Source organism: Vibrio sp. S9_S30, from assembly GCF_014694455.1.
Classification (GTDB): Bacteria; Pseudomonadota; Gammaproteobacteria; order Enterobacterales; family Vibrionaceae; genus Vibrio.
In genome coordinates this window covers 1-105,698 of the sequence record NZ_JAAUWT010000018.1, presented here as the reverse complement: position 1 = coordinate 105,698, position 105,698 = coordinate 1, and the positions used below count along the sequence as shown (strand labels likewise).

Sequence of the window (105,698 nt, the reverse complement as noted above, 5' to 3'; positions counted from 1 at the left end):
TATCCTCTACGACTACATGATCAAGTGCATGAAGGAGTTGGCGAAAGCTGAGCCTGATATCGATGCACTGCTGCCATGGAACTTCAAGCATTAGTTATGTCGCCCCGTGAGTTCATGGGGCGCTTACATTGTGGAGTTATGTGGAGAGCATTGCTGATTGGTGCAACATGATGGGATAGCAGGCATAAAAAAAGCTAGGTTGCCCTAGCCTTTCTTTTCTTTCCTGATTTCGTCTGCAACGATTTGAATTGCTTCTGCGGTACTCATACCTTGTGCCATAAGTGATTGTATTCTCTCAACGGCTTCTTGCTGTTCTTGGTGAGACAGCGTAGGTAAGTTTTGGAACATACTTTTGCTCCCGTTTTATTGGAAGCTGAGAATAACGAAATTGTTAGTAGTTGCCAAGGAAATTAATGTAGAGCCCCATTGAATTGGCGTTAGTGTAACTTGCGCCCAAATCCATAGTGATGATTCCCAAAGGAGTCAATCCAATACCAGCAGTGATAGTACCTTCATCATTTTTAGCCAGATTGGTATAGTAACCACCACGTAGTTGAAGCTGTCTCATTATATCAACCTCAACACCTGCCCTCAGCATTTGTGAGTCGTCACCGTTCATGCCTATAAATTTGTTTCGTTTTACTAAATCGTAATCAATACTAAAAGTATAGTAGTCCCCAACTAACCCACCACCAATCGTGTAGTTGGGTCTCAACTCATAGGTATCACCTAATTCAACAACTCGACCACCAATATTGACACTTTCTTTATCCGTGACAATGTCACGTTTAATGATGTTCATGGCCGACGCTCCGACTCTAAATGGTCCGTAGAACCAAACAGCGCCTAAGTCTAGGTTAAATGCCGTATCCCCTGAAGTGGAATCTGCAATACGCCCAAAGCCAAAGTTAGAAAATGAGGCGTGACTTGCAACCGAGTATACTCTTTGGATTTTCGGTGAAGCACCAACTGAAACATGCTGTCCGAACAGCGTGTAATATTTTGCGAATGTTACCCCTAACTCGGTAACACCAATTCCCATGACTTTTATCAGCGATTGATCAAGCTTGTCGATATCAGGAACGGAACTAGGCGCCATGTCCGCAGTGATGTAGGACTCTGTATATATCTTGCCGAACACGTTCATCGATACAAACTGATTCGGAATAGCGAACGCGGCGGTAAGACCTATATCCAAGGCGATCTCGTCACCAATGAGTGATTCATAAACCGATAAAATTTCGCTGGCGTTTCCCGAATTAATAGCGTTTGCTGCGTTTTTTATATCTTTGAACATTTTACCGTTATCAGTGTAAGTAAGACCTACACCAGGAATGATCATGCCTGCGTTATCATCCCGTCGATACAATGCAGCAAGAGAAGGATTATAGAATGGTGCCGACAGAAAATCAGCAGCTACAACCCCTACTCCCCCCATAGCGTCGCCTCGACCATCAACAGAGTAGTTTGCGGCATTAACAGAGCTAGTTGCTACTGCGAGTGCGATAGTTGTGGATAAACCGATTTTTTTCATAATCAAACCGTAACATTGTCCTTTTGATCGTTATCGGCTTAAATTATCAGATCTTTAGTGTTATTAATCCACCGAAATATCGTAGGTTTTACTAATTACCTGTTGATCTTCAATGGAAACGGCACCTTGCCATCGACGATGTGTGATAGAAACGGCTAGTACATATCTATCCGGGTCTAGGTCTCTTAACGGTATTGAGCTAGGGTAATCACTTTCATATTCTTGGGACCATACCTTCTGATATTTCCCTTCAAGAAAGTCGAAAAGTGAAATGTTGAGCACTGGCAACGGACAATGCTTATTTAAAAGGCCTGTTTTTTCTACTTTCCAATTGTCCTTCGATTGCCAACGTACAATTTGCTTCGCTTGCGGTTCCGACATGACTACCCACGTAACCCAAGACTCCTCGTTTACTGGCTTGATCTTTAAAAGGTACAAACCGCTAGCTAATCGCTTATTTAAGCTATACCGTTTCTGGAATATCGCTTGTTTAGACGATTCGGAGCTGAGTTTGTCAAATGACGACTCGTTTGACACACTTTGCTCACCCCAGCGATCGAATTCAATAGACTCAATTTCTTTGTTTCCCAGTACATCGACGATGACACTTGAGTTATTTCTACCCGGAGATTGAATCATCTGACGACGAATAACAACTTCATCAATCCAGTCCGGCAATCCCTCGGCGTTTAAAGAACGACCACAATCCCGCTCGATAGATTTAAGGAACAATTGATCAAGGTGATTGGCAACGTATTTAGATGGGTTTTGTTGCCATACTTCAACTATCGCGGAGAATGCTCCTTCCAAGTCATCTTCTAGTAATTTTTGGTGCGCACTTGTCAGTGAGGTTTGCTGCTCAAACCACTGATTAGCTGAGTGAGCAGTTATTGGTAAAACACAAATTAACCCCGTAAGTATATGACGAAACATTAGCTCTTCATCTTATATCCAACACCGCGCAATGTTTCAATGTCAATGCCCGGCAATTTTTGTCTAAGTTGCAGTACGTGTGTATCGACTGTTCGAGTTGTGGGGAAGTGATTGTACCCCCATACATGGTCAAGCAGTTCATCTCTTGTGAAAACGCGTCCTAAGTTGGTTGCCAAAAACAAAAGAAGATCAAACTCGGTTCGAGTTAACGTTATATTTTCGCTTTTGTAGATGACATCACGAGTATTTTTGTCAATGATTAAATGCTCTGTTATTACGCGAGAGTCATCATATTCTTCACCATCTGGACCTCTCATTTGTGCGCGAATACGGGCAAATAACTCCGCTTCCGCAAAAGGCTTTGTCAGATAATCATTTGCACCAGCGTCGAGCCCATTCACTTTGTCCTTTACGGACACTAAAGCAGTCAACAAAATCACAGGGACTTGTTTTATCTTTTTCCATTCTGGCAAATGGCTTACGGAATCACCATCTGGCAGTTGCCTGTCTAAAATGACTAGGTCAGCTTTCTCCCATAATGGGCTTACTTCAGAAATGGTTTCAGCGTGGTGACATTCGTATCCTGCTTGCTCTAGGCTAACAAGTAATCCATCCGCTAAGTTTTTATCATCTTCAACTAGAAGCAGTGTCTGTTTCACAGGGTATCTCCAATATAAATGTTGTTGGTGGGCCTTGAAGAGACATTTTGCCTCCCATTCGTTCAACCATTGACTCAACAATCGTCAAACCTAGCCCAAGTCCACTTTTACTCACAAAAGGCTTTCGAAGTGTCTTCCAATCTTTCTTAGTTAAATTACCTTGGTCGGTAACCTTAAAAATCGCACAATTTTTTTTTGTCTTAACACTTAAAACAACAGGTGCAACGCCATATTTGACGGCGTTGTTAACAAGGTTCTCTAAGCATGTACCTAGCCAATAGATATTCACTTTTATGGCGCTGTCTTTATCCAGCTCTATATGTATTGATTGCTCTAATTCTTCAAATCTGAAATCTAACCATTCCTTTACAGAAGGAAGCCATTCGCTGGAAAGCTGCTGATTATCTGATTGTAAATAGTCTTTACTTGCTTCCGCCAATTGACGTAATCGTCTAGAATCTTCACACAATCGTCTAAACTCGTCGTATACGGTTTCAGGCAGGTTTTCAAACTCCCTTCTAAACCCTTCTACTGTGAGTGAGAGGCTCGCTATCGGTGTGCGAAGTTCGTGGGTCAGAATCTGCAAAACCAACATTCTACTTTGCATTTCTTTGCGCTTACTGTTCCAACGAGTAACGGCCCAGCCAAGAATCAAAGCAATATTGAATATCGCGAGCCCAATCATGACGTTCAACAGCAAGTCTGATTGGTTTTCTACTTCCCAACAAATATTCCCGCTTTTAACAAAACAGTTATCTTTACCACTATATAGCGTCGCTTTTATTTCTTGCTGTTTCAGTAATGTTTCCCACAAATCTTGAGGAAATATTAGATATTGGTCACCATGTCGGAGCCAAAGTTCACTATCATGCATTAACATTTCAGAACCTGAGAGTAACGCCTTCATAGTGACGTAATCCATGCGCTGTAGCTTACCTAGTAAACTTGATGCATTTGATTCTGGACGCTCTGCAATATGCATGTAGTCCTTTAATTGTTCATACATATCTGGATGTGTTTCAGCGTAGCGTGCTGCGTAAGTACCACCACCGGGGTGAATTAAGCCAGAGCGGGCAAACCATTTAATGGGTAACTTGGTCCCCTTACAAATAGCGCGCGTAAAAACAAGAGGCTCGGTGATCAGCGGACTCAACGGGAGCTTGCCTTTGCATGTTTCAGATAGGCTGTACAACCTTTGTATATCTTTTAGAGGATAATTCGATGTTTGAGGTAGCATCGATTCAGGTGTTAGAAGTTTATTTGGGAAATCAGACTGAATGATGCGCATGTCATAGGAATCAATTGCCTGAGAGGTATCAAATTGACTTTTAAATTCTTCAATTCTTTCTGGCAAGCTTTGTGCGTAAACTGCGGATGTAAAAACACAGCCTAAAGTCAAATATACGATATTTCTTAGCAAAGCTGTTTCGTTCTCTATGGCATCTATAAGTAAGCTGGCAATATAACACTAATGAGAATGTGATTATAACTGCATCCCATCGTTATTAACCAATTACTGACATTCGCGACGTTTATAATCAGAATTGTTTACAGTTTCCACACTTAGTGACAATGTCACATACTGATGTTGAGCAAAATAAAAAGGGAAGCGCGAGCTCCCCTTTACCAACGAGATTTAGATTCTATTACAAGTGAGAAGATATTTGCACACAAGACTCTTTGGCATCCCCGAAGAGCATTTGAGTGTTGTCTTTATAGAATAAGGGGTTTTGCACACCAGCATAGCCCGTATTCATTGAACGTTTAAAGACAATAACATTTTGGGCATTCCATACTTCAAGTACTGGCATTCCCGCTATTGGGCTGTTTGGATCTTCTTGTGCTGCGGGGTTAACCGTATCGTTTGCACCAATCACCAAAACAGTATCTGTTTCTGGGAAGTCATCATTGATCTCATCCATTTCAAGAACGATATCGTATGGGACTTTAGCCTCTGCCAACAAAACGTTCATATGCCCTGGTAATCGACCCGCTACAGGATGAATACCAAAACGAACTTCTACGCCATGCGCTCGCAATTTCTCAGTTATTTCATGAACTGGATATTGAGCTTGAGCTACCGCCATTCCATATCCCGGTGTAATGATAACTGACTTAGAGTTTTTAAGCATTTCAGCTACTTCTTCCGCTGAAGTTTCAGTATGCTCGCCTTGCTCTTCATCACCGGTAGGAACCGAAACTTCCTGACCAAACCCACCTGCAATGACGCTGATAAAAGATCGATTCATCGCTTTACACATAATGTATGAGAGAATGGCACCGGAAGAGCCTACAAGTGCTCCCGTTACAATCAGAAGATCGTTTGCTAGCATGAAACCTGCTGCCGCTGCCGCCCAACCAGAATAGGAATTGAGCATCGATACAACAACTGGCATATCAGCGCCACCTATTGATGCAACGAGGTGATAGCCAAATACAAAAGCAATGAGCGTCATGAGAATAAGTGCAAACATGCTTCCATCGGCTTCGACAAAATGAACCAGCAAATATGCCGATACGACTAACGCGGCCAAGTTCAATTTGTGCTTATGAGGTAAATTCAGTGCAGACGAATTAATGACGCCACGTAATTTACCAAACGCAACTACTGAACCGGTAAATGTCACTGCACCAATGAAGACACCTAAAAATACTTCAACTAAGTGGATAACGTGCTTTGCTTGTGCATCAACGTCAGCAACGTCTATAGCCGGTGGTGCGATGTAGCTGTTGTAGCCAACCAAAACAGCAGCCATACCAACAAAGCTGTGTAATATGGCTACTAATTCGGGCATTTCGGTCATTTCAACCTTTTTGGCATAATGAATACCAATACCACCACCAATAACCATGGCCAGAATGATCCAGACAACACCGGAGGTATCAGGTCCAAAAATGGTTGCGATAAGGGCTATTGCCATACCAGCAATGCCATAATAGTTACCTGCTCTCGCAGATTCTTGCTTAGATAGCCCCGCTAAACTCATGATAAAGAGTATTGCGGCGACAATGTATGCGGCTTGTACTAATCCTGCAGACATGTGATTACTCTCCTTTAGTCTTTACGGAACATTTCAAGCATACGTTTGGTGACGGTAAAACCACCAAATATATTAATGCTTGCAATAAGAACGGCGACGAAAGACAAGAAGGTAACAACCCCACTTCCTTGCCCAATTTGCAATAAAGCGCCTACAACGATGATTCCAGAGATTGCATTCGTAACGGACATCAATGGAGTATGAAGTGAATGCGACACATTCCAAACGACGTAATAGCCTACAACGCACGCTAAGACAAATACCGTAAAGTGCGCAAGGAATGCGGCTGGAGCGACAGAGGCCACCCATGCAAAAGCGCCGACTCCAATGGCTAAAGCTGCTACCTTTTTCACTGGTGATGTTGGTTCTTCTGCTTTAACCGCTTGTGTCGGTTGAACTTTTGGTTTTACCTCTGGTTGTGCTGATACCTGTATTGGTGGAGCCGGCCAAGTGATTTCGCCCTCTTTAACTACGGTCACCCCTCTTAAGACGACATCTTCAAAATTGATATCGATGTTACCGTCTTTCTCTTTACATAGAAGCTTTAGAAGGTTAACAAGATTGGTTCCGTAAAGCTGCGAGGATTGAGTTGGAAGTCTGCCGACCATATCGGTATAACCAACAATTCTTACGCCATTAGGAGTGGTGATCACCTCATCGGCTACGGTGTATTCACAGTTACCGCCGTTTGCCGCTGCAAGATCGACAATAACGCTGCCCGATTTCATGCTATCGACCATCGCCTTTGTAATCAGTTTAGGGGCTGGTCGACCAGGAATGAGAGCCGTCGTAATAATGATATCGACGTCTTTAGCCTGAGCGGCATAAAGCTCTTCTGCCTTTTTATTAAATTCATCTGACATTTCTTTCGCATAGCCATCCCCAGAGCCTGAATTCTCTTGGAAGTCTACTTCTAAGAATTCAGCGCCCATAGATTGGACTTGCTCTTTGACTTCAGGGCGTACATCGAATGCGCGTACAATAGCCCCTAAGCTACCGGCGGTCCCAATGGCTGCGAGCCCCGCCACACCGGCACCAGCAACCAATACCTTGGCAGGAGGTACTTTGCCTGCTGCGGTAATTTGTCCGGTAAAGAAGCGACCAAATTCGTGTGCAGCTTCTACTACTGCGCGATACCCCGCGATATTTGCCATCGAACTTAATGCATCAAGCGCTTGCGCACGTGAAATTCTTGGTACCGCATCCATCGCCATTACATTGATGTTTTTGCTGGATAACTTCTCCATCAGGGCTTCATTTTGAGCAGGCCAAATAAAGCTGACAAGGCTCGCCCCCTCTTTGATTAAATCAAATTCATCAACGCCAGATTCAGGATCGACTTGAGGAGCATTTACTTTAAGAATCAGGTCGCTTTTCCAAACATCATCTTTTGAGACGACGGTTGCGCCAGCCGATTCAAATGCTGCATCATCAAAACTTGCCAGAACCCCGGCTTGGCTCTCCACCGAGACATCAAATCCCAGCTTTAACAACTGCTCTACCGTTTTCGGCGTCGCAGCTACTCGCCTTTCACCTGCGAGCGTTTCTTTAGGCACACCAATTTGCATAGTTATTCCCTACTAAATGCACAATTAACAATCAGTTCATATCTAACGATGAGATTAACTTCAACTTAAACGGAATAAAAATACTAAGTTTCATTAGATATAACGTTAAGGAATGAAGAAGCCTCATCTTTATCTTAAAAAATTATCGCAATTTAATTCAGTTATGTTACTAACATTCAAAAAGTTTTTAATTTTTAAAAATAAATGAAAGAGCCATTAAGCATACTGCTTAATGGCTCTTAAAAAGGTGACTAAAATCAATTCGATGTGCTGCAAAAAAACTATTTAGGTAAAAATATTGTCGCCCATTTGGTCTATAAACATTTGCGCCTTTTTTAACATGAACTCATTGGCATCAGACTCTGTGGCCAAAACATCGGATCGAATAAAGGTATGGGTTTTGGTTTCACCAGATTCAAATGTTTTGGTTATCCGACCGGCGATTCGGTACTGACCCCCTTCAGATTTTGGCTCTTGATAAATCAAATAGCCGTTATACTCAACAGGTTCAGCTTCTTGGACAACGGTTTCCTTTGAACCACCAAATAAACGAGAGAAGAGTCCCAAAATTGCTCCTTAGTCTTCTTTCTTTTTAAGAATAGGTACTTCGTACCACTCTAATTCATCGTCATCATGCCGTCTAGGTTTGGTAAAAACAACCGGGATAGCATCTTCCGCTCGTTTACGGCGATCCTCTTTGATCATACTTTCAGCAGCCAATAGCGCGTCTTGGACTTGCTTTCTCAAAACGACAAGGCGCTCTTCAGGTAAAGCAGACAAAAAATCTATATCGTGTCGAATATAAATTGGTCGTAATTGGTTCAATGCAATACAAGCTAAGTCGGCAACTTGCTCACTATCATAACGGTCAGCATAGCCCGGTTCTCCTAAACGGTTTCCGACTAATGTTTCCATATAGTTATGCACATCGACGCTTATTTTCATTTATGTACTTCCCTACGTTTCTATCATGACGTCTATTCCGACATAAACCGCTTACGCAGTAACAACTCCTTTGGACTTGCCTCTGACATAGCGAGTTATATGTTTTTGTATCATAAAAACTAGCCTAAATGAGCAGTAGTACGTTATTTTTCATAATAAGTTTAGCAAAACGCTTGGAAATTATGTGAATAAACGTATTCTATTCCTACATACTGATCCAGCTATATGTAGCTGCTGTTGACGAACTTTTTGAACCAAGATGACTTTACCTGCGATTAACGCAAACCTTGTCCGATTCCTATTTCCTTTGTTTTTGGTGACAGGCATTCTTTATGGTATCGATCAACTTACCCCGCTTATCAATCAAAACCAAGGGGCCATTGGTTTTCTCCCTTACTTGCTGTTTTCTATCGCGTTGATTTTGTGCCATAGTTTCAATCAAGGTCGAATGGGTATGATAGCGGTATCCATGATGTTGGCATATTTAGTGATACAAGAAAGGCTACAAGTCCCACTTAATTTCGGAACCACCAAGCTAGAATTCTCAATCTTGGCATTTCTAATGCCAGTCTCATGTATGACGGTTTACCTATTCCCAAACAAGCGTTTTTTTTCTAAAACGGGTCTAGCTTATTTGTTCCTACTCAGCCTGTTTATAGGTTGGGCATATATTACTGTTGAGCACTTTTCACAAAATGGGATGGATGATTTGTGGGAAGGTATCTTATTTTCAATACCACAAGTATCTAAGCTTCCATTTTTAGCTGTTTTGTACAGTGTTATTTTTGTTGGTGTGTCAGCGATCATGGTATTGACACGCCGAGAAGCGCTTGATTACGCGGTTTATAACTGTCTGTTGTTGTCTACCGTTACATTCGGATTTTTCCAACTGTCGTATATATCTGCTGTATTTTTCTCTCTCGCTGGCATCTTGCTTATATACAACATCATGTCGACGAGTCATTCGTTGGCTTTCATTGACCAACTTACTGAAATACCCAGCCGAAGAGCACTCGAAAATGAGATGGGGCATTTAGGACGACATTACGCCATCGCTATGCTGGATGTTGATCACTTTAAGAAATTCAATGATACCCACGGACATGATACAGGAGATGACGTACTTCGTTTGGTGGCAAAAACACTGAAAAAAGTCGAAGGAAAAGCCAAAGTATATCGGTACGGTGGAGAAGAGTTTACCGTGTTGTTTAAAGGAAAAACTTCGGATGAATCTTTACCTTTTCTTGATGAATTAAGAGAAAAGGTTGCAAGCTACGACATGATTGTACGAAATCGCTCCGATCGACCTAAAAACGACAAACTAGGTACAAAGAAGCGTGGATCCAGCAATTCAGAGAAAACAGTCAATGTAACGATAAGTATTGGCGTTGCGGATAGCTCAGAAATCAAACACCCGAAGAAGGTACTCAAAGCAGCCGATGAGGCGCTATATCAAGCGAAGAAGAAAGGGCGAAATTGTGTCGTTATGAGTTGAGCCTTTTGATCTCTCTCTTTTTGAGTACTCATCTTTTTTTTGTTGTTCCAAAAATGGTCTAAGATCACACCTTTATATTGTTCATTCATTATTCGCTAGCCTACCCTTTTAGTTTACGGTAACTTCGATTTTGCGGGAAACAATCTGCATCAATTTGTATATATAAAGAGTTTAATTATGAGTCAAAAAATCAATGGCACGGTAAAGTGGTTTAACCAAGATAAAGGTTTCGGATTTATCACGCCTGAAACAGGTGGTAAAGACGTATTTGTTCATTTTTCTGCAATACAAGGTACGGGTCGCCGTAACTTAGAAGATGGGCAGAAAGTCTCGTTTGTTGTGACAGACGGACAAAAAGGACCACAAGCCGAAGACGTCAACGCCATCTGATTCTTAGCCTGCTGCTAGATAGAAGAGCCACCTAAGTTCAGGTGGCTTTGTTATATCCATAATGTGCGCGAGTATTTGTGTTAGAAGCCTTGTGGTAAGATTTCAAGACAACCACATTTATCTAGGTTTAAATATGCATATCTGGAAGGGTGCTAAATTATCTCAACCCTTTACACGCTTACCTCAGCACTTCTTTACAGAGGTCGTGCCTACGCCATTAGACAATGTTCGTTGGGTTGATTGGAATGCGCCGTTAGCATTGCATTTAGGGTTTCCAGAAAGCCCAGATGAAGAATTGCTGTCCATATTTTCAGGCTCAACATCATTAACAACATGCCCTTCCATCGCAATGAAATATGTAGGACATCAATTTGGATCCTACAACCCCGACCTAGGTGATGGACGCGGTTTGTTACTGTGTCAGGTTCATGCTGAAGATTCTGACTATGATATCCATATTAAAGGAACGGGTGTGACGCCGTATTCTCGTCAAGGGGATGGCAGAGCGGTTTTACGCTCTAGCATCCGTGAGTACTTGATGTCGGAGGCAATGCATAACCTTAGCATTCCAAGCAGTCGAGCGCTTGGTTTAATCGTGAGTGACACACCTGTTTATCGAGAGCAGTTAGAACAAGGTGCTATTTGTATCCGTGTTGCAAAAACACACATAAGGTTCGGTCACTTTGAATACTTGTATTATACCAACCAGCACGACGATCTTAGATTGTTAACCGATTATGTTATTGAACAACATTTTTCATTGATACCAACATCGGATTCCCCATACCTTTCATTTTTTAAAGACGTAGTTTCAAGGACAGCCTCTATGATCGCCCATTGGCAAGCTATTGGTTTTGCTCATGGGGTGATGAATACCGATAACATGTCCATTTTGGGTGAAACGTTTGACTTTGGTCCTTTCGGAATGATGGAAAAATTCGACCCATCCTTTATTTGCAACCACTCAGACTACCAAGGTCGATACGCGTTTGATAATCAACCATCCATCGGCTTATGGAATTTGACAGCATTAGCTCAGTCGCTATCACCATTGGTTGCAAAAAAGGAACTGGAAAGCGCACTTGATGATTATTACCCACGACTGACCAAAGAATACAGCCTGAAAATGAGAGCAAAATTGGGGCTCGTCGAATCTGAATTGGGCGACACAGAGTTATTCAATGAACTGTTCTCGTTAATGAAATCACAGGAAGCGGATTACACAAATACATTTCGCGCCCTTTCAAATGTTGACAAAGTAGGGGCTGAAAACTTTCTAACGCAGTTTACGGATACTGCATCGGCAAAAGCTTGGTTTGATAACTATGAACAAAGATTACAAAGAGAATCAAGTGAGGCAGGACTGCGTTGTTTAGCGATGAGAACTGTCAACCCAAAATATATTTTAAGAAATTACATGGCGCAACAAGCCATCGATATGGCGAATCAAGGCGATTATTCTGAAGTGAAGCGCCTAAGAACATTACTTGAAAACCCCTATTCTGATGATTTTGGTCAAGAAAAAGACACACATCCCGCTCCTGATTGGGCACAAGGATTGGCACTTAGCTGTTCTTCTTGATTTGGCTTACGTGGTGAAGAAGTTAACGTTACTTCGTTACGTATCGATCTCGACCTTCAGCTTTCGCCCTGTAGAGTAAAACGTCGGCAGCACTGTAAACATCTTCAATTGTTTCACGACCAGTAGGAATAAAAGAGTACACACCTTGTGACAGTGTCACTAACTTGTTTGTAGACGATTTGGAATGTGGGATACCTAAAGCATGAATGGATCTTTGGACACGTATCGCTTGCTTTAGGGCGTCTTCAGCATTTGCATTACTTACAATAACAACGAATTCCTCTCCACCATAGCGACCAACCAACTCCCCAGAGCGAGCAAAGCAGTGATCTAATGCAGTAGCTATTTTTTGCAAGCAAGCATCCCCTTCTATGTGACCATAATGATCGTTATAGGCTTTAAAGTGATCGACATCTAAGAGTATCACTGTTAATGGTAACCGGTGTCTACCGTGCCAAGAGACCATGTTTTTCAGCTCTTTATCGACATACCGCCTGTTGTAAACCTGTGTGAGACCATCTTCATTCGCTTGTTGTTGAAGGTGCATATTCATCTGCTCTAACTGAGACGAAACCAATTTCAACTCTCTACGCATTTGAGCAATACGCTGCATGGCGTTCATCTTGGCACCAAGAACAACTTTATTTACGGGTTTGACCAGGTAGTCATCCCCACCCGTTTCAATGGCTTTAGCAATCGTTTCCGGTTCTTCGTGGCTACTCAAGAATATAATAGGAACCCAGTCATCATCACGAGCTCGAATCTCTTTAGCAACTTCAAATCCATCCATATCCGGCATGTTGATATCAAGTAAAACTAATTCGGGTTCAAACGAAGAATAAACATTGAGTGCACGTTCTCCGCTTTCAACGACTTCGACAATATGACCAAGCTGTTTGAGGCGAATAGCAAGCTGTATGCGCTCAAATTGCAGGTCATCGACGAGTAGCACCCTCATTGAAGTATTCGGAGATTTCATAGACTCAGGCTGTTATTATTCTGACAGTATGAAATAAATATAGCATGCTGCTCGTCTTGCATTATATATATTGTCAGTAATTTGTTGACTTTTATCGTGATATTCCTAGCATGTGCATTTTGGATATTGGAAGAAAAATATGTCAAACGAAAACACCCCCCCAAAACAAGAAGTCGACCTAGCGACTGTATCGTCTGAGTTACGCCAAGTTATTGAGTTTGACAATGTCCCTGAAGAAATGCATTTAATGGTAACGTCGATTCACGAAGTTTCAGAAGAAGCAGTAAGAGAGGCATGGGATGCCCTGCCAGCCAGTGCTCAAAACATTCTAGACAACTTTGAACAATTTCATGCATTAGTTTCCGTGAGCCAAGCATTTGCAGGTTTAAGCGTAATGGAAGAATTCCCTACCATGAATCTCCCTAAGGATATGTCAGAGCAAGGTAAAGAAGAGTATCGTTCTTCACTGTTAGACCAAGTTTTGCACAATTGTGTGAAGGATATGGTAAAGCAACTGAAAAAAGCGAGAAGAGATGCTATCCTGAAACGTGACTTCAATCAGGTATTTCTAAAGTAATCAAGGAAACTTTCATTAAAAGGTCGATTTTCGCGATCTTTTGTCTATTTTGAGCTGTATAAGAAATGCGTCTTGATTGTGAGATTAAATATGCAAATCTCATTTGGAGTTTTGCTTTCCTGAAAATGGATTCTCATAATGATGCAGATTATAACAACCTACTCAAATAATCGCATTTGTATATTATAAAAAGGAATTATCTATGAAAAAGCAGTTAGTTGTACTTACGCTACTTTCTTCACTTCCATTTACTGCTAGCTCTCAAGTTTATCTTGGTGGTAAAGTCGGTGCTTCATCTTTGTCAAATTCTTGCGCTGTAGCGACAGGGTGTGATGATGACAGTTCCGCATGGGGTGTATACCTCGGTTATCAATTACTGGATAACGTTGCGCTAGAGCTTGGATACGACGATTACGGTCAATTCAATTCAAGCTACGATAACAACGGTTCTCTAACTAATTTAGAAGGGTCGATGACAGCAATTACATTCGCGCCGAAATTCAGTATATCTTTGGGTGAGGATGTTGATTTCTTCAGTAAAATTGGTGCTGGTTATTCCAGTTATGATGAAGCCAAAGATGACTTAAACCTTCTAGCTGGACTAGGTTTCGAAGGTAAAATTACAGATGCTCTTCGTGCTCGAATCGAATATCAAGTAATGACAGAAATAAATGCTGGGCCTGCTTATGACAGTGCAGCAAGCATGTTTACGTTAGGTCTTAACTATCATTTCGGTGTAAAGGCAAAAACAGCTCCTGTAGAAAGAACTGAACCACGTCCAGTTGCTGAGCCTGCTCCAGCACCTGTCGTTGAAGAAAAGAAACCAGAGCCACCTAAAAAGCAAACTATCACTTTCCAATCACAGCAAGATGTCAGTTTGTTTGAAACGGGAAGCAGTAAGTTGAGCGCGGCTGGAACTCGTCGTTTTGAATCCGTAGCGACACTTCTTACTACCTACCCTCAATCAAAAGTTGGCGTTGTCGGACACACAGACAGCCGTGGCAGTGCGAAATTCAACCAGAAGCTTTCTGAAGAACGTGCTCAAGCGGTAGCTGATTATTTAATTGCTAAAGGTGTTGATTCTAGTCGTATTACCGTTAAAGGTGATGGTGAATCTAACCCAATTGCTTCAAATGATACAGCGGCAGGACGTGAGCAAAACCGTCGTGTTGAGGTGACGATTGAAGAGTTTACGGTAGAAAAGTAAAAATTACGTCTAAGTAAGAAATGGCTTCCAAGAATGGAAGCCATTTTTTTTACTGCTATCGTAAAAACGTCGGCACCTACTTTGCGAAAAATCTAAAGTCGATTGCTATGAATGTATGCTCGAACACCAGTTGTACTTCAGTGTTGTCCGCATGGCTTAGGTGTTCGGGATTTCACGAAGGGCTTTAATGGAGCGTCACATATCAATGCTGAATGATATCGCGTTGAGTGACACTGACCCCTTTGATTTGTGCATAAAGCCTTTTGCCAATATTAAGGTTAAGATCATCCACCGCCCATTGGGTGACGTTACACCATAAAGAACACTGATCACTTAACTTGAGTTTGATGGCTACGCTTTGCTTGTCTGGTGATGGCGAGTGGGTTTTCATTTCCACTATTGTTGCAGGGATAACATTGCGGATCGAAGTGTCATGTGGTTCAGAGAGACATAAAGACACATCATTTGCTCTGACTTGTACACGAACTGAGGTTGAAATATCGGCGTCTATTTTCTGAACCCAAAGCCGTGTTTTGTCACTTAATTTCAGTCTGGTTAAAGCGTACTTAGTGTGATGAGAGTCCACTAACGCATCAAACAGTGTGCTTTGCTCTGAAAAAGATTGCCAAGGTCGCATTGCCTGAGAATCCCATACGCTTTCTAATGAACCTGCTGCCTCAAGCTTACCCTGGTCCAATATGATCATATAATCCGCCAAGCGAATGATTTCATTTAAACTATGGCTCACATACAGAATTGGTACATCAACATCATTGGCGAGTCGTTCCAAAAATGGCATAACTTCACGTTTGCGAGGAAGATCCAGAGAGGCCAGCGGTTCGTCCATTATCAATAATGAAGGCTTCGACAACAAAGCTCGCCCTATTGCCACGCGCTGCTTTTCGCCACCAGAAAGGTCGACAGGCTTCCTGCTCAGTAAGCTATGTAACTGGAGTAGTTCGCAAATCGTTTGGAAATAAGAGTCATCTCTTTCATCGACGCCATACATTAAATTTCCTTTCACTGAATAGTGAGGAAAAAGCCTTGCCTCTTGAAAAACATAACCTATTTGCCGTTTCTCTATTGGCACATTCTGATTAGACGCTCGGCAAAATAACGTATTTCCATTAACCTCTATTCTCCCATCATCAGGAACAGATAAACCCGCAACGGTGTTAATCAAAGAGGTTTTTCCAGCCCCAGAACGTCCAAAAACAGCCGTAATACCTTTCGAAGGGAGAGACAAATCAACATCCAAATTTAACGGACCGAGTTGCTGCTTCACTTTTATCCGGATCATTTTCTCTCCGTAGAAACCAAGCCAATTTTTTGATTGGCTTTTTTGCTAAGAACTTCAGATACGAGCAAAGAAATCAGCGCTACAACAATGGAAATAACACATAAACGTGCCGCTTCGAATTCTGCTCCGGGTGTCTCAATATAAGAATACATGGCGAGAGGGAGAGTCTGGGTTTCACCTGGAATGCTGGAAACAAAACTGATCGTCGCCCCAAATTCACCTAGGCTTCTCGCGAATGCAAGCAAAGCACCCGTAATAATACCAGGCAGCGCTAAAGGTAGCGTAATTGTAAAGAACACACGCAGAGGGGGGGCGCCCAATGAACGTGCCACTTGTTCTAATTTGGTATCGATACTTTCAATGCTCAGCCTGATGGCTCTAACCATTAAAGGTAGCGAAACTACCGCCGAGGCCAATACGGCACCTTTCCAATCAAAACTGAATACAATACCAAACGTGTCGAGCAGCCATTTCCCTATCATTCCTTGTCTCCCCATAACGACCAGAAGTAGATACCCAATGACTACGGGAGGTAAAACCAGTGGAAGATGGATACACGCATCAAATGCATTTTTGCCACGAAAGGATTTGCGGGCAAGCACCCAAGCAATTGTGATACTAAAAGGAGTAAGCCAAATGACCGAATATAATGCGACCTTTAAGCTTAAGTAGAGAGATTCCAGTTCAAAATCTGTCAGCATGAGCGTTCCATTATTAGGGGGTATGGACTCAATATGCCTTCCCCGTTTTCGCATGAGAATAGCTTGCCATCGTACCTATACTAAAGTTCACCAAAGAGTAAACAATAGGTTCACAGCCCCATTCTCCTAATAAATCATTCAAGTGACAGTGTCACCTTGGTATTCTTCCATTGATGAACGAACATTGAGCCCCTTTAAAGTTATCATGGCAATTTAGTCGCCCAGAGTTTATCTAAGTCCATATACTTTTCTATCGCATTTGCTATTCGATCGATTGCATTTTCTTTCATTTTTTCAAAGTCTACGGGTTGGATCTCCTCACTTCCTGCCCAATTTAGAAGCAAACGCGTTGCGCCTTCCTCTTCAAAAATGCCATGTAAGTAGCTGCCAAAAATTTGATTGCAGCTACTGATAGCTCCATCACTTAACTGATTTTCTAGGGTAATGGGTTGAATTTCGTTGACTTGTGTCACGCCAGCATGAATCTCGTAGCCAGAAACGGGGAAAGACTGGTCGCCTATTTGCAATGTACCTTTAACGGTTTTTAACTGCTTTTCAGGGTGAAGTACTGTATTTATGTTCAATAAAGATAGCCCTTCACTCTCACCAGCGGCACCTTCAATGCCTTCAGGATCGGAAATGGTATTGCCAAGCATTTGATATCCACCGCAAATTCCTATGACCTTACCGCCCAATCGAATGTGCCTCAGAATCTCTTTATCCCATCCCTGTGAACGAAGATAGTCAAGATCTTGCCGGACAGATTTGGTCCCTGGAAGAATGATTAAATCGGCTCCTTTTAAGGATTCACCTTTGCCTACGTACTCGAAATCAATATTTGGGTTTAGACGTAAGGGGTCGAAGTCTGTGTGGTTACTAATTCTCGTAAAAACAGGCACCTTGACTCGAAACAATTGACCTTCACCGGTCACCTGTTCACTGGTTATGGCGTCTTCCGCTTCAAGATTCAGTCCATGTAAAAATGGCAACACACCCAATACTGGCTTTCCTGTTTTTTCTTCCAGCCAGTCAAGACCGGACTCCAAAAGTTTAATGTCCCCTCGAAAGCGATTAATAACAAAGCCAATTACACGATTTTGTTCCGATTGTGATAACAGTGCTAGCGTGCCATATAAATGGGCAAACACGCCTCCGCGATCAATGTCGGCGACAATAATAACGGGGACATCGGCGTTTTCTGCAAATCCCATATTGGCAATATCATTTTCCCTCAGGTTTATTTCTGCTGGGCTTCCTGCCCCTTCAATAACAATAGATTCATAATCACGTTGTAGTCGGCTAAAGGAATCCATTACGCTATCCATAGCGACCTTTTTATAGTCGTGGTAGCCTTCGGCATCCATATTCGTTAAGGCTTTGCCTTGCAGAATTACCTGGGCTCCAGTATCAGAGTTGGGTTTAAGCAAGACGGGATTCATATGGACAGTAGGCTCTACACCACACGCTTGAGCCTGTACAGCTTGCGCCCGACCTATTTCGCCGCCATCTCTTGTCACAGCACTGTTCAAAGCCATGTTTTGAGGTTTAAAAGGGGCAACCTTTCTCCCCTTTCTGGCAAGTACGCGGCATAGGCCTGCCACTAGAACAGACTTTCCTGCATCAGACGTTGTTCCTTGTACCATTAGAGCTTGAATGGGTGGGATCATAATCGGTTCTTTTTATTGTGTATTTTGATTGTCCGTATAGTAATGCTTATCACCAATTAACCTCAAGCAGCATCGTATTTCTGTCTTAAATGAATTTCCGTGAGCGCATTGCCAAGGCGGATTCAGTTTCACCGTAATGTACTACCCTTTATATTTGCTGGTGAGCCGGTGTAGATTCAAACAGAGCATGACGACATAGTATTGACACAGCCTCCTAATGCGAGTCAAAAATCTGTCTCCATGGGAGAGGTGAGATCGGAGCAACGCTGGAAGTGGAAAGAAAACGCCCGCAGATCCTTTAAGATCTCATTGAAGGACTACCATATGTAAAGATGGTCTATTTTTTGCATGATTTTGAGTATTCTCGGATTTTTGGCACTAAGCCAAAGCGTTAAATGGATGGAATACATATGTTTGGACGTAAACGCCACTTAGCCCTACTTCTCATGGCTCTGAGCCCGATGACGACTATTGCTAACAATTTCAACTACTCTTCTGTTGAGTTTAGAGTCGGCGCAAGCCCTACTTCTTATGGTGTAGAAGGTAGTTTGACGTTTACCGAAAATACCCATTTTATCGGTCGTCTAGACAGCCGATTCGAAGGTGATTATGACGGTGCGGTGGGAGTGGGTTTCAATGGACCCGCAACAGGGTTTGCCGACATTTTTGGACAAATGCTGATCCATAACCTTAAAACTAGTGACGACAAATTTGTTGGCAACCAATTTGTACCAGAATTGAACATTGGCGCCCGCATATGGGTGTTAGAGAATATAGAAGCCAATGTGAGAGTTGGGCAATTAGTTTATAGTGACACGACAGAGCTTACCTATAGCTTTGGTGGTCGTTTCCATTCGACTGACCAGTTATCGATTGGTGCCAACATCGCAGACAACGGTGTTTACGGATCTCAACTCATCATGGGCGCGAGATTCGTATTCTAATTTGGGGCGAGAATAAAAAGCCTCCGCTTTACGGTTTTAAGCGAAGGCTTTTTGACGGGATTCACATGGTACTCGTTACTTCACCCTCTTCTGAATGTATTTCTTGCTGACATCAACAACAGCAACGTCTCTAAAGAAACTTCTCCCTAAAAGGACAGGGAAAGTAAGATGAGAGCGATCAACTAAGGTAAACTCTGTTTTCGTTTTCAAATCACCGATTTGAATATCGCCCTCTACTACCGCCCTTCTTTGATAAGAATCTCGGCTGGATTGTTTAATGCGAACCCAGCGTTGCACTGGTAGCGTCAGCGCTGAGCTTTTATCACCTTCATGGGCTATCTTGAATCGAACAAAATCCTTTCCGTTCTTATCAAATGTTTCGATATCAACAGCGCTGATAGACGAAGTCGTCGCACCGGTGTCAATGCGTGCTTTGTAGCTCTCACCTAAACCGGGAATATGAACCCATTCTTTCTCGCCGAGAATCAGCTTTCCATCCGCTGTTTTTAACACATCTAAATCTTGTGTTGTATCCACTTTCCGAGAGGCTTGTACCTCAGGGTATACGCCTGTTTGAATATTGATACAAGCTGTCAAAACACCAGCAATTGCAAAGAAAATGTAAGGTCTTCTCGACTTCATTATAACCTCTTATTGGTTAGATACGGTTACAATCGCCTCTGCTACATAAGGAATATCTTTTTCTGTCAGCCCGGCTATATTGATGCGCCCATCACCAACACCATAGATACCATAGCTCTCACGCAGTTGAAGCATTTGTTCAGAGGAGAAGCCTAGCACAGTGAACATACCTTTGTGTGACTGGATAAAGTCAAATTGGTCAGAGTTATGTGCATTTTTAAGTTCCAAACATAAGCTTTCTCTCAGAGAGACAAGCCTATGCTGCATTTGTGAAAGTTCTTCTCGCCAAACAGAGGTTAGGTCTTTGTTTCCTAGCACTGTTTTCACCAAAGCAGCACCATGATCAGGTGGCATGGTGTACGTCGCACGCGCTAGCTGCAATAACTTCCCTTTCGCCTTAGCGGCTTCATTTGCGTTTTTGCCCACAACTATCGCAGCGCCAGTGCGTTCGCGATACAAGCCAAAGTTTTTAGAACAAGAAGTCGTAATGAACATTTCCTCAACATGATTTGCCATATGCTGAAGACCCAACGCATCTTCTTCTAATCCATCACCAAATCCTTGGTAAGCAACATCGACAAATGGCGTGAAACCTTGCTTTGTCGCCATCGCAGTCATTGTTTCCCACGTTTTAAAATCGATGTCTGCGCCTGTTGGGTTATGGCAACACCCATGGAGTAAAACAACATCTTGATGTCCGGCTTGCGATAAGTCTTCAAGCATCGCAGCAACATCAACCTGTTTTGTTGCCGTGCTAAGATAGCGGTAATGCCTCACTTTTAAGCCAGCCGCTTCCATAACTGGTTGGTGGTTTACGTAGCTGGGATTACTTAACCAAACCGTGGTATTGGGTTGTGCCACTTTCATTAAATCCCCAAGCATCCGAAGTGCGCCACTCGCTCCCGGGGTTTGAATGGCAGCCACACGATCGTAGGCTGCAGTGCCTGTGAGTAACAAGTCCACCATGCTTTGATTGAATTCTTCGCAACCAGCAAGTCCGACATAGGCTTTTGATTTTTGTGTAGACGCTACCTGTTCTTGAGCCAGAGAGATGGCTTTCATGATTGGCGTGTCGCCGTCACTATTTCGATAAACGCCAATACCTAGATCGACTTTTTCAGTTCTAGGATCATTGCGATAAGCAACAGAGAGAGAAAGAATCGGATCCTGTTTCGGTTCCGGCAGATGAGATAGCATGGAATTCACAACCCTTTAGTAGTCGACAGTGACAAGCAAGTTAACATTGTTACAACAAAAAATCGAAAGGAATTTATGATTGTTAATAGGTAACAACTCAACGTGTTTGTCATGACAAATTTACACCTTTAAATAGTGAATGATTTGGTTAGCGCTTCCACGCCACTCCAAATTAGGGTCGGCGTGTTCCTGTTCAAATTTTCCATCAACTAGAACATCGATAAGATCAACCACTCGTTTTTGTTCGAGGGTTAATTCATTCATTCGGTATCCCGTCCATAGCCAGATGTCTTTATCAGGGCACTCCGATTTGACACGCATAACGATCCGTAAAATATCGGATACATTTTTAGGATGAAGCGGGTCGCCCCCCGATAACGAGAGCCCCCTTCTTGGGATTCGTGTGTCCATCAAATCCTGAACAATCTGATTTTCAAGTTCGAGCGTAAACGGATAACCAGAACACAAAGACCACGTTGATTTGTTATAGCACCCACGACATTGATGAACGCAACCCGACACAAATAATGTGCATCTTGTGCCAGGTCCATTGACGACATCAACCGAATGATATTGGTGGTAGTTCATTAGAGGTGTTTAACTCTGCGCTTCACTTCTTCTTGCTTGCCGAAATTAAACGGTCTTGCGTCAGGGCTACCTAAGTAGCCACACACTCGGCGCGTAACCGAAACGCGTGTAGAATCATGATTGCCGCAACTTGGGCATATAAAGCCTTTACTCGTGCACTCAAATTCTCCGGTATAACTGCAATCGTAGCACTCATCAATCGGTGTATTGGTACCGTAATAAGGCACTCGGCTATAACTGTAATCCCAAACGTTCTCTAACGCTTCAATATTACGTTGCATGTTCGGGAATTCGCCGTAGCAAATAAACCCACCGCTCGACATTTCAGGGTACGGCATTTCAAAATCGATTTTGTCGTATGGGTTCACTTTCTTTTGTACGTCCAGATGGAAACTATTGGTGTAGTACCCTTTATCGGTTACCCCTTTAATGACACCGTATTCTTTTGTATCGATTTGACAGAATCGGCTACACAAATTCTCACTTGGCGTGCCATATAAACTGAAGCCGTAACCGGTTTCTTCCGTCCATGTTTGAACTCGTGCTTTCATGTACTCAACAACCTTAAGACCTTTAGATCTAAGTGTATCGTTATCGTACATATGCTCAGACTCGCCAAACAATGCCACCATGGTTTCGTGTATCCCAATATAGCCAAGTGAAATTGACGCTCTGCCATTTTTGAAAATTGACGCAACACAATCGTCCGGGGATAAACGCACACCGCACGCTCCTTCCATATAGAGAATTGGGGCCACTCTGGCTTTTACTGTCTCCAATCGAGAGATTCGAGTTTCTAAAGCACGGCGAGCTAACGCGAGTTTTTCTTCCAATAATGTATAGAAAACCTCTTCATCCCCTTTGGCTTGAATCGCAATTCTTGGGAGGTTAAGACTGACAACCCCTAGGTTATTTCTGCCTTCATGAATCAACTCACCTTTCTCTTCGTAGGTATTTAGGAAACTACGGCAACCCATTGGCGTTTTGAAGGAACCAGTGACTTCAACCACTTTGTCGTAGTTAAGAATATCTGGATACATACGTTTCGATGCACATTCTAATGCGAGCGATTTTATATCGTAGTTCGGATCGGACTTTTTGTGGTTCAGCCCATCTTTAATCGCAAAAACAAGTTTTGGAAAAACGGCGGTTTTGCGATTTTTACCCAAACCGGATAGGCGATTTTTTAAGATGGATTGTTGGATCAATCTTGATGCCCAACTGGTTCCCAAACCAAAACCAAATGTCACGAATGGTGTCTGCCCATTAGCAGTGTGGAGCGTGTTCACTTCATACTCTAACGATTGGAACGCGTCATAGCATTCTTTCTCGGTACGCACTTTCGCAAACGATTCAGGGTTACGAATATCCCATTCTTTCGCGATAGAGAAGTGCTTATTGTAACTTGCTAATACGTAGGGTTCTAAAACCTCATCGATACGGTTGATGGTTGTCCCACCATAAATATGGCTCGCCACTTGTGCGATGATTTGCGCCGTGACTGCAGTTGCCGTTGAAATCGATTTAGGGGTGTCGATTTCAGCATTTCCCATTTTAAAGCCATGGGTGAGCATGCCTTTTAAATCAATCAACATACAGTTAAACATTGGGAAGAATGGCGCGTAATCTAGATCGTGATAATGAATATCTCCCGCTTCATGAGCTTGAACGATGTCGCGAGGCAAAATGTGAGTTTTGGCATAATGTTTAGCCACTATGCCCGCCAAAAGGTCACGTTGTGTCGGGATAACTTTGCCATCTTTATTGGCATTCTCATTGAGTAACTCAGCGTTACTTTGTTCAATCAGACCTTCAATCTCTTTGTTCAAAACACTGAGCTTTTCACGCGCTATGTCTCGGTCGTGGCGATATTCGATGTACGAACGCGCCAACCCTTTGTAAGGCCCCTGCATCAGTTCATTTTCAACCAGAGTTTGAATTTCTTGAATACACACTTCTTGCCGATTTTCTAGAGAACGATACACTACGCTTGCCACTTGCTCGGCGTATCGGTAAAGCGCCTCATCTGAAGTGTTCGAAGCGCTTTTTACAGCAGTTATGATGCGTCCCTTATCAAACGGTGCTTTCGCTCCATCCCTTTTAATGACAACTGTATTCACTTTTTCCCTCTGCGCTGGCTGGTTTAAAAACACTACATATGCGCATTTAATTTTCAAAGGCACTACATGTGGTGGGATATTAGAAGTTATGCGCCTCAGAGGTGTTTTGATCCAAATCAACAAAAACAAACGGTCGTGTAAGATCAAGTCGATCTTAGTGGATACGATCCCACATTTGGATTGTTTATTCGAATTGAATCAAACGTCATGCTTTATCTGTTCAAATTCCGCTATTCTTGAAGAAGATCAATAACGAATGAGATTCATTTTGAAACGCTTTCTGTTCCTTTTAGCTCGCTTTTTCTTCTTACCGACGGTCATTATCCATTTTCCTGCTGCGAGTGCAGAGTTTGCCTTTTCGACGTGGAACCTAGAATGGCTGACCACCCACCCCAGCAAAAAAATTGAATCTAGCCAAAGAGTGGCCCGTGATTTCAACATGCTGAACAAGGCATTTGATAAAGTATCGGAACAGTCTTGGCATATTATGTCGTTTCAAGAAGTGGACTCAGAGGAAGCATTGAAGCGGGTAACCGGTCCGGGTTATCAATACTTTTTATCCGAACGCTCTAGGAACAAACACCAAGATTTGCAGTTTGAAGACATTAACCAATACACTGGCTTTGCGGTTTCAGAGGGGATCAACGTTCAAAATCGTGACGATATTAACTTAACGCCATCTCAATATAATAAATTAAGGTTTGCGACGTATATTGTTGTCTATCCCCCCACAAGAAAGCCCATTCACTTACTGTCTATTCATTTGAAATCGGGTTGTTTTGCTGCAAGAAAGAACACGAAATCCTGTAAGGTACTAGCCAAACAAGGCAAGTCGCTCAATGCATGGATTAAAGAAAGGCAAAGGAATGATCAATCCTATGTCATTTTAGGCGATTTTAACCATAACCTCGCCTACCCTAACGATTGGTTGTGGAGAATTTTAACTAAGAACGTGAACGATCATATCGTTCTGAACAGTAAAAATACCAAAGCGGAATGTCGTGTCCGATCTCGCTCTAATCCAACAAAAACACATCAGTATCGAAACTTAATTGACCATATAGTCTCAAGCCCAGATCTGGCACTTCGACAAGCCAAACAAGTTGCTTTTACCAAACATGATGTTCTGAATTATCGACTGAGTGACCATTGTCCACTGGTATCAAAGGCTAAGTTATAACGGCATCATAGTGACGTAGCGCTTAGTTTTATTAACAAATATATAACTTAGCTAGAATAAGTACGTCGTTACTGGTCATTATATAACGGTGTATTCTATTCAGTCTGTTAGCGATCAATGAAAATACGATGGAAAGGTATGGGTGTGCGCTTAGCATTGGCTATGGCCATTTTGTCTTTGACAACACTCATTGTATCTGGACTTTCCTCTTACACATTTTCAGATATTAATACCCGACTTGAGTATTTGAACAATAATGATCTTAAAGCGTTGGATTACGCCGCAAAGCTCAACGATAAAGTACGTCAGATCATTGCTACTGCTCCTCTTCTTGGGACTGCCGATTCCAGCGTCTCGAGAAACCAAGCCATGGAGGAAATCAATGCTGCTATCGTTGAAATGAATCATGTCATGGCGCAATTTCCCGACTACCACAATTATTTTAAAAACATCATTACCCAAATTGGAAACAGCCTAAGCTTACTCTATCAAAATGAAGCGCAATCTGATCAGCTGTCGTCTCAACTCGACTCTTTGCTTGATGGGTTGTTTCCACTATTGGAATTGGCTGTAGGATCTCTCGATTCGTTATCCAGTGCAGAAAAGCAAGAGATCCAGTATGCACACTTTCGGTCACTTATTTATTACCAATCTGGGCTAGCTGAGAAATTGTATAACGACGCCAGTTTCAACGAATTAGATCAAACGATTCTTCGGTTAGAGGAACAAGGAAACAAATGGTGGCAACTATGGCAGGAAAGCTCCTTACCCATCAAACACCCCAACTTGAACGAGCGATTAATGGTTCTTCATAAGCTTACCTCTCGCGGAGGAAGGCTCTTTGCCCTCAAAGATGAATTAATTGATAAACACTACCAAGCTCAATTTTTGCTTGAAAACAGCAATACGCATCTGCACCAACTTGCCGTACAGATTGAGCGTTACACCGCGACGGTGAATTCTGATATTGACCGTTCACTCAGTTCAGCACGGCAATCACTCTCAGCTAATCAAAGGTTAGCCGTACTTCTTTCTTTAATCAGTATTACGACAGCTGTTGCCACATCTTGGTTTTACGTAAAGAAAAATATCTTACAAAGAATTCAGCAACTTCAGCTTAATATGAAAGCCATTTCGAGTGGGTACCTCGCCACACCCGTCGCCATCTCGGGGGGTGATGAAGTAACGGAAATGGCAAAAGATCTCCAAGTGTTTCAACAAACGGCAATCGAAGTAGAACAAACCAATAGGCGGCTTGAACAAGAAGTTATTGAGCGGGCTGCCGCTGAAAAGAAACTTCGCTCAACGCAAGATGAATTAATACAAGCCGGTAAATTAGCGGCTCTTGGAGAATTAAGCGTTGGTATAACGCATGAAATTAACCAACCTCTGACCGCGGTGAATAGCCATGTAAGAAGTGCAAAACTGTGGTTGGATAAAGATAACCCTGAAAAAGCGATAACGAACTTAGATAAGATCCAGAAACTTCTATCGAAAACCGCCGCCATAACACGACACCTTCGAGCATTTGCAAGAAAAAGTGACGGTCACATAGAGTCTGTGCACTTGGAACCTGTGATTAACGACGCCATTCAACTTTTAGAAAGCCGCCATCCGAACGATATCATCACTTTTAAGCCCAACTCAATCACCTATGTGTCTGCCAACACCATTCGCTTAGAGCAGGTGTTCGTCAACATTATCGGTAATGCCTTAGACGCGGTAGAAAAGGTTTCAAAACCAACAATATCGATTGCGGTAATAACCAGTAATCACAGCACAGAAATTGTCATTTCAGACAACGGGACGGGCATGAACGAAGAAGAAATCGAACGTATATTTGATCCTTTCTATACCAGTAAGGCGTCAGGTAAAGGATTGGGGCTTGGTTTGTCGATCGCTTATAACATTATTAAAGACTTTGGCGGCTCAATTCGAGCGGAATCCAAAGCCCATGAAGGTACAACCTTCACCTTAACCCTCAAACAACACCCACTAAATAACGATTAAAATGAAACATTCAATTTTACTTATTGATGACGAACATGATGTCGTCGACGCTGTCGGAGAAATGCTCGAACTGGAAGGGTTCGATGTTTCCACGTTTACTGAACCCGAAAAAGCGCTTAAACAGCTCAAACCAGAAAGCAACCTCGCTGTGTTGTGTGATGTGAAAATGCCGTCTATCGACGGTTTATGCCTACTGAGTGCTATTCATAATCGAGCACCCGGTGTCCCTGTGATCTTAATGAGCGGTCATGGGGATATTCCGATGGCAATAGAGGCCATGAAAAATGGTGCTTTTGATTTCTTAGAGAAACCACTAGAACCAGAACTGTTAACCGAAAAGTTAACAATGGCTTGTCAGACTCGGCTCATGCAGCTTGAAAAGCACCCCATGCCAACCAGCACCAGCATAGAAGATGTCATTATTGGCGACTCCAATAAGATGGAAAAGATTCGCACGCAAGTCTTAGCACTCGCTAAATCAAACGTCGATACCATTATCAATGGTGAAACAGGAACTGGGAAAGAAGTGATAGCGCGCGCATTACACCAATTCAGTAAGCGCAAATCGAAACCTTTTATCGCCATTAACTGTGGTGGAATGAGTGAAAGTATCATTGAGAGCGAGCTTTTTGGCCATGAGGCGGGATCTTTCACAAGCGCAAATCGCAAGCGAATAGGCAAGATTGAGCAAGCTAATGGAGGCACCCTTTTCCTTGATGAAATAGAAACCATGCCTATCACGATTCAAATAAAGCTGCTTCGTGTAATTCAAGAGCGTGTTATTGAACGTGTCGGCAGCAATGAGCTCATTAAGGTCAATATCACGATTATTGCGGCTAGCAAAGCCGATTTATCGTTATTAAGCGAGCAAGGGCAATTCCGAAGCGACCTCTTCTATCGGCTAAATATTGCGAGCATTCATTTACCACCACTGCGTGAACGTAAAGAAGACTTACAAAGTTTGTTTCGTTATTTCGTCCTTCACGCCTGTGAAAAATACAGTTCTCGCGCCCCTTCATTGTATCCGGAGCATATTCAGCAATTACACAAGCATACTTGGGGCGGTAATGTACGTGAGTTAAAAAATGTTGCAGAGCGGTTCGTACTCGGAATTGTTGGGGATGGATTCGACCTTGAAGCACCAATTGAAGTAGACCAAACCGCGAAAACTTTGGGATTTGAAGAGCAGATTGATCAGTATGAAAAGGATTTACTGATAACGGCGCTTTCTGAAAGCAGTGGAAACATTAATCAAGTGTCGGAAACATTAAACCTTCCACGAAAAACCCTATACCGTAAAATGAAAAAACACCAGTTAGACAAAGACAGTTTTAAGGTATTGAGACGTTCTTAAATATGTTTGGTCATTAAACGTCAAGGCGCTTCTTCACTTTGACGTTATGGGTCATTTGCAGGACAGAAATGACCCATACAAAGCACCTGATATTCTATGTTGTTGATTATTAATAAGATAACTATTGGCATGCTGTCTGCAATTCTCCTTTCGCACATTAAGTGCAATCTATAATGGAGAAAATAATATGAAGCAATTACTAATGGGCACAACGCTCATCTGCCTCGGGCTGACGTCAGGGTTTACCTTTGCCAAAGCCACCGCAGATTTGGGTCCCCGCCCTATGTATCTTGTCGACAACATGGATGAAAGCGCACTAAAAACAAAGCTGCAAGCTTGTGAGGCAGGTCCTTTTCATCGCAGTGATTTTTCTATCGGTCACCGGGGTGCAGCCATGCAGTTTCCAGAACACACAAAAGAGTCCTATTTAGCCGCCATTCGCACGGGAGCGGGAGTTCTCGAGTGTGACGTGACTTTCACGAAAGACAAAGAACTGGTTTGCCGTCACTCTCAAAGCGATCTGCATACCACAACCAACGTGCTTGCCATTCCAGAGCTTGCGAAAAAATGCACCATTCCCTTCAAACCCGCCAATTTAGAAACAGGGGAAGAAGCACAAGCAGAGTGCCGCACGTCTGATTTTACGTTGGCGGAATTTAAAACCCTTAAAGGAAAAATGGATGGTGCCAATCCTATGGCGCAAACGCCAGAAGAGTACATGAATGGTACTCCGGGCTGGCGTACTGATCTCTACTCTGCATCAGGAACATTGATGACACACGCAGAAAGTGTGGCATTGTTTAAAGAGCACGGTGTAAAAGTCACTCCTGAACTTAAATCTGCCGCTGTTGATATGCCTTACAACGGCTTCACACAAGAAGACTATGCACAAAAACTCATCGATGAACTGAAAGCTGGCGGAATAAAAGCAAAAGATGCTTACGTACAGTCGTTTAACTTGGCCGATGTTAAGTATTGGATAGAAAACGAACCTAAGTTCGGTCAGCAAGCGGTTTACTTAGATGATCGCGTCTACAACGACGAAAACTTCAAGCCGACCTTGGACAATATGAAATCTTTAGCCAGTTCAGGCGTTAACATTATTGCACCACCTATGTATGCGCTAGTGACGTTGGATAATCAAGGCAGCATTGTTCCTTCAGATTACGCCAAGCTCGCGAAAGAAGCCGGCCTCGATATCATCACATGGACCCTAGAACGCTCTGGGCCGCTAAATGATGGCGGCGGTTGGTATTACCAAAGTGTTAAGGACAGTATCAATAATGATGGTGATGCCATGGTGATGTTAGACGTTTTGGCACAAAAGGTAGGGGTTTTAGGTGTGTTCAGTGATTGGCCATCCACCGTTACATACTACGCTAACTGCATGAAAATTTAATAAAATAGTAACTTATTGAGCCGCCAAGTCGCGGCTCTAATACTCCCACAATACACTTTGGACACATTTGACCCAAATGAACGAAAAACGACGGACAAATGTGACACATTTGTAAAAATTAGGAAAAAAATATCAGATATCTCATTGTTTTTTAATGATTAAATAACATGGCACGCTCCTAGCAATAATAAGATCGATACTTTACATTAAATCAACAAAAAGGTTTCAAGATGAAATTAGCACCTAAAGGACTACTTATTGCTGCCTCCCTGCTTTTGCCTTCATTAGCGTTTGCACAAACCTGCGAAAACAGAGGTGTTTTGGATGACCGTTATTGCGATGAAAATAATGACCTCGTTGCTGATACACCCAAAAACAAAGACGACTGGCGCGATCCTAGTACATTGGTTTTTACGTATACCCCCGTTGAAGACCCCGCTATTTACAAAGATGCGTTCGCCGATTTTCAAGCGCACCTTAGTAAGATTACTGGCAAACGAGTGATCTACTACACGGTACACTCCAATTCGGCGCAAGTAGAAGCCATGCGTTCTGGCAGATTACACGTTGCTGGATTCTCAACCGGTCCAACAGGTTATGCTGTCAACCTCGCAGGTTATGTTCCGATTGCTGTTAAGGGTAACGAGAACGGATTCCAAGGCTATAACTTAATCACGATTGTTCGAAAGGACAGCGGCATCGACACCATGGAAGATTTGAAAGGTAAGCGCGTTGCACACACGTCTGCTTCGTCAAACTCTGGTAACTTGGCGCCAAGGGCACTCTTTCCAAATGAAGGGGTAGTTCCAGATAAGGACTATAAAGTGCTCTATTCAGGTAAACACGATCAATCGATCCTCGGTGTGTTTAATGGCGACTACGACGCAGCACCTGTCGCATCTGATGTTTATGATCGAATGGTTGCGGCGGGTCGAGTCGACGAAAGTGCGCTTAAAATCATTTACCGCAGTCCCCGATTCCCTACTTCTGCTTTTGGCTACTCTCATGATCTCAACCCCGATCTCGTCGCCAAAATCAAAGAAGCATTTTCTACCTATCGTTTTACGCCAGAAATGAGCGCAACGTTCAAAGGCGCCGATCGCTTTGCTCCCATCACCTACAAAGAAGATTGGGCAGTTATCCGTGACATTGCACACGCTACAGGTACGGCTTACACCAAAACGGGGCTTAAAAAGCTAGCGGAAAAAGAGGCGGCTAAGCGAGCCAAGAAAAAAGCGGATGAACTCGCTAAACAAGCAAAGAATCAATAATACCTTCTAGACAATAAATCCAACTTAACCACTCATTATTTTCCTATGCCCTTCTATGGGTAGGGCATAGGCTTTTTTGAATACAAGGAAAATTCGATGACAAGTACTCGTCTTCGTGGCATTGCCATCAATCAATTAGAGCATTCTTACGTCCCAGGAAAACCGATTCTTAAAGGCATAGACATCGATATTCAAGAGCCGGGTATCGTTGCGATCATTGGTCCTTCAGGCACAGGGAAAAGCACCCTTCTCCGTTGCATTAATCGATTAAACGATCCCACATCCGGTGAAATTCTCTTTAATGGCGAAGACTTAACGAAATTACACGGCACACCACTTAGAATGTTACGCCGTCACATTGGGATGGTATTTCAGGAATACAATCTGGTTGAACGGCTAACAGTAATAGAAAATGTGCTTACTGGTCGTCTTGGTTACATGAGTGCTTGGAATGCGTGGCGCCGCAACTATTCACAAGTCGATATCAATAAAGCGTTTGAATTGCTCAATTTCGTGGGTTTATCTGACTTCGCGAATCAAAGAGCGGATAGCTTGTCTGGCGGTCAAAGACAGCGTGTAGGCATTGCTCGCGCTGTCATGCAAGATCCTTATATCTTGCTCGCAGACGAACCCACCTCCTCGCTCGACCCTAAAACGGCAGTTGAGATCATGGAGCTAATGGAACAACTGGCCGAAAAGAACCAAATCCCCGTCTTGGTTAACATTCATGACGTGAATCTTGCTAAACGTTTTGCGAAACGAATCATCGGCATGTGTGGTGGCTCTGTCCATTATGATGGACACCCAAATCGTATTACCGAGGATGACCTAAAAGTCATCTACGGAGGCGAATCATGGCTGGATTAACTGCAAATCAACAAAATCCTTTTAAGGCTCACTGGTCAAGTAAGCTCATTTGGATTGGTGTGGTCATGTATTTGGTATACAGCTTCTCTTCATTAGGATTGAGTTTCGATCGAATCATCATAGGTTTTGGAGAGAGCGAACGTCTGCTCTCACGAATGTTTCCACCCGATTTCTCAAGAAGGAATTTGCTTCTTGATGGACTTGCAGAAAGCTTGCAAATAGCGATCATTTCCAGCTTTTTTGGCATCGTTATATCGCTAGTTTTGGGACTGCTTGCCGCTCGAAACATGATGCCTTTGATCATCAATATGCCAGTACGAGGTTTAATTGCTCTTTGCCGTTCATTTCACCCCGTCATCATTGCAATATTATTCGTTAAAGCGGTCGGGTTTGGTGCACTAGCGGGCATTCTTACGCTGGTGGTTGCTTCCATTGGATTCATTGCGAAGCTTTTCGCTGAGGCCATTGAGGAAATTTCTTTCAAGCAAGTTGAAGCGATCCGAGCTACCGGAGCAAGTTTTATCAGTGTCGTCTTATTTGCAGTAATGCCTCAAGTGTTTTCCCGTTTTATCGGGTTTTCAAGCTATCAATTGGATTCCAATTTGCGTAACTCAACAATGGTTGGAATCGTTGGGGCTGGTGGACTGGGTGGCACACTCTTTTCTGCATTCCAAAGGTTCGATTATGACTTTGTGGCTGCGATTCTAATTACCATCATTACGCTGATATTAATCGGTGAATTCCTATCTAACATCGTTCGGAGGATTTTCTGATGACGACTGCGAATATTGATCATCATTGGGAACGATTTACGACATCAGAAAAACTGATGCGCTATACCGCGTATTTGTGTTTCGTTATGGCGCTGGTTTGGTCTTGGCAAACGGTCGAGGTCATTCCTGAGTTTTTATACGATGCCCCAGCCCAATTCGCGGATATGTTTAAGCGCATGGTGCCGCTTCAGTATGGCTTCTACCCAGAAAGTGTTCATGATGCACTCATCGAAACGCTGCATATTGCAACACTGGGGACACTGTTCACATTACTTTTTGCAGTACCTTTAGCGTTATTGAATGCGCCTAACATAACACCGAATAAAACCGTTAATTGGATAGCACAGTTCTTTCTCGTGTCATCTCGCTCCATTAACTCTTTAGTTTGGGCTCTGTTGTTCATCGCATTTTTTGGTCCGGGCGTTATTGCAGGCATTATGGCCATCGCCATTCGAAGTATCGGTTTTGTTGGTAAACTACTTGCCGAAGCGATGACGGAAGTCAACATGGGTACAATTGAAGCACTAAGAGCGACGGGTGCTTCAACGACGAGTATTTTGCTTAAAGGATATTGGCCTCAAATTATGCCGGCGTTTTATTCCATTGTGCTTTTCCGCTGGGATATTAACGTTCGAGAGTCCGCTGTTCTTGGTTTGGTGGGAGCCGGTGGTGTTGGTGTATTGCTAAGCGATGCCATGAACCTATTCGAATGGCAAAAAGTGTCGGTGATTCTATTAAGTATCTTTGTCGTGGTGGTATTGGCTGAAGCTTTGGTCATACAGATCCGAAAAAAACTTATCTAATAGCGATAAATAAAGCGGAAACGCAACAAACCCAAAAGCCCAGAATAGTATTCTGGGCTTTATATTTCTGAGCTTTTTTTACATTCACGCACATCCAACCGTGCTCAAATAGAAGATAGCGACCGTCAAATCGGTTTCGCCACTCCTGCGATTAACGCGAGCTCTTTTGGGTAACCTCTTTGTGTCGCCAAGTCTACCGCCCTGACGACAACATCCGATTCTTGGACACCATTCAAAGCCTCATAAGGCTGAAGCAGTTGTGTGTCGGATATCATCTGCTGAGAATGCATATGTGCGGCTATCTGTTCCGATGCCTCTATCGCCGATGACGCCTTCACAATTTCCATTCGAGCATAGTTAACCCCTTCTAATGAAATGTCTGATGCTCTTAATGTGGAGTCTTCCCCAGGAATTTGCTGAGCCCCGTACAGAGGTTTGCTTGCCATTTTCGCAGTAGCAAACGAAGGAATAAATTGAGACATATGTTCAATGGCACGATTCGTACGCTCTAATTGTTCTTCCTCTGACCACCCCGCGTCGATTTTTGAAAGTAAGTGACTAGGCAATTTGGGCTGGGAGCTTTTCTCTGTACTCGTAACCAATCCATCGCGAAATAGCGTAATGTCTTCCGTCATCCCGTGGAGCTGGAACACCCCATTAGCATACGGTGTAAGCTGAGCCATTCCATTTGGGGTTCCGCGTTGCCCGTGAAATATGACTTCTGGCCATTGTTGATCGCATTCATCCCAACGTGTTACGTAGGCGGCTTTAAATTCAACAAATCTTTGCTTTGGACGCTGTGCCCAGTCATCGACTGTCCCTGTTTCAAAACCACTGGCATTAACGAGGTAGTCTACGTACTTAAATTGCGTGTTATCCTCTCCCAAGTGTGAAAATGATACACACCACCCCGCTTGACTTCTTTCCACTTTCTCGACTTCCGTTTCCATGTGCAAGTTGCAGTTGGTTTTACTCGCCAAAGCCAAATCAAGCGTTGAAGAAAGCCTAAAAATACTCCAACCAAATTCCTGTACAACCACCACTGGGTACTTGATTTTGTCTAGGTCCGTATGCCGAGCAAAGGGAATCATCCAATCATCGAATGTAGAAGGTTGTTTTGGCTGCTCCCTTTCACGCAACGCCATTAGTTGATCTTTTTCGTAGGTGAAATAGTAGTGTTGAGGATCACCCAAAACGCAGTTGGATTCATCGCTTTCAACCAAGGATTGATAATACTGTTGAAGAAAATTGAGACGTGGGAGGATTTCGTCCGTTCTCCCAGTATCCTTTTTAGGGATAACGATCACCGTGGGTCTAATATTAATAGTGTGAGGAAAAAGCTTTATGGTATCGATAGATTGACGCAGTAAATCGGCACATTGAGTTTCGGAGATTTCACGATACAAGTTACCACCGGCATGAAGATGGCAAATGGGGGGGCCATTAACCAAACTATTACGTTTTTCAAACAGAGTTACGTCCAAACCTAATTCTGAAAATTTGAGGGCAGCGGTCGAACCCGCGATGCCACCACCAATGATTCCAACACTTAATGTTTTCGGCTCTTTATTTTTTTTTAGGGTCATGTCTTTAATACGCTTTCCAATTACCCAAGCATTTTACTCAGATATTGATTTGAAGAAAATCACATTTTTCTTGTACCTTTTCGTTATAACGAACGATCAAAAAAAACTTAAAAAAAACTTGACCATATTGCCCTAAATTAAACACATTTCAGATTTGTGCATAACAAAAGGCGTTGAGGTTCCTTAGCCATTGGCTTGGGCGAATACTCACAGATTATTCGCCCAGAGTTATCCCAATATTTATCCACCGTTTTTGTGGATAAGTCACCGTTAATTATTCACAGGCGTTCAATATGAGCCCTTATTCACTGGGATTAACAACCGCTTTATCAACGTGTTAAGAACCAAACCCAGTGTCACAAAGCTAAGCAATGGCAGAAGAATCCATAGCCATGGATGTGCATTAGGTGTTAATTCAAAACCCCACTTCATCAGGCTTGCAACACTCGCTTCAGCGCCAAAGCTTGCAATGACTCCAGCGGTAATCGCCATCAAACCAAATTCACACCACAGGGTATTAGAAATTCGTTTCTTTGAGGCGCCCAAAGTTCGATACAACCGTATTTCTTGCTGCCGTTGTGAAAGACTCAACCTAAGAAGCGTAAATATCAGCATTAATCCGGCCAGAACACCGAGACCAGCGAGAACCGTAATCGCCCATACGATTTGACTCAACAGTTCCTGGATTTTTGCACCCATTACGCTGATATCCATCACACTAACTGTTGGGAACTGGCGAGAAAGCTTGGTCAGGAAGGGTTTATTTTCTTCTTCAATTCGAAAGCTCACTAGATAAGTTGATGGGATGCTTGCCAATACGTCCGGTGAAAATATGAAGTAAAAGTTCGCTTTCATCTCTCGCCACTCAACGTGACGAACAGAATCCACATTTGCTGCTACCGTAACACCATTAATGACGAAGCTGATCGTATCTCCAAGTTCAAGCCCCAGTTCAGTCATCACTTCTTGTTCGACAGAAACCGAGCCCTTACCTACCCAACTTCCTTCTACTAATTGGTTGTGTTCAGGAATGTTCTCTGCCCACGTAAAGTTTAACTCTCGGCTCAGAGCATCCGTTTCTTCTTCGGAACCTTTTCTGCTTAGTACATAATCTTTCGCGGGTACAGTATTAATGGTACTTATGCGTCCGCGTATTATCGGGTAGGCCTCAGACCTTTCTTGGACATTCGCATCAAGCGTTTCAAGATAATCCTTAACTTCTGTAGCTGCGATGTTTAACGCAAATACATTTGGCGCATCTTCAGGCAGCGTTTGTTGCCAATCGCTGAGTAAATCCGTTCTCACTAGCCAGATGATCGAAAGCAACATTAAAGACAGCGCCAAGGCTGAAAGCTGCACGCCGCTTGCAACTCTTGTTCGGTTAAGTCGGCTAACCGCAAGCTTCATTGTGGTGTTCATTGGTAATTTCGCAACGAGCCGTGTTATCGATGTACTAACCAGTCCGAGCAATACAAACAGCACAGCAATACCCACTAGCACCATCCACACCATTAAGTTACTGCCGTACACGATTAGCATTGGGATCATCGGGACGAGCAGTAACAACAACGACTTTTTACTGATTGACCGAGAAGATTCCTGCATCACATTCAGTGCAGGTGTATTCAGTAAATGCAATAGCGGAATGCCGAGCGCAGGCGCACTGATCAGAATGCATGTTACAACGGAATAAAGGTATGGTGCCGCCCCATATGAAGGTAATGGATCGGGAAGCAAATCCCCCATTGGCAAACGAAGCAGCCCCTCCAAACCAATACCAATGCCAATGCCAAAAGTGATTCCAATGGCAAACAACACACCTAACTGAACCCACAACCAACGCGCTATCCAGTTTTTGCTTGCGCCTATACTTTTGAGCATCGCAATGGTTTGGCGTCGATTTGCTACATAGTGTTGGCAGGTCAATACGAGCGTCGTTGCCGCCATGAGAATCACAATGGCGACCGTCAACGATAGATATTGTTTTGTCCGAGTAAAAACATCCGAAGTTCGGCTCTGAGAATCTTCTGTCAGCCACCGATCACTAGGAGTCAATTCTGTTTCATCAATAATTTTCTGAATGGCGGTTGAATTACCGTTAAGAAAAAGCCGAAATTGAACGCGGCTTCCAACCTGTAACGCGCCAGTTTTATCAATATCGGCAGAATTGATCATCACAGATGGCATTTGCTGAAACGGATTAAACGATAATCCAGGTTCTTCAGTAATAACGCCGGAGACCTTCAAGTCTGCATCCCCTATCGTGACAACGTCACCCAGCTTAATTCGAAGCTGATCCCGTACCCGTGGTTCTATCCATAACTCACCCGCACGAACAGAAGAACGAACACCGCTTTCCCCCGTTAAAATCAGTTCGCCACGCAATGGGTAGTCATCGCCAACCGCTTTAACCATAACCAGCTGCATCTCTTCTTCGCTAAATGCCATCGTCGCAAATCGTGTTAACTGGGTGGTTTGTAGGTTTTGTTCGGTCACTTTTTCCAATAAAGATTCAGGGATCGGATTGGCAGATACATATACAGAATCGGCTGTTAGCGCATCTTTTCCCTGTTTTACGATAACTTGCTCCATCCTATCCGCCAGCGCACTGAGGGCAAAAATACAGGCAATAATTAACGTCAACGCGGCTGAAATAGCCCAAAGCTGACCCTGCTTGATTTCTCTAATGCTCCAGCGAAGTAGCTGACGATTAGGCATTTTGAACCTAGGCGTGGTAATGGGAGTCTGCACTTCTTCCATTATGCCACCTCCAAGTGACCTGCTTGCATGTGGAATGTTCGATCGCAGCGCTTCGCAAGTTCAGGGTCGTGTGTAACAAGCACTAATGTTGTGCCATGTTGTTTATTCATATCAAACAGCCGCTCGATAATGTTGGCCGCGGTATGTTGATCGAGGTTTCCAGTCGGTTCATCGGCAAACAGAATTTTAGGCTTGATCATGAACGCTCTAGCCAAAGCAACACGCTGCTGTTCTCCGCCCGAAAGCTGAGTAGGTAGATGATTTTCTCGGTGGCTCAATCCGACAGATTCTAATAATGATCGAGCTCGGGCAATATCCTCATCTTCTCCTTTTAGTAAGCAAGGCAAGGTGACATTCTCTAGCGCTGTCAAACTTGGTATCAGTAGAAAACTTTGAAAAACAAAGCCCACCATTTCGCTACGAAGTGCCGCACGAGCTTCATCGTCCAGTTTCGAAAGCGGCCGATCAAGGAGCGTAATTTCTCCTCCAGTTGGTGTATCTAAACCAGCGAGTAGTGTCATTAAGGTTGACTTTCCTGCACCAGATGTCCCTACGATGGCGACGCTTTCGCCGTCACTAATGTCTAAATTTACGTTTTCAAGGATTGTTAAATGTTCTTGATTAGTAGTAACTTGTTTAGAAACTGATTCAGCTCTTATAACGGATGATGGCATGTTGCGTTTCCTTTCGATCTTATTATGTGTGGTATTTTCTAATACGACGTTTAGTCAGACTTTGCTTATTTTGGGCGATAGTTTGAGTGCGGGCTATCAAATGAAGGCAGAACAAAGCTGGCCCTCTTTACTATCCCATTCACTGAGTAAACACAATCTCAATATCACTGTCGTTAACAGCAGCGTTTCTGGCGACACAAGCGGAAATGGACTTGCCAAACTACCCGGTCTATTGGACGAACACTCCCCTAATTGGGTTTTAATAGAACTCGGAGCTAACGATGGTTTACGGGGTTTCCCCCCTAAAACGATCACTAAGAACCTGAAAAAGCTAATTGAAATCACTGAACAATCTGGTGCAAAAGCATTACTCATGCAAATTCGAGTTCCTCCCAATTATGGCATGCGTTATAGCACTATGTTTGCAGCTATCTATGAAGACCTCGCTCTTGAGTATAAAATTCCGTTGATCCCTTTCTTTTTAGAGCAAGTGATCTTGAAACCGGAATGGATGATGAGTGACGGCCTGCACCCGAAACCGGAGGCACAACCCTGGATTTCCGACTTTGTAGCACAAGAAATTGCACCTTTTCTAAAAAATGACACCACAATCGAATAGTTTGCTGTCCTAGCTCAATTGAATATGCCCATCATTGGTGTAAGGTTATGCGGTTACGATAATAATTAGGACCAAGACATGCAGAACAAGCCAGTGATCGAAGGTGTCGTTGCCCGCTCAGCAAACCCCGAAGGTTGTCAGGTTGCCATAAGCAAGCAAATTGACACGGTCAAGAAATCATTACCAATCAATACTACGCCTAAACGTGTACTTATTTTAGGCGGCTCATCCGGTTTGGGCCTAGCAGCAAGAATCGCTCTAACATTTGGTGGCGCAAAAGCCGATACCATTAGTGTTTCACACGAGCATGCGCCAACGGATAATTTCACTGGAAGTGCAGGTTGGCATAACAACGTTTACTTTGAACAAGTAGCCAACAAGGAAGGCCGAGTTGCAGTGAATATTTCTGGTGATGCGTTTTCTTCAGAAGTTCGAGAGCAAGTGATAGAAGCCATTGAAACTTACTTTGAGGGAGAAGTAGACCTCATTATTTATAGCCTAGCAGCCGCTAAGCGACGCAAAGACAGCGAAGGGTTTTGGTATTCCTCAATCAAACCACTCAATGAAGCGGTTCAAGGTGCCTCCATTCTGCTAGAAGATGATTCTTGGGTTGAAAAGACTGTAGAGCCTGCGAGCAATGAAGAACTGGAATCCACCGTTCGTGTTATGGGCGGTGAAGATTGGGAAAACTGGATTGATACCCTTATTAATTCAGACTCGATCGCGACGGGATGCAAGACCATCGCGTTTTCCTATGTAGGATCAGACGTCACTCACCCTATCTATCTTGATGGCACACTCGGTCACGCCAAAGTCGATTTGCACCAAACTAGCCATTCACTCAATATCAAACTTTCTCAATATCAAGGTGGTGCTTACGCTTGCGTGTGCAAGGCATTGGTTACCAAAGCCAGTGTTTATATTCCAACTTTCAGCCCTTATATCATTGCGCTTTACAAAGTCATGAAAGAAAAGCAAACACACGAGGGATGCATTGAGCAGATGCAACGGTTGTTTAGGGAAAAACTGTATGTAGACAAAATCCCTGTTGAGCCTGAGCGCCTGATCAGGCTCGATGAACATGAGCTAGATGAAGATACCCAAAGAAAGGTATCGGCGCTACTTAACCAGATGAATGCGGACAATTTCAAGCAAATCGGAGACTATGCCGGTTATAAATCTGATTTCCTTGAACTCAATGGATATCAACATTCCTAATACAATGTGCATTTTGAACAAGCCATTACCCACAGTAAAAATGGGAATGGCTTGTTCCCTTTCTCAGTCTTGCATAGGAAAATGCTGAGATTTTACGCTATAGAATCATACCTTACAGGCTACAAACAGTGCGGCGACGTTATTATTGACGATTCCCACCACTGCCCCCGCACCAACCTAAGCACGGTAAATTACAATATATCGCACCTATAATTTCGTCAAAAATGCTCAGATCTTGATCTCAAACTTCAGCTTTGTGCTGAAAGAATAATGAAAAAAAGGCATATTGACTCTATTTTGCGACAATCCTTCATCTAACACGTTGAACATGATTCCTACGTCATATAATGATTGTAACTTAGGATTAAAAGTCAGGAACGGAAAGGAATCCATGTCAAAAATTGACGTTAGTCAGATTGAAATTCCAGCTTACATGCAAAAAAGCTGGCAACAAATCGTAAATTTGGTTTCGGTATTATCCGACGTTCCTTCTGCGCTCATCATGCAAGTTCATCGAGATTCGATCGAAGTGTACAAAGCTTCAGAATCAACGAGCAACCCACCTGAAAATACGCCATATGAGCCTTTAGATAGCAGGCTGTATTGCGAAACTGTCATTAAAGAACAGCGCGCGCTCACCGTGACAAACGCGCCACATGATCCTGAGTGGGCAAATCATCCTGACGTTAAATTAGATATCATCGCGTATTATGGAATCCCCATAAATTGGCCAAATGGTGAGCCATTCGGCACCCTATCTATTATTGATGATAAAGAGAATACCTTTTCTTCTACAATAAAGTTACTTCTTGACTCATTTCGCGACTCCATAGAATCACAACTTGCCTTGATTTATCAACATTATCAATTGGAACAAACCAATCGAGAGTTACGCAATCGAGTACAAAGCCGAACACAAGATCTTGCCAGCTTGAATTTTTCGCTTGGGACGGAAATCGATCGTCGCAAAGCAGCAGAACAAAAAGTGCTTTATCAACAGTCACACGATTTAGGCACTGGCTTTCTCAATAGGCTGGCTTTGATTGATGAAGCACAGACGCTTCTTGGGCAGATGAAATCGACAGATAGCACCCTCGCCTTTGTTCATGTGGGTTTTACAAATGGTCGTCGATTGTTAGCAAAGCATGGTTATGAGGTCTTTGATACTGTTCTTAAAGAGTATCGAAAACGTGTGGGTTTTATAGACGTGATACACAGTATTACCGCTCGTACTTCCACTATCGACCTCGTTTTTGCGCTTGAGATTGATGAGTCTAAACACAATCTTGAATCCCTCTGCCAACGTTTGGTGGATATTAGTCAATCTGAGTTTTTCATTAATGGTCAGCCACTTCATTTGCACGCTTTTATTGGGGTTGCAACGTCATACGATGCGGATAACGCTAATTTAATGCTTAAGCACGCAGGTGAGGCCATGCTTGCCTGTAAGGACTCTGGGAAGAAATACGCCTTCTATGCCAATTCCAACATTACAACGCCCACCAACAATCAATTAGAAAGCTATTTACTTCAAGCGGTTCGAAACGACGATTTAACGCTCTACTTTCAACCAAAGGTATCTCCAAGGAACGGTTACTGGTTAGGTGCTGAGGCTCTTCTTCGTTGGAACCACCCAGTATTGGGGCAAGTCTCGAACGATTCGTTGATTCAACTAGCAGAAAAGAATGGGTTAATTTTTGAGGTAGGCAACTACGTATTAAGAAGTGCCATCCAGCGCGCGGCAGAATGGACGAAATACATGAAGGATTTTCGAGTGGCGATTAACGTATCTGCCGTGCAATTACGCGACCCAAACTTTGTTGAACAAATAGAGCAATTGCTTGATTACTATAAACTCAATCCCAATTGCCTAGAGTTAGAGGTAACTGAAACCAGCTTGATTGCCGATGAGTTTCTGGCAGGGCAAACTCTTCGAAAACTGCATGGGTTAGGAGTGACGTTGTCACTAGATGATTTTGGAACTGGCTATTCCTCATTTAGCTACCTTAAGAAATACCCGTTTGACTGCATTAAGATCGATAAAAGCTTTATCAATCAAATTTCCGGCAGTGAGCAAGATAAGGAAATCATACGCTCCATTATTCACGTTGCCAAAAAGCTCAAACTTAAAGTGGTGATGGAGGGCGTAGAAAGCCACGACCAAGAACAATTTATACTCGAAGAAGGGTGCGATTACGTTCAAGGTTACCTATATGGCAAACCAATGAATACACATGAGTTTGAAAATAGCCTCATCACTAAAAAATTCAATGGTCAGCGTATTGCGGCACGACACTAGAGAAATCTCCAACCCATCACTCATCGGCATTTTTATGGTTGTATATTTCAAGGTCGCATCTTTACATGGTTTGGGTATAATCTCCGCCCACTCCAATCTAAATAGTGACTTCTCGTATGGATCAACTGATCGCATTACTTAAAACCATTGAAAAACAGAACTACCGCAGTTACCAGAAAATTAAAGGCAGTTACGATTTCGGAGATTTTGAATTATTCATTGATAGCACTCAAGCCGATCCATTTGCACCCGCATCACGAGTGCGTGCTTTCCGTCAGTGGTCTTTAACTGGCTTGGAGTGGTTAAAAGAAACGTCGCCAGCATTTCAGCGAGCCGCCCGAGATTTTATTGCTCGCTCTTTCGCCCACTTTGCATCGCAAGAAAACAATGTGTTCATAGCATTGACTGGGCAAACCGTTTTAGACCACACCTCCGTTGTTTTTACGGATAAAGGGATAGAGCTCCGTTTTAGAGTCGATCTGCCAGCGGACGGACGCACCATTCTTGGTAAAAAAGCCATCAATATTCTCACGTTTTATTTGCCGAAGTTTATCCGCAAAGCCACTCTGCACAGAGAGTTGGATATTGACCGCCTTAAGAAACACTGTGCAATTATCGAAGATCAGGTCGCGCTAAGAAAGCAACTTTCTGAACACAATTTGATGGCGTTCGTAGGTAACGGTAGCGTATTACCTCGTAAAGCCGGTAACAGTGATTTGCCTATGCAAGACGCGGTCGAATTTGTGTCGCCAGACTCACTTGCCGTTGAATTAGACACGCCTAACTCTGGCAAAGTAAAAGGCATGGGTATTCCAAAAGGCATCACTTTAGTCGTTGGTGGTGGTTTTCATGGAAAATCAACGCTGCTGAACGCTGTTGAGCGATCCATTTATGACCATATCCCTGGCGATGGCCGTGAATACGTTGTTGCCGATGAGAACGCAATGAAAATACGGGCGGAAGATGGCCGTTGCGTGCATAACTTGAATTTATCAAATTACATTAACCATTTGCCCCAAGGTCGTAGTACGGAGGAGTTTTCCACTCAAGATGCATCCGGTTCAACCTCTCAAGCGGCCTGGCTTCAAGAATCGATCGAATCTGGCGCTACCGCTCTATTGATTGATGAAGACACCTCCGCAACCAACTTCATGATTCGCGACGAACGCATGCAAGCGCTTGTTAGCAAGGGCGAGGAACCTATCACTCCTCTGGTTGATCGTATCGGTCAAATCCGAGACGAACTTAATATCTCAACATTGATTGTGATGGGTGGCTCTGGAGATTATTTAGACGTCGCCGATACCGTTATTCAAATGCACGACTATCAAGCGGTGGATGTTACTGAAAAGGCAAAAGAAGTGATCAAGTTACATCCCACTCAGCGCGTTCAAGAAGCAACAGAAGCACTTGCTACGTTCTCTGAGCGTTCCTTCCATTCAAAATCACTACAAAGCATATTGGCTGAAGGTAAGTTCCGTGTTGGAGCCAAAGGAAAGGCACGTTTGAGGTTTGGTAAAGAGCAGGTGGATCTAGAAGCTTTGGAGCAAATTGAATCCGAAAGCCAAATCAATGCGATTGGCTGGATTTGGTTTCAATTTGCTCAACTTCCTAGCTGGTCAAAGTGTCCTGCAAAAGATCTCGCGAACATGATTAAAGAAGAAAACTGGTTTGAAACGATGCCAAAGCATGGCGATTTAGCAAAACCACGTGTCATTGACGTGATGGCGGCACTGAACCGCATGAGGCAATCTCAATTTAAAGCCGCTAAGTAACCAGAGCGACACTCCCTTTAAACTGGTGACGAGATTATATGTGTATCCTCAAATTACTCGTTTGAGCATCACTTAGCTTGTCTCTATGGTCGTCAAAAACGGTAGTCAAAAACAAAGGAGCCATGTGGCTCCTTAAAAGTATCGTTATCGAACTCTTTTTGATATTGACACCCAAAACTACATTCCGGTAAGCGGAATAAAATAGACCAATGCAGACCAAGCAAAAATCCATACGCACACCACGACAGTGTCTAGCCAGTCTCTACCCCACATATGGTACTCTCCCAATGCATAAAATAAGTGATGCTCATGGCTAACGCATAGCCGGCAGTGAATCATCTCTTATATTTTATGCAAGCAAAATACAGACCAATTGTTCGATTTATAGTCAAATAAAGACGGTTGGGTCGGATTGAACGAGGTCGATCAGGCAATCGGCCATAGAGTGGGTTGAGACGTATCCCTGATCTTCCATGTTCAGAATTGCGTCATAACCTTCTTTACCTTTCATTGTATAAGCGGTTGAGCAACCACGATAAATCACTTCGTCCTCAACGTTTTTCCAACCTTGAGCGTGAGCGACCTTCAATTTGGTAATTCGATGTCCGATGGGTGCATCTGCGTCGTATTCAAAACACAAATTATGTGTGTACGGGTAGCTGCCCGACCCTGTGCCTGTCACACCGTTACCTAACGCATTATTGATGGCACCTTCAACCATCTCTTTGATATATTTGCCTTTTATGTCGTAATAGCCCACTGGAATGGCAAACGGCAATAATTTTCCTGCCACTTCGTCGACGGTAATTTTGCCACTTGGAAGCGAATTCCTGACTCCGCCGGCATTATGAATGGCAAATTCAACGTTATGACCGTCATTATTCATTACGGTATAGAATGCGCGGCAAACGATTGGGGCTAATTCACTGGGTCCCTCTTCGTCGGGGATGCGTACATGCCGATAAACTTTCGACGCTTCACCAATGACTCTTGCTCGAATTTCATTCACCTGAGGGCGATATTTGTTGTCTAGAATCGATTTTACGTCCTGATCTTTAGTACAACGAATCACGTTTGGATGCGCATAAATGACCGCTTGAGTCTTGTCATACACCGAATCGTCTACAAGCTCATCGAGGCTTGCATCCAGTGCCAGCCTACGCCCCACAAGCAGCTCATTCTTCCCATCAAATCGGTCAATCGTGCCATCTTCGTTAAAATCGATTTCACAATGCCCCATAAATTGAGCGTAACATCCAGCTTGAACAATGCGTGTATTGTTTACGAGCAAACCGTAGTCGTCATGTTTAGTCAGACCGATATCAGTGAAGTCACCTTGCAACACATGTGAATGACCACCAATAATCAAGCTGATCCCATCCACTTCGTTCGCCAGTTGTTTATCTTCTTCATACCCTAAATGACTTAACAGGATGATTTTATTGCAACCAGATTTGTGAATTGCCGTAATGGTTTGTTCGGCAACCATCTTCGCATTCAGGAAAGGCGTATCCGGATCCGGGTTAGAGATATCTGCCATTTTGTCTAGTGATAAGCTGAATATCGCAATTTGCTCACCATTGGCATCATACGTCAGCCAACTGCCTCGCTTTTCAGCCTTGTTGTACGAGTACAGATTTTGCTTCGTACTTAATTGATTGCGTTTCCTGCACTCTGAAGAGAGATCCCAGTTACTCGCAATCATAGGGAAATTGATATTATCGAGAAAATCCGCCACGGGCTCATTACCCATATCCAATTCATGATTCCCTACCACCATTGCATCTGGCTCTAGGGCGCTGAGCATTTCGGCATTGGCTCTTCCTTTAAACAAAGAAAAGTAGATGGTGCCTTGAAAACAATCACCCGCATGCAAGAACAAAAAGCGACGACCCCGTGCCATTGCCGTTTTTCTGATTTGTTGTAGTCGATTAGAAATGCGAGCAAAGCCTCCAACACTAATAAAGGGAGAAACTTGCCTACCATTGATGTTTAAATGAAGTTGAATGGTGCTTGGTTCGAAATAGGAGTGCGTATCGTTGATGTGCGCGATTGTTATCGACGCTTTTTTATTTTGATTTTTCATTGTTTTATCTTATTGACCTTTTTGCCATTCTATCATAGCCATACCTGAATGACAGGCTAGTGAATCATTGACGAAACGACGCTAAGTGTTTGTTTATTCGGTATTGTGATCGTATTACCGCTTAAACATCACGAAATGGTATAAGCTTAAAACATAGTTCAAAGTGGCTGTTTAGGTACTTATGCAGTTAGAAAGAATAGAGATAGCTGGTTTTCGTGGGATTAAGCGCTTATCCCTTACGTTTGATGAACTCACCACCCTAGTTGGCGAAAATACTTGGGGTAAATCCTCGCTCCTTGATGCACTCTCTATCGCACTGCCTAGTAACTGTGTGCCTTATGAATTTGTCATGCAAGACTTTCATGTCGATTATTCCATTGCAGAACAACAGACCCAGCATCTCCAAATTGTTTTAAGTTGGAAAGCCAGTTTCTCGGGCGAAGAACAAGCTGGGCGCTATCGCAAAATAAAACCTGTTTGGACAACCGACGACGAAGGGACTAAACGGATAATTTATCGGTTAAGTGCTACGCGAGATCGCTATAAAATCACGACCAACTGCATGTTCTTAGACGCGTCAGGCAATCAGCTGCATTTGCACCATGCGTATAAGCTGGCGCAAGAATTGATGGCACTTCACCCTGTTATCCGGTTAAAAGACGCTAGGCGGCAAATTACGAATAGCACTCAAAATGAAGTTAATTCACGAGCTGAGAAGCGCATTGAAAATACGTCGCGTCGTTTATTAGCCATGCCGGGGCATGTAAACAAAGGGGAGATGAAAAGCAGTTTAAACTCAATGCAAAACCTTGTTGAACACTACTTTAATGTGCGGGGTCAGTCCCGTGGCAACCCAAGACGTCAGCGCGATAGAATTTTCTTTGGTAGTACAAGTCAGAACGACAAAACGGCACTCATGCAGTTAGCTGGTAAAAACAATAATAAACAGACACGCCTTTTACTGATGGGGCTGCTCAGTGCCTACCTTCAAGCAAAAGGTTCCGCTGATTTACGACGATGTGCTCGTCCAATACTGATTATTGAAGATCCCGAAGGACGCCTTCACCCTACCCACCTAATTCGCGCTTGGAGCATATTTCAATTATTACCGATGCAAAAGATCATCACCACCAACAGCGGCGACCTGCTTGGTGCTGTCCCATTAAACTCGATAAGACGGCTCACACGGCACTCCGATAGAACCGTTGCGCACTCTATTTCAAACAAAAGGTTAACCGCAGACGAACTTCGAAAAATTGGGTTCCATATACGCTTTCACCGTTCCAGTGCATTGTTTGCGCGGTGTTGGCTTTTGGTTGAAGGAGAAACCGAAGTCTGGCTATTTAACGAATTAGCAAGATTATTGGATTACAATTTGGCGGCGGAGGGGGTTCAAATTATTGAGTTTGCTCAATCGGGGTTAAAGTCATTAGTGAAGGTCGCGCAATCATTTCATATTGATTGGCATGTCGTCACCGATGGCGATGCCGCGGGGAAAAAATACGCGGCATCAGTAAGGAGCTTACTTGAACATGAACAAGAGCGGCACCGGTTAACTGAGCTGCCGGACCGAGATATTGAACACTTTCTTTACGCTAATGGCTTCGAACCCTTTTTTCGATCCCTTGTGAAAATCCCAATGGACCATCCCATTCCAGCCAAGAAAGTGATTACGCGGGCTCTTAAAAAATTCGCTAAACCGGATCTTGCGCTCGCCATTGTGAGTTACTGCGAAGAGAACGGTACTGATAAAGTCCCACTGTTAATTCGCTGGACACTAAGACGAGTGGTTTCCTTAGCCAATGGCAATCGTTAGCTTGCCCCCTGCTTGGTTAGACCGAAATATTGGTGAAGCTGCTCTCCGCTCGCCTTCATTAGGTAGCCAAATATTCCTCCCAACATAAGTGATGGTACAACGAGTGCCCAGTTTCCACTTGCAGCAAAAGTCGCGCAACAACCAATAAACGTCCCCGGAATATAGCCGAACCAACTTTTCTTTGCTTGTATACACATAAAGAACGCCACTATAGAAGTGACAGTGTAACCAATATTTTCTAAGTTCATGTAATCCGATAAGGTAATGATCACCATCGCCCAGAATACACCCGATAGGTTCGTTAGAAGGGAGGCACCAAGACCTTTAATCCCGCTTTGTGGCGAAGCAAAATAGCTTGTGCAACCTAGAAATCCGGCCCAGCTTATTAAACCTAAGGTGACAGAAAGCCAGCCCCAGATCCCAGAAAGAATGCCAGTTGTCAGCGCAATGGCAAAAAGAACACTCATTGAAAAACCTGTATTGCAGTTAAAAAGCGATGTTATATAAACAGCCCTATGCCGAATACGATCTAACTCACAGATATATATAACAAAGAGGTATGTATTGCATGGAAGTGTTAATGCAATCGATTTTATTGATGACTGCTATCATTTCCTTTTAACGCCTATTCAATTCGAAAACTGGGCATGCAGGATGTCACTGGAAAGTTCGATTACCTAGCCGCCCGCCAATGTATGTGAAAAGCGACCGCTTGGGCCGCTAGTCAATTTATGCGCATTAACTCGGTTGTTTAAAAAGAGGAGTGTGTCAGAAAGGATTACTACAGAAATGAGGGTTTATTTTTCATCATGCGTAACCCTTCTCTCTTAATGCAATCCAGTAATGGATTTTCAACCATGTCGGCTCGCCAAACAAAGGAGAGCGTTCTTTCCATCTTGAGCTCCGGTACGTTGAGTGCAACCAATTGCCCCGATTCAATGAACCGCTCGACATCTAGATAAGGAAGGCAGGTAAGATAAGGTCCATTGGCCACCATGCTACGCAATACAGGTACGTGCTCATACTCGCGCCAAACATCAAGGTTGGCAATGAGATTATGAATGTTGCTATCGAATACCTTGCGAGTGCCCGAACCATGTTCACGCAATACCCATTTCGCTTGTTCGAGCTGTGCCAAGCTGACTTTATCTCGCTGAGCGAATGGATGATGGGCAGCGGCGACAACAGTAAGGTGATCTCGGCACCAAATTTCTTGATGGATCCGGTTATCGTCGCAGCGTCCTTCAATAACACCTAGGTCGTATTTATAATCCAATACGCCTTCAATAACGCTACGTGTACTTTTGACTTTGAGCGATATTCGCATCTCAGGAAAGTCGTTATCAATAATACTGATGAGATCCGGAACCAAGTGTTCAGCCGGCGTTTGACTCGCGCACAGCCGAATCTCTCCGCTTAACAAATGCTGGTCAAAAAAGCCCAATTCTATTTGCTGTGCATCTTGTAAAAGTTTTTTGGCCTTAGGTCGAAGCCATGTCCCCCAGTGCGTCAGCATCATTCTTTTCCCCTGCCTTTCAAACAAAGGACGTCCAAGCATTTTCTCCAACTGTGCGAGTGACATGCTTGTTGCGGATTGGGTTAATGAGAGGTTTTCCGCAGCCTGGCTAACACTTCCGCTGTCTGCCACAGCATCAAATACAGCCAACTGTTTTAGTGAATAGCGCATTGGTTTCCTTTTGAGGTTCTTCTAATTTTTTGACATTTTACATGCATCCAAACTCTTATCAATAAAACTGATAAGGATCCTGAAAATTATCAATTTTTATCTGCGTGCCAATCTCCCTATTCTGGACGTGAGCCATGCGATTACTCGCATGAATTTATATAGGAGAACACGCCATGAACATGAGTCTAAGGAGCAAACATGAATGCACCTAACTCTTTACACAAACCCTTAAATACCCCAGCAGAGATGATGGGAGAAGCGGAAAAATACGCACTAAACAAAACGGCTAAGTCCACGAGCACAACGATCTATCTTGCCATGATGGCGGGCGCTTTTATCGGGCTGGCTTTTCTTTTTTATATAACTGTCACGACAGGCAGTGAGGGTGCGGCTTGGGGGTTAAGCCGTCTTGCAGGCGGAATTGCTTTTAGCCTAGGTTTAATACTCATTGTATTGGGCGGAGGCGAACTGTTCACGAGTTCGGTGTTATCTGCCATTGCTTTAGCAAATAAGCAAATATCAACCGGTAAGATGCTCGCGACATGGGGCAAAGTGTACGTCGGCAACTTTATTGGTGCGATGTTTCTGCTTGGACTGGTTGCTGCTGCTGGGTTGTATCAGCTCGATCAAGGTCAATGGGGGCTCAATGCGCTTAATATTGCTCAGCACAAAGTCCACCATACACCTCTACAAGCATTTGCATTAGGGGTGCTCTGTAACCTATTGGTTTGTTTGGCAATCTGGCTCTCATTTTGTGCAACGAATGCCGCAACCAAGGCAGCCATGTTGGTTCTTCCTGTTGCCATGTTCGTGAGCAGCGGTTTTGAACACAGCGTAGCAAACATGTTTATGGTTCCACTGGGCATGACCATTAAGGCGTTCGCTTCACCGGAATTTTGGGCCCAAGTTGGCGTATCGCCGGAGCAGTACGCTGACTTGAATTGGGTTCAATTCATCACAGCAAATCTCATTCCTGTCACTCTAGGCAACATTGTTGGGGGGGCAGTACTTGTTGGGCTTACAAACTGGTCGATTTACACAAGACCGCAGCTAAAAGCAGCGCAAATTCGCACAATCACAACAGCACAAACAACGTCTTCACTAAAGGATTCCACTATGAACAGTAACGTAACAATAAAAGAGCTTATCACCCTTCCTTCTATTTCACTTCCTGCGGATATGCCCACAGTAGACGCGGTCGACGTCCTGCTAGATTCCGGTCTTCATGGCGCTGCGGTTACAGATAAAAATGAAAGGCTCGTAGGCTATTTTTCAATACACGATGTGTTGGTTGATTTATGGTGCCAAGATTACATCCCAACAAAAGATCAGAAAGTCGTCGATTTAATGACAAGAGACGTACTGGCATTAGATGCAAACGACTCACTTATCAATGTGGCAGAGTATGTGTGTATCGATAAAGACCAGCTGTATCCGACCACAAGTATGGGCATAGCGACGAGCCTAACCAGCCTATCGCTGGAAGAGCGTGCTAAAGCGATGACAGTAAACAAACCCAAATGCTACCCAGTGCTTGAAGGTGACAAGTTTATAGGCACCGTCACTCGAATGGACGTGATGAACGCGTTGAGAAGTATTTACGGAGAGCGTGAGACTAAACAAGAACCCCACTTAGAAATTGCATAAATCATGAGTGACAAAAAATAAAAAGAGACACATAAAACAACGCCCCCATTAGCCAGCAAGCTAGTGGGGGCGTAATCTTAATATGAAGCTCTGTATTTACTTACGAATGCCTTCAACATGAAGTTCAAGATCGACGTAGCTAGATGCGCCCATTACTGGGATATTGAAATCCTTGAGCTCTAAACGCGTCGTTCCAGAGAAACCTGCGCGGTAACCACCCCATGGGTCTGTACCTTCACCAATGAAATCAGCATCGATAGTGATTGCCTTTGTTACACCAAGAAGGGTAAGTTCGCCTTCAATCGCCATCTTGCCGTCGCCTTTATCTGTCACTTTGGTGCTTTTGAAAGACGCTTGAGAGAATTTACCAGCGTCGATAAAGTCGGAGCTGCGTATGTGTTTATCGCGCTCAGCATGGTTTGAATCCAAGCTTGTTGTATCAATCACAACGTTGACTTTCGATGCAGACACATTCTTTGCATCGTATGAAAAGTCACCGCTGAACGTATTGAAGCGTCCTTTTATAAAGCTGTAACCAAGGTGCGGAACTTTAAAGTTGACTGAGGCGTGTGCACCTTTCGTATCAATATTGTAGTCCGCTGCGCTCGCACCGAATGGTAAAGCCACGGCTAAAGCTAGTCCTGTGGCGAAAATCGATTTTTTCATTTTGAAACTCCTATCATTTTGCGTAGCGTGTCATCTTTGTCGATGAAGTGATGTTTAAGTGCAGCCGCAGCATGAATTGCCACTAATCCTATTAGGGCGAAAGCCGCGTAATAATGGATCGTTCCTGCAATGTCTGGTTGATTGGCAAATAATTCCCCCATCGAGGGCACAACAAACCAATCGAAAACTTCTATCCCACGGCCATCTGCCGTCGAAATTAAATAGCCTGATGTAAACAAAGTGAACAGCAATAAGTACATGGCAAAATGAGCCAACTTCGCCGCCAAAACTTCATATGCTTTGCCTTCAATTGGCGGATGGGCACTCACCCACTTCCAGACTAAGCGAAACAACGTCACAAAAGCCAAAATCAAACCAATTGATTTATGCCAGTATGGAGCCGTTTTGTACCACTCGCTATAGTAAGTTAAGTCAACCATCCATAAACCAACACCAAACAGTCCAAAGACTGAAAGTGCAGAAACCCAGTGAATGATTCTTGCCGTAAGCGAATGGTTCTTTGGATAGTTGTTCATTATGTTACTCATTGTTATTACTTACCCAACTATTGGGGTGTTGTTTACATTTTTGTTACCCAACCTCGGTTAGGTGCAACGAAGTATTTACCAAAAAGCCCTTAGCAAAAAGTAGTACAAACTGATTAACTCATTCGAAAAATTTGAACAATTTCAGGTGAACTCTTGGAAATGAAGTTGGTCAATACAAAATTTACAGTGTAAAAACAGGCAGCGATCTAATTTTAATGATGTTTTTCAATGCTATAAAGCTCATCATCAATATCGGCAAATTTTCGTTCAATGACCACTTTTGCGTCTGTTAGTGCTTGGTTGTAAATAGCGGGTCCTGCTTTAGTAACAAAAAAATCCAGTAAGAATTCAGCTTCAAATTGCCCTACTTCGGTATCCATTTCATTTAATAAATACTCTTGAAGCTCTTCTACTAGCTCGTTTTTCTTTCTTCTTTCAATCTCTATCTCTGACATCGTCGTATATATTCTCGTGGGTCGTAAAATGAAAGTTTTCTTACACTTTAAGGGTCTACATTAGGGTCTGTTGACCCTAAGTATACGCAACGAATTGTATCAACATCAGGAGTGCCTTATGCTAATTCGGATCGCAAAATCATGGCAGTTAAAAGATAATGACATCACGTCTGAAGCTGTCTACAACGATCGCCGTCAAGTTTTAAAAACATTGGGGATTCTTGCCGCCACCGCCCCTATAGCAGGGACTAGCAATGCTGGTATTTTTGACGTCTTTAAATCGAAAGAACCTGAAGCGGTGGTCGATCCGCGCAAAACTTTAGAGTCTGTACCCTCAAAATACACCAATCAAGCGCTTACCCTCACGCCTGAAGAAAAAATTCTGACTTACAATAACTTCTACGAATTTGGCACGGCAAAACACCAACCTGCAGAGAACGCAAAAGGCTTCAAAACAGACCCTTGGCAGATCGAAATCGCTGGTGAAGTGCATGAGCCATACACCATCGATTTTGCTGATATCTTAAATCAGTTTACGATCGAGGATCGGTATTATCGGTTCCGCTGTGTTGAAGCATGGTCGATGAACGTTCCTTGGCTTGGTTTTCCAGTCAGTAAGTTAATAGAAAAAGCCAAACCGAAGGGCAATGCAAAATACGTCGCTTTTCAAACGCTTTACGATCCAGAAAGAATGCCAGGTCAAAAATCCAGACGTATTGGAGGGGGTATCGACTACCCTTACGTTGAAGGTTTAACCCTTCAAGAAGCGATGCATCCGTTGGCGATTATGTCAGTAGGGCTGTATGGTAAAACGCTTGCGCCTCAAAATGGTGCGCCACTGCGTTTAATGGTGCCTTGGAAATACGGCTTTAAGAGCATTAAGTCTATCGTCAAGATCGTATTAACTGAACATCAGCCCCCGACGACCTGGAATCGGCTTGCAGCACATGAATACGGGTTTTATGCCAATGTAAACCCCCAAGTGGACCATCCTCGTTGGAGCCAAGCATCGGAAAGGTTTATTGGTGAAGGCTCCATTTTCAGTACCTCAAGGCAGAACACGCTTATGTTCAACGGTTACGAGGATGAGGTTGCCAAACTCTACACTGGTCTGGACTTAAACAGGAACTATTAATGGTATTGAGTAATACCCATATCGTTTTGATGAAAGCGACGATTCATAGTATCCAATGGTTTTCGCTTTTATGGCTATTCATGGCTGCGACCAATGGTTATCTAGGAGCGGAACCCGTTGATGAAATTATTCATTTTACTGGAAAAGCCGCCCTTAACTCCTTGATGGCGACCATGCTGATCACACCGTTTATGCGTTGGTTTAAAGCAGGTCAGCTGATAAGAACGCGCCGATTACTTGGTGTATTTGCCTTTATGTGGGCGGCATTACACCTTTTGGCGTATGTTTCGTTAGATTTGGGCTATCAATGGCTTTTGATACTCGATGAAATCATAAGCCGACCTTATTTAATTGTAGGGGCGCTCAGCTGGTTTATCCTTTTGCTTCTGACAGTTACATCAACGAAACAAGCGCAAAGAAAGTTAAAAAAAAGGTGGCAACCTTTGCATAATTGGGTTTATATCGCAGTCTTGCTTATACCGATCCATTATCTTTGGTCTGTAAAATCAGTAGGTGTCGAACCCGTTTTATATCTAACATCTTCATTTTTACTACTATTATTTAGAAAGGATAAAGTAAAACGTTGGTTAGTAAAGTAAGGAGTCTTTGAGTTCTCCTTGCACTAGGAGAGCTCTGTTTGTTAAAAGATTTAGTCATTCAAGGATTGATTGATTTTCAGGGTGACTGCCTGAAATTATGCGAAAGCCATTACCCAACCGTACATAATCGTGGCATGAGTGAACATCATCTCGGTTTAGCGTTTGCACGTAGAATGGCAAGTAAGTTCACAGAATATGATCACCCCAATTACTTCGAGTCCATAGAAAGCCTTCCCGTTCCCGATCAGCCTTTCCATTTCCGAGTGTCCTCTGATATTGGCACGGTTTGGGTACATAGCCACCACTTAATGAGTGCCAGCAAAAGTTGCCGTGAAAAAATGTTGAGAGACATAAGTCAATGGCAAGCTGAGTATGGGTATGCCATACAACCGAATGATCTATTGGTCGTGATTGCCGATCATTGGTTTACACGCAGCAAATGGAGTCGTGAGATCTTGAGTTGGTGGAATTCTGAACTTCCCAAAAACGCAGAGGAATACAAAGAACAAGGCGTCTTATTATGGAACTCAGAAAATTCAATTTATAACGAACTTGAGCATCGATTTTCTATCCATCCTTGTTATCTTAGCTATGCCCATCCTCTCCGAAAACCCAACAACAATGCCCCCATTCTAAAGTACATACATCTATACTCCATACTTGAATGGCATCGTTAAATGCCTCTTACAAATGATTGTGTATCTGGCTACCGGCTCACCTCCACTTGAGACTATGCCTGCATTTTAATGGGTTAGCTAACCTCTGTATCCCGAGTTCAGGTTAAAGAGAAGTTTAGGCTTATATTAAACGTGGTGGTAACCCAAAGAATTCTGTATTTAATATGCAAAAAATCCAGCTTACGCTGGATTTTTACAAGCTCGAAAATTTCTAAAAAGTAATCAAAAAGTGACTGAAATATTTCGAGATTATTTCTTTTCTGCCATCTCTCTCTTGACCATTACAGCAGCTGCAACGATGAAAGTGATGATAAGCGCTAGCTCCATCGGTGTCCCCTGAACATTGAATTACAAAATTGTTGCTGCATGCGTTAAGGTGATGTTTTTTAACATTCAAAAATAAGCAACGCGGGCATTTTAGCAGGTTATGAATTGAGCGGAAGTCCTTAACGAGATTTTTACGAAAAATGTGGATTCAGATCAAAAAAGGAGCGAAGTCGCTCCTTTTGTTACATTTACTACTCGGTATACCCTTCAGGGTTTTGTGACTGCCAACGCCACGTATCTTCGGTCATTAACTCTAATGAACGCTCTGCTTTCCAGCCAAGTTCATCAATGGCTTTCTTAGGATCAGCCCAACATTCTGCTATATCCCCAGGTCTGCGATCCACCAGTTTATAGGGAATCTCTTTACCGCAGGCTTTTTCAAATGCTTTGACCATATCCATCACACTGTAGCCGTTTCCTGTGCCTAAGTTATAGATATGTAGCCCATTTTTATTGCCTACAGTATTTAATGCAGCAAGGTGCCCGTCCGCCAGATCCATGACATGAATGTAGTCACGTACGCCGGTTCCGTCTTTTGTTGGGTAATCACTGCCAAAAACGGATAAAAACGCTCTACGCCCAACAGCAACTTGAGAAACAAAAGGCATTAAATTGTTAGGAATGCCTTGTGGATCTTCTCCTAGATCCCCCGTTGGATGAGAACCTACGGGATTGAAGTATCGTAATAGCGTAATACTCCAATCTGGATTCGCCTTTTGAAAATCGGTTAAACACTCTTCAACCATAAGCTTGCTCCGACCATATGGGTTGGTCGCGCTGGTTGGAAAATCTTCTGTAATCGGGACAGAAGCGGGATCGCCATAAACGGTAGCAGAGGAACTGAATACCAATGTTTTTACGTGAGCTTCGCGCATGGCTTCCACAAGCACTAGCGTTCCATGCACATTATTGTCGTAGTATTCTAAAGGTTTCTGAACCGATTCCCCCACCGCTTTAAGCCCCGCAAAATGAATGCATGCTTCAAGTTCATGGGCTTTCATGGTTTCGACCAACAATGCTTTGTCTCGTATATCACCTTCTACGAAAACAGGTCGAGTTCCTGATACCTTTTCAATCCGGTCTAATACGCTGGATTTACTGTTGTACAAGTTGTCTAGAATGACTGGTGTCATACCAGCTTCTATCATTTGAATGCAAGTGTGGCTGCCAATATAGCCCATGCCACCAGTAACAAGTACTTTCATCATTATTCCTAAATGGTGAGGTTGGTGTCATTCTACTTTTGATAAACTCAGATTAGTAGTCTCTTAAACAAAGTAACTGGATTTTATAGAAAAATCTTCCGCGTTTTTACACGATTATTCGCGATAATGATTTATAGGGTAATAAAATTGGAACATAGAGGAGTTCCAGTGCAAATCTAATGACTTCTCAATCCACTCAAACCCCATTACTCTTATATAAAAAAGGGAGAGATACAGAACATGACCAAGGAAAGGTTGAAACTGAACTGCGACATGGGTGAAAGCTTCGGTACATGGAAAATGGGTCTGGATGAAGAGGTCATGCCGTGGGTTGATATGGCCAATATCGCATGTGGGTTTCATGCCTCAGACCCAGACGTCATGTCCAATACCCTAAAGATCGCAAAAATCCATTCGGTAAAAATTGGGGCCCATCCAGGTTATAACGACCTTGTCGGATTCGGAAGACGTTCCATTCCAATGACACAAGACCAAATAGTACACTCTGTGGTGTACCAAGTTGGTGCTTTAACGGCACTCGCATCATTGAACGATGTGCATCTGGATTACATTAAACCTCATGGCGCGCTGTATAACGATATGATGCAAAATGAAGACGTTTTTGTCGGTGTGTTGGCTGCGGCCGAAAATTTCTCACTCCCTGTTATGATATTGGCTGCCGCTGACAATTCACGTTATCTTGATCTGGCTGATCGATTCAATGTCCCACTCTTGTTTGAAGCCTTTGCAGATAGAGCGTATCAAGATAATGGGCTCCTAGTCCCAAGAAGCCAGCCCAATGCAGTTCATCACAAAGAAGACGACATTTTCCACCAAGTGATGCAGCTCGCCAAGTATGGAAGCATTACCAGTGAAAACGGTAATGTGATTCCAATTGAAGCGGATACGGTGTGCGTTCATGGCGATAATCCGGAATCTGTTGCTATGGTTCAACGTATCGCTCAAGGTTTGCGGTCCCTGTAAGATTGGTAATTTGAATACCGTTATGGGAGAAGCAAGGTCCATCCACAATGAATGAACCGTGCAGACAGGTAAGAATATAGGCTAGAGTCCCAGTGGGTTGATGACTACCGCATCCCCTTCCTTCAACCCTTTTCTCACTTCTGTACCTTGCCCAAGCTGAACTAATTGCGTCTTTAATTTTCCTTCTTTGTACACCTTTACGTAATCAAGCTGACCAACTTGATAAAGGGCACTTTCTGGAACACTTAGCACACGCGTATAGTGGCTAAGGACAGAAACCTTGCCATAGACACCTGGGTATATTAATGGGGTATTTGATAAAGAAAGTTTCACCACGAAACTCCGAGAAGCGTTATCTGCAGAGGGCGAAATTTCGACCACACTGGCTTTACCGGATAAATCTGATGTTGGGAGCGTAAATTTTAAATCCGCTCCAAGCTTTATTCGATTAATCAAGGATTCGGATACATTCACCTTGAGTTGCAATGATTGAGGATTGTACAGCGTCATCAGAGATGCCCCAACTATCGCGGTATCACCGACCCCAATGGACTTAGTAGTAATAACGCCGTCAAAAGGTGCTCGAATCACACTATAATCAAAGGTCGTTTTTGCCTCCTCCATTACCGCTTGCCTTTGCTTAAACGACGCTCTGGCTGATTCCAATTGCGATTCAATACGGTCAAATTCTGACTGAGGAAGTAGCCTTTTTTTAACCAACTCGCTCACTCGATTATACTCTTTGGACGCCGCGTTTAATGACGCTTTAGCTGAAGACAAGCTTTGTTCCGCCTGCTTAACTCTTGCGTCCAAATCGTCATTTTCAAGGCGCATCAAAATAGCACCTTTCGTGACACTGTCACCCACATCAGCGATGATTTCAACGACTTTTGCGGTGACTCGGGCAGAGAGCTGCGCTTGCTGATCCGCGATAACCGTTCCCGAGAATTCGCGGAATTGTGGCTGGTTTGTGTATTCGACAATAAGGGTGCTGATGTCTGAAGTATTGACTTGCGCTATCGGTTTACTCACCACTTTTTCAGTGAATCCACCAGCCATATAGATAAATAAAACAGTGAGTATCGCAAACAGACCTGTTCCGACTAGAAGTTTTAACGATTTCATATCTCTTCCCCGTTTTTGACTGGCAAACCATGCCCTTCAACATTTGAATACGCTAGGTGATAAACCACTGGAATAACCAGTAATGTAAAAACGGTTGAAGCCGTTATCCCAAATATGACAGCCCAAGCCAGACCGTTAAAAATAGGATCCAGTGTAATCACAATGTTACCGAGCAACGTTGTACCGGCGGTAAGCAGTATTGGTCGAAGCCTAACGGCTCCAGATTCAATTAAAGAGGATTTGAGCGCTTTACCCTGAGCTAAGGATTGCTGAATGAATTCGATAAGAACAAGCGAGTTCCGTACGACAATACCCGCTAGCGCGATCATGCCGATCATTGCCGTTGCCGTAAATAAAGCGGGATCGGGGTAACCTTTAATATCAGCGCTCATAACGTTGAGGAACCAAAAACCGGGCATAATACCAATCACCGTCAGAGGGATTGCCAGCATGATGATCCCAGAAACAGCAGGCAGCCCAGTTTGAATAAGCATTACAATAAAAACACCCAACAAAGCCGCTCCGTAAGCAATGCCCAAATCACGAAATACGTCAACGGTGATTTTCCATTCGCCTTCACCACTCCATACCACCTTAATCCCTTCGCTTACGGACCAACCCTGATGCCCTCCATTCGACAAGTAATGCCTTTCAGACAATGCTCGCGATTCACCTGATGGCTCTTTACCTTCATCGGAAATGACATCGGCAATAATTTCTCCAGGCACTCTTCCCGCGGCTTCTGCGTATACATACACAACCGGTCTGAGATTCTTATGGTAGATTGGCTGATCTTTCTCTCTTTTCTCAAAATACCCCAATTCTGAAAGTTGAACGAGTGGCTGAGGCGAATCTTCTAGGCTTCCGTTAATGTTGTGCTTACTGATTCCACCTTGACCACGGACATAAAGCGAGAGCAGGTTATTAAGGCTATCTCGTTGCGATTCAGGCAATCGAACAATCACGGGAAGGGGTTCAATTTCACGTTCCATTTTTAGGTTAGCCAACAAAGCCCCTTGATTCGCGGCAACGAGGGTTTGGTTGATATCCCTTACGGATATTCCAGAAAGCGTGGCTTTTTCCCTATCGACGACAAATTGCCAGATCTCTGTTTTATCTTGAATACTGGTATCCACTTCGGAAACAAATGGTTCTTGCTTCAAGCGAGCCGCCACTTTTTGAGCTTCGTCTTGTAACCGTTCGTAGGAAGTCGTTTCTTCACCATAAATTTCCGCCGTAAGCGTTGCGATAACGGGCGGACCAGGAGGGACTTCAACCAGCTGAATCGATGCACCAAATTGAGTGGCAATGGCTTCAATATCGGCTCGGACTCGCGTAACGATTTGGTGCGACTGAAAGTTGCGTTCTTCCTTGTCCACTAGAACAATTCTCAGTTCTCCCTGATATGGCATATCTCGCATAAAATAGTGCCTAACCATGCCATTGAAATCCATAGGAGACGCTAACCCCGCGAACCCAGAAACCGATTTAACCTCTGGCTGCTGAATGAAATAGTCTGAAAACTCGCGTAGGGCATTTGACGTGCTCACAAAACTCGTTGATTCCGGCATGTTCACTATCAATTGGAATTCATTTTTGTTGTCGTATGGTAGGAGCTTTAATGGAACAAGCCGCAAAGCAGGTAATAATGCCGCTCCGATAAACAGTGCCGCAACGAAACCTAGAAATATCCAACTGCGCTTTTTAGACGAGATTATCGGTGACAGTAACGTATTGTATCCACGATATAGCAGAGTCGATTCTAATTGATACGTTCCTTTTGCTTCTGCTGTTCTTAGAATTTTCCTGGCTAACCAAGGCGTAATCATAAAGGCGACTATGGTGCTAAATATAACGGAGACCGGTACATTAAAAGCAAGCGGTGCCATGTAGGGTCCCATCATTCCTGTAATGAAGAACATGGGGGTAAACACAATGACAATGGCCACTGTCGACATAAGAAGCGCTGAACGTATTTCCCCCATCGCTAATACGATTGCTTGTGTACGCGTAAGATCTTTGCGTCGCAGGTATCTTTCAATGTTATCTATACTGGCTATAGGATCATCAACAATAAGCCCGAGCGCTAAAATTAATGCAAACAGAGTGACTCGGTTAATGGAATAACCAAACGCAAGGTCCATCCCTAACGCAGCACCATAACTGATCGGTATTGCTATCCCGACGACGAGTGCACTTCGCCAATTTAAAAATAGCCCAACAAACACAACAACAGTCACAATTGAGATACCTAGGCTTGATACTAAATTGCCGACTTTGTCATTTGCGGTTCCACCATAGTTTCTAATGATGTCAAGTTGGACTTCTTTTGGAAATTGAGTCGATTGGAGTAAATTCAGCTCTTCAATCACTTTGTTCGCCACTCTAACGGCATTAGAACCGTTTTGCTTAGCGACAGAAATGAACACCGCAGGGTAGAAAGCCTCATCCGCCGTTCCATATTGAATCCACGTATCGGTCGTGGACTCTTCTGGTCCATCACTGATCAGAGCCACATCCCTCAAATAGACGGGCTTTCCGTCAATAACGTTAACGATCAGGCTGCCAAGCTCTTCGGCGCTACTAAAAAATCGTCCTGACTCAAGATAGTAAACCTCACCAAGTTGGTGGAACGTCCCCGCACTTTGCTTGGCGTGGCTCAAGCGAAAAGCACGTTGCAAGTCGTCAATCGTGGTTTTCCGGCTAGCCATCGCGGACGCGTCTAACTTCACTTCCACGACTCTCGACTGCCCCCCCGTAACTTTAACAATATTGGTATCATCGAGAGACTTAAGCCTTTGCGTTGCCTGCATGGCAATGCGCTTTAGTTCAAAGGTTCCAAGCTGCTCGGGGTCGGTTGAGTACAAAGCAGCAACCACTATCGGAACATCGTCAATCTCGACAGGTTTCACTGCCCAATTCTTGACTGAGGGAGGGATAAGATCTTGGTTTGAATAGATTTTGTTATACAGCTTTACTAACGCATTTTCCCGGTTCTCGCCAACATAATAACGAACAACCACTTGTGCTTTGTTTTCCATGGATGTGGAGTAAACGTATTCCACCCCATCTATTTGGCCCAATAGCTTTTCTAAAGGTTCAGTGACTTGCTTTTCAACCTGTTTTGCACTTAATCCTGGTGCATCAATCAACACGTCTGCCATTGGGACAACGATTTGTGGGTCTTCCTCTTTTGGCGTGAGCCACAGAGCCACTCCGCCCATAATCAGTGCGAAGGTGATGAGTATCGGAGGGAAATAACTGTTCATGACAGAGTAAACAAACCCTCTATTTGTTGCAGACCTCATTATTCGCTCCTTTTCTATGTACGTCATGCACCCCGCGCTACGTGCGTACATTTTCAGTTAAAGTAAGAAAACTTAGATAAATCGAAAAATGGTTTACGAACAGAAAATGTCGTGCAAGTGATAAATCAATCTTTCTATCCGTTTATCAGCGAGTGAATAGAAAACTTGCTGAGACTCCTTCCTGACACTCACCAGATTGTTTTTTCTCAAAACCGTAAGGTGTTGTGAAAAGGCAGACTGACTGAGTGTCGATCCACTCTGAAGTTGCCCTGCTCCTACTTCACCATCAACAAGCTGACAAAGTACCAGAAGGCGTTCTGGATGCGACAGGACTCTAAGAATGTCAGCGACTTCTATTGAGCTTGTTTTCATTTCTTGAAGACTCATCGACACCTCTCACTTCAACATAATCTAATTTAGATTTTACTAATAAATAAGGATTAGTCAAGATAAGGAAACCCTTAATTAGCTATTAACGTAATACGTTTTGCATAGACGACCATTTTGTTTAGAAAATCACTCAATAGTAAGTTCTTTAAATCAGTAGCCATCAGAAAAGCGATCACTTTCAAAAATGCAGAAGTGGGATGGAGATCGATGAAGAATAGATATAACAATCAATAGCCTAAAAATATCGTAATCATGCCCCTATTTCACCCCCTTAGGTAACGATAAATTTTGAGCCAAATATATACAAAACAGCACTTTACAAGCGTTATCGCTCCGCTTACTTTTTAGCAATGCGCTTTATTCAATTTGCTTACACTATTTATCACCCATTGTGGTTACCCCTTGAGTTGTACGAGCGAGTTGGTTAAGTTCGATGATGAGTCGTTTAAAGGAATAGATAATGAACAAAGTTTGGGTGACCGGAGATGCGGTAGTCGATTTGATTCCGGATACGGATAGCACGTACTTAAAATGCCCTGGCGGCGCTCCTGCTAACGTAGCAGTAGCGATTGCACGATTAGGGGGGCACAGTGCGTTTTTTGGACGAGTTGGCGACGACCCTTTTGGTCGCTTTCTAAAGCAAACGCTATCGAAAGAAAACGTAGATAATCGCTTGATAAAAATGGACGAAGACCAGCGTACGTCTACGGTTGTCGTCGAACTGGACGATTCAGGAGAAAGAACCTTTACATTTATGGTTCGCCCGAGTGCCGATCAATATACGCAACCCGAAGATATACCAAACTTTCAGTCCGGCGAGTGGCTCCACATATGTTCCATCGCGCTTGCCAATGAGCCTGCAAGAACAACCACTTTGCTTGCGATGCAACGTATCAAAGAAGCGGGTGGCTACATCAGTTTTGACCCCAACCTGCGCCACGAAGTCTGGGCAAACCAAGAAGACATTGTTCCAACGGTCATGAAAGCAATCGAACTCGCCGATGTTGTAAAGTTTTCGGATGACGAATTGTTTTATTTAACAAACACCCATTCTATCAATGAAGGCCTGTCGAGTTTAGAACACCTCAACTTACCATTGATTCTCGTTACTCAAGGAGCAAAAGGTGCCTTGATCGTCCATGAAAAGGCTCAAACCCTAATAACAGGGAAAGTCGTGTCACCGGTGGATACAACAGGCGCAGGAGATGCTTTTGTTGGTGGTCTGCTCACCTACCTAGCGCAGAGCCAAGATTGGAATAAGATCGACAATGTCATTCAAGCTGTAAACTGGGCAAACGGATGCGGAGCACTCGCCACAACACAGAAGGGAGCAATGACCGCGTTACCGACTATCGAAGCGTTGAGTGCGTTTATTAACGGATCACGAGTTCAAGTGCTGGGTTAACGTATCATTGAAGAGGCTAAGAATGTTAACCGAAAGGTAAACATTTAGAAAAAGAGCCACTCAAATGGCTCTTTTTACCTCTCTGATTACTAAACTATTTATGGCGCGACTTACAATGCTCTATCGCACTTTCCAATAGCTCAAGTGCGGTCTTATTCGCTACGGGTAACTCGGCTTCTGATGGATTCAAAGGTGTGACCCTGTCACCCCATTTTATGTGTCCCGCCGCCCACGTAAGACCGGCTCCGAAAGCCGCCGTAAGAATATCACTCCCTGGCTTCACCCTACCTTCTTCAACCGCCTCACATAATGCAATGGGCACGGTTGCAGCCGATGTATTGCCGTATTTATGAATATTAATAAAAGCTTTATTCCGATCAATTTCAGCGTGGTCACAAAGAGTTTGGATTATTCGTACGTTCGCCTGATGCGGTACCACGAGATCGATATCATCCGTGCTCAAATTAGAACGGCTCAATACGGTTTGTGCAGCGGCTCCCATTCCCCTTACAGCCCGTTTGAATATTTCCTTTCCAACGAATTCAAAACTCCAGTAGCCGTTATCCGCAGCAAAGCGATCCATTGCTGTCCCATATTTGGGCACCGATAAGATATTTCGACCTTCGGCATCACAACCTAATTGTGCTTGCTGCAAGCCAACAGGCTTTGAGGTTTTGCTTAACACGACCGCACCCGCTCCATCACCAAATAAAACGGCCGTATCACGCTGAGTCCAATCTAAATAAAACGTTAGGCGCTCCGCACCGATAACGAGTGCATGTTGGTAATTGCCCGCCTGAATCAAGCGCGTTGCCGTTTCTAGCCCATAGACGAAGCCCGTACAAGCAGCATTCATATCGAAAGAGGCACAACTTTTTATGCCTAAATTTGATTGCACCTTTGAAGCAATATTTGGGATTAAGGTATCTGGCGAGCAGGTCGCGACGATCAAACAATCGATATCCTCTGCGTCTAGCCCCGCACACGCAAGCGCTCTCTGCGCTGCAACAGTGGCAAGATCGGAGGTGTTCACGTGGCTAATTCGACGTTCTTCAATGCCTGTTCTTGTTTTTATCCACTCGTCCGAGGTTTCTAAAAATGTACTTAAGTCGTGGTTAGAAAGCTTGGCTGGCGGCAAACACTTACCCCAGCCTGTAATTTCTGCAAAACTCGATTGCATATTATTTCACCTGTCGTTTTATTTTTATGGTTACGACCCAAGTCAGTTTGAAACATGGATTTTTCATGTTGGGCATACGTTTCAAGCATATACCCAAACGCCCCTAAGATGCTAGGTTCAGCAAGTATTGATTGGATTTCACATCGACGACCGAGATCAGTGGCAGAGTTTGATTAGAGTGCTCTATTAACGCATTAGAAAGAACATGGTGGATAAAAAAGACCCGCTAAATAAGCGGGTCAAACCTTGTGGAGCAAGGGTGTCAGATAACCAATCACTGTAGACGGGAGATTCGCCCACCGTAAATCTGGTTTACAAACTTTTCAGTTTGTTTGACATGTGCGCGTATAATTGGGTTTTAGGGGGAACCTAAATCGTGCGCAACGGTGAATTGATGAAAGCCCTACACTTTCACCAACACAGCGGGTTGCGTAGCAACCAACTCTTCGTTTTCTTGTTTGCATTCGTTTAAATCGATAAGCCAACAAGCGTTTATAGCACCAACATTTTCAATCCCTTCAAGTTGTGCAACGAGCAATGCATCCATGCCAAGTGCACGCGCACGTTTGGATAAGAGCCCCTTAATTCTTTCATTGAGGTCGCTTTGGTTTTGCTCTGAAGCCTCAAAAAACACAGGAACAACACCACGCAGAATGGATAGCTTTTTCAATAAAGCCCGATTATCCGACAAAGCCCATACGATGGAGTTCGTCATACATCGAGACATGAGTAATGGCGTTTGACCATCCTTGGTTAAAATAACGACACCAAGCGCTTGGTTAGTATTGGATGCGGAGATCATCGACGAGATGGCGAAACTCTTATTGGGGTCGATCTTAGCCTGACCAGTTGAAGTGGTGTTTGTGCCGTTTTGTGTTTGATTAACACGTTTACACAGGTGCTCCAATTCGTCCCAGTGGCTATGAGGTTCGTAAGGATCTTGTTCTGCTCCTGATGCGATCCTAACCATGGATCTAACCGCTTCGATTGGGTATTTCCCAGCGGCAGATTCCGCAGAAAGCATAACGGCGTCGGTGCCATCGATAACTGCGTTTGCCACATCTAACACTTCAGCGCGTGTTGGTATCGGGTTTTCTATCATCGATTCCATCATTTGAGTGGCCGTAATGACTGGCTTGCCCGCCAATTTCGCTCGCTTAATCAAACGTTTTTGAACGTTGGGTAATCTCGCGTCACCAATTTCGACCCCCAAGTCCCCTCTGGCCACCATAATGATGTCTGACGCAGCAATGACGTCATCCATGTTTTCATCACTTTCAACAATTTCCGCTCGCTCTACCTTGGCCACAATTTGCGCATGACAACCCGCTTGTTGAACTAACTTGCGTGCGTAGTGAATGTCTTGACCATTGCGTGGAAACGAAACCGCAATGAAGTCGGCATTAAGGCGGGCAGCAGTATGGATATCTTGTTTGTCCTTTTCAGTAAGCGCTGGCGCAGACAAACCGCCTCCTAGGAGGTTGATCCCTTTCCTATTAGAGAGCTTCCCTTGGTTTAGTACTGTTGTTTTCGCCCACTGACCATCGCTATCTATGGCGGTGACTTCGAGTTGAACACGCCCATCATCGAGCAGCAAAACATGGCCAACGTTCAGGTCTTTAATCAGCTCTGGGTAATCCAGCCCAACCCTTTCACGATTGCCTTTGTCCGCTGGATGTTGTGCATCGAGGAAGAACGTCTGCCCTTTTTCTAAGTCGACACTTTGGTCTTCAAAACTGGATATGCGAATCTTGGGTCCTTGAAGGTCCACCAAAACCCCGACATTTAACTGTTGTTCACAGGCAATTTCTCTTACGAGTTCCGCTGTTTGAATGTGTTGCTGGGCAGTACCATGAGAAAAGTTCAGCCTAACGACGCTGACCCCAGCTCTGAATAGCTCTGTGATGACTTCTCGGCTTTGGCTTGCTGGTCCTAACGTTGCGACGATTTTCGTTTTGCACATGTTTAAGATCCTGTAATTAAGTAGTTTAAATCTATGTATACCCAAGCAGCCTTATAATTGGCGATGTGTTCTACTAGGACACTTGGGTATAGATAAATGGGCGCAAGTAAGAGGGGCTGAAATATCAATCAGCCCCAATTTGTGTTAGTCGATATCCGTCACTTTTTTCGCATTCCAAACCGTTAATGCAAGAACCAGCGATACAACACTAGCCGCTAGCCAGAAATACTGGGCTTGGCTAAAGTCGTAAGTTTTGACACCATTCACTTCTTCGATCTTGATTAGAGAAGCCGATATCAACTCCTGAGCTGACGCCGCAATATAGGAGAACAAGCCGATGAATCCTTTTACTGCACCCACTGCGTTTTTAGGCATTAGGTCGCAAGCTGTCAGACCAGCAAGGAATACCACCAAGCCACCAATCGCGAAGCCAATCATGCCAAGTGCAACAGCGTCAACCATGCGGTTATCTGGGCCAAAGAACATCAAACACATGCCTGCAATGTTTGCGATTCCGTAAAGTAGAGTTGGAATGTGGCGGTTAGCGTTAAAGAATTTGTCTGACACGATTCCCGACAGGATCGCACCGACTAAACCTGCGATTGGGTAGGTAGACATTGCAAAACCAGCGTCAATCAACGAATAACCTTTGCTTTCTTGAAGGTATAACACCGCCCAAGAAGACATCGCATAACGAGAGATGTACATCGCTGCACAGGCCGCCGCAATTAACCATACTGTCGGTTGTTTTAGGATAAACAGCTGAGCTTTACGCGTTTCTTTTGGATCGTTCGCTTTTTTAATTTCAGGTTCTTCATCGAATGCTGAAGCAGCATCGGGTAAACCATAAGTTTGAGGACGATCTTTTAGAGCAAAGAACATACAAAGTGCCGCGGCAATTGCAGCAATACCCGCGCCTATAAAGCCAGCTCTCCAACCTAAGTAGCTGACTAACGTTGCAGTAAGGATCCACGTTATGCCTTCACCAATGTTGCGCGATCCACCCCAAATGGAATAGCGACTACCCCGTTGTTTAGGTGAAAACCATTGGAAAAGAGAAACACATGATGGTGCTGACCCAACGGACTGGAACCAACCATTTAAGCCCCATAAAAGCACGAAGAAAAACGCTGTTGTGTTCAACCCCATTACGATGGCGGTTAGCCCCGAAAGGAGGAGTGAAAACGACATAAATCGGCCAATATTGGCGTAATCAGAAAGGAAGCCGTTTGAAAATTTGCCTATTGCATACGTAAAGAAGAAGGCTGAACCCATAATGCCCAATTCTTCGATAGACACGATACCCGCATCGAGCATCGGTTTCTTTACGACCCCAAGAGACATTCGAACCACGTAAAAAACCGCGTATCCGAACACCAATCCTAGGAAAACTTGCCACTGATACCGCTTAAAGCGTGATTGCATTTCCTCTTTAGAACCATCCGACAAAGGAAGGTCTGGTCGAGTTTTAAAAATGTTAAGCATACTGTGCTCCGTTCAATGTGAATTGTCTTTATCAGACAATGATCTGTTAACGGGGCAATCATCATGAAATTTTCGTCTTGGCTCAAAATGACGAATTTGAGGCACTTTTGACACATTTCATGATCTGTCGCGAGTCAAAATTGGGTATTTTGAGTAATGAAAGTCATTTTTTGCTGATAAAATTCTCATAACATCGCGTCAATTCTGACTCAAAGTCCGAGTACGGTAATTTTCGTCAACATTCTTATTTTTGATTAGACGCACATATTGGGTGGGTTTTGTGAGGTACCTCAATTGAAAAAACGGTCTTTGAAAACACTTTTTTTTCTTATCTTCTGCCAAGCTTTCGTTAATGTGAACGCAAATGAGAATGAACTCGTGATACTTACGACCTTCTCTAGGGATCCTTTGATCCCCCTAGTAGAAGAATTCAAACGCCTCAATGCCAACGCTAAAGTCAAAGTCGTCCACAGGCCCACATCATCAAGCATGAAGCTTCTCAATAACCAATATATTGAAGATATCGATTTAGTGCTCACTTCATCGCCTTTGGTTATTTCACGTTTAACAATGCAGGAAAAGCTTATGGACGTCCCCACTCGTTTTAAGCCTCCCCTGCCATTATCTGCCTATATTCTTCCTGAGCTAAGTAAAGTGGTTACCATTGGCTATTCAGGTGCCGGTGTTGTATGGAATCGTGATTATTTCCGCAATCATCAGTTACCTGATCCAACGTCTTTTTCTTCGCTCACGAACCCCATTTACTTTGGTCACGTGACCATGAGCGCCCCTTCCCGATCTGGAACAACGCAGCTCATGGTCGAGAGTATTCTTACTCAATATGGCTGGAATCAAGGATGGCAAATTATCACTAATGTCGGCGCGAACTTGGCCACCATTTCATCCCGCAGCTTTGGGGTGGCGGATTCAATCGCCGCTGGCAGTATTGGTGTAGGGCCTACCATTGACAGTTACGCCAAAAACCTAAAACAAAAGCTGGATTACATCGATTTCACTCATGATAAGGACTTAACACTCATGCCGACCTACATCGGCTTTGTTAAACAAAAAACTGAAGACGCGTATAGGAGGAGGTTTGTTGAGCTATTACTGTCAAATACCATTCAAACCGCGATTCAAACGAATACCTTTGCAAAGTACAGCGTAAACGACACCGCACTTTTGCATGGCAAACACGTTATTTTGAACCTAGATTCCTTACTGGAAAGAGAACACGGAATCATCCATTTATTCGATGTTCTTGTGACGCGGCAGCTACCACAACTTCAAGATGCTTGGTTAGCCCTCATTCAAGCTAGAAATCGGTTTGGGAATAACGAATTGGCTTTAACGGAATTAGACCGCTTGCAACAGCAGCTGTTTTCCCCACCGATCAGCCAAGCTGAGTTTTCTCAATCGATGGCGGAAATCTTTCCTTCTCAACAATCTAGTGACATTCAGAAACCAGAGGTTCGCGCCAAACTGGCGCAATGGCAGCACATGGTCAAGACTCAGCGCGAAGTCACTATCCATAGCGTGATGCAAAGCGTTCGAGGGTTAATTCAAGGTGAGGGTCGATGAAGTTTCGGTACCACACCATTGGGGCAAAACTGATATTGGCTTTTGCCACCTCTACTGTTTTACTTGCGATAGTCAGCATGGTTGCGTGGATCACTTGGAACACGTTAGATAGGCAAGTAGAAAGCTTGTTAACCACGAGCGTTCCCAAATATAACGCCAGTTATCAGCTTGAAAGTCGCAGCTCTCAAATACGCGCGCTTATTAACTACCTGCCAGAGATTGATAACACCGTGGTTCTGGACGATCACGTGCAATCACTGCACCTAGAGTTGAATGGTATCGAGGAAACCCTTAAGAATCTAAGAGACAACCCACAAGCTCACACGCTACTTTCAGGCTACCGCTCTCTTGCAAATCAGATCTCTCTCTACGAGGAGTTAGTTCGACGGCATATCGATAAAATGCGTGCATCCGCGAGGATTAATGAACAGATACAATGGATTCATCAAGATATACGTTCAGAATTAAAGCCGTTAAGGCAAGAAATCGAATGGCAAGTTGAACGAGAAAGCAATACATACGCCCAAGCCAAATTGCTCGCGACTCTAAGGCTCATTCAAAACGTCACCGATTTAGAACTCGCATTGTATTCTTTACTGCAAGAAGTCACGATGTTTTCTCATGTGTCTCAAGTTGATAATGGCATGAAAGTTATCCAATTTCGGTTAGATGATCTTAAAGAAATGAGTGCACCGTTATACCAAATTCCTTCTGCAATATCTTACCAGCAGCTCATTGGTGAGTTAGATTCCCTTCTCGATTTGAATGGCGGCTTTCATTTGGCATTAAGTAAGTTAGTCTCATCCCGCCATTCGCTTCGAGAACAACAAGAAAAAATCTCCCAACAGTTAAATAGGCTTCATCAAAATGTTGCCTACCTTGCTTCCAATGCAAACAGCGACTTTATTGCGGTAAAAAGCGACACTGCCGATGTGATTTCTTACGGTAATCAAATCCTAATAGCGTGCTTCAGTCTGTCCATTTTAACGAGTGTATTTTTAACCTATTACTTTATTCATCGTCGTATCGTTTCAAGGTTAACAGCGCTCAGTACCACCTTAGATGCCATGACACACAAAAAGCACGATTTTCCTTTCCCCGTTGAAGGCAAAGATGAAATCGCCGGCATTAGCCGAAAACTCAAAGAGTTTTACTTTGCGATGCTTGAAATGGAACAAACCAATGCGTTGAATCTGATTAACAACACACATTCTAGTTTAGTCACCTGTGATATGACTGGAAGAATCGAATCCGTGAACATGAGTGCTAAACAGTTGTTCGAGCTCCCAAACAAGATCCCAGAAAGTCATTTATGGAATTGGATACCAAAGGAAAAGCAAAGTGCTTTAAAGGAACTGTTTGCCCCCCAATCGAGGCTACTGACGGCTGGTGAAGCAAACGTGGTTCTTTCGCTTGGGAGTGAAAACGCGCCGTATTACTTACGCTTTTATTTGAGTGTATTTCAACAGGGACGAGCCGAAAAGGTGATGGTAACGGTGGTTGACATTACCGAGCAAGCGCACGCCAACCACTTGCTGGAACAACGTGTCGCAGAAAAAACAAAGGATTTAGTTGCTGCAAACCAAGATCTTCAGGTCGAAATCGAAGAAAGAGTAAAAGCTGAATTTCATCTGAAAGAAACGCAGAGCGAGCTTATTCAAGCAGCGAAAATGGCAGTGGTCGGCCAAACCATGTCGTCGTTAGCACACGAGCTCAATCAACCACTTACCGCCATAAGCACCTATTTATTCAGTGCTCAGATGGCACTTAAACAGCAACAATATCCGCTTACGAATGAATCACTTTCTCGCATCAGTGTTATGGCAGAACGCATGGGCAAAATCATCAACAGCTTAAGACATTTTGCTAAAAAACAGCCGCAAGATGTTGCCCTATCGTCTATCAGCCTACGCGAGGCACTTGATCAAGCCTTGGTATTGGTCGGCACTCAGGCTAAAAAACTGGAAGCTGCCATCGAACTCGATGTTAAGGAAGAGATGTACGTATTTGCAGATAATGTTGGCCTTGAACAAGTTTTAGTCAACCTTTTGGTAAACAGTCTAGAAGCGATTTCAGAAGTCGATACCAGAACCATCAACATCAGCTGTGAGCCATACAAAACCGGAGAAACAATGCTTTTCATTTCGGATAGCGGTAAGGGGTTTGACGGTAACGTCATCCATCAGATTTTCACACCATTTACAACGACGAAAGAAGTTGGACTTGGTTTAGGGCTCAACATCTGTCGATCAATTCTAAACCGTTTTAATGCGAAGATTTATCTTGCGTCTACGCTTTCTAGAGGCGCATTAGTTGTATTGGAGTTACCTAATGACCCACAATAATTTTTCCGCTTTGCTTGTCGATGACGACGCTGATGTATTGGATTCTTACAGCCACCTGATGTCGATTGCGAACATCCCAGCAAAATGCGTACAAGATTCGACTAAAGCTTGTAGCTATATTGATGCTAACTGGGAAGGGGTCGCCATTATTGATATGTATATGCCCAAGTTAAATGGTATGGAGTTGCTTGAAAGAATCAAATCCATTGATGGGAATATTCCAGTCGTTGTGATTACGGGTCATGGTGACATTCCCATGGCGGTTGAGGCTGTGAAAAAAGGCGCCAGTGATTTTTTAGAAAAGCCGATCAATCCACCAGCATTGCTTGAATTAATAAAAAAACACCTCAAAGTCAGACAAGAGTACATTCAACAAAAACGACATGTCACTCAATCGATCAAAGCAGAAATAATCGGTCACTCTGCTCAAATTCAATTGATCCGTAGCCACGTAGCTCAATTGGCTATGCTGAATAATCACATCGCAATTATTGGTGAATCTGGCACTGGTCGAAGGAGCCTTGCTCACCTTATTCATCAACTTAGCAAGCTACCCGAATACACGTTCCTACAATATCAAGGCAGCGCGCTTCAAAGTCAAAATGATGCGGAAACCGCTCTGAATAAGAGTGCCAATGGCACATTATTAATCACTCAAATCGAGTCGATTCCTGAAAACATTCAGCACTACTTAGCGCAGGAATTACTGCGTCAGGAGCGCAGCGGTAAAAGTCATACCCGACTTATTGCCATCTTCAATGAAGATCCTGAAGCATTAATTAAAGATCAGCGTTTAAACCCAGAACTTTACTATTTGGTCAGCCAAGGAAACATTGAAGTCCCTTCATTACGAAAACGTCCTGATGACATTGCCACACTCTTTCATTATTTTCTTAAACAAAGCTGCACGAAATTGGCAAAGCCTTTACCAACTGTGGATGCGTATTACCTGAATACATTAAGAAACCATACTTGGCCTGGGAATGTGCGTGAGCTTAGGAACGTTGCTGAACTCTACGCCATCGGAATAGTAAAGTTAGCGGGGCAAAATAGAATATCCAATCAAGATGTTTTAAAGACTCCGCTTGATGATCTCGTCGATGATTACGAAAAACAGGTGATCGAAGACGCCTTATTTCTATACTCTGGTAAAGTTTCTGAGGCCGCTAACTACTTACAAGTTCCGCGAAAAAAACTGTACCTTAGAATGAAAAAGCATGGGATAGAAAAAGATAAATTTAAAACTCGAAGCTAAGGTTGAGCATGAAGCTGAGGTCAAGCATGAAGCCGAGATCTGGCAAAAACACCGAGGTTTGGTAAACAAACAAGGTTTGATAAAATACACTTATGAAAATTAATGGTATTTATTATCATTAATCACAGGGAAAGCAACTGGTCATATATTTGTGATTGTAAATGACAAAGCGCCAAAGTATTGGAAAAGAATGGAAAACGAATCGATGTTATTAACGGTGTGTTACCAAAATTGCAATTTGATCAGTGGCTCAACCAAGCCTTAACAAAATAATTCCAAATATCAAACACTAAAAAAACCCCATTGAATGCGTATTTTGATGGGGCTTTTTTTCGTCGCCACATCAAAGAATATTTATCGTCAGAATAAAAATTATTCGTTTTACTAACCCCTCTTAAAAATCCAAAGTCGCCGCTCCTAACTAACTTATTTTTCACGAGATTCTGGCATTGGAAAACACGTCAACTGCGCCATTAAACATCACCGCACCAGTGATTGCGCTGTCTTTGTTTGCTATCGCATCAAGCTACTTAATGAGCATCATTCCTTTGATGTTGAGTGAGTACGGTATGAGTTCTGATATAGCAAGCTTAGTTGCGAGCAGTTTCTACGCCGGGCTACTCATTGGTGCGATAGCCATAGAACGATTAGTCGCAAAAACGGGGCACCGCAACGGGTTTATATTATGTTTGGCATTGCTTTGTAGCACCATTTTACTCTTGCCTATTTTCCCACATGCTGAAATATGGGTTGTTTCACGTCTAGTTGCAGGTATAGCCGTCGCTGGTATCTTTGTGATTGTCGAATCTTGGCTTCTCACGGGAGACGCATCTGGAAGAGGCAAGAGATTGGGCATGTACATGATGTTCTTATATGGTGGCTCCTCCCTTGGACAGTTAGGTATTAACATGTTTGGCGTAAGCGGCAATGCTCCATTTGTCGTGATCCTTACGCTCATAGTACTTGCAGCAATATCTTTGATGGTAATCCGCTCGACCCAACCAGAGTGCGAACAACACGACACTATGCCGTTTAAGCAAATCATGCAACTAAGTAAGCCAGCGTTGGTTGGCTGCACAGTATCAGGGCTAGTAATGGGCGCTATTTATGGTCTCATGCCACTTGAATTAACCAATAGAAACGTTGAATTAAATCAAGTGGGCAACTTGATGGCTTTGATCATTCTAGGAGGCATGCTTGTTCAACCGATCGCTTCTTGGTTACTCAAATACGCAGCAAGGGCATTGTTGCTGGCGTTATTCAGCCTGTTAGGTACATTCGCTATTGCTCTTATTGCTGTATTCAAGTCGCAATCGGTTCTCGCTGGATCGTTATTCGTTTTAGGTATGGCAAGTTTTGCTCTTTACCCAGTCGCAATTAATCTGGCTTGCGATAAGTTAGGAGACAACTACATTGTATCCGCAACTCAGGTCATGTTGTTTAGCTACAGTGTTGGTTCTGTACTAGGTCCGACAGTTGCGTATACGTTTCTAGCCAAAGAGGAAGGGCTAATGGGTTACTTGTTTGTCACTTTACTGGCAACCAGCATTTACATGTTGATTTCGAGTGCAAGACACAAGCCCACTCTTGTTGCTGGCGGGTAACAATTAAGTTTGTAAAAATGCTGCTATCGCTGTATTCTGCGCGTCCTTAATAAGGTCGACGGAATACAGCAATGAACCGGAAAAAGAAAATCAATCAAATTCTGAAAAAGAAGCAGAAGAAGAAAAATTCAAAACTGCAACAAAGCAACAAGCCTAAGTACATTTCTAAAGCCGAACGGGAAAAACTCGAAGCGGAAGCGCAGGTTCAATCAGATTCAACGTCTACCACTGAAGTCAGCCACAACAACGACTAAAGCAGCATATCTTCTTCTATTGGAAAGTATTGAGTTGCACTGTCTATCAGCGATTGCGCAGTCAGTGCTCTAACTCCATAGACCTCTACCCGCTTTTTGTATTTTTCACATATACGCCTTGCAAGAATATCGAAATCACCATCTCCTGAAAGCAGTACAATTGTGTCTACATCGGACGCCATTTCTATTGCATCGATGGCTATACCAACATCCCAATCCGCTTTTGTACTGCCATCCAGCCTTTGGATAAAAGGCTTCAAGACAACATTAAACCCGATTCCTCTTAGAATATGATGAAATTGCCTTTGCTTTTCTTGTTGGCTAGAAATGGCATAAGCATTGGCGAATACAACTTCCCGATCGTTCGTTGCCCTCCACCAAAACTCATTGTAATCAAAGTTTTTTCTAAACCTTTCTCTGGTGGTGTAGTACACGTTTTGTACATCAACCAAGATGGCGATTTTCTCTTTTTGGTTTTCTTTTTCCACGACAGCATCCATATATATGTTGAAGGCAACAGCATACAGAAATTTCTAAGAATCTCGACTCTAATACCTCCGATTTCAGTGACATCTCCGTATCAGAACCATAATTGTTCAATTAAGCGCCAATACTCACGTGATGAATCGGCTCCGAAATCAATCGAGATTTTCTGAGACAGGGAGAGGGAGATGACTCAACGTCATTTGGGTGCTAATCACGATGACGAACAGCCTCACTCTCCCGTTTTACCCTACCCATCAACGCCATTGGAAACAGGAAACATTGAAGCGGAAATATTGAAGCATCTTATATTTTGTTTCGTGCTAAAACGAATGCGTAAAGCCATATTTAAAATTTTGCTTTACACAAAAGAGATCCGAATTAATACAGCAAAGGTTACTGAAAGCGGATTTTCTTTCCGCTTTTTTGACGTGCAAATTTCTTGTCACTGAAGAATCAGTCCCGCAGCAAATGCCAAGCTTCGCATAGTGTTCTAAATTTTTCCGTGTTGCCCCCTTCTCTATCAGGGTGCCACTTAAGTGCCATTCTGCGCCATTGCTTACGTATTTCAGTTTGTGTTGATGTGTCGTCTAGTTCAAACAATCGTAGCGCTTTCTGACGAGTCATATCTCCACTGTGTGAACCTACAAAATTTCGGTATCGGGTCCAAAATTCATTAAGCAGTCTTTTTACTTCCCCACTTTCTGCCTCGTAATTACTCCAATCTGTATAGTAATCACGCAGAGGATCATTAACATCAATTTCATATTCACGAACCTGTGTGTCACTTTTTAATTGGATGTCCATCGCTTGAACCTGAACCCAAGAATCCGGATACAACGTTTCTTGCAATTGATATAAGGCATTCATCATTAAGAAATTTCGCTTAAATAGATCCTTCTCTGGGGAAGAATCCAGAAAAGGAATGATACCCAATTCAGAGAGATGAGAGGCTAAAGTATGGACCTTCCAACCTTCGCGTTTCTTTTTCAACACTTCCATAATGGGCCACACTAATGGGTTTTCCATGTGTGGGTCATGACTATGAATTAAATCGTTGTTCGACATAAGCGCTCTTATTTAATCTACTACTTATATTCAAAGCTATAGAGAAGATTTTGTCACTCTCTATACGTTAACCGGCATCACAAATTTTAGTTTGTATACAGCTCACTATTATGATAGTTGTTGCTTTATTCAAACCCCTACGGTCCCCATACCGGATGCTTGCACAACCAATGAGCGTTTTCTACTCTCCCCTATGGTACCTGAATGAAACGGGGAACGTTGTCGGAACAATAAGAATGCATCACAGTTTAGACGCCGCTTTTCATAGACACGATCTTGGGGATCGGTGCTTTGACCATCGTCTCTCTTGCCGCAAGTTTCACAGAGATGGTTAATCTAGCAACATGCTCGAAGAAACAACTGACGTTGCATATGGATTCTCAATTTTGGAATGGCTGTTTACCACAAGTGAAGTAGAGGCAGCCTCACTTATTGTCAGTGGCTTCATAAAGATGTGACTCAAAAGACTGGCGGGAGATATCATTCTAAAGCCGACTCTTCTGTATTTTATGACGTTATTGAAAGGCATAGGATCATCTCAGTCCAAGATAGAGAACGCCTATCCTGAGCTGAGATTAACTTGCTCGACGACGTAGTACGTTAGATGACACCTAGTTCGCGCAAACGTTCTGTTAGATAGCTACCAGCCGTATACCTTTCTGACAAGACAACCTCTGGTTTCGGATGCAAGAAAAGTGGCAGTGAGATGCGCGAATGAGTTTGCTGCTCACCAGTTGGGTTGATCACTCGGTGCGTAGTCGACGGGAAATAACCGCCTGACGCTTCTTGAAGCATGTCACCAATATTGATAATCAAATTACCGAAATCACAGGGCACATCTAGCCACTCGTCATTCTTTCCTTGGACTTGCAGTCCGGGCTCGTTTGCAGCCGGTAAAACAGTGAGTAGGTTGATGTCTTCATGTGCCGCAGCGCGTATTGCTCCGGGCTCTTCATTTCCCGTCATTGGCGGGTAATGAAGTACGCGCAGTAAGGTTTGCTCACTGCCATTAATCATTTCTGACAACGGAATGGAAAACTTCTTTTGAACATCGGCAGGTGCATGCGTCTCCACCCAGCCTAATAGCTCCTGCGCAAAAGTATTGGCTTGCTGGTAATAATCTAATATTTGCTCTTTTAGCGAAGGGGGAATTTGCCCCCATGGGTAGACATGAAAGTACTCTTTAATGTCTTTAACCGTATTCCCTTTCGCCACTTCAGAGACACTTGGAGGAAAGTAACCGTCTTGTGTGTCGACATTAAAACGATATTGTGCTTTTTCGTCCGTCATAAAAAACTTGTACCAGTTGTCGTAAATCGACTCAACAAGCTCTTTTTGGATAGGATGATTACTCAGTACGCCAAAACCTGTCTCACGTAGGGATTGAACAAATTGTTCAGCAGCATCTGGGGAACGATAATCTACAGTTTCTAATTTCATGACTGTCTTTACTTTTATTGGGTATAAAGGTGACTGGAAGGTTAAAAGTTTAGATATTAATGTGATTCAAGACAAACATTTGAGTGTTAAACCAAACCTAATTAACTAAGAATTGTGACAAGAAACTCATTTACATCGGTGTTTGGCGTTCCCTTTATTTAGGGATACTTCGTTCAAAAACAAAAAGGCAGTCACAACAATGACTGCCTTTGGTTTTACTCGGTTTCGTCTTTATAGACAAACCAAAAACGTTCTACGATTTTGGATCTATGGCTTCTTGCAAACCGTCACCCAAAAAGTTGATGGTGATAACAGTAAACAGAACCATAATGCCGGGATAAACAGCCGCCATAGGATAACTCCACATCGCCTCTCGGGCAGTCTGAAGCATGTTCCCCCATGATGGCGTTGGTGGGTTAATACCAAAACCAAGGAAGCTAAGTGCACTTTCCGTTAGGATTGCGCCACCAATACCCAATGTTGTTGCAGTGATAACTGGCGCAATTACGTTGGGTACAATATGTCGCGTCATCACAAACCAACTGCTTGCCCCGTACCCAATGGCTGCTTGTACATACTCACGATGCTTTACAGACAGCGTATTTGAACGAACAAGGCGAGCAGCAAACGGCCAACCAAGCAAGGAAAGTACAATAACCAATCGGTAAATACTGAAGCTGTCTGACCGTACGAGTTCTTCAGAGAAACCCAGCTTAGTCATATCAATACTTTGGATAAGAATCAGGAGCATGATACCCGGAAGGCTGATGATGAAATCGGCCGCACGCATAATGAAGGCATCAATTTTGCCACCATGGTAACCCGCAACCACGCCTAATATCGTTCCAATTACGGAAGTTGTAATGGCTGCCATAAAGGCGAAAGTCAATGAAACTTGCCCACCAAGAAGCAGGCGAGTGAAGATATCACGGCCTAATTCGTCCGTACCTAAAATATGATCTTCATCTGGAGCTTCGAAACGACTAAAGAGATCATCAGCAAAGGGGTCAACACCGAGCCAACCTGCGATTGGGGTTGCACTGAAACAAACAATGGTCAGTGCCACCAAGAAAACCATTGAAACCATCGCCAACTTGTGGCGAGACAAGCGTTGTGCCACCTGAACCCAAGGGTTTTGGCTGCGTTTAGCAACGTAACTCATTTATTACCCCCTTTGGTCAGGTCGATACGTGGGTCAACTTTCGAATAAAGAATATCCGCAATGAAGTTCATGATGAGAATTGCAGTCGTGGCAACCATAAAACATAACATTGCAACGTTGTAGTCACTGCCGTGGATTGAATCAACTGTCAACTTCCCGATTCCTGGCCAGCTAAAAATGGTTTCCGTAAGAACTGCCCCACTCATGAGAGCGGCAACATCCATGGCTAAAACAGTGATCATGGGAAGCATGCCATTCTTGATACAGTGCTTGAACAAAACGCGAGTCGAAGAAGCCCCCTTTGCTTTCGCGGTTCTAACAAAGTCTTGTCTGAACACTTCAAGCATGCTGGAACGCATAAAGCGCGAAATAGAGGCAATACTGAGCAGCGTTAAACTCAAGATAGGCAGAATCATGTATTCCAGTTTATCGAGCCCTTCAACGCCATCCGCTTCGCCCGTTCCCCCAGCAGGGAATATTGGAAAGACGACTGAGAAAATCATGATGAGCATCAGCGCCAACCAAGCCGCTGGCGTGGAAAGGAAAATATAAGTGAGACCACTAATAATGTAGTCTGTTGCTTTATTTTGCTTAACCGCACAAATGATGCCGATGGGTAATGCGATAAGCATGGACAGTAAGGTTCCACTTCCCACCAAAACCAAGGTATTTTTCATCGCGTCCCAAAGAACATCGATGGCGGGCTGAGAGAACATACGTGAGTACCCCAAATCACCTTGAAGTGCATCACCCAGCCACACAAAGTATCGAACATAAACGGGTTTATCTAACCCTTGTTCAGCCTTAAGGCGAGCAATGTCCTCAGAGGTAATATTTGGATCACTTTGCGCCAATAGATCTATAGGATCGCCTGGCATTAGACCCATAAGGTTGTAAGCAGCAAATGAGGCCAAGAAAAGCACCAATAGCATTTGCAGTATCCGTGAAATAAAAAAGCTTGTCATATTAACGTCCGAGCTGTTTTATCAGCTTCTTAATCTTGCTTATCATATTACGCCGATTTCCGTTCCGGTTGATTTCGACGGCGAGCGTTTCCAATATCCGGTACTGCATTAAGCAGTTCCTGGCTATAAGGGTGCTTTGGACTTGCAAAGAATTCTTCTTTTGTTGCTTGCTCCACTATTTCACCGCTTTTCATTACGACAATGTCGTGAGCAAGGTGGTAAACCACCGCCATATCGTGGCTTATGAAGAAAAAGGCAATACCATGTTCTTCTTGAAGGTCTTTAAACAAGTTAAGAATTTGAGACTGAACAGATACATCCAGTGCAGACAAGGGCTCATCTGCAATGATAAGTTCTGGCTTCAGCATCAACGCACGTGCAATCGCAATACGCTGTCTTTGTCCACCAGAAAACTCATGCGGATATTTGGTCAATACATCTTCACGCATGCCTACCCAATCCAGCACTTCTAGTGCACGAGCGCGCTGAGTTTCTTTATTCCCAATTCCGTTCACTTTCATTGGCTCTATCAAAGAAGCAAGAATGGGCATGCGTGGGTTTAGTGCAGAATACGGGTCTTGAAACACCAAGCCAATACGCTGACGAAGAGGGCGTTGTGCTCTTGCACTAAGACGGGAGATTTCTTGTCCGGATAAGTATATATCGCCGGAGTCTGGCACTTCCAACATACTGACCATTCGACCCAAAGTCGATTTACCAGAACCCGATTCGCCAACCACTGCCAGCGTTTTTCCCGGTTCAAGGTTCAAAGAAATGTTCTTAGTAACATGTAGATATTGTGGTTCACGACCAAACATCGATCCCGCTTCAAGTACATAACGTTTCTGTAAATTTTTAACTTCCAAAAGAGCCATTAGGATACGCCTCCTTTGGCTAATTGACGCTGTTTCGCGGCATCAACGTAATGGTCGAATAGTTCAGGGCAGCGATCGCGGAACGTATAATTGTCGCCACGCTGATCCAATGGAGGCACACTGCCAGGAATGGCCGGTAGTCTATCAACATTTACGCCAACACGCGGAATCGTATCGAGCAATGCTTGTGTATACGGGTGTTGAGGGTTATCGAAAATTTCGTTTACATCGGCCAATTCAACCACCTGTCCTGCGTACATAACCATCACACGGTCTGAAATTTGAGAAACAACCCCGAGAGAATGGCTAATAAACTGAATTGCGGTACCCGTTGTTTCACGCAGTTCTTCTAACAAGTCGAGCACTTGGGCTTGAACCGTTACATCCAATGCGGTTGTTGGCTCGTCGGCAATAAGAACTTTAGGTTTACACGCCAATGCCATTGCGATCATGACGCGTTGACGCATGCCACCCGACAGCTCATGAGGAAACGCTTTGGCTCTCTTCTCCGGATGAGGGATGTGAACTTGCTTAAGCATTTCAATTGCTCTGTTCATCGCTTCTGGCTTTGAAGCACCTTCATGAATGATGAACATTTCTGCGACTTGCTCACCCACAGTAACAACGGGGTTAAGTGCCGTCATAGGCTCTTGGAATATCATTCCAATGCCTTCACCACGGATTTTTTGGTAACGCTTTTCTGACATTCCAACAAGGTTTTCACCTTCGAAAAGAATTTCGCCAGACAGCTTTAGTTTTTTATCCAGTAAACCCATAACAGATAGTGATGTAAGAGACTTACCACAGCCTGACTCTCCAACAATACCCAGAATTTCACCAGCTTTAATTTGATAATTGACATCCTTTACAGCTAAGTGCGGCCCTAAGGCCACACTCATATTGCGAACGTCTAGTATTACTTCACTCATAGACATTCCAATCACTTATTGTGCACGAGTCCAGTTTTCAGCCCAGAAGCTTGAATACGTCTGATGACCCGTAGGTGCTATGCCTTTAAGCCACTTTGGCTTGATATAGCTGTCTGAACGGTAGTAAAGCGGCAGTGCAGGAAGATCCGTCGCATATAGATATTGCAGCTCTTTCCATAGATCCATACGTTTTTCAAAGTTTAGCTCTGCATCAATGCGAGCGATTAGGTCGTCCATCTTAGGATTGACGTAACCCGCATAGTTCTGACCAGACCAACCATTTTCCTTTGTTGGGATGGATTGAGAGTGCAACGTCGTGCGAGGTAAATTTTCAGGTGACGATCCCCAAGCGAACAAGGCCAATCCCTTGTGCTGACGCTGATTCAATGTTGTACCAAAGTAAACGCGTGCCGTTTGGTTATTGATAACGGCTTTTATACCGATTTTTTTCCACTGACCTTGAGCAAATTGCTGAACAAGCTCACGCGTCTTGTTACCAGAGGTGGTCATGAATTCGATTTCTAGTGGTTTGCCGTCCTTCATTTGAACGCCATTGACCATCTTGTAACCCGCTTCCTTAAGAAGCGTTTTGGCTTTTTCTGGATCGAAGTTGTACGACGGCGTATTTGGATCAAATGAAGAATCTAATGGGCTAACACTTGAACTGGCTACTTGATTTTTGCCATCAAATAATTTTTCAGTCAAAAGCTTACGATCTAGGCCAAAAAGCAGCGCTTGGCGAACGCGTACATCTTGCAAGTGTTCGTTTTGCAGTTGTACGTCTAAATGCTCGTATACCGCAGCTGGACGAATATCAACATCATATTTGTCGCCAAACTTTTTCTCAAACTGAAGTGCTTGATCCAAAGTCAGACCCATCTCACCTGGAATGTAGTCTATATCACCAGAAAGCAAGTTAGCCTGCAAAGCTTGAGTGTCCGATACCGTTTTTATGGTTACATTGCTGAAATACGGCTGTTTACCTTTCCAGTACTCATTCAGCCCCAGTTGCACAAACTGCCCTTGTTTGACATTTTGGATAGTATAAGGGCCATTGTACAAACCAGAGTTAGTAGGCTCAGTAATGTATTTTGTATTTAGGTGGTATTCTTTCGGGTTAGATTTAAAAATGGGTTCTTCTATGTGTCGTGGCAACGCATCAGGAATGTAATAAGCATTGTATTTGTAAGACACACGATCAACATAAACGTTAACTGTGTAGTCGTCTACAATCTCCAGCTTTTCCATATGCTGGTATGTCGAAAGCCCCGCATTCCCTTGAACATCGGGTGAAGTAGCAACGTCGTACCAAAATGCTACATCTTTCGTTGTGATGGGTGTGCCGTCTCCCCAAAATTGGTCTTTTTTGAACTTGACGGTCATCTTCACGCCTTGTTTGCTCTCACCCTCTTTTGCATTAGGACGATCAACAATAACCGCTAGACCATTTTCAAAAGTAGGCACTTCTTCACAAAGAAAACACGTCAGCTTCCATTGCTGATCAAAACCAACAGCACTGCGGTATGAAAAACCATGAGTGTAGGTTTTGGCAACCATACTATCGATAATAGGGTGAAGAGTAGAAGGGAATTGCGAAATGCCCAGAGTCAGTTTGTCGTTGGATGCGAAAGCTTGACCGCCTAGCAATGCTGTTGCAGCTGTAAGCGCCAATACGGATTTTTTTAACTTCATATTAATCTCCATATCTTTATATTGAGCCTAAAATAAATTCCATCTATGAAATTCTAGTTAGACTCAACTCCTTAAGTGATAAGTACGGATTCTATCAGTGAAAATTAGATTTCTTCACTCGAAACACGTGAGTATCGCAGAATTTTATACATAAAACAGGCATCCAATGTACTTTCTTTATAAAAAGCGATGCAATTATCATTTGTAATAATTTTTTAAGCGATAATTCGTGTAAATTTTGTTTCGGTTGAACAAATTAGTTGCGCAAGTGATTATAAGTTAAGTATTTTATTCGGTTCCTGATTTTTTTTCGGATCGAAATCTCATTTATAAATGTAACATTAACCCCTTCCCTTGAAACATCTTTGTATAGCAATAAACCAATCCATCATCGTTCAATTTTAATGTTTCTTTTAATAACACTATTATACCGTGTTCGATTTCGGGTTGTGCCCCTGTTCTTCTTATTTGTTTTGACCTCCCCCCCCCCCAATGAATCAACCATGCCCGCCTGTTTGTATTTATTTTTTTTCTCTTTGTGTCGCTATTTCTGTACACGGTAAACCCAAAATATACCCTTCCGAAGTACCTTTCGATTGGTTTAACGATCCAGTCGGAACCGAGTAACCATGACGACCATGTTACACACTGTTCCTTGGGCTTCCCCCATTCCAAGTCGTTGCTTTATGGAGCGTGGCGGCGGGTTACAAAATCATCGAGCAATGCTATGACGATCGCGTAGGGAGGGACAAAGGTTTCGCATTTTTAGGTACACAACGCAGCATATAGGTCAAATAAACTACCATGCGATAAGATGCGTTGGAGGTATGAATGGCGTTGAGTCTGTTCGTATATGGCTGCAAGGGTTGTGAGAAGTAAGGATTGTGAGAAGTAATAATTTTGAGAAGTATGGTGAATTACGCAACACCTAGCCAACAGTATTACTTTTCACCCACTCTAAATAATCAGACAAACCTGATGAAATTGGAAGCTGTATAACTTGAGGAACCTCATAGTTGTGTAGCTTTCTGATTGTATTTTCAACTCTTTTGTAAAGCTTAGACTGAGTTTTTATCACCAGTAATTGCTCTTCATCCTGACACACCTTCCCTTCCCAGATGTAGTAGCTCTCGATAGGCATAACTTGGATACAAGCCGACAGCCTTTCTGAAAGTAGGCTATTAACAATCTTTCTCTTAACCATATCGTTATTCACCGTGCTAAGCACAATACAAAATTCTGAATCAGACATTCAAATACGTTCCTTGCTCACGATTTTTACGGGGCTCGGGCTACATACCCAAACCTTTATTTTGCAAACACCTTACCACCAATCATCTTGTTTGCAGGTACACCTCTAATGATAGTTTGGCGCGCAAACTCTATCCCACAATTCGGACATGTGCATGAGGTGTTCGTATGGTCTTCAATAATTCTTTCAATAAAACATTTTACAAGAGACCCCTTCCCACCCTTTCTGTATTTGTAGAGCTTTGTTCGGCATCTTGCGCAAAAAACATCAACCGTTTTTGTTGGTTGCTTTTTATTCGGTTTCGCCACGATACCCCCGCTAAATAATGAGTAAAAATAAGCGTCATAATATGCTGCTGTATTCACTCTCATCGGCTGACACTAGGATCCGTCTTTTGAGAAGAGTGTTAGCCCAATGCCACCAAGCACGAGTAGAGAGGATACAGCAAACCAGATCGTTATGGGTTCCCCGACGAATACAAGCCCTCCAAATGTGGCAATGACAGGGACAGAAAGTTGCACAACGCCCGCTTGAAGACCAGAGAGATCTTTCACTGCAACATACCATACGGCGTAACCGATGCCAGAGGCAACACTCCCGGACAACACTGCATAAACGACACCTTCTTGCGTTGTACTACTCCAGTCGATAATCCAAGGCAGGACCAGAAATATCGGAATTGATGCGCCAACAAAATTGAGCTGCGTTGAAACAAGGGGTGTTTGAGCGCTTTTACCGTGCAGAGTATACCAACCCCAACATACACCAGAGATCACCATTAATGAGGCACCAGTGAGATCCGGCCGAGTCGCACTAGGAAGAAGCAATAGGAAAAGACCTGCAAAAGAAACGCTCATACCAATGAGCGCTAACAAGCGCATTTTCACGCCTTGAGCGAGTGATGTGAAGATAATGGTGAGTTGCACTACCCCAAACAATATCAGTGCGCCGCTTCCGGTAGCAAGATCAATATAAGCGTATGAAAATGTTATGGCATAACCGAAAAGGAGAAGACTGCCCTTGATACTGAATTCATTAGAAAACAATGAAGGGGATCTGTTTTTAGTGCTTAACATCACTAATACAAACAGCGTTATTGCACCTGATATCAACCGAATAGAAGTAAAGGTACCTGGGTCAATCTTGCCATCCGCTAATGCAAGCCTACAGAGCACTGAATTGCCAGCAAATGCCATCATGGCAAACAGTATATAAAGTTGAGTTTTTATTGAAGGCATCGAGCTTACCTATTCCTTGTAATTAAACTCATCATCGCCTTGTTACAATTATAAAACCAGCCTATTTTCGCTGGTTTTATAATTACATGGTATAAGCGTTAATCTTTTTGCGGCAAATCGTCATCTTGTGATGCGCTGGATCAGCCTTGTTAAAGAAAATCTATAGCCGATCCTCTTCGGTTACGTCTGGTATGGTCGTATCTGGCTTCACCCATATGTTACTAAAATCAAACCACCCTAATGCGTTGGTTTTAGCATTTTGTAGGGAACCACATTGATCCTTGCTTATCCCCATCCAACAGTGAAACATTGGAATAATAACTTGGCTTTCCACGAGCTCTTTTCCCAACTGTTTTGCAGGAAACATTAAATCAGGCTCTGCACGCCAACGATTAATTAATGCTCGCCATTTTTCGAATTGTTCCGGTTTACACATATTATGTATATCACCATAACTTAAAAACCACCCCAGTAATCCATCGTCTCGGTTTGTGCTAATCCCCATTGGTTTAATCCAAATGTCAATGTCTTCCATGCATTCTGGCTCTACATCGTATCGAATGTATTCGACCATCAGACCGTCTTTTTTTAACAGTTCCTCAATCGCTTGAGCGTACATTTTAAAACCAGGGTGAAAACAGTGGTATGCCACTTTTACAACCGTGTCTTTTGAAGGTACCAGTACTTTAGGCATGGGGTGGCTGTGGAACCAACCGGGCTTTAATCCATGAGCATGCAAAAGCCCCTGCTCCACAATTTTGTCTTTCGGCATGAGTTCGAAAATATTGAAACAGTTTAAACGTGAACAAAAATAGTCTGCCCAACGCTTATCTTTCGCTAACCCTTGTCTTAAGTTCAATAATAAATAGGTACAGCCTGGATCAAGCTCAACGTCTTCGTGCTCACGATGCGCGGGTTTCGTTGGATGCTGAAGGCTTGGATAAACCAGTGTTGAATAGGTTTCATCAATCACCCACACTTCGACTTTATCAATGAGTGGTCTAAACCCAAAATACCCGTCAAACGCTTCCAGCACTAATCGCTTATCATCATTGAGTAATACCCGATAAGGCCCCGTGCCAACTGGCATGCGATCCATTTGATCATCGGGAAGTTGGTTCGAAGGCAGTATCTTTGCTTGGGTTTCGGTGAGCAACAACGGCAGATGCCAATCTGGCATAGAAAGGTGAATATCGACAACATAGGCCGACACCTCTTCGACCCTGTCAATATGATCAAACATTGGACAACAAGCCGAATGCTTTAAGCTTTGCACAACATCCTGTAAAGCTAATAAATTGCCATTGTGGCAACGAACACCCGGTCGAATGTAAAAACGCCAATGCGTCGCATTGATCATTTCCCAATCATGCGCCAAATCGCCTTGAACTTGTTCATTTTCGTCCAGCTTAGTTAACCCTGAAAACACTTGTCTGATGATATGCTGTTCTGAACGACGTGTCGGCTTGTGAGGGTTAAGCATTTTCAGCGCACGATAATAGGGTAATCGCACTACCTGCACCCCTTGCTGATGCTGTAGACCCAAATAGTCTTGAATGACCTGAGTTAATCGAGTAGCATCGCGCTCCAAAACGTTCAGCGCTTGACCGATTTTCCCCTCCTCTAAATAGCGCTTGGCTAGGTTTTCACTAACGTCTTGTTTGTTTCTTCTAAAAATAAGCTGTGAAAGTTTCCCTCTGCCCGCGGCTGGATGCCATTCGATCCACCCTTCTTCTGCTAGCTTGTTAAGCACGATCCGCGCATTTCGGCGAGTACAAAACAGGATATCGGTTATGTCTTCTAACTGAACGTTACTGTCGGTTCCATTGTAATGTTCGAATAGAGTTTCAAACTGACTTCGAAGGCGTGGGCTACTCATAATGAGGAAAACTCTCCAAGGAGAAGGTTCAAGAAATTTCCTTATTTTATCATCGTACTAAACAAAGCTCTACACCAAGCCAGCTTCTCGGTCCAGACTCGTTATTTCAATAACGGTTACTTACTGGATATGAACCCCAAGATGTTCGGCTAACTCAGTAAGTTGTTTCTCGTTATCAAGTTTTACTGACCATTTTGTCTCTGAACCATTAGAAGTAATGACGTTCACACCTTTACCTATGAGGGTAATCGCATCAACTTGAGAGTGAAGCGTTGCTCGATGGTCACCATCAATTTTGACGACAACTTCATGGAGCGTCGCTATCACTTTTCCGCTTTTAAAGGAGATAACCATTAAACCGTACCTTTACGCGTTTTTACTGCAATCGTTAAACGGCTGGTACAAATCAAACGTTCTTGTTCATCAACCAAATTTATTTGCCATACCTGTGTTGAAATACCTAAGTGCAATGGGCTTGCTGTCCCCGTTACGGTACCTTTGCGCATAGCACGAACATGGTTAGCGTTTATGTCTAAACCCACACAATAGCGCTCATCATCAACAGCAAAATTTGCCGCTATTGAACCCAGCGATTCGGCCAACACTACCGACGCTCCCCCGTGGAGCATACCTAACGGTTGGTGGGTAATGGCACAGACTGGCATGGTCGCACTGATCGTACTCTCGGTGATATCGGTATATACGATATTTAAATGCTCCATTAACGTGTTTTTTGATGAAGCGTTCAAAATATCGAGACTGATGTCTTTCTTCCATATACTTGCTTGAAGTGCCATTCAAATTGTCCTGTTTGAAGTGATATAATTTAAATTAGTCAGAAACATAAACACGGAGCCCGTTTATGATGTTAAAACGGATAGCCATCGCTATTACAACCGCAACGATGATCGCTTCTTGCAGTACATCCCCGACTGGTCGCGATCAGTTGCTTCTTTTTTCTTCGAACGACATGGCAAATTTAGGCTTTAGCTCATTCGAACAAATGAAGCAAAAAGAAAAGATAAGCAATGATAGCAAAATAAATGCGTACGTACGTTGCGTTACCGACTCCATAACCCAACATATCCCCCCTCAACCCAGTTTTAAGGAATGGGAAGTCATTGTCTTTGAAAGTGACCAGGTTAATGCATTTGCATTGCCGGGTGGGAAAATTGGCGTCTATACAGGGTTACTCAACGTCGCCAAAAACCAAGATCAACTGGCAACGGTTATTGGACATGAAATCGCACACGTTCTTGCCAATCATGGTAACGAGCGGTTGTCGAGTTCACAACTGGCCAATGTGGGGCTGCAAATAACGAACATTGGTTTACAAAATTCGGAATACCAAAGCTTGGCAATGGGGATGTTAGGCGTCGGCGTTCAGTACGGCTTTTTAATGCCTTATGGTAGAAGCCAAGAATCCGAAGCGGATATGCTTGGTCTCGACTTGATGGCTAAATCTGGATTTGATCCTTACCAAAGTGTAGAACTCTGGAAAAACATGGCCAAAGCCTCTGGTGGAAAAAACCCACCTGAAATACTTTCAACACACCCGTCTAATTCTACAAGGATCTCTAACCTTTCCAATCGTATAGAATCAATAAAAGGGACGAGTAACAACAAACCCAATTGCACTTAACGTACTGATAGGTTTGATAATATCATTCTTTTACTGAGTGCTATTCGTACCACTCGTTCAATAATGTTAATTCAGTCACATATATCTTGGCTATAATGAGAGTGAGGAGTGGAAATCCATTCACTCGTCGCATAAAATCCCACTCAGCTCTCATTTCATACTTATGATTTAAACAACCGTTTAACAAAGTAGCTACACCGTCTTAATATTACTCATAGCCATACTGGCTATCCCACAAATACCAAGTCTTACCCAAGGGGACCAAGGATGAAAATTAAGCACTGCTCTCTGCTTACAATATCCGTATTGTTCGCGTGTAACGTAAATGCAGCCGGATTCCAGGTTGCTGAGCACTCCGCTTCTGGTTTGGGGCGCGCATTTTCTGGTGAGGCTGCAGTTGCAGACAACGCCAGCGTACTTGCACGCAACCCAGCAGCAATGACACTTTTCGACAAAGCTCAGTTTTCGGGTGCACTTTCTATCGTCGACCCAGAAGTCAACGTGAAAGACGTCACCAATAACCAATACTCCAAAGATGTCGCTCCGATGCAGTTTGTCCCGGCTTCTTATTACATTAGCCCAATTGATGATAAATGGGCTTGGGGCGTCGGTCTCTTCACGACTTATGGCGTAGGTACGGATTACCCAGACACGATTGCTGCGGGTGATATGTCGGGTAATACCTCCTTAGTTTCTGTCAATCTCAACCCGAATATTGCCTATCGTGTTAACGACAAGTTCAGCGTGGGTGCAGGGGTTAACCTTGTTTATGCCATTGCGGAATTGGATCGCCACAAAGGCGCATTGGCGTCATTTTTACTAGGCTCCCCCTCTGACAAGCTGGTCTCAATGGAGGGAACCACCTTCGGATTTGGTTGGAATATCGGTGCTCTCTATGAATTGGATGAAAATAATCGATTTGGATTGGGCTATCGCTCATCCGTCAACCTCAATTTTGATGACGGTAAATTCACCGATCACGCCGGAATTCGAGTATCAGATTTAACAAAAAACCCGGTAACGGGAAAATTGGAAATCGAGCTTCCTGATATTTTCGAACTTTCCGGTTTCCATCAGTTGAACGACCAATGGGGCGTCCACTATAGCTGGCAACGTACCATGTGGAATAAGTTTAAAGAACTTCGAGCAACAAGCCCAGACTGCGACTTGAATAGCGGCGTTTGCTTCTTGAAAGAAGAAAGCTATAAGGACAACAACCGCTATTCAATTGGCGCAACTTACGCGCTGGATTCTGAATGGACGTTAAGGGCAGGTTTGGCGCTTGATGAGCAAGCGGGTAAAACAACGTTGAGCATTCCGGATTCTGACCGCTTTTGGTATTCCGCTGGAGCGACCTATGCATACAGTGACAACCTAACCTTTGATGCAGGGTTTGCTCTCGTACAAAGCAAGAGTGGAACGTTTAAAGAAATAAATGGCGCCAAACAAGAACTGACTTTTGAAAGTTCAGGCTCAGCTTATATCACTGCATTTCAAGTTAACTACACATTCAACTAATTCAGACAGGTGTACACAATGACTAAGATAAAACTATTAGCGGTCATTATTTCCGCTTCAATACTGGCTGGGTGTGGTGATGACAACCAAGTTACTGGCGATCCAACCAACAACTTTGAGTCCTATCTTACAGAGTCAGTAAACCGAGCAACAACGATCAAATTTACCTTGCTAGGAAAAGATGCAAGCGTGCCAGTGCCTACCAATCTCTTTTTAAATCCAGAAGACGGCACTCTAAACATTCCGTCCGGCATCGACACATCCATTTCTAACCCACGAGTGGGAATGGGGTACGCAGACGGTTTTTCCACTTCAATGCCTATTTATATCTCACTCGAAGGTAAAGGTTTAGCTTCTCAGCTCGTCTCTTCCGGTGTTCGAATCTTTAAATTGGCGAAGAAATTAACGGACAAAACGCTCGTTCCTACTGACGTAACAGAGTTGACCTTCGGGGTGGATTTTGTCGCGCAATCCGTAGCGAAAGCCAATGATGGCAGTGATAGCACTCTAATCATCGTACCTCTCAAGCCATTTGATGAAAAATCCGAGTACATGTTCGTTCTTACCGACGACATTACCGATTCAGACGGCAATGCCATCGGCACATCTCAAAGTTACGCAAGTTTAAAAACATCAACGGTGGATTATACATCGGGTAGCCTTGCAAGTGCACAAGCTCTCATTAGAGGGCAAGAGAAAATCGCTGCATTGAAAGGCATTGATACAGACAAAATCGTTTACAGCGCTTGGTTCTCTACACAATCAGTTGGAGATGTTCTCTTTTCCACTACCGCTAAGTTAGCTGGCTATCGTGATAACTTGGCTGCACTATGGAAAGATTCCGCTAACCCAAACTCTGTCGATTTAAGCGATGCGTATAACATGACGTTCGGCACTCCATCCTTATTTTCTGACGCATTGGCTGATGATGCAGCATTCACAAAATACGTGGCGGACGGTGACACTGCAACATCAAATGCCTTACGTACAGGTATAGAAACTATTTATGCTGCTGGTGCAGTAAGCTTCGCCAATGTTAATGTTTCTAGAGGCACAGTTAAGCTCCCATACTTCTTAGAAACGTCACTCAGTACGTTTTCTACTACCCCATTTGAATCGGCAATGCCGAGCTTAGCGATCATAAGTAACGCACTTCAAAATAATGCATTGAAAGGCGTGATTGGCGCTCAATTGGTTGCAAAGGAGATCAACCCCACTCAATTGAATACCCCTGATGAGCAAAACAAATTAGTTGGTGTTGATTTGAAGAAACCCGACGGTAGCCCATTAGATTCATCGCGCATAACAAGCCAATACTCATACGTACCGAAAATCAAATCAGTTCAAGATGTTCCTTACATACTCTTTACGCCAAGCACAGTGAACGCGGATACAAAACTGGTTATTTATCAACATGGCATTACGTCTGCAAAAGAAAATTTGTATGCATTCGCGGCTAACCTAACAAGTCAGAATCTTGCGGTTATCGCTATCGATCACCCGCTACACGGTGAGAGATCGCTAAATGATGCGGTCTCAGCCAATAAAGATGCGTTGTACTATCTGAATCTTAAAGCACTCCCCGTCGCGAGAGATAATATGCGTCAAAGCAGTTTGGATGTGATTGGGCTTAGGATTGCACTGGGTAAAGCAGACTTCACGTCTACGCCACTGGATGGGATCACCATTTCTGATACCAATGTGAAATTGCTTGGTCATTCTTTAGGGGGCATCACTGGGTTTACCTCTCTTGCAACAGCACAAGCGGCTTCAAGCGTTGTACCTGATTCTGATAACTTCCTGAAATTCGGCTCTGGGGCATACCCAAATGCAGGGGGACATATTGCTGAGTTGCTCTTTGCGTCAAAAAGCTTTGGACCTCAGATCAAACACAACCTCGCGAAAGAAGCAGATGAATCCTATGCAAGCTATGCGGCAAGCTGCACGTTCGAAGACGCTGTCTGCTACAACAACTTCGCGGCCGCTAACCCAAGTGACGCGCAAGAGTTGGAGGCAAAGCTCATTCCTTTCAAAGTTGCGGCTCAAACGCTGGTTGATACTGTCGATCCCTACTCCATAGCTTCAAGCGCAGAGTATTTTGACATCGGGAATGTGTTCCCAACCATGCTTGTTCAATCCGATGGTGACGAAACTGTACCTAACAATGGATACTATGAGCAAAACCCAAATAGTACTCCTTTATCTCCTACAGCAATATTCGTAGGAACAGAAGCGTTAGCCACAAAACTGGGTTTAACATCCATAACGGGCTCCTCAAATACGACATATACAGGCACTAGACCGTTCATACAGTTTAACGGGGTGGCGACTCATTCGACTCTACTGGGCCCCAAAATAGGCAATGCTGATCTGGCTCATTTACAGGAAACAAGAAAAACTGTCGCAAGTTTCTTGGAAAACGACAGCTTGACGCCTGCCGTAACGAATACCGATACATTAGAGTAAGTGTCTAGGTAACGTTCATAAAAGGTAACGTTCATAAAAGAGCCTTCGGGCTCTTTTTTATATCGATGAAATATATAAGAAGCTTAAAGTAGGAAATAAACATATCGCACGATTAATAGCATCAATACCCTTTTCATCGTAAGGATAAAATGCATAATACACACCACTTATTCCTACAAAGGTAAGACCTTAATGTCTACTGAATCGACTCTGTTAGAGCGTTGTGGTTCACAGTGCGAATTGTGCGCATCTCAATCGCCTCTACAACCTTATATTGTTGCCCCTCACTCCATGGTCACGGTCGACCATGCCATTATGCTTTGTGGAAAATGCATGAATGAGATTGATGCCCCCCAGGACATTAACCACTGGCGATGCCTAAACGACAGCATGTGGAGCCCAGTCGCGCCAGTACAAGTCATGGCTTGGCGTCAGTTAAAGCGCTTGTCGGCAGAAAGCTGGGCACAAGATGCTCTAGATATGATTTACCTAGAAGACGACGTAGCGAAGTGGGCGGAGATTGGCATGGATGATGATGCTGAAAAACCACGTGATGTAAATGGCGTTGAACTTAAAAAAGGTGACGACGTAACTGTCATTAAAGACTTGCCAATTAAAGGTTCAAGCCAAGTGATTAAGCAAGGGACTGTCGTTCGTGGAATTGGGTTAACAGACGATCCTAAACATATTCAAGGCAAAGCAAACGGTCAGGCGATGTTTATCATTGCTGAGTATTGCCGAAAGAAATAAAGCGCATTTTGCTCGTAAAAAAATGCCAGCTAAATTTAGCTGGCATTTTTTATTGCGTAACGGTGTTAGCGATAAAGTCCGATATCACGTTGTAGATAAGAAGAAAGCTGACCAACATTGTGCTTTGGTTCCACTTTGCTTTCTACAAATAAGATATCCAACAAATGAGCAATCAATCCTTTGATATTTAACGCATAGGTCTTCGTTCCCATAGACTCTGGAGTTGCTACTGTTTCAATGTGCATTACCTGTGCCATGATTGCCTCACAAATTATTCTGTTTACTTGACAGCTCAGATAATATTCTTATTTTCAAATTTCAAAAAATGACTTTTATTAGATATTCAAATAAGATTTTCTAATGAAACAAGTTTTTAACACATCCATTTTTAGTAACCTATTTATAGCGGCTTTATATGCATTAATCCCTGCCTAATAGGCACTTATTGAGAATATGTATTCATCATTGCATTAATAATTTACAATTTAGAAACAACGTTTTTTTCCTTTCGTTTAGAAATACCATTAGTTATTCGTTTCCAAATATTATTTGACCGATTCTTTCCATCCGCCTTGCTTTCCCCCCTTTGGGAAAAGTAGACCCACCCTAAAAAATATCTATTTAGCTCAAACCATCATTCCCCTTTTGTACTCAATTTTCACATCGAGTCACATTCCAAGTGCTAAGTCGCTAAAATTTATCATCAATCATACTTCCCTATCCATTATTCATGTTGATACACCAGATGGTAAAATTCTTCAATCAGCTCAATTCTATCTCTTTGTTACATACTGTTACACGAGACACAAAAGATAAACATACGTTGTTTCAAACACTTAACATACGGAGTTAATATTACTTAACACAATAAATTAATTACGCATTTCTTTTACTTAATAACCGAATAGAATCAGCAACTATTTTCAAATGTTAATATGCAAATCTATGGAGTATGCATGCTTAACCGCCTATTAAATCGACTTAATGTATCATCGAAAATACGACTGATTATCATTGTTGCTAGCATTATAATTTTTGGAGCGAAGCTGTTTTCCGCATTGAACCTTAAAGATCAGATGATTAATGAAAGAAAGCAGGCTGCCGAGTCTTTAGTTCAAAGTGGTATTAACCAAGTTAATCAAATTGAAAAACTCGTCACCCTAGGGAAGCTTTCATTAGAAGAAGGCCAAACCAGAGCGAAAGATCTGATCAATTCAAAGCGGTATGGAAGTAGCGGTTATTTCTGGCTTAATGATATTAACGGTGTCATGGTGACACACCCTATTAAGCCCGAGCTCAATGGCAATAATATGGCGAGACACAACACCTCTTACATTTCAAATGCTTTCCGCCAGTTTATCGATACGGCTAAAACACAAGGCAGTGGTTTTGTTGCTTACGACTGGCCAAAGCCTGGTAGCAAAGAGCTAGAAAAGAAAGTTTCCTTTGTCGCGAAATCCAACCAATGGGACTGGGTATTGGGAACGGGTGTGTACTTCACTGATGTTGAAGAAGCATTCGAAGATGAAATGATGACTACCCTAGTGCATACGCTTATCTTTGTTATCACTCTTGTGATTTTCTCAAGCCTCATTGCCCAAAATATTTTAAAACCATTAGACAAACTGACTCGCACCATGTCTCTCATTGCCGATGATAAGGATTTGTCTATTATCATGAAAAGCAAAGGAAAAGATGAACTTGCGACAATGGCAACAGCGTTCAACAAAATGAACGCAAACCTTCGGGATGTCGTAGTAAGTATCCATGGAAACACGGATTCATTAGCGTCTCAGGCTGAAGAGCTATCGAGCGTGACACAGCAAATACAATCGGGTATTCGCGATCAAAAAGAACAAACCTTTGCCGTTTCTAGCCGAATCGAACAGCTTACTCACTCTGCAAACTTAGTGTCCGAAAAGGTAGAAATTGCGCTGCTTACAACGAAGGAGTCTACCGAAACAATTGCCAGTGGTACGCGAAGTGTAAACGAAAACCTCGATGTTATTCATGGCGTTGCTAAAGAGGTGCAAGCAACCGTCAAGATTGCGGAAGACTTAGAATCCTCATCTAAAGAAATTGGCGACATTCTTGATGTCATTAAGCAAATTGCTGAGCAAACAAACCTATTGGCACTTAATGCCGCGATTGAAGCCGCAAGAGCGGGTGAACAAGGGCGAGGGTTTGCTGTTGTTGCTGACGAAGTGAGAACGCTTGCACAACGTACTCAAGAATCTACAGGAAATATTCAGCGCATAATATCCGATCTGCAAACGGGTGTTCAACACACGGTAAATTCGTTAGAGCATTGTCAACAAAAAGCCGAGTTGGGCATCGAAAAGGCAACAAACTGTGGTGACGCATTAACGAGTGTTCAAGCTTCAATTAAAACGTTGGCAGAAATGTCTACCGACATAGCACATTCAGCAGAAGATCAACGTCATCAGATATTGAGCATTGGTAATAGTATATCAAACATCTCGGAAGTCGCTGAACAGACTGAAATGGGAACCAATCAGACATCTCAATCCAGCGAGCAGCTTAGCATTATGGCACAGCGTTTAAATGGGCTAGTGAACGCGTTTAAGGTGTAGATTTCTCTTACTCTATCTAATAGGGAGCGCGAGCTCCCTTTTTTATGACTCGTTATATAGAGCCTGATATTTTATCACTCAAACGTCTTGCAAGATCTTGTGGAAACTCGTTTCGCGCAATAGACGATGTAACTAACCAAGACAATTCCAACTTGTGAATGCCCTCGCCTATACTTTTTGAAGCCATTGCTCCCAACGCTAGAGCAAAAAAGCTTCATAGTGCCTCAATATCCATATCTCTTCCTATTTTGCATGACTGTGCACATATTCCTATATGAGTCATAAAAAGAAGATATTACTAATAAGGATGAAACTGGAACAAAGGTGATATGGAAATATAGGCTGAAAAATATCGTTACCGCTAATCAATAGAAATAAGGCTGGAAATCCGATTAATTGAGCGACAAAAAAAAGCAGGTCCAATGACCTGCTTTCTTCAATTTTACGCTTCTGCGCGGCGGGTTCGCGGCGCTCTTTCGCCACGATGGCTTCCACGGTGATCGCCACCACGGTTGCGATCGAAACGACGCTCTCCACCTTCACGGTTACCGCGACCTTGACCGCCTTCACGGTTACCACGATAACCACCGCCACTTCGATTACCGCCTTCACGATTGCCACCTTCACGGCGACCACGAGATTCGCGGAAATCATCAAAATCACACACTACAGCACCCACTTCTTTCTGGCGAATACGCAATTTGCGGAGTTTACCAGCAACTTCAGATGTCATTGCTTTAGGAAGTTGTACGAACGTATGACCTTGTGCAAGCTTGATGGCACCAATAGAACCTTTAGTTAGACCAAGCTCGTTCGCTAGAGCGCCAACGATGTCTTTAACTTGTACGCCCTGTTCACGACCAACCTGAAGCTGATAAGTATCCCAGTCTTGATTGGTATTGCCGTAACCACGAGCACCATCACGAGCGCCGTCACGACCACCATCACGTCGCTCTTTTCGGCGCTTCTTATCACGTTCAATTGCTTCAATCATTGGATCTTCACCAATGTAGAATAACGGGCGTTTGCCCTGCTGACGCTTAAGAAGAATTGCAGCCAATGTCGCGGCATCGATCTCTAGAGACTCTTGAAGTTTTTCAATCAAGTCACCGAACTTATCTAATGCCTTGTGTTCTTTCTCAGCAGCTAACTCACTACCAAGCTTAACCAAACGCGCATCTGCCACTTTGTCACGAATTGGAAGTTGGATTTCTTCCATAGAGGACTTAGTCACACGCTCTATAGTACGAAGCATGCGGATCTGGTTTGTGCGAACAAGAAGAATTGCTTTACCTTTACGTCCAGCACGACCAGTACGGCCGATACGGTGGATGTAAGATTCAACATCGAATGGGATGTCGTAGTTAAATACGTGCGTAATGCGAGGAACATCAAGCCCACGAGCAACAACATCTGTGGCAACGAGAATATCAATAACACCTTGTTTGATGTGATCAACAGTACGTTCACGTTGAGACTGTGGAATGTCGCCGTGAAGAGCCGCCGCTTTGAAGCCACGCGCAGATAACCAATCCGCTAAGCGCTCCGTGTCTTGACGAGTACGAACAAAGACAATAGAAGCGTCTGTTTCTTCCGTTTCAAGAAGGCGAGACATTGCTTCGTCTTTTTCAACACCTTTAACAACCCAAAATTGTTGTTCTACTTTATCAACGGTGTGGTTCTTACCCGCGACATCAATATGCTCAGGGTTACGAAGGAAACGCTCTACAATGTTTTTAAGCATTGGAGGCATCGTTGCAGAAAACAGAACGCGCTGCGCTGTTTCTGGAGCTTGCTCCATGATCCAAGTAACATCGTCAACAAAGCCCATGTTGAGCATTTCATCCGCTTCGTCAAGAACGAAAGTATGAACTTCATCTAGGTGTAGACGGTCACGGTTGATCAAGTCTTGAACTCGACCGGGCGTTCCGACAACAATGTGTGCACCTGACTTAAGTGAACGCATTTGATCGACGATGGATGCACCACCGTAAATCTCAAGAACTTTAAGCCCTTTGATGTTTTGACCCAGGTTCTTTATTTCAGCCGCTACCTGAATAGCAAGCTCACGAGTTGGGGCAAGAACAATTGCCTGTGGCTTGCGTTGACCTAGATCTAGCTTATTAAGAAGAGGGAGAGAGAAAGCAGCAGTTTTACCTGTACCTGTCTGCGCTTTACCTAGAGCATCTCTTCCTTCAAGAAGATGAGGAATAGCTGCTGCTTGAATTGGAGTTGGAGAAACAAACCCCATACCTTCAAGTGCTGAAAGAATGGCGTCATTAAGTGCTAATTCACTAAACTGAATTACAGAATCTTGCATTGGGATCCCACTATATTAAAACAAAAACAAACGGTCCCACGTGCTCTACCAATTCCAATACCAATCCAGAAGGTATACTGACTCCGTTCAGATGCGGATAAGTAATAAAACGCATCAAGCCGCTAGGGACATCATTAAGGGAGACGGATTCTGCCTGAAAAGCACAAGAAAAGCCAGAAAAAATTGAAATTCATCACATTTTTCATTGTTTTCTTGTTTTTTGGGTCATCAAATGGACATATTGCACACTTTTACATCTTCAAGCCCAAACGTTACACAGTTTTCCCCTCACTTAATAGGGGGAAAATGTCGACTTTATCTAGCAATGGAGAAATTCAGGCTATATAGTGAAGCGGTTAATTAATAGCGACCAATTAAGATGTTTCAAGATAACCCGTTACTAGCTCAATTAAAGCAGCAAATAAAAGAAAACCTTCCAACTAAGGAAGGAACAATTAAAGCGACAGACAAAGGCTTTGGATTTTTAGAAGTGGATAGCAAAACTTCTTTCTTTATCCCACCTCCTTACATGAAAAAATGCATGCATGGTGACAAAGTAGAAGCCATCATCCGAACCGAGAATGAAAAAGAAGTCGCCGAACCAGATAAACTCATCGAGCAGTCACTGACTCGCTTTATCGGTCGAGTTAAAATGTTCAAAGGTCGCTTAAATGTGACCCCAGATCATCCCCAGCTTAAAAAGTTTTCATTGAAAGCAAAAGCCAAAAAAGGTCTCAATCCTGAAACATTGAATGAAGGTGATTGGGTCGTCGCTCATCTCACACGTCATCCACTGAGTGGTGAAAATGGCTTCTTGGCAGAGATTTCAGAAAAGATCACCGACGCAAACGACAAAATTGCGCCTTGGTGGGTAACGCTAGCTGAAAACGACTTACCAAATAGTGAGCCGGCTGGCATTGAAAATTGGGTACTTAAAGACGACGCTGATCTTGAGCGAATCGATATGACTAACGTTCCTTTCGTAACGATTGATGGTGAATCGACGAAAGACATGGACGACGCGTTATACGCAAGGAAAAACGATAGTGGTGATTTTGAGCTCACTATTGCCATTGCTGACCCCACTGCCTACATCACACCTGATGATGAAATGGATAAAGTTGCCCGAGACCGCGGGTTTACAATTTACTTACCTGGCAGAAATATTCCAATGCTGCCAAGAGATTTAGCCGATCAACTTTGCTCTCTCATAGAAGGCGAAGACCGCCCCGCCCTATGCTGCTCAGTCACGGTCAGTAAAGAGGGCGTTATAGGCGACGATATTCGGTTTTTTGCAGCAAACATCAAGTCTCATGCTCGCTTGGTGTACGACCGCGTATCAGATTGGTTGGAAACGGGTGCGTCAGATGCTTGGCAACCTAACGACGTCATCGCGAGTGTTGTGAAAGATCTGCATGAATTCGCACTCGCCCGTGCAAGCTGGCGTGAAAGAAATGCGGTTGTATTCCCAGATCGCCCTGATTACAGATTTGAATTGAGTGAAGACAACGACGTAGTAGCAATACATGCGGATTTGCGCCGTACGGCTAACCGCTTAGTTGAAGAATCGATGATCACGGCAAACATCTGTGGGGGCAAAGCACTAAAAGAGCATTTTGGTACGGGTGTCTTCAATACGCACGCAGGTTTTAGAGAAGACAAGCTGGCTGAAGCTTTGGAGTTGATCAACACAGACAACGCCGATCCATTTTCTGCTGAACAAGCCAAATCGCTGGAAGGGTTCAGCAGAATTCGCCGTTGGCTAAATAGCCAAGATACGTCGTATTTAGATAATCGAATCCGTAGGTACCAAGCATACAGTGAAATTGGTAATCAACCAGAAGCCCACTACGCTATGGGGTTGGATATTTATGCCACATGGACATCCCCTATTCGCAAATACGGCGACATGATTAATCACCGTATGCTCAAAGCGCTCATATTGAATAAAGAGCCAGTCCAAAAACCGGATGATCATGTCGGAGAAGAACTCGCCCTTCACCGAAAACATCATAAAATTGCGGAACGCAATGTGAGTGACTGGTTATATGCTCGTACATTAATAGACGCACCTAAGAACAAAACCTGCTTCCAGGGCGAGATTTTCGACGTAAACAGAGCGGGTTTACGGCTCCGAATTTTGGAAAATGGCGCGTCTGCTTTTATTCCGAGCTCACAAATTTTAGATGATAAAGAACGCATCGAATGCAACAGTGAGCGAGGTCAAGTCATTATCGATAAATCTGTTGTGTGGCAGCTCGGTGATGTGGTTGAAATTATCTTGATCGATGTCAATCTTGAAAATCGTAACCTTGTCGCGAAACCAACTAAAGTTTTTGAGACAGAGTGAACAGTTCTCAAAGTTTATATAGAAAATAGTCACTTAAGAGCTCTCTAAGAAAGGAGAGCTCTTTTTATTTTTATTAAAAAAAAGCCCATTTCAGCTAAATCGACGCTTAATCAAGTACTTACGATAGCAAGCTTCTGGTTGTCTCATTAATTGGTATCAGTCATAATTCAGCTCAACTTTCCTTGATTTCAAAAACTCAATAGAAATAATTAAGTTACGGAAAAAACAAAAACAGAGAAGCGCTATGACGAATGTAACCTTACAAAAGTTCAGCAATTTCCAACAACGAGATCGTGATAGATATCACGCAGCCAATCCAGTCATTTTTATGGTGATCGAAGGCAGCGCTTCATTCAAATTTCCCGATGGCGTTATTGGAAAGTTAAGCAGTGGAGAATTTACATTATTGGATATCTCATTGCTGACTGATGTAAAAACAGATCTTGAGAATAACGCAATAAATGCGACCGCAATCCATTTGGACACGTCTATTCTTCAAAGCATCAAAGCTGGCACTGAAGACTACGTCTTTGGTAAGCAAGAAAATTCGTTTGTTAAGTTTGATGCTGATGATGTTGTCGCACAATCGATTCAAGATTTGCTGATCGGTATTCTCGAAGACGCAAAGGGACCAAACGAAACAGCAGAGTTCCTTGCTAGAGCACTCGTCAGCGAAATGCTAAAAGTGAACCCAAGCCTTAGACGATTGATCCATAATTCATTTGAGCTCAAAGTTAGCCAGCGAGTAATTCAACATATTGAGAAAAATATTCGCAATGAGATCTCCCTTGAAAGCGTTTCACGCACTTTAGGTATGTCTCCTGCGACGCTTAAGCGACGCTTGTCAGCTGAAGAGTTGTCCTTTTCGCATTTATTGAAGGAAAAGCGTATAAACTACGCAGCGAATCAGTTGCGAGCTTCTCATGAATCAATTTGCGAAATTGCTTTCCAGAGTGGCTTCAAGAGCGCTGCACACTTCAGTACTGCGTTTAAGAGCATTCAAGGGATGACACCTAAAGAATTCCGGTCTCGCATCAACTGGAACCGTGAAGAGCTAAGACACGCCACCATGTGAAAGCCATTCTCATAGTGGCGTATTGAAATGAGGTCAAATCGCCATTGGGTATTTGGATGATGATCAGTACCAAATACAATTTTCTTGATCTGATTCGATCACCGAAAATACATACGATAAATCTCGACTGCGTGGCACCACCGGATGTGGGTGCCACACTTTCGACAATGACTCCTTTTGACGTTTATTCACAAATAACTGCCAAGTGTGTTCATCTGGGTCAAATTCGACTTTTGCGACATCTTTTGAATAATCTGGGTGCCCGGAATCCAATTTAAAAAAGGATTTCGTGAAAAGAACTCCAGACTCTAATATCTCAAAATACGCTTTTCCATGCTCAATGGGCAAACCTTGGTTTCTGTGTTCACACAGTTTGCTCGCCAGCTTATCGAGGCGTTGGCGGTCTATATCACATACCAACATGGATCTATCCTCCTTCCTTTTCCCCACAATAACTATAACCTACTTCTTAGATTTATCCTTTCTTGAGCAAATATTTTCATCAATATCCCTCCAACATTCTTTCAAAGCCAGTCGCATTGAAGAGGTTCACAAAAACGTCATTGTTACGGCATATGATGGCTCAAAATATTATCTGCAATATGGAGTAATCTATGTTTCGCGTTGCGTTTGCCGCTCTGCTTTCTTTATTTGTTTCTTGTCTATACGCAAAAGAGATAAATGTTACAGGCTCTACATCAATGAGTCGTATCATGGATGTGCTCGCTGAAAAATATAATTCAGAATACCCTGATACTTTCGTCGCTATTCAAGGAATAGGTTCAACAGCCGGAATCACCATGGTTAAAAAAGGTGTGGCTGAAATTGGAATGAGCTCGCGTTACTTAACAGATGCCGAATACGACGAATCGTTAGCCGTCGACCCTATCGCATTCGACGGATTAGCCGTCGTTGTTAACCGCGCTAACACCATCCATAATTTATCGCGTAAACAACTGACTGATATTTACTTAGGGAACATAAATAATTGGAAGCAAGTCGGTGGTGAAGATCGCATCATCGCGGTGGTGACTAGAGAGTCTTCATCGGGTACTCGTTACAGTTTTGAAAGCCTACTTGGATTGACTAAAGTAGTAAACAACCGCCTGGTCTCTAATATCAATGCCGACAACTTGGTCGTTAACAGTAATAGCATGGTAAAAACCATCGTCAATCATAATCCTCAGGCGATTGGCTTTGTCTCTCTTGGCTCCGTTGATCGCTCCATTAAAGCCATTTCATTTGAGAATGTAGAACCAACAAGCCAGAATATCGCAAACAATAAATACGAACTGTCTCGACCATTTCTGTTGTTTCACCAAAAAGACGACATTACAGAACAAGGAAAGGCGTTCATAAAGTATGTTTTGTCGGAAAAAGGGCAAACATTAATTGAAGACTACGGGTATACCGGGATTCATTCTTCAAATTAGATAAGTGCCATTCCATGATGGCTGAAAATCGCATAAAGAAAAAAGGCGACCAAATGGCTAATGCCGCTCGCTTAACAGCGTGCGGCTCTTTTCTTATGTGGATACCGGGGAGCCTTATACAGAACAACCCGAGGAAAAGGCTTCCTCTTTCTTTTCTTGGGTAAAATGAGTCGCTTACCACTT

The 105,698-nt window shown here is 43.3% G+C and carries 89 protein-coding genes and 1 pseudogene; 40 read left to right on the top strand and 50 right to left on the bottom strand.

Annotated elements, in window-relative coordinates; translation table 11 throughout:
• Window positions 1-204: 204 nt before the first annotated feature.
• The 9 genes from HC752_RS19220 to HC752_RS19180 all read right to left on the bottom strand — a co-directional run bounded on the left by HC752_RS19220 (window position 205) and on the right by HC752_RS19180 (window position 8,680).
• The gene (locus tag HC752_RS19220; RefSeq protein WP_190336816.1) at window positions 205-348 is read right to left on the bottom strand and encodes a YoaH family protein; all 144 of its coding nucleotides are present in this window, start codon (window positions 346-348) and stop codon (window positions 205-207) included.
• A 43-nt stretch (window positions 349-391) separates the two neighbouring features.
• Complete coding sequence (traF, locus tag HC752_RS19215) at window positions 392-1,534, bottom strand: conjugal transfer protein TraF (RefSeq protein WP_190336815.1); 1,143 nt, start codon at window positions 1,532-1,534, stop codon at window positions 392-394.
• Window positions 1,535-1,597: 63 nt separating this feature from the next.
• A complete protein-coding gene (locus HC752_RS19210) occupies window positions 1,598-2,467 on the bottom strand; it encodes a DUF2861 family protein (protein WP_190336814.1) in 870 nt (289 codons plus the stop codon).
• The gene (vxrB, locus tag HC752_RS19205) at window positions 2,467-3,126 is read right to left on the bottom strand and encodes a response regulator transcription factor VxrB (protein ID WP_190336813.1); all 660 of its coding nucleotides are present in this window, start codon (window positions 3,124-3,126) and stop codon (window positions 2,467-2,469) included. Before vxrB ends, HC752_RS19210 begins: the two co-directional genes overlap by 1 nt.
• A complete protein-coding gene (vxrA, locus tag HC752_RS19200) occupies window positions 3,101-4,546 on the bottom strand; it encodes a sensor histidine kinase VxrA (RefSeq protein ID WP_238930569.1) in 1,446 nt (481 codons plus the stop codon). Before vxrA ends, vxrB begins: the two co-directional genes overlap by 26 nt.
• 226 nt (window positions 4,547-4,772) lie before the next feature.
• Window positions 4,773-6,167: a Re/Si-specific NAD(P)(+) transhydrogenase subunit beta gene (gene pntB, locus HC752_RS19195; RefSeq protein WP_190336812.1), complete on the bottom strand. Its 1,395-nt coding sequence runs from the start codon at window positions 6,165-6,167 to the stop codon at window positions 4,773-4,775.
• Between the two features lie 14 nt (window positions 6,168-6,181).
• Window positions 6,182-7,735, bottom strand: coding sequence for a Re/Si-specific NAD(P)(+) transhydrogenase subunit alpha (locus tag HC752_RS19190; RefSeq protein ID WP_190336811.1), 1,554 nt, complete (start codon window positions 7,733-7,735; stop codon window positions 6,182-6,184).
• A gap of 285 nt (window positions 7,736-8,020) precedes the next feature.
• Complete coding sequence (locus HC752_RS19185; protein WP_190336810.1) at window positions 8,021-8,302, bottom strand: HlyU family transcriptional regulator; 282 nt, start codon at window positions 8,300-8,302, stop codon at window positions 8,021-8,023.
• 9 nt (window positions 8,303-8,311) lie between these two features.
• Window positions 8,312-8,680: a late competence development ComFB family protein gene (locus HC752_RS19180; protein ID WP_190336809.1), complete on the bottom strand. Its 369-nt coding sequence runs from the start codon at window positions 8,678-8,680 to the stop codon at window positions 8,312-8,314.
• A 259-nt stretch (window positions 8,681-8,939) separates the two neighbouring features.
• On the opposite strand from HC752_RS19180, the gene HC752_RS19175 reads away from it, so the two are divergent.
• The 3 genes from HC752_RS19175 to HC752_RS19165 all read left to right on the top strand — a co-directional run bounded on the left by HC752_RS19175 (window position 8,940) and on the right by HC752_RS19165 (window position 12,147).
• On the top strand, window positions 8,940-10,175 hold the full coding sequence (locus tag HC752_RS19175; protein ID WP_190336808.1) for a GGDEF domain-containing protein: 1,236 nt from the start codon (window positions 8,940-8,942) through the stop codon (window positions 10,173-10,175).
• Window positions 10,176-10,352: 177 nt separating this feature from the next.
• Window positions 10,353-10,565 (top strand): cold-shock protein, encoded by a 213-nt coding sequence (locus tag HC752_RS19170; protein WP_190336807.1) that lies wholly within the window; start codon window positions 10,353-10,355, stop codon window positions 10,563-10,565.
• A 133-nt stretch (window positions 10,566-10,698) separates the two neighbouring features.
• On the top strand, window positions 10,699-12,147 hold the full coding sequence (locus HC752_RS19165; protein WP_190336806.1) for a protein adenylyltransferase SelO: 1,449 nt from the start codon (window positions 10,699-10,701) through the stop codon (window positions 12,145-12,147).
• Between the two features lie 28 nt (window positions 12,148-12,175).
• Here the strand turns inward: HC752_RS19165 and HC752_RS19160 are convergent, their stop codons facing one another.
• Window positions 12,176-13,126: a GGDEF domain-containing response regulator gene (locus HC752_RS19160; RefSeq protein ID WP_190336805.1), complete on the bottom strand. Its 951-nt coding sequence runs from the start codon at window positions 13,124-13,126 to the stop codon at window positions 12,176-12,178.
• A gap of 139 nt (window positions 13,127-13,265) precedes the next feature.
• Here HC752_RS19160 and HC752_RS19155 point away from each other — a divergent pair, with 139 nt between their 5' ends.
• Window positions 13,266-13,703: a DUF3069 domain-containing protein gene (locus tag HC752_RS19155; protein WP_190336804.1), complete on the top strand. Its 438-nt coding sequence runs from the start codon at window positions 13,266-13,268 to the stop codon at window positions 13,701-13,703.
• A 202-nt stretch (window positions 13,704-13,905) separates the two neighbouring features.
• Window positions 13,906-14,910 (top strand): OmpA family protein, encoded by a 1,005-nt coding sequence (locus HC752_RS19150; RefSeq protein WP_190336803.1) that lies wholly within the window; start codon window positions 13,906-13,908, stop codon window positions 14,908-14,910.
• A gap of 202 nt (window positions 14,911-15,112) precedes the next feature.
• Here HC752_RS19150 and modC read toward each other — a convergent pair whose 3' ends face one another.
• The 3 genes from modC to HC752_RS19135 all read right to left on the bottom strand — a co-directional run bounded on the left by modC (window position 15,113) and on the right by HC752_RS19135 (window position 18,578).
• Entirely contained in the window at window positions 15,113-16,210 is a 1,098-nt protein-coding gene (gene modC / locus HC752_RS19145; RefSeq protein ID WP_190336802.1) for a molybdenum ABC transporter ATP-binding protein ModC, read from the bottom strand.
• A complete protein-coding gene (gene modB, locus HC752_RS19140; RefSeq protein WP_190336801.1) occupies window positions 16,207-16,911 on the bottom strand; it encodes a molybdate ABC transporter permease subunit in 705 nt (234 codons plus the stop codon). The genes modC and modB overlap by 4 nt, the downstream gene beginning before the upstream one ends.
• A gap of 203 nt (window positions 16,912-17,114) precedes the next feature.
• Window positions 17,115-18,578, bottom strand: coding sequence for a cobyric acid synthase (locus HC752_RS19135; protein ID WP_190336800.1), 1,464 nt, complete (start codon window positions 18,576-18,578; stop codon window positions 17,115-17,117).
• Window positions 18,579-18,988: 410 nt separating this feature from the next.
• Between HC752_RS19135 and HC752_RS19130 the strand changes: the two genes are divergently transcribed.
• Window positions 18,989-19,522 carry a hypothetical protein gene (locus tag HC752_RS19130; protein ID WP_190336799.1) on the top strand — a complete coding sequence of 178 codons (534 nt, stop codon included), beginning with the start codon at window positions 18,989-18,991 and terminating at the stop codon, window positions 19,520-19,522.
• A 75-nt stretch (window positions 19,523-19,597) separates the two neighbouring features.
• On the opposite strand, the gene HC752_RS19125 is transcribed toward HC752_RS19130, so the two are convergent.
• The 4 genes from HC752_RS19125 to nrdD all read right to left on the bottom strand — a co-directional run bounded on the left by HC752_RS19125 (window position 19,598) and on the right by nrdD (window position 24,069).
• Complete coding sequence (locus HC752_RS19125) at window positions 19,598-20,164, bottom strand: putative ATP-dependent zinc protease (protein ID WP_190336798.1); 567 nt, start codon at window positions 20,162-20,164, stop codon at window positions 19,598-19,600.
• Window positions 20,165-20,173: 9 nt separating this feature from the next.
• Window positions 20,174-21,361 (bottom strand): amino acid aminotransferase, encoded by a 1,188-nt coding sequence (locus HC752_RS19120; protein ID WP_190336797.1) that lies wholly within the window; start codon window positions 21,359-21,361, stop codon window positions 20,174-20,176.
• 120 nt (window positions 21,362-21,481) lie between these two features.
• Entirely contained in the window at window positions 21,482-21,949 is a 468-nt protein-coding gene (nrdG, locus tag HC752_RS19115) for an anaerobic ribonucleoside-triphosphate reductase-activating protein (RefSeq protein WP_190336796.1), read from the bottom strand.
• Entirely contained in the window at window positions 21,949-24,069 is a 2,121-nt protein-coding gene (nrdD, locus tag HC752_RS19110) for an anaerobic ribonucleoside-triphosphate reductase (protein ID WP_190336795.1), read from the bottom strand. The genes nrdG and nrdD overlap by 1 nt, the downstream gene beginning before the upstream one ends.
• Window positions 24,070-24,337: 268 nt before the next feature.
• On the opposite strand from nrdD, the gene HC752_RS19105 reads away from it, so the two are divergent.
• From HC752_RS19105 to phnE (HC752_RS19070), 8 genes are all read left to right on the top strand, one after another.
• Complete coding sequence (locus HC752_RS19105; protein WP_238930568.1) at window positions 24,338-25,249, top strand: endonuclease/exonuclease/phosphatase family protein; 912 nt, start codon at window positions 24,338-24,340, stop codon at window positions 25,247-25,249.
• Window positions 25,250-25,387: 138 nt separating this feature from the next.
• Complete coding sequence (locus HC752_RS19100) at window positions 25,388-27,259, top strand: ATP-binding protein (RefSeq protein WP_190336794.1); 1,872 nt, start codon at window positions 25,388-25,390, stop codon at window positions 27,257-27,259.
• 1 nt (window position 27,260) lies between these two features.
• Window positions 27,261-28,613 (top strand): sigma-54-dependent transcriptional regulator, encoded by a 1,353-nt coding sequence (locus tag HC752_RS19095; RefSeq protein ID WP_190336793.1) that lies wholly within the window; start codon window positions 27,261-27,263, stop codon window positions 28,611-28,613.
• Window positions 28,614-28,800: 187 nt separating this feature from the next.
• Window positions 28,801-30,012: a glycerophosphodiester phosphodiesterase family protein gene (locus HC752_RS19090; protein ID WP_190336792.1), complete on the top strand. Its 1,212-nt coding sequence runs from the start codon at window positions 28,801-28,803 to the stop codon at window positions 30,010-30,012.
• Between the two features lie 230 nt (window positions 30,013-30,242).
• On the top strand, window positions 30,243-31,283 hold the full coding sequence (gene phnD / locus HC752_RS19085; protein ID WP_190336791.1) for a phosphate/phosphite/phosphonate ABC transporter substrate-binding protein: 1,041 nt from the start codon (window positions 30,243-30,245) through the stop codon (window positions 31,281-31,283).
• Between the two features lie 96 nt (window positions 31,284-31,379).
• Entirely contained in the window at window positions 31,380-32,150 is a 771-nt protein-coding gene (gene phnC / locus HC752_RS19080) for a phosphonate ABC transporter ATP-binding protein (RefSeq protein ID WP_190336790.1), read from the top strand.
• Window positions 32,138-32,923, top strand: a complete 786-nt coding sequence (gene phnE / locus HC752_RS19075; protein WP_190336789.1) for a phosphonate ABC transporter, permease protein PhnE — start codon at window positions 32,138-32,140, stop codon at window positions 32,921-32,923. Before phnC ends, phnE (HC752_RS19075) begins: the two co-directional genes overlap by 13 nt.
• Window positions 32,923-33,726 carry a phosphonate ABC transporter, permease protein PhnE gene (gene phnE / locus HC752_RS19070; RefSeq protein ID WP_190336788.1) on the top strand — a complete coding sequence of 268 codons (804 nt, stop codon included), beginning with the start codon at window positions 32,923-32,925 and terminating at the stop codon, window positions 33,724-33,726. The genes phnE (HC752_RS19075) and phnE (HC752_RS19070) overlap by 1 nt, the downstream gene beginning before the upstream one ends.
• 125 nt (window positions 33,727-33,851) lie before the next feature.
• On the opposite strand, the gene HC752_RS19065 is transcribed toward phnE (HC752_RS19070), so the two are convergent.
• The 3 genes from HC752_RS19065 to HC752_RS19055 form a co-directional block, all read right to left on the bottom strand.
• On the bottom strand, window positions 33,852-35,312 hold the full coding sequence (locus HC752_RS19065; protein ID WP_190336787.1) for an FAD-dependent oxidoreductase: 1,461 nt from the start codon (window positions 35,310-35,312) through the stop codon (window positions 33,852-33,854).
• Between the two features lie 288 nt (window positions 35,313-35,600).
• A complete protein-coding gene (locus HC752_RS19060) occupies window positions 35,601-38,072 on the bottom strand; it encodes an ABC transporter permease (protein WP_238930567.1) in 2,472 nt (823 codons plus the stop codon).
• Window positions 38,072-38,746 carry an ABC transporter ATP-binding protein gene (locus tag HC752_RS19055; protein ID WP_190336786.1) on the bottom strand — a complete coding sequence of 225 codons (675 nt, stop codon included), beginning with the start codon at window positions 38,744-38,746 and terminating at the stop codon, window positions 38,072-38,074. The genes HC752_RS19060 and HC752_RS19055 overlap by 1 nt, the downstream gene beginning before the upstream one ends.
• Here HC752_RS19055 and HC752_RS19050 point away from each other — a divergent pair.
• The 4 genes from HC752_RS19050 to HC752_RS19035 all read left to right on the top strand — a co-directional run bounded on the left by HC752_RS19050 (window position 38,745) and on the right by HC752_RS19035 (window position 44,657).
• A complete protein-coding gene (locus tag HC752_RS19050; protein WP_190336785.1) occupies window positions 38,745-39,365 on the top strand; it encodes an arylesterase in 621 nt (206 codons plus the stop codon). The genes HC752_RS19055 and HC752_RS19050 overlap by 2 nt on opposite strands.
• A gap of 78 nt (window positions 39,366-39,443) precedes the next feature.
• Entirely contained in the window at window positions 39,444-40,583 is a 1,140-nt protein-coding gene (gene fabV, locus HC752_RS19045) for an enoyl-ACP reductase FabV (protein ID WP_190336784.1), read from the top strand.
• Window positions 40,584-40,974: 391 nt separating this feature from the next.
• A complete protein-coding gene (locus tag HC752_RS19040; RefSeq protein WP_190336783.1) occupies window positions 40,975-42,882 on the top strand; it encodes a bifunctional diguanylate cyclase/phosphodiesterase in 1,908 nt (635 codons plus the stop codon).
• 116 nt (window positions 42,883-42,998) lie between these two features.
• The gene (locus HC752_RS19035; RefSeq protein ID WP_190336782.1) at window positions 42,999-44,657 is read left to right on the top strand and encodes an ABC-ATPase domain-containing protein; all 1,659 of its coding nucleotides are present in this window, start codon (window positions 42,999-43,001) and stop codon (window positions 44,655-44,657) included.
• Window positions 44,658-45,045: 388 nt separating this feature from the next.
• Here the strand turns inward: HC752_RS19035 and HC752_RS19030 are convergent, their stop codons facing one another.
• Window positions 45,046-46,743, bottom strand: coding sequence for a bifunctional metallophosphatase/5'-nucleotidase (locus HC752_RS19030; protein ID WP_190336781.1), 1,698 nt, complete (start codon window positions 46,741-46,743; stop codon window positions 45,046-45,048).
• 181 nt (window positions 46,744-46,924) lie between these two features.
• Here HC752_RS19030 and HC752_RS19025 point away from each other — a divergent pair, with 181 nt between their 5' ends.
• The gene (locus tag HC752_RS19025) at window positions 46,925-48,559 is read left to right on the top strand and encodes an ATP-dependent endonuclease (protein ID WP_190336780.1); all 1,635 of its coding nucleotides are present in this window, start codon (window positions 46,925-46,927) and stop codon (window positions 48,557-48,559) included.
• On the opposite strand, the gene HC752_RS19020 is transcribed toward HC752_RS19025, so the two are convergent.
• Both HC752_RS19020 and HC752_RS19015 read right to left on the bottom strand, forming a co-directional pair.
• A complete protein-coding gene (locus tag HC752_RS19020; RefSeq protein ID WP_190336779.1) occupies window positions 48,556-49,026 on the bottom strand; it encodes a DUF1097 domain-containing protein in 471 nt (156 codons plus the stop codon). The two genes, HC752_RS19025 and HC752_RS19020, sit on opposite strands and share 4 nt — an antisense overlap.
• Window positions 49,027-49,340: 314 nt before the next feature.
• Window positions 49,341-50,246, bottom strand: a complete 906-nt coding sequence (locus HC752_RS19015) for a LysR substrate-binding domain-containing protein (RefSeq protein ID WP_190336778.1) — start codon at window positions 50,244-50,246, stop codon at window positions 49,341-49,343.
• Between the two features lie 198 nt (window positions 50,247-50,444).
• Here HC752_RS19015 and focA point away from each other — a divergent pair, with 198 nt between their 5' ends.
• On the top strand, window positions 50,445-51,893 hold the full coding sequence (gene focA / locus HC752_RS19010; RefSeq protein WP_190336777.1) for a formate transporter FocA: 1,449 nt from the start codon (window positions 50,445-50,447) through the stop codon (window positions 51,891-51,893).
• A gap of 96 nt (window positions 51,894-51,989) precedes the next feature.
• On the opposite strand, the gene HC752_RS19005 is transcribed toward focA, so the two are convergent.
• From HC752_RS19005 to HC752_RS18995, 3 genes are all read right to left on the bottom strand, one after another.
• Window positions 51,990-52,559 (bottom strand): YceI family protein, encoded by a 570-nt coding sequence (locus HC752_RS19005; RefSeq protein ID WP_190336776.1) that lies wholly within the window; start codon window positions 52,557-52,559, stop codon window positions 51,990-51,992.
• Window positions 52,556-53,095 carry a cytochrome b gene (locus HC752_RS19000; RefSeq protein ID WP_190336775.1) on the bottom strand — a complete coding sequence of 180 codons (540 nt, stop codon included), beginning with the start codon at window positions 53,093-53,095 and terminating at the stop codon, window positions 52,556-52,558. Before HC752_RS19000 ends, HC752_RS19005 begins: the two co-directional genes overlap by 4 nt.
• A gap of 224 nt (window positions 53,096-53,319) precedes the next feature.
• The gene (locus HC752_RS18995; protein ID WP_190336772.1) at window positions 53,320-53,562 is read right to left on the bottom strand and encodes a DUF2164 domain-containing protein; all 243 of its coding nucleotides are present in this window, start codon (window positions 53,560-53,562) and stop codon (window positions 53,320-53,322) included.
• Between the two features lie 118 nt (window positions 53,563-53,680).
• Here HC752_RS18995 and msrP point away from each other — a divergent pair, with 118 nt between their 5' ends.
• Genes msrP through HC752_RS18980 form a run of 3 tightly spaced genes read left to right on the top strand, consistent with a single transcriptional unit; the run spans window position 53,681 to window position 55,973 of the window.
• The gene (gene msrP, locus HC752_RS18990; RefSeq protein ID WP_190336771.1) at window positions 53,681-54,697 is read left to right on the top strand and encodes a protein-methionine-sulfoxide reductase catalytic subunit MsrP; all 1,017 of its coding nucleotides are present in this window, start codon (window positions 53,681-53,683) and stop codon (window positions 54,695-54,697) included.
• Window positions 54,697-55,296, top strand: a complete 600-nt coding sequence (locus HC752_RS18985) for a protein-methionine-sulfoxide reductase heme-binding subunit MsrQ (protein WP_190336769.1) — start codon at window positions 54,697-54,699, stop codon at window positions 55,294-55,296. The genes msrP and HC752_RS18985 overlap by 1 nt, the downstream gene beginning before the upstream one ends.
• 38 nt (window positions 55,297-55,334) lie before the next feature.
• On the top strand, window positions 55,335-55,973 hold the full coding sequence (locus tag HC752_RS18980; protein ID WP_190336767.1) for a hypothetical protein: 639 nt from the start codon (window positions 55,335-55,337) through the stop codon (window positions 55,971-55,973).
• Between the two features lie 518 nt (window positions 55,974-56,491).
• Here the strand turns inward: HC752_RS18980 and galE are convergent.
• Window positions 56,492-57,505 carry a UDP-glucose 4-epimerase GalE gene (galE, locus tag HC752_RS18975; protein ID WP_190336819.1) on the bottom strand — a complete coding sequence of 338 codons (1,014 nt, stop codon included), beginning with the start codon at window positions 57,503-57,505 and terminating at the stop codon, window positions 56,492-56,494.
• A gap of 240 nt (window positions 57,506-57,745) precedes the next feature.
• Between galE and HC752_RS18970 the strand changes: the two genes are divergently transcribed.
• The gene (locus tag HC752_RS18970) at window positions 57,746-58,489 is read left to right on the top strand and encodes a 5-oxoprolinase subunit PxpA (RefSeq protein WP_190336765.1); all 744 of its coding nucleotides are present in this window, start codon (window positions 57,746-57,748) and stop codon (window positions 58,487-58,489) included.
• 81 nt (window positions 58,490-58,570) lie between these two features.
• On the opposite strand, the gene HC752_RS18965 is transcribed toward HC752_RS18970, so the two are convergent.
• The 3 genes from HC752_RS18965 to HC752_RS18955 form a co-directional block, all read right to left on the bottom strand.
• Entirely contained in the window at window positions 58,571-59,614 is a 1,044-nt protein-coding gene (locus tag HC752_RS18965) for an efflux RND transporter periplasmic adaptor subunit (RefSeq protein WP_190336763.1), read from the bottom strand.
• Window positions 59,611-62,922: an efflux RND transporter permease subunit gene (locus HC752_RS18960; protein ID WP_238930566.1), complete on the bottom strand. Its 3,312-nt coding sequence runs from the start codon at window positions 62,920-62,922 to the stop codon at window positions 59,611-59,613. Before HC752_RS18960 ends, HC752_RS18965 begins: the two co-directional genes overlap by 4 nt.
• Before the next feature lie 93 nt (window positions 62,923-63,015).
• Window positions 63,016-63,309 carry an ArsR/SmtB family transcription factor gene (locus tag HC752_RS18955; protein WP_190336761.1) on the bottom strand — a complete coding sequence of 98 codons (294 nt, stop codon included), beginning with the start codon at window positions 63,307-63,309 and terminating at the stop codon, window positions 63,016-63,018.
• A 463-nt stretch (window positions 63,310-63,772) separates the two neighbouring features.
• On the opposite strand from HC752_RS18955, the gene HC752_RS18950 reads away from it, so the two are divergent.
• On the top strand, window positions 63,773-64,717 hold the full coding sequence (locus HC752_RS18950) for an aminoimidazole riboside kinase (RefSeq protein WP_190336759.1): 945 nt from the start codon (window positions 63,773-63,775) through the stop codon (window positions 64,715-64,717).
• A 94-nt stretch (window positions 64,718-64,811) separates the two neighbouring features.
• On the opposite strand, the gene HC752_RS18945 is transcribed toward HC752_RS18950, so the two are convergent.
• The 3 genes from HC752_RS18945 to HC752_RS18935 all read right to left on the bottom strand — a co-directional run bounded on the left by HC752_RS18945 (window position 64,812) and on the right by HC752_RS18935 (window position 69,345).
• The gene (locus HC752_RS18945) at window positions 64,812-65,897 is read right to left on the bottom strand and encodes a ketoacyl-ACP synthase III (protein WP_190336757.1); all 1,086 of its coding nucleotides are present in this window, start codon (window positions 65,895-65,897) and stop codon (window positions 64,812-64,814) included.
• 403 nt (window positions 65,898-66,300) lie between these two features.
• Window positions 66,301-67,860 (bottom strand): pyruvate kinase, encoded by a 1,560-nt coding sequence (gene pyk, locus HC752_RS18940; RefSeq protein WP_190336756.1) that lies wholly within the window; start codon window positions 67,858-67,860, stop codon window positions 66,301-66,303.
• Window positions 67,861-68,004: 144 nt separating this feature from the next.
• A complete protein-coding gene (locus tag HC752_RS18935) occupies window positions 68,005-69,345 on the bottom strand; it encodes an MFS transporter (RefSeq protein ID WP_190336754.1) in 1,341 nt (446 codons plus the stop codon).
• 354 nt (window positions 69,346-69,699) lie between these two features.
• On the opposite strand from HC752_RS18935, the gene HC752_RS18930 reads away from it, so the two are divergent.
• The 6 genes and pseudogenes from HC752_RS18930 (at window position 69,700) to HC752_RS18905 (ending at window position 76,384) form a co-directional block, all read left to right on the top strand.
• Window positions 69,700-70,926: an ABC transporter substrate-binding protein gene (locus tag HC752_RS18930; RefSeq protein ID WP_342029494.1), complete on the top strand. Its 1,227-nt coding sequence runs from the start codon at window positions 69,700-69,702 to the stop codon at window positions 70,924-70,926.
• Window positions 70,923-73,271, top strand: a complete 2,349-nt coding sequence (locus HC752_RS18925) for an ATP-binding protein (RefSeq protein WP_190336750.1) — start codon at window positions 70,923-70,925, stop codon at window positions 73,269-73,271. Before HC752_RS18930 ends, HC752_RS18925 begins: the two co-directional genes overlap by 4 nt.
• On the top strand, window positions 73,258-74,526 hold the full coding sequence (locus tag HC752_RS18920; RefSeq protein WP_190336748.1) for a sigma-54-dependent transcriptional regulator: 1,269 nt from the start codon (window positions 73,258-73,260) through the stop codon (window positions 74,524-74,526). The genes HC752_RS18925 and HC752_RS18920 overlap by 14 nt, the downstream gene beginning before the upstream one ends.
• A gap of 186 nt (window positions 74,527-74,712) precedes the next feature.
• Window positions 74,713-74,799 (top strand): annotated as a pseudogene (locus HC752_RS18915) (thioredoxin TrxC); the annotation flags it as partial.
• 176 nt (window positions 74,800-74,975) lie between these two features.
• Entirely contained in the window at window positions 74,976-76,130 is a 1,155-nt protein-coding gene (locus tag HC752_RS18910; protein WP_190336746.1) for an MFS transporter, read from the top strand.
• Between the two features lie 71 nt (window positions 76,131-76,201).
• Window positions 76,202-76,384 carry a DUF2986 domain-containing protein gene (locus HC752_RS18905; protein WP_190336745.1) on the top strand — a complete coding sequence of 61 codons (183 nt, stop codon included), beginning with the start codon at window positions 76,202-76,204 and terminating at the stop codon, window positions 76,382-76,384.
• Here HC752_RS18905 and HC752_RS18900 read toward each other — a convergent pair.
• Window positions 76,381-76,872, bottom strand: coding sequence for a LabA-like NYN domain-containing protein (locus tag HC752_RS18900; protein WP_342029493.1), 492 nt, complete (start codon window positions 76,870-76,872; stop codon window positions 76,381-76,383). The two genes, HC752_RS18905 and HC752_RS18900, sit on opposite strands and share 4 nt — an antisense overlap.
• 183 nt (window positions 76,873-77,055) lie before the next feature.
• Between HC752_RS18900 and HC752_RS18895 the strand changes: the two genes are divergently transcribed.
• Window positions 77,056-77,319, top strand: coding sequence for a hypothetical protein (locus tag HC752_RS18895; protein WP_190336742.1), 264 nt, complete (start codon window positions 77,056-77,058; stop codon window positions 77,317-77,319).
• 4 nt (window positions 77,320-77,323) lie between these two features.
• Here the strand turns inward: HC752_RS18895 and HC752_RS18890 are convergent, their stop codons facing one another.
• From HC752_RS18890 to HC752_RS18830, 13 genes are all read right to left on the bottom strand, one after another.
• Window positions 77,324-77,935 (bottom strand): DNA-J related domain-containing protein, encoded by a 612-nt coding sequence (locus HC752_RS18890; protein WP_190336740.1) that lies wholly within the window; start codon window positions 77,933-77,935, stop codon window positions 77,324-77,326.
• A gap of 600 nt (window positions 77,936-78,535) precedes the next feature.
• The gene (locus tag HC752_RS18885; protein ID WP_190336738.1) at window positions 78,536-79,375 is read right to left on the bottom strand and encodes an isopenicillin N synthase family dioxygenase; all 840 of its coding nucleotides are present in this window, start codon (window positions 79,373-79,375) and stop codon (window positions 78,536-78,538) included.
• A gap of 253 nt (window positions 79,376-79,628) precedes the next feature.
• Window positions 79,629-80,537 (bottom strand): ABC transporter permease, encoded by a 909-nt coding sequence (locus HC752_RS18880; protein WP_190336737.1) that lies wholly within the window; start codon window positions 80,535-80,537, stop codon window positions 79,629-79,631.
• On the bottom strand, window positions 80,534-81,502 hold the full coding sequence (locus HC752_RS18875) for an ABC transporter permease (protein WP_190336736.1): 969 nt from the start codon (window positions 81,500-81,502) through the stop codon (window positions 80,534-80,536). Before HC752_RS18875 ends, HC752_RS18880 begins: the two co-directional genes overlap by 4 nt.
• Before the next feature lie 47 nt (window positions 81,503-81,549).
• Complete coding sequence (locus tag HC752_RS18870) at window positions 81,550-82,377, bottom strand: ATP-binding cassette domain-containing protein (protein ID WP_190336735.1); 828 nt, start codon at window positions 82,375-82,377, stop codon at window positions 81,550-81,552.
• Complete coding sequence (locus tag HC752_RS18865; RefSeq protein WP_190336734.1) at window positions 82,377-83,306, bottom strand: ABC transporter ATP-binding protein; 930 nt, start codon at window positions 83,304-83,306, stop codon at window positions 82,377-82,379. Before HC752_RS18865 ends, HC752_RS18870 begins: the two co-directional genes overlap by 1 nt.
• A 15-nt stretch (window positions 83,307-83,321) precedes the next feature.
• Entirely contained in the window at window positions 83,322-84,998 is a 1,677-nt protein-coding gene (locus tag HC752_RS18860) for a peptide ABC transporter substrate-binding protein (protein WP_190336733.1), read from the bottom strand.
• Between the two features lie 928 nt (window positions 84,999-85,926).
• A complete protein-coding gene (cutA, locus tag HC752_RS18855) occupies window positions 85,927-86,250 on the bottom strand; it encodes a divalent-cation tolerance protein CutA (protein WP_190336732.1) in 324 nt (107 codons plus the stop codon).
• 56 nt (window positions 86,251-86,306) lie between these two features.
• Window positions 86,307-86,558, bottom strand: a complete 252-nt coding sequence (locus HC752_RS18850; protein ID WP_190336817.1) for a hypothetical protein — start codon at window positions 86,556-86,558, stop codon at window positions 86,307-86,309.
• A 72-nt stretch (window positions 86,559-86,630) separates the two neighbouring features.
• The gene (locus tag HC752_RS18845) at window positions 86,631-87,488 is read right to left on the bottom strand and encodes a DMT family transporter (protein ID WP_190336731.1); all 858 of its coding nucleotides are present in this window, start codon (window positions 87,486-87,488) and stop codon (window positions 86,631-86,633) included.
• 160 nt (window positions 87,489-87,648) lie between these two features.
• A complete protein-coding gene (locus HC752_RS18840) occupies window positions 87,649-89,367 on the bottom strand; it encodes an SgrR family transcriptional regulator (protein WP_190336730.1) in 1,719 nt (572 codons plus the stop codon).
• Between the two features lie 120 nt (window positions 89,368-89,487).
• Window positions 89,488-89,721: a DUF3389 domain-containing protein gene (locus HC752_RS18835; protein ID WP_190336729.1), complete on the bottom strand. Its 234-nt coding sequence runs from the start codon at window positions 89,719-89,721 to the stop codon at window positions 89,488-89,490.
• A complete protein-coding gene (locus HC752_RS18830) occupies window positions 89,721-90,164 on the bottom strand; it encodes a hotdog fold thioesterase (RefSeq protein ID WP_190336727.1) in 444 nt (147 codons plus the stop codon). The genes HC752_RS18835 and HC752_RS18830 overlap by 1 nt, the downstream gene beginning before the upstream one ends.
• Window positions 90,165-90,229: 65 nt before the next feature.
• On the opposite strand from HC752_RS18830, the gene HC752_RS18825 reads away from it, so the two are divergent.
• The 4 genes from HC752_RS18825 (at window position 90,230) to HC752_RS18810 (ending at window position 95,743) form a co-directional block, all read left to right on the top strand.
• Complete coding sequence (locus tag HC752_RS18825) at window positions 90,230-91,009, top strand: M48 family metallopeptidase (RefSeq protein WP_190336726.1); 780 nt, start codon at window positions 90,230-90,232, stop codon at window positions 91,007-91,009.
• A 267-nt stretch (window positions 91,010-91,276) separates the two neighbouring features.
• Window positions 91,277-92,527 (top strand): outer membrane protein transport protein, encoded by a 1,251-nt coding sequence (locus HC752_RS18820; RefSeq protein WP_190336725.1) that lies wholly within the window; start codon window positions 91,277-91,279, stop codon window positions 92,525-92,527.
• An 18-nt stretch (window positions 92,528-92,545) separates the two neighbouring features.
• Complete coding sequence (locus HC752_RS18815) at window positions 92,546-94,993, top strand: VolA/Pla-1 family phospholipase (RefSeq protein ID WP_190336724.1); 2,448 nt, start codon at window positions 92,546-92,548, stop codon at window positions 94,991-94,993.
• Between the two features lie 192 nt (window positions 94,994-95,185).
• Window positions 95,186-95,743: a PhnA domain-containing protein gene (locus HC752_RS18810; protein ID WP_190336722.1), complete on the top strand. Its 558-nt coding sequence runs from the start codon at window positions 95,186-95,188 to the stop codon at window positions 95,741-95,743.
• Between the two features lie 65 nt (window positions 95,744-95,808).
• Here HC752_RS18810 and HC752_RS18805 read toward each other — a convergent pair whose 3' ends face one another.
• Window positions 95,809-96,000: a hypothetical protein gene (locus HC752_RS18805; protein WP_190336721.1), complete on the bottom strand. Its 192-nt coding sequence runs from the start codon at window positions 95,998-96,000 to the stop codon at window positions 95,809-95,811.
• An 819-nt stretch (window positions 96,001-96,819) separates the two neighbouring features.
• On the opposite strand from HC752_RS18805, the gene HC752_RS18800 reads away from it, so the two are divergent.
• Window positions 96,820-98,337 carry a methyl-accepting chemotaxis protein gene (locus tag HC752_RS18800; RefSeq protein ID WP_190336720.1) on the top strand — a complete coding sequence of 506 codons (1,518 nt, stop codon included), beginning with the start codon at window positions 96,820-96,822 and terminating at the stop codon, window positions 98,335-98,337.
• Between the two features lie 442 nt (window positions 98,338-98,779).
• Here the strand turns inward: HC752_RS18800 and HC752_RS18795 are convergent, their stop codons facing one another.
• Window positions 98,780-100,657, bottom strand: a complete 1,878-nt coding sequence (locus HC752_RS18795; protein ID WP_190336718.1) for a DEAD/DEAH box helicase — start codon at window positions 100,655-100,657, stop codon at window positions 98,780-98,782.
• Window positions 100,658-101,036: 379 nt separating this feature from the next.
• Between HC752_RS18795 and rnb the strand changes: the two genes are divergently transcribed.
• Window positions 101,037-103,007, top strand: coding sequence for an exoribonuclease II (rnb, locus tag HC752_RS18790; protein WP_190336717.1), 1,971 nt, complete (start codon window positions 101,037-101,039; stop codon window positions 103,005-103,007).
• Between the two features lie 244 nt (window positions 103,008-103,251).
• Window positions 103,252-104,082, top strand: coding sequence for an AraC family transcriptional regulator (locus tag HC752_RS18785; protein ID WP_190336716.1), 831 nt, complete (start codon window positions 103,252-103,254; stop codon window positions 104,080-104,082).
• 63 nt (window positions 104,083-104,145) lie between these two features.
• Here the strand turns inward: HC752_RS18785 and HC752_RS18780 are convergent, their stop codons facing one another.
• A complete protein-coding gene (locus HC752_RS18780) occupies window positions 104,146-104,505 on the bottom strand; it encodes a DUF3024 domain-containing protein (protein WP_190336715.1) in 360 nt (119 codons plus the stop codon).
• Window positions 104,506-104,696: 191 nt separating this feature from the next.
• Between HC752_RS18780 and HC752_RS18775 the strand changes: the two genes are divergently transcribed.
• Window positions 104,697-105,515, top strand: a complete 819-nt coding sequence (locus HC752_RS18775) for a phosphate ABC transporter substrate-binding protein (RefSeq protein WP_190336714.1) — start codon at window positions 104,697-104,699, stop codon at window positions 105,513-105,515.
• Window positions 105,516-105,698: the final 183 nt, after the last annotated feature.

Excerpts from the sequence above, each read along its gene's own strand:
- HC752_RS19220 (WP_190336816.1), bottom strand. The coding sequence starts at position 348 with ATGTTCCAAAACTTACCTACGCTGTCTCACCAAGAACAGCAAGAAGCC.
- traF (WP_190336815.1), bottom strand. The coding sequence starts at position 1,534 with ATGAAAAAAATCGGTTTATCCACAACTATCGCACTCGCAGTAGCAACT.
- HC752_RS19210 (WP_190336814.1), bottom strand. The coding sequence starts at position 2,467 with ATGTTTCGTCATATACTTACGGGGTTAATTTGTGTTTTACCAATAACT.
- pntB (WP_190336812.1), bottom strand. The coding sequence starts at position 6,167 with ATGTCTGCAGGATTAGTACAAGCCGCATACATTGTCGCCGCAATACTC.
- HC752_RS19190 (WP_190336811.1), bottom strand. The coding sequence starts at position 7,735 with ATGCAAATTGGTGTGCCTAAAGAAACGCTCGCAGGTGAAAGGCGAGTA.
- HC752_RS19180 (WP_190336809.1), bottom strand. The coding sequence starts at position 8,680 with ATGAAAATAAGCGTCGATGTGCATAACTATATGGAAACATTAGTCGGA.
- HC752_RS19175 (WP_190336808.1), top strand. The coding sequence starts at position 8,940 with ATGACTTTACCTGCGATTAACGCAAACCTTGTCCGATTCCTATTTCCT.
- HC752_RS19170 (WP_190336807.1), top strand. The coding sequence starts at position 10,353 with ATGAGTCAAAAAATCAATGGCACGGTAAAGTGGTTTAACCAAGATAAA.
- HC752_RS19165 (WP_190336806.1), top strand. The coding sequence starts at position 10,699 with ATGCATATCTGGAAGGGTGCTAAATTATCTCAACCCTTTACACGCTTA.
- HC752_RS19160 (WP_190336805.1), bottom strand. The coding sequence starts at position 13,126 with ATGAAATCTCCGAATACTTCAATGAGGGTGCTACTCGTCGATGACCTG.
- HC752_RS19155 (WP_190336804.1), top strand. The coding sequence starts at position 13,266 with ATGTCAAACGAAAACACCCCCCCAAAACAAGAAGTCGACCTAGCGACT.
- HC752_RS19150 (WP_190336803.1), top strand. The coding sequence starts at position 13,906 with ATGAAAAAGCAGTTAGTTGTACTTACGCTACTTTCTTCACTTCCATTT.
- modC (WP_190336802.1), bottom strand. The coding sequence starts at position 16,210 with ATGATCCGGATAAAAGTGAAGCAGCAACTCGGTCCGTTAAATTTGGAT.
- modB (WP_190336801.1), bottom strand. The coding sequence starts at position 16,911 with ATGCTGACAGATTTTGAACTGGAATCTCTCTACTTAAGCTTAAAGGTC.
- HC752_RS19135 (WP_190336800.1), bottom strand. The coding sequence starts at position 18,578 with ATGATCCCACCCATTCAAGCTCTAATGGTACAAGGAACAACGTCTGAT.
- HC752_RS19130 (WP_190336799.1), top strand. The coding sequence starts at position 18,989 with ATGTTTGGACGTAAACGCCACTTAGCCCTACTTCTCATGGCTCTGAGC.
- HC752_RS19125 (WP_190336798.1), bottom strand. The coding sequence starts at position 20,164 with ATGAAGTCGAGAAGACCTTACATTTTCTTTGCAATTGCTGGTGTTTTG.
- HC752_RS19120 (WP_190336797.1), bottom strand. The coding sequence starts at position 21,361 with ATGCTATCTCATCTGCCGGAACCGAAACAGGATCCGATTCTTTCTCTC.
- nrdG (WP_190336796.1), bottom strand. The coding sequence starts at position 21,949 with ATGAACTACCACCAATATCATTCGGTTGATGTCGTCAATGGACCTGGC.
- HC752_RS19100 (WP_190336794.1), top strand. The coding sequence starts at position 25,388 with ATGGGTGTGCGCTTAGCATTGGCTATGGCCATTTTGTCTTTGACAACA.
- HC752_RS19095 (WP_190336793.1), top strand. The coding sequence starts at position 27,261 with ATGAAACATTCAATTTTACTTATTGATGACGAACATGATGTCGTCGAC.
- HC752_RS19090 (WP_190336792.1), top strand. The coding sequence starts at position 28,801 with ATGAAGCAATTACTAATGGGCACAACGCTCATCTGCCTCGGGCTGACG.
- phnD (WP_190336791.1), top strand. The coding sequence starts at position 30,243 with ATGAAATTAGCACCTAAAGGACTACTTATTGCTGCCTCCCTGCTTTTG.
- phnC (WP_190336790.1), top strand. The coding sequence starts at position 31,380 with ATGACAAGTACTCGTCTTCGTGGCATTGCCATCAATCAATTAGAGCAT.
- phnE (WP_190336789.1), top strand. The coding sequence starts at position 32,138 with ATGGCTGGATTAACTGCAAATCAACAAAATCCTTTTAAGGCTCACTGG.
- phnE (WP_190336788.1), top strand. The coding sequence starts at position 32,923 with ATGACGACTGCGAATATTGATCATCATTGGGAACGATTTACGACATCA.
- HC752_RS19065 (WP_190336787.1), bottom strand. The coding sequence starts at position 35,312 with ATGACCCTAAAAAAAAATAAAGAGCCGAAAACATTAAGTGTTGGAATC.
- HC752_RS19060 (WP_238930567.1), bottom strand. The coding sequence starts at position 38,072 with ATGGAAGAAGTGCAGACTCCCATTACCACGCCTAGGTTCAAAATGCCT.
- HC752_RS19050 (WP_190336785.1), top strand. The coding sequence starts at position 38,745 with ATGTTGCGTTTCCTTTCGATCTTATTATGTGTGGTATTTTCTAATACG.
- HC752_RS19055 (WP_190336786.1), bottom strand. The coding sequence starts at position 38,746 with ATGCCATCATCCGTTATAAGAGCTGAATCAGTTTCTAAACAAGTTACT.
- fabV (WP_190336784.1), top strand. The coding sequence starts at position 39,444 with ATGCAGAACAAGCCAGTGATCGAAGGTGTCGTTGCCCGCTCAGCAAAC.
- HC752_RS19040 (WP_190336783.1), top strand. The coding sequence starts at position 40,975 with ATGTCAAAAATTGACGTTAGTCAGATTGAAATTCCAGCTTACATGCAA.
- HC752_RS19035 (WP_190336782.1), top strand. The coding sequence starts at position 42,999 with ATGGATCAACTGATCGCATTACTTAAAACCATTGAAAAACAGAACTAC.
- HC752_RS19030 (WP_190336781.1), bottom strand. The coding sequence starts at position 46,743 with ATGAAAAATCAAAATAAAAAAGCGTCGATAACAATCGCGCACATCAAC.
- HC752_RS19025 (WP_190336780.1), top strand. The coding sequence starts at position 46,925 with ATGCAGTTAGAAAGAATAGAGATAGCTGGTTTTCGTGGGATTAAGCGC.
- HC752_RS19020 (WP_190336779.1), bottom strand. The coding sequence starts at position 49,026 with ATGAGTGTTCTTTTTGCCATTGCGCTGACAACTGGCATTCTTTCTGGG.
- HC752_RS19015 (WP_190336778.1), bottom strand. The coding sequence starts at position 50,246 with ATGCGCTATTCACTAAAACAGTTGGCTGTATTTGATGCTGTGGCAGAC.
- focA (WP_190336777.1), top strand. The coding sequence starts at position 50,445 with ATGAATGCACCTAACTCTTTACACAAACCCTTAAATACCCCAGCAGAG.
- HC752_RS19005 (WP_190336776.1), bottom strand. The coding sequence starts at position 52,559 with ATGAAAAAATCGATTTTCGCCACAGGACTAGCTTTAGCCGTGGCTTTA.
- HC752_RS19000 (WP_190336775.1), bottom strand. The coding sequence starts at position 53,095 with ATGAACAACTATCCAAAGAACCATTCGCTTACGGCAAGAATCATTCAC.
- HC752_RS18995 (WP_190336772.1), bottom strand. The coding sequence starts at position 53,562 with ATGTCAGAGATAGAGATTGAAAGAAGAAAGAAAAACGAGCTAGTAGAA.
- msrP (WP_190336771.1), top strand. The coding sequence starts at position 53,681 with ATGCTAATTCGGATCGCAAAATCATGGCAGTTAAAAGATAATGACATC.
- HC752_RS18985 (WP_190336769.1), top strand. The coding sequence starts at position 54,697 with ATGGTATTGAGTAATACCCATATCGTTTTGATGAAAGCGACGATTCAT.
- galE (WP_190336819.1), bottom strand. The coding sequence starts at position 57,505 with ATGAAAGTACTTGTTACTGGTGGCATGGGCTATATTGGCAGCCACACT.
- HC752_RS18970 (WP_190336765.1), top strand. The coding sequence starts at position 57,746 with ATGACCAAGGAAAGGTTGAAACTGAACTGCGACATGGGTGAAAGCTTC.
- HC752_RS18965 (WP_190336763.1), bottom strand. The coding sequence starts at position 59,614 with ATGAAATCGTTAAAACTTCTAGTCGGAACAGGTCTGTTTGCGATACTC.
- HC752_RS18960 (WP_238930566.1), bottom strand. The coding sequence starts at position 62,922 with ATGAGGTCTGCAACAAATAGAGGGTTTGTTTACTCTGTCATGAACAGT.
- HC752_RS18955 (WP_190336761.1), bottom strand. The coding sequence starts at position 63,309 with ATGAGTCTTCAAGAAATGAAAACAAGCTCAATAGAAGTCGCTGACATT.
- HC752_RS18950 (WP_190336759.1), top strand. The coding sequence starts at position 63,773 with ATGAACAAAGTTTGGGTGACCGGAGATGCGGTAGTCGATTTGATTCCG.
- HC752_RS18945 (WP_190336757.1), bottom strand. The coding sequence starts at position 65,897 with ATGCAATCGAGTTTTGCAGAAATTACAGGCTGGGGTAAGTGTTTGCCG.
- pyk (WP_190336756.1), bottom strand. The coding sequence starts at position 67,860 with ATGTGCAAAACGAAAATCGTCGCAACGTTAGGACCAGCAAGCCAAAGC.
- HC752_RS18935 (WP_190336754.1), bottom strand. The coding sequence starts at position 69,345 with ATGCTTAACATTTTTAAAACTCGACCAGACCTTCCTTTGTCGGATGGT.
- HC752_RS18925 (WP_190336750.1), top strand. The coding sequence starts at position 70,923 with ATGAAGTTTCGGTACCACACCATTGGGGCAAAACTGATATTGGCTTTT.
- HC752_RS18920 (WP_190336748.1), top strand. The coding sequence starts at position 73,258 with ATGACCCACAATAATTTTTCCGCTTTGCTTGTCGATGACGACGCTGAT.
- HC752_RS18905 (WP_190336745.1), top strand. The coding sequence starts at position 76,202 with ATGAACCGGAAAAAGAAAATCAATCAAATTCTGAAAAAGAAGCAGAAG.
- HC752_RS18895 (WP_190336742.1), top strand. The coding sequence starts at position 77,056 with ATGACTCAACGTCATTTGGGTGCTAATCACGATGACGAACAGCCTCAC.
- HC752_RS18890 (WP_190336740.1), bottom strand. The coding sequence starts at position 77,935 with ATGTCGAACAACGATTTAATTCATAGTCATGACCCACACATGGAAAAC.
- HC752_RS18885 (WP_190336738.1), bottom strand. The coding sequence starts at position 79,375 with ATGAAATTAGAAACTGTAGATTATCGTTCCCCAGATGCTGCTGAACAA.
- HC752_RS18880 (WP_190336737.1), bottom strand. The coding sequence starts at position 80,537 with ATGAGTTACGTTGCTAAACGCAGCCAAAACCCTTGGGTTCAGGTGGCA.
- HC752_RS18875 (WP_190336736.1), bottom strand. The coding sequence starts at position 81,502 with ATGACAAGCTTTTTTATTTCACGGATACTGCAAATGCTATTGGTGCTT.
- HC752_RS18870 (WP_190336735.1), bottom strand. The coding sequence starts at position 82,377 with ATGGCTCTTTTGGAAGTTAAAAATTTACAGAAACGTTATGTACTTGAA.
- HC752_RS18865 (WP_190336734.1), bottom strand. The coding sequence starts at position 83,306 with ATGAGTGAAGTAATACTAGACGTTCGCAATATGAGTGTGGCCTTAGGG.
- HC752_RS18860 (WP_190336733.1), bottom strand. The coding sequence starts at position 84,998 with ATGAAGTTAAAAAAATCCGTATTGGCGCTTACAGCTGCAACAGCATTG.
- cutA (WP_190336732.1), bottom strand. The coding sequence starts at position 86,250 with ATGTCTGATTCAGAATTTTGTATTGTGCTTAGCACGGTGAATAACGAT.
- HC752_RS18845 (WP_190336731.1), bottom strand. The coding sequence starts at position 87,488 with ATGCCTTCAATAAAAACTCAACTTTATATACTGTTTGCCATGATGGCA.
- HC752_RS18840 (WP_190336730.1), bottom strand. The coding sequence starts at position 89,367 with ATGAGTAGCCCACGCCTTCGAAGTCAGTTTGAAACTCTATTCGAACAT.
- HC752_RS18835 (WP_190336729.1), bottom strand. The coding sequence starts at position 89,721 with ATGGTTATCTCCTTTAAAAGCGGAAAAGTGATAGCGACGCTCCATGAA.
- HC752_RS18830 (WP_190336727.1), bottom strand. The coding sequence starts at position 90,164 with ATGGCACTTCAAGCAAGTATATGGAAGAAAGACATCAGTCTCGATATT.
- HC752_RS18825 (WP_190336726.1), top strand. The coding sequence starts at position 90,230 with ATGATGTTAAAACGGATAGCCATCGCTATTACAACCGCAACGATGATC.
- HC752_RS18820 (WP_190336725.1), top strand. The coding sequence starts at position 91,277 with ATGAAAATTAAGCACTGCTCTCTGCTTACAATATCCGTATTGTTCGCG.
- HC752_RS18815 (WP_190336724.1), top strand. The coding sequence starts at position 92,546 with ATGACTAAGATAAAACTATTAGCGGTCATTATTTCCGCTTCAATACTG.
- HC752_RS18810 (WP_190336722.1), top strand. The coding sequence starts at position 95,186 with ATGTCTACTGAATCGACTCTGTTAGAGCGTTGTGGTTCACAGTGCGAA.
- HC752_RS18805 (WP_190336721.1), bottom strand. The coding sequence starts at position 96,000 with ATGGCACAGGTAATGCACATTGAAACAGTAGCAACTCCAGAGTCTATG.
- HC752_RS18800 (WP_190336720.1), top strand. The coding sequence starts at position 96,820 with ATGATTAATGAAAGAAAGCAGGCTGCCGAGTCTTTAGTTCAAAGTGGT.
- HC752_RS18795 (WP_190336718.1), bottom strand. The coding sequence starts at position 100,657 with ATGCAAGATTCTGTAATTCAGTTTAGTGAATTAGCACTTAATGACGCC.
- rnb (WP_190336717.1), top strand. The coding sequence starts at position 101,037 with ATGTTTCAAGATAACCCGTTACTAGCTCAATTAAAGCAGCAAATAAAA.
- HC752_RS18785 (WP_190336716.1), top strand. The coding sequence starts at position 103,252 with ATGACGAATGTAACCTTACAAAAGTTCAGCAATTTCCAACAACGAGAT.
- HC752_RS18780 (WP_190336715.1), bottom strand. The coding sequence starts at position 104,505 with ATGTTGGTATGTGATATAGACCGCCAACGCCTCGATAAGCTGGCGAGC.
- HC752_RS18775 (WP_190336714.1), top strand. The coding sequence starts at position 104,697 with ATGTTTCGCGTTGCGTTTGCCGCTCTGCTTTCTTTATTTGTTTCTTGT.